A 115,343-nucleotide genomic window follows, 5' to 3' on the forward strand; every position below is an offset into this window, starting at 1 on the left:
AGCCGGTACAGCAGATGTTAGTAAAGTACAGGATGCCATGATCGGTATTTCTGTTCCTAACCTGACCGGTGGTATGGCGGTGATGAATAAAAATCACCACCTGTCCAAGCCGGTACTGATTGGCGAAATTCAGGAAGATGGCCAGTTTGATATCGTTTGGCAGACTGAAGGTGTGGTACCGGGTGATGCCTGGACTGACTACCTGCCTGAAAGCAAAAACCTGATCTCTGACTGGACTGCACCAATCAACTGCGGCAACTATAACACAGCAACCAAAACCTGTGGTGGCGCCGTAGCGGCCGAGTAAGCCCGATCCGCTGCACGTTTGCCGGCGTTAATATAACGCTGCGCAGGCGTGCAGTTCCTTTCCAACAGGATGTTCCCATGTTCACATTATTCAGACGTGTTTTTTTCGCCGTCTTATTACTTTCTGCCAGCCATAATCTACTGGCAAACAATGCTGATACTCAGCCTTCTCTGGCCGAGCTCAGTCAGCAGTTAATCAGTGCAAACTATAAAGAAAAAGCGGCGCTGGCCGAGCAGATTGCACTGGCTGAAGATGATCAGGCCATTGTTATTTTGCAGGCATTACTCGACAGCCGCCTGTATTACGTTAAAAGCAACGGGCAATTGTTACTGGTCGACAGTTCCGGTGAGCCGGACAGTGCGCAGGACGCCTTTACCCTGCAAGCCGTCACCGGGCTGGGTAAGCGCGATATTAAAAAAATTGGCGTTAATAATTCATTGCGGGTTGCATTACGCAGCCTGATTTCCCGCGCACAGATTTCATCGAAGCATAAATCACAGCGCATGGCGGCTGCACAAAATCTGCTGAAAAGCAGTGATGATATCGACCGGGCATTTATTGATCAGGCACTGCAGCGGGAAACTGACAATTCTGTGGCTGAGGTTCTGCACCTGGTACGCGCGCTGATGCAACTGAAAGCCGATCAGACTGAAGAGCGGATTGAGGGGCTTACCGCATTGGGTGGTGCACTGTATCCGGAAGTGCGTGCCGGACTGAGTGAATTTATCCGCAGTTTCAGTGATGAAGAAAAACTGTCACGTAAAAATGAATACCAGCTGGCGCAAACCACGCTGACCGATATCGAAAAACTGGTCAGCATTAATGGCTATATCGAGAATCTGTATTTTGGTCTGGCGCTGGGCGCGGTCTTGCTGCTGGCAGCTATTGGTCTGGCCATCACGTTCGGCGTGATGGGCGTTATTAATATGGCCCACGGCGAAATGATTATGCTCGGTGCCTATACCACCTATGTGGTGCAGTTGCTGATGCCGGAGCATATCGGCTTATCGCTGGTCGTGGCCGTGCCTGCGGCATTTCTGGTCAGTGGGTTAGTTGGCGTGCTGATTGAACGCAGCGTGATCCGCCATTTATATGGCCGTCCGCTGGAAACCTTATTGGCGACCTTTGGTATCAGTCTGATTCTGCAGCAGGCTGTGCGTTCGATTTTCAGTCCGTTAAACCGTGAAGTGGCCACGCCAGACTGGATGGCCGGTACTTTTATGATTAACCCGGCGCTGGAGCTGACCTGGAACCGTCTGTACATCATTATTTTCAGCCTGATGGTGCTGGCGGTATTGGCACTGGTATTAAAGCGCACCTTGTTTGGTCTGCAGATGCGTGCGGTCACCATGAACCGGCCGATGGCCAGCTCAATGGGGATTAAAACCGGCTGGGTCGATGCGCTGACCTTTGGTCTGGGTTCCGGTATTGCCGGGATTGCCGGCGTGGCCTTATCACAGCTGACCAACGTCGGCCCGAATCTGGGGCAGGCGTATATTATCGATTCCTTTATGGTTGTGGTCTTCGGTGGTGTTGGCAATTTATGGGGCACGCTGGTCGGCGCTATGACGCTGGGTGTGGCCAATAAAATCTTCGAACCATTAGCCGGTGCTGTTCTGGCAAAAATTATGGTGCTGGTATTTATCATTCTGTTTATCCAAAAACGGCCACGCGGATTATTCGCGCTCAAAGGCCGTGCTGTGGATAACGGTTAAGGGGCATGGATATGACACAGACAAAACAATTCGGCCCTTTAACCCGTTTGCTGATGAACGATGCCGCAGGGCGAAAATTACTGCTGGTACTGGTGCTGATGGCGGTGTTTATTCCGCTCAGTAATCTGTTATTACCGGAAGGTTCATTCTTCCATGTATCGACCTACACCATGACTCTGCTGGGCAAATACCTGTGTTATGCCCTGCTGGCGATTGCGGTTGATTTAATCTGGGGCTACTGCGGTATTTTAAGTCTGGGCCACGGTGCGTTTTTTGCGCTGGGTGGTTATGCCATGGGCATGTATCTGATGCGTCAGATTGGCGACCGCGGTGTGTACGGTAATCCGGAACTGCCTGACTTTATGGTGTTCCTTAACTGGACGGAGCTGCCATGGTACTGGCTTGGCTTTGACCAGTTCTGGTTTGCCATGCTGATGGTGCTGCTGGCGCCGGGCATTCTTGCTTTTGTGTTCGGCGCGCTGGCATTCCGTTCGCGGGTAACCGGGGTGTATCTGTCGATTATTACCCAGGCGCTGACCTATGCCTTGTTGCTGGCGTTTTTCCGCAATGATATGGGCTTTGGTGGCAATAATGGTTTAACCGACTTTAAAGATATTCTCGGTTACAGCCTGCAGTCGGATAATACCCGTGCAGTGCTCTTTGTGGCCTCGGTGCTGGCTTTAATACTGGGTTATTTAATCAGCCGCTTTATTGTCACCTCAAAACTCGGAAGGGTGCTGGTGGCTATCCGTGATTCGGAATCCCGTGCTCGCTTCCTCGGTTACCGGGTTGAGCATTACAAGCTGTTTGTCTTTGTGGTGTCGTCGATGCTGGCCGGTGTGGCCGGAGCCTTATACGTACCTCAGGTCGGCATTATTAATCCGGGTGAATTTGCGCCGATTAATTCCATTGAAATTATTATCTGGGTGGCGGTGGGTGGCCGCGGCACGCTGTTTGGTGCGGTGATTGGTGCCATGCTGGTGAATTATGCCAAGACCTATTTTACCGGTGCCTTTGCTGAACTCTGGCTGTTTATGCTGGGTGGCTTGTTTGTGCTGACCACACTGTATCTGCCGAAAGGTGTGGTGGGCTTATGGGCACAGCTGAAAGAAAAATATCAGGCAGAAGCTGAAGACAATCCGCCGGCGTTGAATACTGAAACGCAAAGCAAGGCTGCACCTGAGCAGCAGGATAAACTGAACTTTGTGCAGGGAGAAAAAGTATGAGCCTGCAAACGCCAAAGCATATTGATAACCCGGCGGTGCTGTATATGGATGGTGTCAGCGTCAGCTTCGATGGTTTTAAAGCGCTGAATTCGTTATCCATGGTCATCGCTCCGGGTGAAATGCGCGCCATTATCGGCCCGAACGGCGCCGGTAAAACCACCATGATGGATGTTATTACCGGTAAAACCCGCCCGGATACCGGCACCATTATCTTTACCGATAATGCCAACAGTCAGCACGACCTGACCCGCTTTGATGAAGCGGATGTCGCCAATCTCGGCGTCGGCCGTAAATTTCAGAAGCCCAGCGTGATCGAAAGCCTGACGGTATTTGAGAATCTGGAAATGTCGCTGAAAGGCGGACGCAGTATCTGGCAGGCGTTGCTGCATAAGCTGACCGCCGAAAAAGCACAGAAACTGGATGAGATTCTGGACATGATCGATCTGGCGGATAAACGCGATGAACTGGCCGGTAATTTATCCCATGGTCAGAAGCAGTGGCTGGAAATCGGCATGCTGCTCGGACAGGAGCCACAGCTGTTGCTGATTGATGAACCGGCTGCCGGTATGACCGATGAAGAAACCATGAAAACCGCCGAACTGTTTAAGCGCCTGGCGCAGAAACATTCATTAATGGTGGTAGAACACGATATGGATTTTATCGAAGCACTCGACTGCAAGGTCACTGTGCTGCACGAAGGTCATGTGCTGGCGGAAGGTTCGCTGGCAACGGTGAAAGCCAATCCACAGGTGATCGAAGTCTATCTGGGACGCTGATCCGGTACGGAGGATGATGGGATGTTAAATGTAAACCAACTGGATGTTTCTTATGGTGCGAGTCAGGCGCTGTATAACGTCTGCATGAGTGCCGCTGTCGGTAAGGTCACCTGTGTGCTGGGGCGCAACGGTGTGGGTAAAACCACGTTAATGAAAGCGCTGTCGGGCCACCTGAGTGCCGGTAAAGGGGATATTCAGTGGCAGGGAAAATCGCTGAACGGCATCGCTCCCTTTGATCGTGCACGTCAGGGCATTGCCTATGTCCCGCAGGGCCGGGATATTTTTTCTCAGCTGACGGTGGAAGAAAATCTGCAGACGGCATTTTCAGCGCTGCCGAAAAGTCAGCGCCGTATCGACCCGGAAATCTATTCGCTGTTTCCGGTGCTGCAGCAAATGCTGAAACGCCGTGGCGGTGATTTATCCGGCGGACAGCAGCAACAACTGGCGATTGCCCGGGCGTTATTGCTGAAACCCAAACTGCTGATTCTGGATGAACCGACCGAAGGGATTCAGCCCTCCATTATTAAAGACATCGGCAGTGTGATTAAGCTGCTGCGTGATCGCGGCGAAATGGCCATTGTGCTGGTTGAGCAATATCTTGATTTTGCCGCCGAACTGGCGGATGAATTTATTATTCTGGAGCGGGGGCGGGTGGTGGCATCCGGCGCTGGCAGCGAGTTAGCCAGCTCGCAGCAGGCGAAAGAACTGCTGGCGATTTAAAGCCATAAAAAAGCCGGAGCATGCTCCGGCTTTTTTATGCGCTGCTATTACTGCGTCTGATTCTGCTGCTGTTCCAGCTGGCTGAGTTTGTTTTCCAGCTCCGCCAGTTTCGCCTGGGTGCGGCGCAGCGCTTCCGCCTGTACTTCAAATTCTTCACGGCTGATCAGATTGGCGCTGCTCAGCAGGCTCTGTAACTGGCTTTGCAGCATTAAGCGTACATCGGCTGACAGACCGGCCAGTGGGCTCTGTTGCAACAGTTGTTCGACACGGTTACGGATTTGTTCGCTGTTCATCATAGGGCTTCCTTATATACCGGCGGGAGTTTACCACACCAGGCAATATGGCCCCAGTACCGGGCGTGACCTGCGATGCCGCCATGCTTTTGCTTTATGTCAATCCGGGCCTTTGCCCCGTTTTATTTCCCCTGACCTGCTCGTGCATCAATTTAGTGCCTATGCTGATTTGCAGGTGCACCAAAAGGGGCTGAAAAACAGCCCGATGCACCGCCGTTGAACTGCTATGAGGGCTTTTTAGCTGATGGTTGTTGCTAACTCCCTGAAAAACCGCATTTTTTAAAAGTTGGCACAGCCGCTGCTATAGGACATGTACAAGGTAAGTACAGAAAGAAAACGGTGCGCTCACCGGTTTACTTAATAAAAGCTTTGAATAACTGATGAAGGAAAAGAACCATGAAAAAACTGTCTCAAGCAATCGCTCTGGCTGGTGTGATGACTGCAGGTCTGGCCGCTGTTTCTACTGCGCAGGCTGAAGTTGAAGTTTCTGCATCGGCTTCTGTTGCCAACATGTACCTGTGGCGCGGTCAGGATCTGAGTGGCTCAAGCGGTGTTCCTGCTGTATCTGGTGATCTGACTGTTAGTGCATCCGGTGCTTACGCTGGTGTATGGGCTTCCAGTGGTGACGCTGTTCTGGGTCAGGAATATGACCTGTATATCGGTTACGGCGCTGAAATCGGTGACTTCAGCTACGACGTAAGCCTGTGGACTTATGTTTACCCAAGTGCTGCAGAAACGTCTTATACCGTTTCCGGCACTGACGTGACTGCAGAAACCACTGCAGATCGCGGTAACACTTTCGATGCCTCTGACTTCATTGTCAGCCTGGGCTACAAAGGCGCTTCTTTCGCTTACTACAAGCCAGTTGGTGCTGAAAGCGACGATAACTCCAGCTACATGACTCTGGGTTACGAGATGGATGCTTATTCTGTGACTCTGGGTAAAGCCGATGACGGCGATGACAGTGACTACACCCACCTGGATGTAGGTTATGCCTTTAACGACAACATCGCTTTCACTCTGTCCAAAGTAATCGATCAGAGCGCTGATCTGGACAAAGGCGAATCCGGTATCGATGAAGATCTGAAAGTGGTTGTTTCTTACAGCCTGCCTATCTCTATGTAAAAAGCATACAATGGCCCGTGCCCCCGCATGGGCCATTAATAAAACCTAAACTCGTAGCGTTTAACAAAGGGGTTTTCTATGAAACTCATTACAGCTGTGGTTAAGCCATTCAAACTCGACGATGTGCGTGAAGCACTGTCAGAGATTGGCGTTCAGGGCATCACAGTGACCGAAGTAAAAGGTTTCGGCCGTCAGAAAGGTCACACTGAACTGTATCGTGGTGCTGAATACGTGGTGGATTTTCTGCCTAAGGTAAAAATTGACGTAGCGGTAGCTGACGACCTGACTGAAAAAGTCATCGAAGCTATCACCAAAGCGGCGAACACCGGCAAGATTGGCGACGGAAAAATCTTCGTTACCAACCTGGAACAAGTCATTCGTATCCGTACCGGTGAAACCGGCGCAGACGCGATCTGATCCTTCCTCATTAAATGAATCAGAGCCTTATGCGGGGGGCTTAGAATGGAAAATAATATTTTCGAACTCCAGTACGCGTTGGATACCTTTTATTTTCTGGTATGCGGTGCGTTAGTAATGTGGATGGCGGCAGGTTTCGCCATGCTGGAAGCGGGTCTGGTCCGCTCTAAAAATACCACTGAAATTCTGACTAAAAACGTCGCTCTGTTTGCGATTGCCTGCACCATGTACCTGGTGTGTGGTTATCAGATTATGTACGGCGGCGGTTACTTCCTGTCTGGTATCACCGAAGTGGATTCTGCTGCAGTACTGGCTGATTTCGCGGCACGTGAAGATGGTTTCCAGGGTGGTTCTATCTACTCTGGCGCTTCAGACTTCTTCTTCCAGGTTGTGTTCGTAGCGACTGCAATGTCCATCGTATCCGGTGCTGTTGCTGAGCGTATGAAGCTGTGGGCTTTCCTGGCGTTTGCGGTAGTTATGACTGCGGTTATCTACCCAATGGAAGGTGCCTGGACCTGGGGCGGTGCTTCTGTGTTCGGCATGTTCAGCCTGGGCGATGACTTTGGTTTCAAAGACTTCGCAGGTTCCGGCATCGTACACATGGCAGGTGCTGCTGCAGCGCTGGCTGGCGTGATCCTGCTGGGTGCGCGTAAAGGCAAATACGGTCCTAACGGTGAAATCCGTGCGATCCCTGGCGCTAACCTGCCACTGGCTACCCTGGGTACTTTCATCCTGTGGATGGGCTGGTTCGGTTTCAACGGTGGTTCTGTACTGAAACTGGGCGACATCGGTAATGCACACGCAGTAGCAGTTGTGTTCATGAACACCAACGCCGCCGCTGCTGGTGGTCTGATCGGTGCTCTGGTTCTGGCTTACATCCTGTTCCGCAAAGCGGACCTGACTATGGCTCTGAACGGTGCTCTGGCTGGTCTGGTTGCTATCACTGCAAGCCCTGATACTCCAACCCCTTTCGCTGCGACCATTATTGGTCTGGTGGGTGGTCTGATCGTGGTACTGTCTATCCTGACGCTGGATAAAATGAAAATCGACGACCCGGTTGGTGCTATCTCTGTACACGGTGTGGTTGGTCTGTACGGTCTGCTGGTTGTACCGGTAACTGCAGACGGCACTACCTTCGGCGGTCAGCTGATGGGTGCGGCAACGATCTTTGTATGGGTATTCGCGGCTTCTTTCATCACCTGGATGCTGCTGAAAGTCATCATGGGTCTGCGTGTGACTGAAGAAGAAGAGTACGAAGGCGTTGATCTGTCTGAGTGCGGTATGGAAGCTTACCCTGAGTTCACCAATAAATAATTGGTCACTCAGCAAGAGCTGAAATAAAAAAGCCGGTCAGGAAACTGACCGGCTTTTTTTGTTGGAGCAATAAACCCGGACGAAAACAGAGTGTGAACTACATCAGACATTCTGTGACACGTACTAATGCTAAAGTGCTGTATTTGGCATTTGGTATGTCGTAATCGTGACAGTCATTTGCAAGAATGCCCGCTCTTGAGAACAGGGATGGTCTCTTTTGCTGCGCAATGGAATCTGCGCATCTGCGTACTCCAGCGTCCTTCCCTGATTTCATTCTGATTCGCCATACCCCATGGCTTACTCTCTGCTTAGGAAGGAACCGATGGAACATTCGATTTTTAAAAAAGCCAAGCTGGCTGCTGCTATTGCTCTTGTCTCCTCTACAACGCTGATGACAGGCTGTTTGTTTGAGGGTGATGAAGCCAAATCCGTAACAACTGCTGAAGTTGGTAATAACTCCGAGCACGTTCAGACTCCAGTCGGTACCGTAATGGGTACTGTAGTCGACACCAATGGTAATCCTGTTAAAGGGGCTAAGATCTATGTGGGTGGTCGTGCAGTCACAACAGGCGCTGGCGGTAACTATGAACTGCGTAACGTTCCGGTCAGCAACCTGACCGTTACCGATAAAGGTAACTTCGTTGGTGGTGATATCCGCTTAACAATCGTTCCGCCAGCTGGTTTCCTCGGTGCGATTGTGACTGTTGAGCCGACAGCTGTTATTGATAATGGCCGCAGTGATCAGGGTACCACTGACGAAACCAATACTGGTTCAACCAACTACTTTATTGATGGCTTTACTGCAGTTGCTGGTGATGCAGTATTACCAGCAATTGGTACCGGTGGTGCCACTGTAACTGGTGTGCTGCGCGATGCGGATACTGAAGCTCCTATCGCTAACCAGACTATTAATCTGGAACTGCAGGACGTTAACGGCAGTCCGCACACGAATGGTGGCGGCAATGCTATCTCTTACACCAGCGTATCCTACCCTGCAACTACTGATGCCAATGGTGCTTTCTCCATCGCTGGTGTACCAAATGACTCCGACCTGAACTTTATTGTTGGTGGTTATGCTGTTACTGGTGTTGATGCCAATAACTTTGGTGCAACCGGTGTTACTACTGATGATGAAGTAGAAACCGTACACGTAGGTAACGTTTATGCCAGCGTTATTACAAATGCGGACGATGCACGTCCATATGTAACCTCTATTGAAGAAGTTGCCACTAATGGCTCTCGTGCAAAACTGCATGACGACACCACTAATGTGCTGACTGTGCACTTCAGCGAGCAGCTGCAGGCCGCGATGATTGATGCAAACTCTGTCATCGTACGTGATCTGGATGCTGGTGCTTATCTGAATGTAACTACTGCGGTTGCAGCTGATGCGCGCTCAATGACACTGACCGCGGACAGCAATTTTGTTGCCGGTAACCGTCTCGATATTTACCTGCTGAAAGTAGACTTCCGCGACACTTCTTCTAACTTGCTGGATGAAGACAGCAACGTTGCAGCTAACGACATTTCTTACGACTTTGATAATGTTAACGGTAATAGCGACTACGTTAAGCTTCAGGTTGAAGTTTACCGTGAGCTGAATATCAATGCGGCGGTTGTTACCAACCTGACTCAGCTGACCACCGATGACAGCCCATTACGTCTGGCTAATGATCTGGATAACGCCAGCTCAGCATTCGCAGACGTTGACATGGCACTGGCTCTGAATGGCGTACAGCAGCTGAACAGTGCTGATGATGACGATTCAGCTTCCGGTATTGATACCAAAGAGCGCCTGGCGAACCTGGTCGTTGCACTGGATAAAGCGGGTATCGTTGATGCCTCATCCATCATTCAGTTAAATGAAGATGGTACTCCGGATACTTCTAACCTGGGCCTGAACAGTAACTTCTTTGTTGATGTGGCTCGTGTTAGCTTTACTCCAAGCAATGCTTCCACTTACCGCTACTGGATCCAGCGCAATGGTGCTGCTGTAACAACCAACATCGATATCGATGAGCAGAGCAGCCCGGATGCAAAAACCACCAACACTGCTTCGAACTTTACGACTATTGCCAACAACCAGGGCTACGGCACAATTGAGCCTGCGACTGGTAGTGAATATGCCGATTTCGTTGCAACAGATATTGCGTTCCTGATTTCTGCAGTTCAGCCAGGTGACATGCTGTATATCCAGTCAATGGATGACTTCGGTAATGAAGGCTCTACAACTTCCATTGCTCTGGCAGATAACGTTCCGGTAACAACTGGCCTGCAAGACTCTTATGGTGAGCAGGATCTGACTTCCACCTCGACTGTATTTGGTGAGCAGTATGGTAATGGTGGTGAGCTGGCGAACCCGGATGCGCAGTCGCTGATCGGTACCCCGCTGCTGAACATCAATGCGGGCATGCTGGCCGACCAGGATATCTATACAGATGCAACACCATCTCTGGATGACCTGTACGAGTCCAATGAGACAAACACCACAACCGGTGATTTCTACATTGATCCAGCACTGGAAATCTACGATGCGACCGCTTATGTAGCCTGGAGTGCTGATATGAGCCGTACCATTGCTGTTTCCTTTACTGAGGATCTGGCTTGGGTTGCGCCTCTGGCTGCAGATTCCAGCAAGCCTGCCGTTGGTAGCGAGCCTGTTGATACTGCCAGCGCCGCGCTGACTAACTGGACGATCATGAACGATATCACTATCGCTTCCGATACTGATGTTGTGAATGCCGACCTTGCAGCATTCAGTGTTAACAACATTTTCACTTTGGGTAATACCGATGGTCAGACCGCTAAGGTGATCGACTTTAGTGATTTGGTTGCTGATAGCGCTGGTAATGTATCAACTGCAGCTGCAAATGCTAAAGTTGTGATTAATGATGCTCTGCCACCAGTAATGACCCGTGCGGTTTATACCGGTAATGCATTGACTCTGACCTTTAACGAACCAGTTAAAGTCAGCACCGACACTGCCATTCCGGTTGTGACGCTGGGTGGTGTAAACATCTTCCTGGATGAAGACACTATCGCAGCTCATAATGCTCTGGCTGCAGCCTCTCGTACCACGCTGACCATTCCGTTCACCACGGATAATGCTGATGACATGCTGCCTCTTAACCGTGCAGCTCTCTTTGGCCTTGCTCAGTATGACGAGCCAGATGTTAGCCTTGCTGGTGCAACTGTTGGTTTCCACGGTTCTCTGAGCTTCGTCAATGTACAGGATGACTTCGGTAATACCTGGGCTAATGACGCTGCTAACCTGACGGCACCGACCTTCGCTGCTTTCGATAACCTGGGTGCCATGCAGATCACTGCACAGCCAGTAGCAACTGCGATTGCGAATGGTGTCAATACCATCACGCTGACGTATACCTTCAGTCACGCAATTGATCTGGACGCTATGCTGGGTAATGCCTTCGGTACTAACCAGACTGCTCTGAATGCTGCTGATGTGTTGACCATCATGACCTATACCGGTGCTGCAACTGTGGATAATGGTGCTGCAACTAACGGAACGCTGTCTAACAATGGCAAAACTCTGACCGTTACTGTCGCTATGTCTGCTGGTACTTTTGCTACCACCGAGACCTTAGGTTTCAGCGCTGCAGTCCCAAGCTTGTGGGATAGTGTTGATGCCGTTGCTGTTCCTGTACTGACCGTACAGTAAGCAAATTGGGAGGGACTCCGGTCCCTCCCGTCTTTAATGCAGAATTATTTTGAATACCGGTGTATTCAAAATAACTTTGCCTATCTTCGATAAAGGACTGGGTTTTCATGAAACGGATTGTGCTGGGTTTTTTCTTAAGCATGTCGCTGGCAAATGTCTCTGCTTACCAGAGTGGCATTGATGCTGGTGGTTATCGTTATATAGATTCTGCAGAGGCAGAAGTTTCCTATGATTTTGACGATATCAGCACCAACCCTGATAGTGGCGTTATCTCTTTGGGAGACGATCAGAGTAAGATAATCAGCATTGGATTTACTTATAAATTCTATGGTGTTGATTACACACAGCTTTATGTAAGCTCTAATGGATTTATCTCTTTCACAAGTTCTAATCAGGGGTGCTGCACCGGTTATGTGATTCCTAGCAGCAATGCCTTTTCACGACTTGGTGTTGGTATTGCTGCCTGGTGGGAGGATCTTAATCCAGGTAGTGGTGGCACGGTTCACTATCTGCTCAGTGGCACAGCTCCGGAGCGTGTATTAACTATTCAGTTTAAAAACGTCCCTGCCTATAGCAACAGTGGTCGCAACACTTTCCAGTACAAATTGTATGAAGGCAAAGAGGTTGCTGAAGTTCACTATCAGGAGCTTTACGGTGACAATGGCAATTATTCTGCGGGGATTTCCGGCAGCTCCACTGTAGGTACATCGCTATACTATGGTGTGGGTGGTAATAGTCAGAATGCTGTTCCTGGTATTACTCTGCCTTATGCTGTTCGTTATGAGCGGGCTGAAATTGGTTTTAGCTATAACGGTGGTAAACCGGTGGAATTGATTGCCCCCGGAAGTCAGCGGACAATGAATATTGATCTGAAGAGCTTTATGCCTACGGATCAGGATATGCAGTTCAGCTATCACAGTGGAAATACCGCAGTATCAGTTTCTGGCCCGGGTTATCTCTCAATTAATGCCGGGGCGACCATCGTATTGCCACTTGAACTGACTTCAGCTCCGAATGCAGAAGGTTTCTATGATGTGACCGTCAGTGTATCCAGCCCGGATAATACTTTCTCTGCATTCACCATTACGTTGCGCTTGTACACCTACGAGTTGGAGCAGATTACACCTTCCAGTTCTGATATTTCCCGTACGCCATCTCTCAGCTCAGATGGGCAGAGTGCTGCGCTACTTTCCAAAAGAGATCTTGCCAGTACCGGTAAATCAAACCTGGTTTATGACGCTTTCCTGTATAACCGGACCCTCGACAGTTACCAGCAACTGACTGTTAATCCGGCAGGCAGAAACTGTAATAACGTGGTTATTTCAGGAGATGCCAGTACGGTTGCAATACTGTGTAACAGCAGCCTTGATCCTACATTTCCTAATACAGGCGTAACCGACGAGCTGTACATTTATGATGTCGATTCGGGAACCCTGAGCAGAGCCCCTTACAATGCTATTGCAGACACGACAGCAGGCCGCTTAAGCATTAATTATGATGGTCAGGTCATCGCTTTTGTCAGCAGCATTAATCCGCTGGGAAGCAACACCGATGGCAGTAAAGAAGTATTCGCTTATCACCGCGGGCGGGAAAAGCTGATCCAGTTAACCGACTTCAATATCAATGGCATTGATAGTGTTGATCTTGATTATAACGGTGAGCGCTTTGTCGTTTCGGCTAACGGTAATCCGCTGGGTGCGAATGCAACGAACAGATATCAGGTATTTACAGGCACGATTAATAATGGCATTCAGCGTCAGATTACGATTGCCACTGCCCGTGATTCGAAGCAGGTAACTATCTCTGCAGATGGTGAGAAAGTAGCGTTCAGCAGTAATGCCAGCCTTCTGGGTACGAATAATCGCTACAATATTTTCGTGGCTTCATTCCGTGGCGAAGTTGAAAAGCAGATTACAGACTCCGCGTTGTTTGATTCTGTATTACCTTCGTTGTCGGGTGATGCTTCCCGGGTTGCTTTTGTTTCCTCCGCCAGCCTCGATGACCGCGGATTGAGCAATAATTCAAATAATCAGGAAGCTTATGTTTATGATCTGAAGCGTGAGCGCGGTTATCAGGTAAGTGAAGTCAATGAAAGCCGTAACGTTGAAGATCTGACTCTTGCAGATAACGGCAATGCATTACTTTTCTCCGGTACAGCTGACTGGGATACCGGCAGCAACCCGAGCCGCACCCGACAGATGTTTATCATTGAAGGCTTTGGAGATAACAGTGTTTCCGGTTATGAGGAAGAAATGACACCATGGCCTGTTGTGAAGTCGGATAACGGGGAGTTTGCAGAGAAGTTTATTTCTAACGGCGGTCATACCTCGTTGTTGTGGATTGCCGGATTGGCATTACTCGGTCTGCGACGTCGCAGGAATAAGTAAATAAAAAAGCCCGCTGAATGCGGGCTTTTTTATTGGATTTTGTTTAGTCAGATTTCTTCGGCGTAGAAATCTTCCAGATCGCGTTCCAGTCGCTTACGTTCCAGGTGGGCTTCAATAGCACGGCGTGCCATCAGTTTCTTTGACATCTGGGAGTCTTTATTAACAACGACTTTGCCTTCCTGATCAAAGGAGACAACTTCTTCGTGGGCTTCGAATTTCATTGCTGCTTCCATTATCTTTCCCTCTGGTTGATCACAGTAAATCCTGCTGTGATTTTTCTTTTTATTGGTTGCAAAAGAATGACAGTAAACGCTGTTCAGGCCAAATTCTGTTCAGTGGCACTCAGGCGGTACAAAAGTACCCCCTATGGCGCTCAGCCCGCAGAAATAGTGGCATAGCATCCGCAGCTGTTTATTGAGGGATATTCGAAAGGAAGTGTACTGAGCAAAAAGTTATCGGCATTTTGAAGTTGCGTCGTAAAATGTCTGACCGTAAAATCTGGAACCTGACTGGTTAGTCAGATTCCAGCCGTAAAGACTTGATACTGCGCTTAATTGCATTTAGGTGTGCCGCAAACTCGGGTCCACGGCGCTGGGTTACGGCAACGGCCAGCATATCGATCACCATCAGATGGGCGATGCGCGAGGTCATTGGTGTGAATTGTTCGGTGTCTTCTTCAATATTGATATTGATTGGCAGATCGGCGGCCGCACTCAGAGCGGTGTTGGCGGGCGCCAGACTGACCACCATAGCGCCGTGTTGCTGGGCCAGCTGTACCGAGTGCAGCAGATCTTTGGTGCGGCCACTCTGGGAAATCGCCACCACCACATCCTGTTCGCTCAGCGTGACTGCCGACATCGACTGCATATGCGGATCACTGTAGGCAGCCGTGGCCACCTGCAGGCGGAAGAACTTGTGCTGGGCATCAATGGCTACCGCCCCGGAAGCGCCAAAACCGTAAAACTCTACCCGTCGGGCATTACTGATGGCATTGGCCGCGGCGGCCACCTGAGTGCTTTGCAGCTGGGTCTTCACCTGATGCAGACGCTGAATAGTGGTGTCGGCAATCTTGTCGCAGATATCTTCGATACTGTCGTCTTCGATGATGGCGAACTGGCCGATATTATTGGTGATCGCCATTTCCTGCGCGATACGAACCTTAAACTCCTGAAAGCCGTTGCAGCCAATACCACGGCAGAAACGCACGATGGTCGGTTCGCTGACCTGTGCTTCCTGCGCCAGATCGACGATGCGCATATGCATCACCTGTTGCGGGGCACGCAGCACGTACTCGGCAACCTTTACCTCAGACTTGCGCAGGCTGGGGATGGCGGCGGCGATTTCGGCCAGAATCGGGCTGTTTCTCACAACAGGATTTCCTGGTGTCGGCTGGTAAGTGAGGAATTATAAAGGGCTTTTTGCAGTGAAGCCTATGGAATACTGGCCGCAGACAGAATCTGGCCGCAGTGGTGGCGTAATACCGGCGGCGAATACGGCAGGATACTGTATAAAACAGCAGCATTTTTACCCCGGCATCTGATAGACTCGCACGCCATGGATATTTCATTACTTCTCGATCAGTTAAACGATGGCCAGCGCAATGCGGTGGCTGCAAGTTCACGCCATCAGCTGGTGCTGGCCGGCGCCGGCTCGGGTAAAACCCGCGTGCTGGTGCACCGCATTGCCTGGTTGCTGCAGGTGGAAAATGTCTCGCCGTTTTCGGTGATGGCGGTGACCTTTACCAACAAGGCCGCCAAAGAGATGAAAGGCCGTCTGGAGCAGTTGCTGCAGATACCGGCGAATGGCCTGTGGGTAGGAACCTTCCACGGTCTGGCGCACCGCCTGCTGAAGTTGCACTGGCGTGAAGCGCGATTGCCGCAGCATTTCCAGATTCTCGACAGCGACGATCAGCAGCGGCTGATCAAGCGGCTGATGAAAGCCAACAATATTGATGACAGCCGCTATCCGCCGAAGCAGATTCAGTGGTTTATCAACGAACAGAAAGATGAAGGTCGCCGCGCAGCGCATGTGATGCCATCGGCCGATCCTTTCTCGCGCACCATGCAACAGGTCTATCAGCTGTATGAAGACAACTGTCAGCTGAACGGACTGGTGGACTTCGGTGAGATTCTGCTGCGTGCGCACGAACTGTGGTTACATCACCCGGATTTACTGGAGCATTATCAGCAGCGTTTCCGCAATATTCTGGTCGACGAGTTTCAGGATACCAACAACATCCAGTACGCCTGGATCCGCATGCTGGCCGGTAATCGTGTGTCGGTGATGGCGGTGGGCGATGACGATCAGTCTATTTACGGCTGGCGCGGTGCCAATATCGATAATATCCGTAACTTCCAGCACGATTTCCCCGGTGCCGAGCTCATTAAGCTGGAGCAGAATTACCGCTCGACCAAAACCATTCTGGAAGCGGCCAACGCGGTGATCGCCAACAACACCGGCCGTCTGGGCAAGAGCCTGCACACCGAAGGTGAAGAAGGCGAAACCATCCAGCTGTACAGCGCTTTTAACGAGCAGGATGAAGCGCGTTACATCGCCGATCAGGTCGATGAGTGGGCGCGCAGTGGCCGTCAGCGTGCCGAAATGGCCGTGCTGTACCGTTCCAATGCGCAGTCGCGTACGCTGGAAGAAGCCTTGTTGCGTGCCGGTATTCCTTACCGCATTTATGGCGGCCAGCGTTTCTACGAGCGGCTGGAAATTAAAAATGCCCTGGCTTATCTGCGTTTATTACTGAACCGTCAGGATGACGCATCGGTTGAGCGTGTTATTAATGTTCCGGCGCGCGCAATTGGCGAAAAAACCGTGGATATTCTGCGCAGCTATGCCCGCGATCAGGGCAGCTCGTTATGGGCGGCGGCTGAGGCGGCGGTACAGCATGGCATGCTGCCGAAACGTGCCAGTGCGGCGGTGCAGAGTTTTCTCGATCTGGTCGAGGAAATGAGCGTCGGTATCGACGAGCTGGAGCTGCATGAAATTGTCGATCAGGTCATTAATCAGAGCGGTCTGATTGAGCACCATAAAAAAGAAAAAGGTGAAAAGGGTCAGGCACGCCTCGATAACCTTGAAGAATTAATTAATGCCGCCCGTCAGTTTGAAAGCGACGATGGCTTTAATGCTGACGACAACGATGATGCCGAAACCAACGAGCTGGCATTATTCCTCGACCGTGCAGCACTGGATGCCGGTGACGGTCAGGCTGATGAGTATGAAGATGCAGTGCAGTTAATGACGCTGCATTCGGCCAAAGGTCTGGAATTTCCGCAGGTGGTTCTGGCCGGTCTGGAAGAAGGTTTATTCCCGCACAAAATGTCGATGGACGAAGCCGAAGGCCTCGAAGAAGAACGCCGTCTGGCCTATGTCGGCATTACCCGGGCAATGGAAAAACTGATTATTACCCATGCTGAAAGCCGGCGTTTACATGGCCAGGAAAATTACAGCACACCATCGCGATTTATCCGTGAAATCCCGTCCGAACTGATTGCCGAAGTGCGGCTGAAAAACAGTGTCAGCCGGCCGCTGACGGCCCGTGATCCTTCAGCAAGAATGAAGCAGCCGTCTTTTGTGCACGGTAATCTGCCTTATTCTTTGGGTCAGCGTGTTTATCATGAAATGTTTGGTGAAGGCACGGTGCTGCAATTTGAAGGGCAGGGCAGCGGTCTGCGGGTGCAGGTTAATTTTGATGACGCCGGCAGCAAATGGCTGGTGGCCAGCTTTGCCAAACTGGATGCACTTTAATTCAGAACACAATACGGTTGAAACAATAACAAGGAGCAAACGGAATATGAAACGCCTGACGACCCTGCTGCTGTCCGTAGTGGCTATCGCCGGACTCAGTGGCTGCCAGAAAGATGCAGAACAAGCCGCTGTAGCCGCACCGCAGCAAACCTTTAAATGGAAGCTGGTAACGTCCTGGCCAAAAAATTTCCCCGGCCTTGGTACGGCGCCAGAGCGTTTTGCGACGATGGTGAACGATATGTCGGCCGGCCGTCTGCAGATCAAAGTCTACGGTGCCGGTGAGCTGGTTCCGGCATTGCAGGTATTCGATGCGGTATCTCAGGGTACAGCCGAAATGGGTCACAGTGGTGCGTATTACTGGAAGGGCAAAGCCGCAGCGGCACAGTTTTTTACCTCGGTCCCTTTTGGCCTGACAGCGCAGGAAATGAACGGCTGGATTCAGTACGGTGGTGGTCAGCAATTATGGGAAGAGGTTTACGCGCCGTTTAATTTATTGCCGCTGCCGGGTGGTAATACCGGTGTGCAGATGGGCGGCTGGTTTAATAAAGAAATTAACAGCGTCTCCGATCTCGAAGGTCTGAAAATGCGTATTCCGGGTCTGGGCGGAGAAGTGCTGGCCCGTGCCGGTGGTACGCCGGTGACTTTGCCGGGCGGTGAAATTTTCACCTCGCTGCAGACCGGTGCCATCGACGCCACCGAATGGGTTGGCCCGTATAACGATCTGGCGTTTGGTTTACACAAAGTTGCTAAGCACTATTATTACCCGGGCTGGCATGAGCCGGGTTCGATGATGGAATTTGTGATTAATAAAACTGCCTTCGAAAAACTGCCAAAAGATCTGCAGGCCATTGTGCGGGTGGCAACCAAAGCGGTTAACGAAGACATGCTGGCGGAGTACACCACGCGCAATCAGGCAGCGCTGACTGAACTGAAAGAAAAACACGGCGTGGATGTGCGTGCATTTCCGGATGATGTGCTGAGCAAACTGCAGGTGTTGTCGGAGCAGGTAGTGGCTGAAGTGTCGGCGGCTGATCCGCTGGCACAGAAGGTTTATAACTCGTACAAAAATTACCGTGATCAGGTGAAGGCTTACCATGCGGTGAGTGAGCAGGCCTATATCAACGCGCGGGATTAAATAACAGGGATTGGTTGCGGTACAGGCCGGGTGTCAGATGCCCGGTCTAATATTTATAATTACGGTAGCCAATTCCCAGCTCTTCAAAATTAGCCTCCATCTGCTCGATATCGTATTCACCCAGACCCAGATAGGTTAATACCTCACTGCCGATATTCTGCCATTCCAGATCCTCTGACTGACGGCCAAGAATGCGGTAATTTCCGCAGATATGCTCCGCCAGTTTGAGAATGGCGAGCAGCGTTTTTCCTTCCGAATCTTTGTAATTATTGGTGGCAAAAAAGCGCGAGGCGCTGTGGTGTTCGGCAATGACATCGCACAGCAGCTTGGGCAGATTCCACGATTTTGCGGTGTAATAACCGATCACTGCGTGGTTAGTGTTCAGATGCTGGTTTTCCACATCCACCACCCGCAGTTCCGGGTGGGCGTAAGACTCTTCCATCACCTGCAGATAATTATCGAAGCGTGCCATCAGCAGCGGAATACCACAGTTATGAAACAGACCCAGCAGATAGGCCATATCCGGATTGGGATAACCAACCTGTTTGGCAATGGCGGTAGCTACCTGGGATATGTCATTCGCGGTGTCCCAGAAACGGTTCATATTCACGATGGTTTCGTCGCTCATCTGACTTTTAATGGATAAGCCATTGATGATGTTAACCACACTGTTCAGACCAATCAGGCTGACCGCCTGAGCGACGGATGTAATACGGTTTTTAAGGCCATAAAACGGAGAGTTCACCACCTTAAGCACCGTACCGGCCAGCCCAACATCCTGACTGATCAGTTTGGAAATGCGGCCCAGATCCGGATCAGGCATAAACTGTTCCATTTGCAGATCGACCAGAATCTGCGGCTGTGGCGGGATTTTAATCCCCTGCATGATGTGCAGTATCTGCTCTTCCGACAGTTGCTGAGGCATGACAAGTCCGGAGAAGGGAAACGAATGTCATCAAGAATAGCACCGCTTTCTGGGGAAGTTTGTCAGAGCATGCGTATAATGCGCTCCTTTTTGTAACCGGCCCCAGAGGTGAACCATGCTCCCGACACTGCGACTCAAAGCCAAGGCTGAACGCCGTCTGAAAGGCGGTCACCTGTGGGTATACAGCAATGAAGTGGATATCGCTGTTACGCCACTGAAAAACATGACCGCCGGTACTGAGGTTGTGGTCGAAGCCGCCAACGGCAAAGCGCTGGGAGTTGCTGTGGTCAGTCCGGAACAGCTGATCTGTGCGCGCCTGTTCAGTCGTGACAGTAAACAGACGCTGGATACCTCTCTGATTGTGCATCGTTTGCAGGTAGCACAGAGTGGCCGTGAGTTGTGGTATCCGCAGTCCTGTTACCGCTGGGTGTTTGGTGACAGCGATGGTCTGCCGGGGCTGGTGATTGACCGTTTTGGCGATGTGGTGGTGATCCAGATTTCCAGTGTGGCAATGGAGCTGCGTCGTCAGGCCATTATTGATGCCGTCAATAAAGTCGCCAAACCACAGTGCATCGTGCTGAAAAACGATGGCAAGCTGCGCGCGGTCGAAGGTTTGCCAGAGTACGTGGAAGTGATTCAGGGCGCGCTGGAAGACGATTGTGCCCCGTTGGTAGAAAACGATACCCGTTTTATGGCGCCGGTGATTCACGGTCAGAAAACCGGCTGGTTCTACGATCACCGTGAAAACCGTGCACAGCTGAACCGTCTGGTTAAAGGCAAGCGCGTGCTGGATGTATTCAGCTACGTTGGCGGCTGGGGTGTGCAGGCGGCCAATCATGGTGCGGCGGAAGTTCACTGCGTTGACGCCTCTGCTCAGGCGCTCGACTGGGTAGAGCAGAACGCAGCGCTGAATGGCGTGGCAGAAAAAGTACATTGCTGGGAAGGCGATGCCTTTGCAGCGCTGCGCCAGCTGAAGGATAACGGTGAGCGCTTTGATGTGGTGGTGATGGACCCGCCGGCGCTGATTCCGCGTCGTAAAGATATCAAAGCCGGTGAGCAGGCTTATCACCGCCTGAACCAGCTGGCGATGCGTCTGCTGAGTAAAGACGGTTTGCTGGTGGCGGCATCCTGTTCCATGCATCTGGCGGAAGATCGTCTGCCGGATATGCTGCGCGTTATGGGGCGTGAGCTGGATCGTGAAGTAATGATTCAGCATGTCGGCAGTCAGGGCGCTGACCATCCGGTATTACCGGCCATCGCCGAAACCCGTTATCTGAAAGCGGTGTTTGCCCGCGTGTTACCGACCCGCTGAACGGCAGCCGACCGGCGGTGGTATAAAAACTGGTGGTATAAAAAAAGGGAGCTCAGGCTCCCTTTTTATTATGTGATCGTTCGCTTCAGTTGGCGCTGGCGAGTGGCACTTTAAGGGCGCTGGCGGTACGTTGCAGCAGTGACATCAGCTCAATAATACGCTGGCGGCATTGCTGACGCGCTTCTGCATCGGCCACACCCTGTTGCTTCCAGTTTGCCACGCTGTCATCGAGCAGCTGTAACTGCTGCTGCCATTCCAGACTCAGATCCTCGTGGCGCTGGCCAAGCAGAGCCGGTAATCCGGTGCCGGCTTCGGTTTCACTCAGCGGAAAGTACAGGTTGCGAATACCCGCTACGATAGCACCGGTATCAGCCCAGGTGGTCTGGCTGAACTCACTGCTGGTGCCACTCAGGCGTTTGGCCAGCAATTCATCTGACAGCAATTTCTGCGTAGCGCTGAAAGCCGCTTTTAATACCTGATCCGGCTCTGAGCGCTGCAGCAGGTTGGCATAGTAACCGTTGCTTGGCTCCCAGCGGCGTTGCAAGCGGTGCAAATGTTTCTGCAGCTGTTCGCTCAGCAGCTGCACGTACTGGCGACGGCGGTTATGGTTCTGAACATCAATATCGGCCGGTTCTTCATCGGCGCTGCTGGCGGCATCTTCGTGATGAACCACGTCACCGGTTTCCGCTTCGCTGTTGCTGCCCCCTTCGCTGGCTACCACAACGGGAGCAGTGTTTTCCTGTGGAAAGAAGTCGCGCGGCGAACGCTGGCCCTCGGCGCCCCACAGCATAAATTCGAACGCGTGATAGCCCAGACTGGCGTAACTCGGGTCAGAGAAACCGTGCTGTGCCAGCAGGCTGTCTTCATTCAGTTCCAGCGTCAGATCGTTAACGATGCCGCTGAACGGATAGCCGGGCACATGGTCGATATAACCGCCCTCAATCGGCCAGCTGTCGAGCAGGCTCAGGGTATGCTGATAGTCGATGCCTTTCTTGTGCCAGTCCGGTGGATCATTGATCGGCAGCTTGGCGTAAATCAGTGTCTGCAGATACGCGCTGTAAGCATTACGCCAGGCCTGACGCACCTCGCCGAGGCTCATGGGGTTGGGATGATATAAAAAGGAGGCCAGGCGGCTGTCGAGTTCCTGCGCGGTCTGCGCAGCCATTGACACCTCGGTGTAGGCGCTCAGACCCAGGTGAGCGGCGAATGCACTGCTGTCCGGAATACTGTCCTGTTCGTTTCCAGTATCTGCGGCCTGTTCTGCAGGGCTGTCCTGTTGCAGGGCTGGCTGATCACAGCCGGCCAGTAATCCGCTTAACAACAGGGCGCTGACCAGCACCGGCTTTGCGTACTTCACAGGCTTACTCCTGATCCCTGAGGCTGATAATTGGCCAGCCTTTCTGTGCGGCGATGGCGGCCAGACGGTCATCCGGATCAACCGCTACCGGGTTATCCACAATTTCCAGCAGCGGCAGGTCATTATGGGAATCACTGTAAAAGTAGCTGCCGGCCAGTTCAAATCCCTGTTGCTGCAACCAATCCTGCAGGCGGACCACTTTACCTTGCTGGAAGCTTGGTATACCGACAATATTGCCGGTATAGCGCTCATCCTGCATCTCCGGATGCGGGGCGATAATATGCTCAATGCCCAGCAGCTCGGCTATCGGGTAGGTCACAAAACCATTGGTTGCGGTGATAATCAGCAGGGTATCACCCAGACGCTTATGGTGGGCAATAAGGTCACGGCTTTTTTGTGAGATCAGCGGCATGATGCGCGCTTTGAGAAACGCGGCGCGGGTATCCAGCATATGTTGCAACGGATACTGGGTCAGAGGCTTAAGCGCAAATGCCAGATACTCGTTAATATCCAGAGTGCCGGCCTTATATTGCTCGTAAAAATAATCGTTACGAAGCTTGTGTTGTTCAGGGTCTGCAAGCCCCTGATCGACCAGATATTGTCCCCAGGCATGGTCGCTGTCGCCATCCAGCAGGGTGTGGTCGAGATCGAAAATAGCCAGTGCCACGAGAGTCAGCCTTTTTCCGGTGCCGGTTAGAAAATTAGTCGCTATTCTAAGGGCAACAGCGCATACTTTCCTTATAATTCTGAGTTTCAAACGAAGAAATAATCGAACATATTGGTTCTAAACAATGCCGGCTGCCAGGGGGCGGATTGTGGCAATTTCCGGACAATTCAGCCTGTCTCCCAGAGTCTGAATTAAGGTGAGTCCGCCACCGGATTCCTGTATGCCTTGCCCCCGTTATTGCCTGCCTTATCTTCAACTGCTTGACCTTTGTGGTGAAATCGGCAAGTTTTGAACCATCAGACTGTACTGGACGGCATTGTGATTGACGAACATGGTTACCGCCCTAATGTCGGTATTATCCTTTGCAACGACAAAGGACAGGTCCTCTGGGCCAGACGCATAGGCCAGGATGCCTGGCAGTTTCCCCAAGGGGGGATCAAAGACGGTGAATCGCCGGAGAAGGCGCTCTATCGCGAGTTGATGGAGGAAGTTGGCCTGAGTGCGCAGGATGTGCAGATACTGGGCTGCACCCGTGGCTGGTTACGGTACCGCTTACCACGGCGTATGGTGCGCCATGACAGCCGGCCTGTTTGTGTCGGGCAAAAACAGAAATGGTTTCTGCTTAAGCTGGTGGGTGACGATTCGCGGATCAACGTCAGCGCTACCGATAAGCCGGAATTTGATGGCTGGAGCTGGGTCAGTTACTGGTTCCCGCTGGGAGGGGTGGTTGCATTCAAACGCGATGTGTATCGTCGTGCCATGACGGAACTGGCACCGCGCATTGCCAAGCTGCAACGGAAAACCAGCTGAGGGTTTATGCTTGATATTCTGAGACGCATTGTACAGGAAGTCAGTTCTGCAACCGACCTGAGCGATGCTCTGAAAGTGGTTGTGGCACGTATCCGTGCGGCCATGAATACCGAAGTGTGCTCAGTCTATCTGTTTGATCCGGAAAGTAAGCGTTATGTGCTGATGGCTACTGAAGGCCTGAAGCAGGAAGCGGTTGGCCGGGTCAGCCTCAGCTCTTCGCAGGGTCTTGTCGGCCTGGTTGGTTCGCGCGAAGAGCCGATCAACGTCGATAACGCGCCAACTCACCCACGCTTTCACTTTTTATCCGAGACCGGTGAAGACCCCTTTCTGTCTTTTCTCGGGGTGCCGATTATCCACCATAAGCGCCTGATGGGCGTGATGGTGGTGCAACAGCGCGACAGCCGTCAGTTTGACGAAAGCGAAGAAGCCTTTCTGGTGACCATGTCGGCGCAGCTGGCTGGTGTTATTGCCCATGCCGAGGCCACCGGCAATATTCTCGATATCCCTTCCGCAACCAGCGAACGCAAGAAAAGCACCCGTTTTAACGGCGCGCCCGGAGCTCCCGGGGTTGGGCTCGGCCAGGCTTTTGTATTATCTCCCGCGGCCGATCTCAGTGGTGTGGTGGATAAAGAGGCGGAGTCGATTGATGACGAGATTGTGCGCTTTGATCTCGCCCTGGAAGCAGCCCGTGAAGAAATCCGTATATTAGGCGAGAAACTCAGCAGCGAACTGCGCCCGGAAGAGATGGCGTTGTTTGATGTATATCTGAATATGCTGGATGACCATGCGCTTGGCGCAGAGGTTAAAGCACGTATCCGTGACGGCAACTGGGCGCAGGGCGCATTACGCCAGGTGGTCATGCAATACGTTGGTCACTTCCAGCTGATGGAAGATGTGTATCTGCGCGAGCGCGCCACCGATATCATTGATCTGGGAACCCGTATTCTCGCTCATCTGCAGGGCAGTGATGCACACGCGCAGGAGTACGATTTTCCTGCCAATACGATTCTGGTCAGTGAAGAGCTGACACCGGCGATGCTGGGTGAGGTTCCGCCGGGCAAGCTGCGTGGTCTGGTCTCGGTTAAAGGCTCATCCAACTCGCATGTGGCGATTCTGGCCCGGGCGATGGGGATTCCTACGGTTATGGGGGTTGTGGATGTTCCCTACGCCCAGCTGCATGGTCTGGAGCTGATCGTTGACGGTTACCGCGGACAGATATTTTCCAGTCCTAACGATGAACTGCGTGAACAGTATCAGGCGATCTTTGATGAAGAGCAGGCGCTGCAGAAAGATCTGCAGGTACTGCGTGATGAACCGGCCGAAACCCTCGATGGTCACCGTATTCCGCTGTGGGTAAATACCGGCCTGATTACCGATGCAGTACGCAGTTTGGAACGTGGTGCGGAAGGTGTTGGCCTGTACCGCACCGAAGTGCCGTTTATGATGAAGGATCGCTTTCCCAGCGAGAGCGAGCAGCAGAAAATTTACCGTCAGCAGCTGGAAACCTTTGCCCCGAATCCGGTAACGATGCGAACCCTGGATATTGGTGGTGACAAGGCTCTGACCTACTTCCCGATCAGTGAGGCTAATCCGTTTCTGGGCTGGCGTGGCATTCGCGTAACGCTCGACCACCCGGAAATCTTTCTGGTACAGATCCGCGCCATGCTGAAGGCCAGCGAAGGGCTGAACAATCTGCGTATTATGCTGCCGATGATTACCAGCGTCAGCGAAGTCGATGAAGCATTACACCTGATCTACCGCGCCCATGCGGAAGTTCTGGAAGAAGGCTTTGACGTCGAAATGCCCCAGGTCGGAGTGATGATTGAAGTCCCGGCAGCGGTTTATCAGATCCGTGAACTGGGCCAGCGGGTGGATTTTCTCTCTGTCGGCAGTAACGATCTGACCCAGTATCTGCTGGCCGTGGACCGTAATAATCCACGGGTAGCTGATCTTTATCAGGCCTTTCACCCGGCGGTGCTGAATGCACTGAAGATGATTGCCGATATGGCGCATGAAATTGGCAAGCCGGTGAGTGTCTGTGGTGAGCTGGCCGGTAATCCACTGGGCGCTGTATTGCTGATGGCAATGGGCTATGACATGTTGTCGATGAACGCCACTAACCTGCCCAAGGTTAAATCGGTAATTCGCGGCATCAGCCGTGAATGGGCTGATCAGTTGCTGGCAGAGGTGCTGCAGATAGAAAGTGCGCCGGTTATTACCGCCACCCTGCAGTTATCGCTGGAGAAGGCTGGTTTCGGCCGAATTATCGGACCAGGGCGTAACTGATACGCCCTTCCTTTTAAAGCCTGATCAGGCTGTCCAGTGCCGGGTGCGTCCGGTATCAATATGAACGAAACCACTCTTCGGGTAATACCCAACACCACCGTTGCCCATGGCCAGTGCGGCGCGGTGCAGATGGCGGTGTGAAACACCGGGAATACGGATATCAATGGCACGTCCCTGCATATGCAGACTGTGCTCGGCGACGCCTGAGCTTGTATAGCGCAGGCTGGCGTTGGATTCGGGGGCACGATAACCGGAAATCACATACAGCGGTTCATGGCTGGCGAACAACTGCTGCAGTTGGTACATGTTCTGATACAGCTCTCGCTGCATGGCCATCACCTGATCGCGACGGTGGTCGCGTACCAGAATATCCAACGATTCCACACCCTCGTCGATATAACGGCCATTCGCCCAGAAAGTACTGGTGGTGAATTCACCGGTATGAATGTTGTACAGGCGCAGAGTACGTTCTTCCTGTTGCCCGGCGAATGCGCGGGTACTGCTCAGGCCGGTAATACCTGCCGTACCAAGGCAGGCTGCCTGCTTCAGAAAGTGACGTCGTTGCAACATGGTGAATAGTCTCCGCTACATCTGGTTATTCAGTGTTGTATGGCTATGGGCGGAGTATGCCAAACACCTGCCAAAAGAAACTGGCATCCTTAGACAAAAATACATAACGCTACATTTGTCATACTGAATAATGTAACTGCTGACGTTTGTACGCCACTTGCGAGAGAAAGTTACAGGCTGACGGCAGGATTGGTAGGCGGCAGGCCGGCGATCAGATCGCGATTGTAGACATCGTCGCGCACCTGCAGATTACCGTCCTGATCAACCCAGGTAGTCCAGTACATCAGATAGACCGGTACATCATCCTGCAGGCGGATGCGGGTAGTGCGGTTCTGGTCGATGGCAGCATCGATATTGTGGCGGTTCCAGCCCTGCTGTCCACGCAGTAGTTTTTCGGCCAGTAATCTTGGTTTTTCTACCCGCACACAACCTGAGCTTAAGGCGCGGTTGTCGAGGTTAAACAGCTGCGGCTGTGAGGTATCGTGCAGGTAGATGTCTTTATCGTTGGGGAACAGGAATTTGATAGAACCCAGCGCATTGTCATCACCGGCTTTCTGCACCAGACGGTAAGGAAAGTTACTGGCGCTGACTTTATTCCAGTTAATGGCATACGGCGAAATAAACTGGTCAACACCATCGACCCGGCCGATCACCTGATAGCCTTTCTCTTCCAGATAACCCGGATTGCGGCGAATTTTCGGCAGCAGGCTGTTTACCGCAATACGTTTGGGTACCGACCAGGTCGGAGCCAGTTCCAGTGTACTGATTTTCTGTGCCATAACCGGAGTCCGGCGCTGCAGGTTACCGATAATGACTTTCATATCCAGCTCAACTGAGCCACCGTTTATCAGCTGCAGGCTGTAGTCAGCCATATTCACCATGACATGGCGCTGGCCAAGATCCCGTGGCAGGTGGCGCCAGCGTTTCATATTCAGGGCGACTTTCTGTGCCATCTGGTAAGGCGGAATATTCAGCCATTTCAGCGTATTGGCATCCAGCTCACCGCTTTCGGGTAAATGATGACGTTTCTGGAAGTGGCGCAAGGCGTCAGCCAGAGCACTGTCAAACAGGAATTCCGGACGGCTCAGATCATGTGGCTCATCTTCAGCGGGTGCGCGGGTGCGTTCTTCGGCATCTTTAAACAGCCAGGACAGGGCACCTTTCTGCAGGTCGCCATACTGCCCCAGCATCCAGCGCAGATGTGGCACCAGACGGTGACGTTCATTATTTTTCAGCTGCAGGTTATCCGGCAGCGGATACCAGCCACCGGAGTTGGCAATGGCTAAGTAACGGTTCAGTTCTTTGCGCAGACGCAGGTAGCCGGGATGAGATGGGGTAAGAGTTTCAACCAGAGCGTCCAGCTCGTTGCGGCGGATGGAGTCATTCAGCAGGTCGATGATCTGTTCTTCACTGAATTGTCCGGGCTTGCTGGCAGCCGACACTTTGCGGATCGATGGATGGTCGCCCTCACCGGTATCCGGCAGCAGCTCAGCGTTCAGAGCCTGCTGGGCGTAAGTAATGAAAGCGTCGGTCAGCAGCACTTCAACCGCAGTGGCCTGTTTGGGAATATTCGACAGACGGCTGGTTTCGCGTTCGAGGGTGGCCAGTTCATAGCCGTAGTTGCGCCAGTCGTCGGCGGCGGTTTCACGCAGTACCTGCAGCAGTTCGCGACCAGCTTCGGTCAGTTCAAAACTGTTCATCCATACCGGCTGATAATCGCGGCGCAGGTAAAAAGGCTCAATGCTCTGCACATGTTTCAGCCGCACTTCTCCCGCCACATTGCGCGCGGATTCGATTAACCAGTGCTCCATATACTTCTGCGCCACCTTCGGCGGCATATAGGGCTTGGTATTAATGCTGGCTGCCAGAGCCGCAAACAACAGACCGATACACAGCAGGGCGATAAGGCCTGTCAGTGCGACGACGCGTTGCGGTTTCCGGGGTGTATTCATGCTGTTCATGCACGAAGTATGGACGCCAGATAAGCAAAATGTGACGGGAATCGCGCTACCGTTCGCAGAATTTTGTAAGCGACTGCAAACGGTCGTTCGATTGGTTTGCTGGGTGTCAAAAGAAACAACAACTTAGGTTTTTCTTTTGTAACAGGAGGATTGTTTAACGGATTTCTGGCGGCTAATTCTTTGTTCTTAAAGTGAGCAATTGTCTGCTCATTCAAGATCGACCGGCCAGGTAACCCGGCCGGCAATTCTGCCGTTACTGTCCCAGCTGAGCTCGGTTATTTCAACCCGTTCCTGCTGCGCGAGAATGCCACTGGAGCAGCGGGTGCCGTAACCCGGAGCATGGATAAACTGAGCTGAGAGTAAGCGCTCCCACTCCAGTGGAACCCCGGTTTGTGGCAACTGATCGTCGGGGAAGGGGGAGTAATGATCAAGCAGTGCCGCCAGACTGGCGCTGCCTCCGGGCTGTTGCAGCCAGCGCTGTAGTTGCGTCCGTGCCAGTTCGGTTTTCGGCCAGGGAGTATTCAGCCAGGCATTGCTCAGCGTGTGAATACCGGGCTCCAGCCGTTCCAGCCGCGGTTCGGGATAGTTGCTGGCATACCAGAGCTGGCTGCGGTTGCCGCACAGCAGATTAAACGGCGCGTAGGCATCGCCTTTCTCCAGTACGGCGCGCAGATATTTTTCCGGGTGGCGTGGCTCGCGCAGGTAGTTCAGCACCAGATGACCGCGTGACAGCGGCTCGGCTGGTCCGGCGCCGGGAGCGCGGATATTGGTCAGTGCGGCAAAGCGACCTTCTTTGGTGATACCAAGCCAGGTGCCGCCCTGCTGCAGATCGCGTCCGGCATACAGGCCCGGATGCTCTTCCCACTCTTCCAGTGCACTGGCCGGGCGGGGGTAGAATTCATCACGGTTGGCACTCAGGGTCAGCCACTGACTGTCCTGTGGTTGCCAGTTCAGTACGATCAGACACATAGGTATTTCCTGATAATGGTTACCGCAGGCATGCTCTGTTGCGCAGGCGCTGCCGACTTTGCCCGCACTTTAGGTCATAATGCCGCCCCCTTAAACCGGAATTTTCATAGCTATGATGACTTTTCTGCTGTTCCTGGCGGTTGGCTCCGTTGCCGGCCTGTTGGCGGGTTTGTTTGGCATTGGCGGCGGCATGGTGATTGTGCCGGTGCTGGTCATTACTTTTGCCGCACAGGGGGTGAGTGAAACGGTGCTCACTCATATGGCTGTGGCTACGTCACTGGCGACCATCGTCTTTACCTCGCTCAGTTCTGTGCGTGAGCATCATCGTCAGGGAGCTGTGGACTGGACGCTGGTGGGTGTGATGAGCATCGGCATTGTGCTGGGCACTATGCTGGGCGTGTCTTTAATTACCGCTGTGCCGGGCCCGCTGCTGCAGAAAATTATCGGTGTCTTTGCCCTGTTACTGGCGGCGAAAATGTTTTTCGGGCTGGAACCAAAAGGCGCTGGTAAACGTCCAGGTAACCGGGGGCTGATTATGGCCGGTTCGGTGGTAGGTTTTGGTTCGTCCTGGTTTGGCATTGGCGGCGGTACTTTCACGGTGCCTTATCTGAGCTGGATGAAAATTCCCATGCGCCAGGCGGTGGCTACTTCGGCGGCCTGCGGGCTGCCAATTGCGCTGACCGGGGCCATCAGTAATGTTGCGGCGGGCTGGAATCATGCGGATTTGCCGGTATGGAGTACCGGGTTCCTGTACTGGCCGGCCATTATCGGCATCGTGCTGACCAGCGTGCCCTTTGCCAAAGTAGGGGCGCAACTGGCCCACCGTCTGGATCAGGCATTGCTGAAGAAGGGCTTTGCCCTGTTGTTGTGTGTGGTTGGTATTAAATTTCTGTTGTTTTAAGCGCATTTCATAAGGAGTTAAAAATAGGATGTTTTGCTTGAGCCTGACTGTTGTTGCAAGGAAGTCCGTATGCTGACGTACCCTGATATTGATCCTGTTGCGGTTGCGATTGGCCCGCTGAAAATTCACTGGTATGGCCTGATGTATCTGCTGGCGTTTGCTTCGGCCTGGGGCCTGGCTAATTACCGTGCCCGCCGTCCCGGATCAGGCTGGACGCCGGAGCAGGTGTCGGATCTGATTTTTTATGGCGCCATGGGGGTTATCCTCGGTGGCCGCTGCGGTTATGTGCTGCTGTATAATTTTCCGCAATTTCTGCAGGACCCTTTGTGGCTGTTGCGGGTATGGGAAGGCGGAATGTCGTTCCACGGTGGTCTGCTGGGTGTAATGGCCGCACTGGCGTGGTTTGGGCATAAGTATCAGAAGAACTTCTTCGACGTTGCCGATTTTGTTGCGCCACTGGTTCCGGTTGGTCTGATGTTTGGCCGTTTCGGTAATTTTATTGGCGGTGAACTCTGGGGCCGGGTGGCTGATCCGGCGCATGTGCCCTGGGCGATGGTGTTTCCACGTGCCGGCGAGCTGCCACGCCACCCATCACAGTTGTATCAGGCAGCATTGGAGGGTTTCCTGCTGTTTGTTATCCTCTGGTTTTATTCGTCCCGGCCACGGCCACAGAAAGCCGTCAGTGCCATGTTCCTGATTGGTTATGGCCTGTTCCGCACGATTGCCGAATTCTTCCGCGAGCCGGATGCACATATCGGTTTTGATTTATTTGGCTGGATGAGCCGCGGCCAGCTGCTCAGTCTGCCGATGATTGTTATAGGGATCATCCTGCTGGTTATCGCTTACCGCAGCCCGAAATCCGGAGAACAGAAAGTATGAAGCAATACCTCGATCTGATGCGCCATGTACGCCAAAACGGCACCTTTAAAGAAGACCGTACCGGCACTGGCACGTACAGCTGTTTTGGCTATCAGATGCGCTTCGATCTGAGTGAAGGCTTCCCGCTGGTAACCACTAAAAAGCTGCACCTGCGCTCTATTATTCATGAGCTGCTGTGGTTTTTGAGTGGTGATACCAATATCCGCTATCTGAAAGAAAACGGCGTCTCTATCTGGGATGAGTGGGCCGATGAAGACGGCAATCTGGGGCCGGTGTACGGCTCGCAGTGGCGCAGCTGGCCAACCGCCGATGGCCGTCATATTGATCAGATCACCCAGGTGGTGAACCAGATCAAAAACAATCCTGACTCGCGCCGCCTGATCGTCAGCGCCTGGAATGTCGGCGAAATTGAGAATATGGCGTTACCGCCATGCCATGCGTTTTTCCAGTTCTATGTGGCTGACGGCAAATTATCCTGCCAGCTGTATCAGCGCAGCGCCGATATTTTCCTCGGCGTACCGTTCAACATCGCCAGCTATGCATTGCTGGTGTATATGGTGGCGCAGCAGTGTGATCTGCAGGTGGGGGATTTTGTCTGGACCGGTGGTGACGTGCACCTGTACGCCAACCACCTGGAGCAGACTGACCTGCAGCTGTCGCGCGAACCTATGGCGCTGCCAAAGCTGGTGATTCAGCGTAAACCTGACAGCCTGTTTGAGTATAAATTTGAAGACTTCGTGATCGAAGGCTACGAATCGCATCCTCATATCAAAGCGCCGGTCGCCATCTGATCGGCCGTTGATCGGCTATCGCTCCGTTCCTGCCCTGGGCAGAGGCGGAGCAGACAGCCACCTCCGCTGTAACAATTCTTTTTTGTAATTCTCGTTGTCCGGCCGGACGCCGCAGCATGCTTGTCTATACTGAAGGCATCTTTGACTGCCGGTGCTGCTGGTGAACCCATTACTTGATAGCGAATTGCCGACACTGCTGCTGTTCAGTGCGGATGAGACACTGTCGTTACCGCCGTTGCCAGATGTCAGCCTGCAACAGATGTTATCCCTTGATGACATCTGTGCAGCCTGGCTGGAAGCGCAGCAGGGAGTGGTTTGTCTGTCCAGTAAGCGTTTTGACCGGCATCTGGAAGCTGCGATAGCGCGTGTGCGGCTGATGCTGCCAGAAGCGCCGCTGGTGGTTCTGCTTGAGCACCTGAGTGATGAAACCAGACTGATTACCGCCGGTGTGCAGGAAGTACTGAGTTCGCATCAGGCACAGTCCGGCCTGCTGTTGCATGTGATGCAGATGGCGATGGCTCGCCGTCAGTACGACATTGATCAGAAACATGCCGCCCATCATGACCCCCTCACCGGGCTGGCGAACCGGGGATTGTTTCAGGACCGGCTGGATCATTGTCTGGTTCAGAGCCAGCGCCGTGGTCAGGATGTCAGTCTGCTGTTTGTGGATATCGACCGCTTCCGGGTAGTGAATGAACTGCATGGTCATCAGTTTGGTGATCTGCTGCTGATTGCCTGTGCGCAGCGCCTGCAGCAGACACTGCGCCGTTCCGATACCGTTGCACGTCTGGGTGGCAACAGTTTCGCCGTGATTCTTGAAGCCAGCGGGGATCTGGAAAACGAGTCTATGAGTGCTGCCGTTGCCCATAAAATCAGCGCTGCTTTTCAGAAGCCTTTCAGCATTGGTGATGAAGAAATTTTCTCCACCGTCAGTATTGGTATCGAGCTGGCCAGCCGGGTCAGTTACGACGCCGGGCAGCTGGTGCGTCATGCTGAACTGGCCTTGCATCAGGCCAAGCGCGAAGGACGTAACGTCAGCTATGTGTTCTGCCACCGCAGTTCACCGGCAGACAAGATCCGCGTGGGTCTGGAGAGTGCGTTGCATCATGCGCTGGAGCGTGAAGAACTGCGCCTGGCGTATCAGCCTCAGGTCAGTGTCAGTGAACAGCGCTTTACCGGTGTTGAAGTGCTGCTGCGCTGGGAGCATCCGGTACTGGGTGATGTGTCGCCATCTATTTTTATTCCGGTGCTGGAAGAGACCGGACTGATCGAGCGTTTCGGTGAATGGGTATTACGCAATGCCTGCCGCCAGTATGCTGATTGGCTGAGTCAGGGACTGGTGCCGGCAGACACCAAACTGTCGGTCAACCTGTCGCCACGCCAGTTCCGCCAGCGGGATCTGGCAGACAGCATTCAGCAGCTGCTGGCCGACGCCGGCCTGCCACCACAGAATCTGACGCTGGAGATTACCGAGAGCACGCTGATGTACAACCTGGACCATGGCGTACAGGTACTTAACCGCCTGCGCACATTGGGCGTATCGGTGGCGATTGACGATTTTGGTACCGGCTATTCATCTCTGGCCTATCTTAAAGATCTGCCCATCGACTACCTGAAAATCGACCGGATGTTTGTTAAAGACATCGTCACCGATAGCCACGATGCCGCCATTGCCAGCTCAATTATCAATCTGGCCCACAATCTGGGCCTGAAAGTGATTGCTGAAGGTGTTGAAGACAGTGAAATGCTCGATGTTCTGGCGGTTTTTGGCTGCGACCAATATCAGGGCTTTTTCTTTGCCCGGCCTTTGCCGGCTGATGATATCCCGCCGATGGTCGCGCGCTGCGCCTGACCGTAGCTGAAGCCAGCCGTGTCTGGAGGCCGACGTCGCCTGAGACCAGACGGAGCATAAGCGCAGTGGTATGATGGCGCTTTTGCACAACGGAAGCTGGCTGTGAAATTTTCCCTGATCGTCGCCCTCGCCGAAAACCGTGCCATCGGTATCGATAATAAGCTGCCCTGGTATCTGCCTAACGACCTGAAATACTTCAAACAGGTCACCATGGGTAAAACCATTGTGATGGGCCGCAAAACCTATGAAAGCATCGGCAAGCCACTGCCGGGCCGCACCAACATCATCATTACCCGTCAGGCCGGTTATCAGGCGCCCAATGCGAACGACAGCGTAAAAGTGGTCGACTCGCTGCAGGCTGCCCGCGAACTGGCAGAGAGCATTGCGCTGATTAATGGTCAGGATGAAGCCATGATTATTGGCGGCGCCGAAATCTACAGCCAGGCGCTGACGCTGGTCGACCGTATGTATCTGACCGAAGTTCACGCCGAAGTCGAAGGCGATGCTTTCTTCCCCGAGTTTGAACGCGGTGCCTGGCAGGAAGTCGCGCGCGAAGACTTCGCCGCCGAAGGCCCGAATCCTTATAACTACAGCTTTGTGGTGTACGAACGCGCCTGACCGGGTTTGCAACGGGCTTGAGCGGCTTCTGAACAATTGCGCTGATTTGCTGCGCTGAACCTGATATCAATAGTTGCGTCTAATCCCCCGCCGCCGGAGCCTGTTCCGGCGAAGGACGGGACGCCACTCATTTGTTTTATCTGCTGCACAATCCCCTGATTCTGGCTTTAGGTGTATCGCTACTGCTGCATCTGTTGCTATTGGCTGTGCCGATGCAACAGGCAGCAAAGCCATCAGAGCTTATGCCAGTGCTTAGTCTGCAACTACAGTCTGCTTTGCCTGTGCCGACAGTCCCCGACAATGAGCCTCTTCAACGCGTGCCTGAACAACCCGCTACTCCTGCAGCAGAAAGCCCGGCAACAGAAAACCCCGCAGCTCCGGCACCTGCCGTACTGAATAACGCGCAGGAAACCTCAGAAAGCGCTGAACCTTTATTTATCTCGCCGCCGTTACTGCGGCTGCCGGCTGTCAATATGGATGCGGACTGGGGTGCGGAATGGGATGCCCCCAGTGAACCGCCCGGCGCGCAGTCATTAAAGGCTGTGCCTTTCGATCCGCGTCTGCGCCGTCAGCTGGATGCGGTGCGCAGTGAGCGGCCAGAGCCGCAACGTGATTTTATTGAAACCGGTGAGGCTGGCAGTCTTGCGCCACAGCCGTTGCGGGTAGGCGACCATTGCTTTCTCTACAGCGAAAAAGATGCGCTGGATGAAGACAGCTTTGATGTCTGGTCGCCGGTAACATGTGCGCAGTAATGTGATATTTCCGCAATAAAAAACGGGCCTCAGATGAGGCCCGTTTTTATACGCTTGCGGTTAAATCCCGGGTATCAGGACTCTTTAGCCTGAGCGCGCAGAATAAACTTCTGGATCTTACCGGTAGAGGTTTTCGGCAGCTCGCCAAACACCACGTGACGCGGAATTTTAAAGTGCGCCATATTGGCACGGCAGAAATCCATAATCGCAGCAGCGTCTTCTTCAGCACCCGGCTTCAGCTTGACGAAAGCACAAGGCGTTTCGCCCCATTTTTCATCAGGCTTGGCAACCACGGCGGCCTCTTCCACATCCGGGTGACGGTAAAGAATATCTTCCACTTCGATGGAGGAAATATTCTCACCACCGGAGATTATGATGTCTTTCGAGCGGTCTTTGATCTCGATATAACCATCTTCGTGCCATACCGCCAGATCGCCGGTGTGGAACCAGTCACCGGCAAAGGCCTCTTCGCTGGCGCGCGGGTTTTTCAGGTAGCCTTTCATCACGATATTACCGCGGATGAAAATCTCACCAATGGTTTCGCCATCACGGGCAACCGGCTGCAGATTATCCGGATCGGCAACCATCAGATCCTGCTGCATCGGGCTCTTCACACCCTGGCGGGCTTTCAGCGCGGCGCGTTCACCCGGCGTGCGCTCATTCCAGGCGTCGTCCCACTCACACACCACACACGGGCCGTAGGTTTCGGTCAGGCCGTACACGTGGGTTACTTTAAAGCCCATGGCTTCCATACCTTCGATCACGGCAGCCGGAGGCGCTGCACCGGCCACCATGGCGTTAACCTGATGTTCGATGCCTTCTTTCATCTCGGCTGGCGCATTGTTCAGCATGTTCAGCACAATAGGCGCGCCGCAGAAGTGCGAGACTTTGTGATCTTTAATGGCGCCATAAATGGCGTCGGCGCGTACATGGCGCAGGGAGACGCTGACACCGGCTGCAGCGGCGATGGTCCACGGGAAACACCAGCCATTGCAGTGGAACAGCGGCAGAATCCACAGGTATACCGGGTGCTTGCCCATGTCCCAGGAAATAATATTGTTAGCGGCGTTCAGGTACGCGCCGCGGTGGTGATAAACCACGCCTTTCGGATTACCGGTGGTGCCTGAGGTGTAGTTCAGGGTAACGGCCTGCCATTCGTCCTGTGGCAGATCCCAGGCGAAATCCGCATCGGCTTTTTCCAGCAGCTGCTCGTAGGTCTGTTCGCCCAGCAGTTCACCGCCGTCGAAGTAAGGGTCATCAACGGCGATCACCATTGGCTTAACCGCCAGCAGTTTCAGGGCTTTGCTGGCCACGTCGCTGAATTCGCGGTCGACAAACAGAATGCGGGTCTCGGCGTGCTGCAGAATAAAGGCTACGGCTTCTGCATCCAGACGGGTGTTGATGGCATTCAGTACCGCGCCACACATCGGCACACCAAAGTGCGCTTCAAACATCGGGGGAATATTGGCACACAGGAAAGAAACGGTTTCGCCGTGCTGGATACCCAGCGACTTCAGGCCAGAGGCCAGACGCACACAGCGCTCGTAGGTTTCGCCCCAGGTGTAAGTGGTGTCCTGATGAATCTGGGCGATGCGGTGCGGGTAAACAAAGGCCGCGCGCTGCAGATAGCTGATCGGCGATAAGGCGGTGTAGTTGGCCTGATTGGCATCCAGACCCATTTCATAAATGTTGTAGTGCTGCATACAGCCCCCGGATAAGCAATGAATACCGGCGCCTGACACACCCTTGTGCGTTGCGCACGCGATGAATGCGGCGCCGGAGAAAGGCAGGCATTAAAAGCCCGCACCTTCTGGGTGTGAATGCGACATAGGTATAAATGGCTAGGTAGTTCTACGGATCGGGGGCTGGTGGCGGGAGGTGCCAGTGCGCCCCGGATTCAGGGCGCGACAGGAGAGGCAGTGGCTTACTTCTGCGGCATTTTCTGCTTGATGCGGCCGGTGAGGAAGTCTTTGATCATCACCCAGTCACCCATAAAGCTCCACAGCGGATACTTGAAGGTCGCCGGCTTGTTGTGCTCAAAAAAGAAGTGACCAATCCAGGCCTGACCGTAGGCGGCAACAAAGGCCAGTGGGATCAGTGAGTACTGACTGCTCCAGATGGCATAGCTGATGATACTGATGGCACTCAGGGTGCCGGTGTAGTGCAGCACCCGGCAGGTGCGGTTGGAATGCTCACCGAGATAAAACGGATAAAACTCCGCGAAGCTGTTGAACTCTTTGGCTGCCGGAGTGTATGCGGACTGCTTGCTCATGGTTACCTGCCTTGCCTGATGGCTTGTTATTAGTCGTTGTTGTTATGAGTTGTCTGATCTGTATTCAACATACGACAGCGTGATGAATGCAGATTGGCTTTTCGGGTCAAGTTGTTATCATAATGAGTCATTTATACCCGGAAGATTGTTATGTCACCGCCGCTACAGATCGGTCAGCCACCTCTGGCGACGACCTCCAGCGCCTGGGTGCGTTTGCTGTTGCAGGGCGCGGAAGGCTTTGGCCTTAACAGTGCGCTGCTGTGTGAACAGTCCGGAATCGACGCTGCACTGTTGCAGGAGCCGCAGGGTCGGATTCCCCAGACCCGGGTGACGGCGTTGTGGAATGCCATCACCGCGGCCTGCCCGGATGATGATCTGGCTCTGGCCATTGGCCGTGATATCCGCCTCGAGCATGCGCCGGTAATCAGCTTCGCCATGCAGTCCAGCCGTAACCTGCGTGAAGCACTGGAGCGGTTGCTGCGTTTTCACCGCCTGATCGGTGAAGCCATCGATTTACCACTGCAGGAAACCGCACAGGGTGTGCGTATCAGCTTTCATGCCCGCCAGCCCGTGCCGCTGTTGTCGTTACATACCGCCATGGTGGCGCTGGTGGCCATGGCACGCTGGCTGACCCATCAGCCGGTCAGGCCTCTGAACGTCACCCTGCGCAGCCAGCCGCCCAAACACCCGGAACGCTGGCAGCATTATTTTGGCTGCCCGGTGCAGTTCGCCGCGCCACAGAACAGTATCGAATTCAGCCATGAGCTGCTGACGACAGCCGTTGCCGGTGCCAACCCACAACAGGCTGCGGCGCAGGATCTGGCCGCGCGTCATGCGCTGCAACAGCTGAACGAGCAACAGGCGCTGGCCCATGTGCGCTACTGGATCGAGCAGTCGCTGGTACTGGGGGAGCCTGACCGCGCCTGGGTGGCTGGTTGTCTGGGATTAAGCATCAGCACCCTGCAGCGGCGCTTGCGTGCCCGTGGTGTGACCTTCAAGCAATTGCTGGAAGAGGTCCGGCGTGAGCAGGCAAAGCGCTTATTGCAGCAGGGCGTGGCGCTGCCGGAAATCGCCCTGCGGCTGGGGTATCAGGAGCAAAGCAACTTTCAGCGGGCATTCAAGCGCTGGTTTGGAAAAACGCCGGGGCAGGCGAGAGGAGGAGGTCTGGGTGGCTTATAATAATAAAATTCTTATTTGCGAATAATTATCGTTAGATGTATTGTTCGCCGCCTTTGATATTGGTTCTCATTAACGGGTGGCTGCAATGCAACGTTTATTCCTGCCGGTTTTACCGGTTCTGTTTCTGTTGGGCTGTGGTGCGGACAGTGATAACAGCAATGCTCCGGACATCACAGCACCACAACTCAGTGGTCAATTCCCTGTCGATTCGGCGATCTCGCAAAGCCGTTTGCTGACATTGACGGGCATTGTCAGCGACGACAACAAGCTGAGTAGCGTAGAAATTGTCAGCGATGGGCAAAGCTTTCCCGCTGACTTGCAGCTGGATGCCGATGGCCGCAGTGGGCAATTCAGTGCTGCACTCCGCTTGAGCGGTGGTCTCAATACGTATCAGATTGTGGTGAGCGATGCGGCTGGTAACCAGACCCGTGCAAGCCATCAGGCTTATTTCGGTAAGCGGGTTACGGCTGGTGGTGCGCACTCCGGTGCAATTGTTGAAGGCAAAACTTATGTCTGGGGCCGCAATAACAAAGGCCAGCTGGGATTGGGCATGACCAGCAAGCAGGCCAGTGATGAATCCCATCCGCTGACGCCGGTGTTACTGCCAACCAGCAAGACGTTTGTGTCGCTGGCGTTTAATCAGAATGCCTCATTGGCGCTGGCCGCTGATGGTACGGTCTGGAGCTGGGGAGACGGCGCCAATGGTCAGCTCGGGCTGGGCAGTGCAGCGGCAGAAGCGGCAGATACAAGCACCCGGCTGACGCCGGTACAGGTGCCTGGCATCACCGATGCGGTGTCTGTTGTACGTGGTTACGGTCATTCGCTGGTACTGCATAACGACGGCACAGTCTCTGCGTTTGGCAGCAATAATCTTGGCCAGTTAGGCGATGGCTCTGCCCTTAACCGTGATTATCCGGTGCGCTTAACTCTGACGGATATTGTGCAGGTAGCCGCATCGTCCGGCAGTTCTTATGCGCTGGATGAGCAGGGCGTTCTCTGGGGCTGGGGCGCCAATGACTACGCCAACCTGGGGTTAGCCAGCGAAGATACTGAGGTTCACAGCACGCCTGTGCAGATTCCGCTGCCGCAAGCGATTACTGCTGTAGCTGCCGGTCGTGATCATGTACTGGCGCTGGGTAAAAGCGGTCAGGTGTATGCGTGGGGTCTGAACTTCAGCAGTCAGGTGGGGTTATTTGTCAGCGAGCAATGGCCGGAAGTGGTCACAAGCCCGCAGCTGCTGCCGTGGTTCAGCGATGTGCAGGCGGTCTGGGCTAATGCTAATCAGAGTTTTGTGAAGCGCGCCGATGGCAAGGTCTATCCCTGGGGACAGAATATGCTTGGTACGCTGGGTATTGAGCAGGACGATGATGTCGAAGCACCACTGAGCCCGATTCTGCAATTTGATAATGCTCTGGATTTAGGTAACGGGGCGCTGCATACCCTTGGCCTGCGCGGCGATGGTCAGTTGTTCTCCTGGGGCTGGAGCTTTGAGGGATCGCTGGGTGGCAGTGATCTTATTAATCTGTGGGGCTACCGCGTACCGGTATTAGTATCCATACCCGAAGCTGCAGCGGAAGCGGCAACATCTGCGGCGATGGTGACGTCAGCGCCATGATCCGCACTGGTTATTTACTGTTAATCGCGCTGCTGCTGACCGGCTGTGGTGCCTCCGATAACTCCGGCTCCGGCGCTGGCCAACAAACGCAGGTTTGGCTGCCGGTGGGTGGCGCGGCCACGGTTGAATGGCAGGCCTCATTAGGTTTTCTTCAGTTTATTCCGGGCCTGCCACTGGAGGAGCTGGCGCAGGTCTCGCGCGGTCGTGAGCTGTTTGTTGCTGACTGGGAAATGGCTCCCGGTGCGCGTCCGCAACTCGATGGACTGGGACCGCTGTTTGTCGCCGGGGCCTGCGATCTGTGTCACACCGCCAACGGCCGTGCCGCCAGCTTACTGGCTGACGGCCAGATAGGCAGCGGTTTGCTGTTCCGTCTGGGCGACGCAAATGGCCGGCCTGATCCGCATCTGGGTGGTCAGCTGCAGCCGTTTGCCACCGTCGGGCGTGGCGAAGGCGATGTCAGCTGGCAGGATGATGGCTCTGGTAAGCCACAGTTTGTGCTGAGCAATCCGAGCCATGCACTGGCTGCTGGCATTCACCTTGGGCCACGCTTATCGCCGCAGCTTACCGGGGTCGGTTTGCTGAATCTGGTGCCGGAGGAGCAGATTCTGGCTTATGAAGATGAATCGGACAGTAACGCTGATGGTATTTCCGGCCGCGCCCATCGCCTGCAGCGCGAAGGTCAGGACTGCATTGGCCGCTTTGGCTGGAAGGCGATGCAGTGTTCGCTGCGCGGACAAAGTGCCGGTGCCTTGCAACAGGATATGGGATTAACCAGTGTGGTGAATCCACAGGAGCCCTGCACGGAACATCAGGATATCTGTACCAGCCAACCGTCCGGCGGTAATCCTGAGGTCAGCGAGGAAGCGCTGGGCCAGATCAATGAGTTCCTTACTGTGTTAGCGGTGTACGGACGACGAGTCAGCGATAACGCGGCCTTTGAACGTGGGGCGCAACTGTTTGCCCAAACCGGCTGCGCGGCCTGTCACCGGCCGACATTAACAACCGCTACCGACCCCGTGCTGGCGCCGCTGCGCGGGCAGACGATCTATGCCTATACCGATTTGCTGCTGCACGACATGGGCGATGATCTCAGCGACGGTGTCGGCGAGGGAAATGCGCAGCCACAGGAATGGCGTACACCGCCACTGTGGGGGTTGGGTTTGCTGGAAGGTGATGGTGTCAGCCGCTTCCTGCACGATGGCCGGGCGCAAACCTTACCGCAGGCGATTCTCTGGCATGGTGGCGAAGGTCTGGCAGCAAAGCAGGCATTTGAGCAGCTGAGTCAGCAACAACGGGACGATTTACTCAGCTTCTTACGCGCTATTTGAGGTTTTATCTGCGAGACATGGAGCGGACATTATGGATGATGTCCGCTTTGCCCTCCGGCCCTGGCTGTCTGTCGGGCTTTGCTCCTTTCTGTTGATCCGGTGACGGCTTTTTTCGCTGAATTTCTCATGCTAATGGGTGATTTTTGCTGCCATTCATTCGTTGCCATACAGTTTTAACGGGCCTCATATATAGCTGTCAGCGCGGCTTTTACTAGGGTCTGTGGCGTAAAAACCAGTACAGGTTGCACAAATGACCTGTGAATTTGTCTGTGCTCTTGTTTACAGAGGACAGAAATAGCTCTGATGCGTCTTCCCAAGCGGACAAAAGCTGATCTGCATTGCAGCAAAACCGCTAAGGTTTTCTGATAGGCTAGGGTTATAACAACCAGAATGTTCTCACTGTCACCCGCCGGTGGCAGTCACGGAGGAACGATCATGCTCTACAAAATGAATGCCCAGATTATGGATGCCATGCGCCCGGTGCATGTGCTCGCACGCCATACGCGCAATATGTTTTATCAGCCGTGGAATCCACTGAATTACGGCATCTTTTTTCGTACCGTACGTGCCACGATGGAGCTGACCGAACGACTGACCGATTATTACGAGCAGCCGGACTGGGATCTGGATACCACGGAAATCGATGGCCGTACGATCGGTATTGAATATAAAACCGTGATTGAAAAACCCTACTGCAATCTGCTGCATTTCCGCCGTCGTACCCGCGGTCTGGATCAGCCTAAGGTGCTGCTGCTGGCGCCGTTATCCGGTCACTTTGCTACTTTGCTGCGTGGCACTGTGCGTGAATTTTTACCGGACCATGAGGTGTATATCACCGATTGGCGCAATGCCCGTGATGTGCCCATGAGTGATGGCGGTTTCCGTTTCGATGATTACGTTGAGTACTTAATCGAATTTATGGAAAAACTGGGCCCGGATACCCACGTACTGGCGGTGTGTCAGCCCTGCGTTCCGGCGCTGGTGGCGGCCGGCTATATGGCAATGCATAACAACCCGAATCTGCCGAAAAGCATGAGCCTGATGGGTGGCCCGGTGGATGTGCGTATTAATCCGACCGATGTGAATGACTATGCTTCCGGTCGTGATCTGGAATGGTTTGAGGATAATGTTATCTGCCGCGTGCCGCCGGGTTTTAAAGGCCGTGGTCAGCTGGTTTATCCGGGGTTTATTCAGCTGACTGGTTTTATGTCGATGAATATGGACTCGCACATCAGTAAGCACTTCAAGTTTTTCAGTGATCTGGTGAAAGGCGACGGTGAAAGCGCTGAAGCCCACCGGCAGTTTTATAACGAGTATCTGGCGGTTATGGATATGCCGGCGCAATATTATCTCGACACTATCCGCCGGGTATTTCTGGAGCACCAGTTGCCTAAGGGGGAGCTGGAATTCCGTGGTGAAAAAGTTGATCTTAAGGCGATAAAAACGATGGCCCTGATGACCATCGAAGGTGAGCTTGACGATATTACCGGACGAGGCCAAACCGCCTGTGCCCTGGATTTATGCGCCGGTATTGCCAAGAGTAAAAAACAACATCTGGAAGAAGAGGGGGTTGGCCATTACGGTATCTTTAATGGCCGTAAATTCCGCGAAAGCATTGCCCCTAAAGTAAAAGCCTTTATGCAGAAACACGCCTGAGGCTTTATCAGGGCCGGGCCAATAAAAAAGCTGCCACTGTTATTAACAGAGGCAGCTTTTTTTATGCGCGTCATTTCAGGGCGCTTTTTGCGCCGCCGGTGCTTCCCGGCCGGTGTGCAAGCGGGCGATACAGCGCAGCAGTTTTTCTCCGCTCAGTGGTTTTAATACCACATCATCCATGCCAGCGTTCAGACAGGTCTGGCGATCCTGCTCCATGGCGTTGGCGGTAAGGCCAACAATAGGAATACGGCGATGATAGTCATCCATTTCACGCAGCAATTGCGTGGCACGCAGCCCATCCATTACCGGCATATGCCAATCCATTAAAATCAGATCAAAACGTTGCTGCTGACAGAAGTCGAGGGCCTCCTGACCGTGTTCGGCAACGGTTACCTTAATACCGGCATGGGACAGAATTTTTTTGGTCACTAATTGATTGGTGCGGTTATCCTCAACCAGCAGGATTTTCAGATTGGGTATCCTGGGTAACGGATCAAGCTGGTGCGGCGCCGGAATATCCTGCATTAATGCCGGATAACTGAGATTAAATTCAAACACAGAGCCTTTGCCGGGCACGCTGCTGACTTCGATATTCCCGCCTTTGGCATTCACCAGATCTTTGCAGATGGTCAGCCCCAGGCCACTGCCTTCATAACGGCGGGTGGTTGACTGATCAACCTGGCTGAAAGGACGGAATAATTTATTCATATCGTCGGCATGAATACCGATACCGGTATCGACAATCCGGAAGCGCAGCTGGTGTTCCTGGCCAAGGCGCTTACTCAGATCAATGGTCAGAGAGACGCTGCCTTCGTGGGTAAACTTAACCGCATTACTGACCAGATTCAGCAGAATTTGTTTTAGCCTGCCGCCATCACCATGCAGCTGATCGGGAATGCGGCTGTCGATATTTACGCTGAAGCGGATGTTCTTTTCCTGTATCGCATGCTGTACCAGACTCTGCACATCTTTCACTGCTTCGCGCAGAGAGAATGGCGCATTTTCCAGCCGGATATTGCCGCTGTCGATACGGGCATATTCAAGAATATCGGAGGTTTGGCGGGTCAGAGCTTCGGTGGCGTTGAGAATCAGCCGGCACAGCTCTTCTTTTTCCTGCGGATCATCACACTTGAGTAATAACTCGGCAGCGCCACGGATTCCATTTAACGGGGTACGCATTTCGTGGCTCATATTAGCCAGAAATGAGGTCTTTACTTCGTTGGCAGCTTCGGCCGCTTTCTGCGCCTGTTTCAGGCGGGTGATATTGCGCGAAATGCCAAAGATATACTGCACCTCACCGGCGGAGCCAAAAATAGGAGAAAGTGTTGTGCTCCAATATTGTGGGCTGCCATCGTGACTGGTCAGCTCCTCAACTTCTTCGTACTGAATGGGTTCTTTACGTTCCATACAGCGTTTGTAGTTGGCGCTGACCTGTTCGTACAAATCAGGGGGCATCAGTTCTCTGATGCCCATATCTTTGGGGGCGGCGGACACCAGTTCGAGGCTCAGCTGCTGCGACAGATTGGTTTTTACAAAATAAAAATCATCTTCGCCAACCCGCAGGATAAACATGTTATCGGGAGAGTTACGCCAGATCTCGTAAAACAGGTGGGTCTCAAGATCAAGGCCGCTGTCAGGACGTTTCTCTGCGCTCATTTTTCCGCCTGTTCTGTGGTGCAGAGCGTGAGATTCAGGTCTTCAATCGGAATATAGGCGGACACCGCTACGTGGTCTTCCGGGAAGGCACTGAGAATATCGTTCAGATCATCCATAAACTGGCTGATCACCGGCGTGATGCGGATGGCTTCCGGACAGGCGGTTCCCCACAGAGTACAACTCTGACCTTCGCGGATATCGGCGGTCGATAGTGGCGTACCGGCCGGTGTTGTACCATCGGCTGCCGCCAGCATGATATTGATGCAATCCGGTGCGATGGCATGTGGCCGCCCTTGTTTTACATCCCAGGCCAGCAGGCTTTCGTTTTTGTAATACACCCAGTAATCACCTGCAGGTGCACTGAAAATAATTTTGCCGACATCAAAACCACCGTGGGTACGGTTAATGATTTTGCTGATTTTACCTTCGGTAAATATGTAGTTATGGATATGCAGCAGATCGAGCAGCATTGATAACGCCGGGACGGATGAGGAACTGAGAATCTGCCGGCCGATAATCAGTGCCCGGCCGACGGAGTTATAGACCAGCGAGTTTTTCGCGGCCGGGCTCTGCAAAAAGTTGGTGTCCAGCGGATAGCAGGCCATACCACCGACCTGATGATACTCCGGCTGACTGACGGTTTCGCGGGCCTTTTCTTCCAGTTCGGCGGCGCTCAGATCGAGGAACAGGGTTGAGGCAAAAGGTTCGGCCGTCCAGTCGCAGCGCAGGCCGGCGCCGGTCTGTGTGTCGGAGGCAATCATCGCCGGACAGCTCGGTGCATCAGTTGCGGCCAGCAGGGTTTCGGTCAGGCGCGGGTCGGCACGGCCGGAGGGGTCGGCGTCGATCACGGCAATTTTGCCATCCATCATGGAGGCGATATAAAACGGGATCAGGGTATTCACCGCACCAATTTCACCGGGCAGCAGGTAAGCAATGGTTTTCTGTTCTTTTTCTTTCAGGTAAGCGCTGAGGCTTTTGAAAGCATTGACCGGAGCAGTGAAGCCGTGCCCCTCGGCGGCGGCATCGGGAGAGCCCAGATCAACCACCATCAGCGCTGTTTTATCCCGTTCCAGTTGCGTGACCGGCAGCAGGCTGACGGTACCACTCATGCGTTGCAGAAAATCGAGCGCCATACTGATCGGGCCACCGCCGCCTGAGGCAAGAAAACAGGCGCCATAAACCATGGCTTTCAGATCATCGGTATTGAGCGTGGCAGGTGTGGCAATGGGCTGCATAGCGGACTTCCTTTTCCTGAGATCTTTCAACTTTAGACCAAAGGTGAAACCACTGTATAGCGCGAAATGCCCCGTTCGCTCTGAGAATAACGACACAGAAAGCGTCAACAAAGCGAAAACGCAGCAGGAAAAGACAGTCATAATCTTGTCAGCAATGCCGCTTTTTCTTAACCTGCCACTTCTGAATTCTTCTGCGGAGTCCGCACCGACATGATTTAAACGCCCTGCTTCCGTCATTAACCCTTTTCTTTTGGTTTTAATCGGCGGGCAGGACTGCGTATGTCGGGTCTGGCAGTACCTCTCTCTTCTTACACTACCTCTGTGTACCCGCTACGCGCCTGCTGCCGCAGGAGTCGCTTATGTCCCAATCCGTTCTTCTTGAGTGCGCACATCTGTGTGCACAAAGTGCTGCAGGTGAGCATATCCTGCAGGATATTCAGCTGTCGCTGACGGCCGGCCGTTACGGTTTGTGCGGCCGTAATGGCAGTGGCAAATCATGGTTGCTGGAACTGCTGGCCGGGCAGCGCCAGGCGCAGCAGGGCCATATCCGCTGCCGTGGGCGTTGCGCCTGGTTACCGCAACAGCAGGCTGATGGCCCCCGTAACGCTCAGAGCCTGGCGGACTACTTAAATCTCAGTCTGCGTTTACAGGCTTTGCAGCGGGTGGAAGAAGGCATAGCCAGCGCCGCCGATTTTGAGCTGATCGGTGATGACTGGAGTCTGCCGCAGCGTTTGCAGCAAATTCTGCAGCCTTATGGTCTGGCGTATGAGTCAGATACTTCGGCAGCGCAGTTAGTGCAGCGTTTACAACGCCCGGCACAGGCGCTGAGTGGTGGGCAGCGTATGCGCCTGCAACTGGCGCTGCTGTTTGCATCAGAGCCCGCTGTCCTGTTACTCGACGAACCGGGCAATCATCTGGATGACAGTGGCCGGCAGTGGCTGATTGAGCAGATGGCGGCTTTTCGCGGCGTGCTGATTCTGGTCAGCCATGATGTGCAGCTGCTGCAGGCAATGGAGCATATTCTGGAGCTGCGCAGCGGCCATCTGTATCAGTACGGTGGCAACTATGATCAGTTTTTGCTGCAGCGTCAGCAGGAGCAGCAGGCATTGCTGCAGCAACTGGAAGGCAGCCGCCAGCGTCTGCAACAGGTGGAGCGCGCCACCCAGCGCAGCCAGGAAAAAGCAGCCCGCCGGGCGCAAAGCGGTAAGCGTGAGCGCCGCGATGGCAGCCAGAGCAAACTGCTGCTGGATAACAAACAACAGAGCGCGGAGCAGCAGCAGGGGCGGCAGAGCCGGGCACGCAGCCGTCAGCATGAGCAGGCTGCCCGTCAGCTGAAAGAGCGTCAGCAGCAATGGTTGCAGGAAGACAGTCCGCTCGCCCAGTGGTATCTGCCCACGACCGGAAAACTGCGCAGTGGGCTGATTCTGCAGATAACGGATCAGCCATTGCCGTACCGCCCTGAGCAGCGCCTGACCTTTGCCTTACAGCAGGGTGAGCATCTGTGGTTACGCGGTGCTAACGGCTCCGGCAAAAGCAGCCTGCTGCAGTTGCTTGCGACAGCGGGTCAGCAGCCAACGATTCTGCGCCGCAGCGAAATACGTCTGCTCGATCAGCACTGCAGTCTGCTGCATAACCATCTCAGTGCGCTGGATAACCTGCTGCAGGCAACATCACTGGATATGACCAGTGCGCGCACCTTGCTTGCCGGGGTTGGGTTAAATGCAGATGCCTGTCTGCGCCCGGCCGGCATCCTGAGCGGCGGTGAGCGTATGAAGCTGGCGTTGTTACTGGTCACCCAGCAAACTCCCGGAGCGTTGCTGTTGCTCGACGAGCCGGACAATCATCTGGACAGGCACAGCCGTGAACAACTGGCGCAGGCCTTACGGGCTTATCCGGGGGCGCTGATTCTGGTCAGCCATGACGGGCACTTTGCTGCGGGCTGCGGGATCAGCCAGACGCTGGTGCTGTAACAGCAACGGCGTGTTCAGGCTTGCTGCCGCTGCTGTCTTCTGGCGGCAAGCCTGATAAACTCCGCGCCTTAATTGTCAGCTTTCACCAACGCGGGAAACGAACGCTCATGCCGGATGTTATTCCCGACGACTCCGTCGGTCTGGTCACTCCCCAGTTACAGCATTTTGATCAGCCACTGACTCTGCGCAGTGGCCGGGTTCTGCCGCAGTACGATCTGATGTACGAAACCTATGGCAGCCTGAACGCCGATAAATCCAACGCGGTGCTGATCTGTCACGCCCTGAGCGGCGATCATCACGCCGCCGGTTACCACAGCATGGACGATAAAAAGCCCGGCTGGTGGGATACCGCCATCGGTCCCGGCAAAGCCATCGATACCAACCACTTTTTTGTGGTGGCGCTGAATAATTTAGGCGGCTGCTCAGGTTCGACCGGCCCGACCAGCATTAATCCGGAAAGCGGTGAAGTATACGGTCCGGATTTTCCGATTATGGCGGTGCGGGATTGGGTCAACAGTCAGGCGCGGCTGGCCGATGTGCTGGGCATTCAGCAATGGGCCGCCGTGGTCGGTGGTTCATTGGGTGGCATGCAGGTATTGCGCTGGTCGATTCAGTTTCCTGAGCGCGTACGCCATGCGGTGGTGATTGCTTCGGCACCGAAATTATCGGCGCAGAATATTGCCTTTAACGAAGTTGCGCGTCAGGCGATTGCCAAAGATCCGGATTTCCATGACGGCTGGTATCACAAATTCGGCACCATTCCGAAATCCGGTCTGATGCAGGCGCGCATGCTGGGGCATTTAACCTATCTGTCAGATGATGCGATGCGGCAGAAATTCGGCCGTGAGCTGAAAGAAGGCAAACTGAATTACAGCTTTGCGCCTGAATTTGAGGTGGAAAGCTACCTGCATTATCAGGGCGAAAAATTCAGTACGCGCTTTGATGCCAACACCTACATGCTGATGACCAAAGCTCTGGATTATTTTGATCCGGCGGCTGACTTTGATAACGATCTGGTGAAATGTCTGAGCCGCTCGCAGTGCGACTATCTGGTGGTTTCTTTTACCACCGACTGGCGTTTCTCTCCGGCGCGTTCGGAAGAAATTGTGAATGCCCTGATGCACGCCGATAAAAACGTCAGCTATGCCTGTATTGAATCCGACAACGGCCACGATGCTTTCCTGCTGCCGATTCCGCGTTATATGGATATTTTCAAAGCCTATATGCAGCGTGTGGCTGACGGTCTTGGCGTGGAGGGGAAAGTATGACGGTATTACGTGATGATCTGGCCATTATCCAGCAGTGGGTTAAGCCCGACAGTCAGGTACTCGATCTTGGCTGCGGTGAAGGCTCGTTGCTGAGCTACCTGAAGCGTCATAAAAATGTGCGCGGATATGGTCTGGAAATTAATCCGGAAAAAATCACGGCCTGTATTGCCAATGGCGTCAATGTTATCGAACAGGATCTGGATAAAGGTCTGAGTAATTTTGAAGATAACAGCATTGATACCGTCATCATGACCCAGGCGCTGCAGGCGGTGCAGCGCCCGGATTTATTGCTCGATGAAATGCTGCGCATCGGTGACGAAGCCATTGTCACTTTCCCGAACTTTGGTTACTGGCGTACGCGTTTTTATCTGTTGCTGAAAGGCCGTATGCCAATGTCGGAAACGCTGCCGTATAACTGGTACGACACGCCCAACATTCATATGTGTACCTTCCGCGATTTTGAGATGCTGTGCCGTGAAAAAGGCATCCGCATCCTCAATAAAACCGTGGTCGATGACCAGCATAAAGAACACTGGACGATTCGCCTGTGGCCGTCCATGCTGGGTGAAATAGCCGTTTATCACATCACAAGGAAATGATCATGAAAGCACTGACTCAGGTTTTTACCGCATGTTTATTCACCCTGTGTGCCGCCTTCAGCCCGCTGCTGCTGGCCGCTGATCGTGGCGAACAGAAGCAGGTATTTGGTGACTACGAAGTTCACTATATCGGCCTTAACTCCAGCTTCCTGCCACCGGAAGCGGCTGAAGCCTATGGCATCACCCGTTCACGGGCGCTGGGCTATATCAGCGTGTCGATTCTGCATAACGAAGAGGGCAGCGATGTGCCGGCTGCGGTCAGCGGTAAAGTGACCGGCACTATCCGCAACCTGCTCGGTCAGAGCCGCGAACTGGAATTTCAGGAAATCAAAGAAACCAATGCGGTGTATTACATCACCACTTTCCGTTTCGATGATGAAGACATGTATAACGTTAACCTGAAAGCAACTCCGGAAGGCCAGAGCCGCACCTTTGATGTGAAATTCAGCCAGCGATTTTACGAAGAATGAACAAAATAGTACTCGCCAGCGGTAACGCCGGAAAACTGCGGGAATTTTCCGCACTGTTCGACACCCATTTTGCTGGGCTGAATATTGAGCTGATTCCACAGACCCAGCTTAATGTGACAGAAGCCGAAGAAACCGGTCTCAGCTTTGTTGAAAATGCCATTCTTAAGGCACGCAATGCCTGCGCCGCTACCGGCCTGCCGGCACTGGCCGATGACTCCGGTCTTGAAGTCGATGCCCTGCAGGGCGCGCCGGGTATTTACAGTGCCCGTTATGCCGCAGCCGACGATGGTTTCGGCCAGGGCGACAGTGCCAACAATGCCAAGCTGCTGGCGGCACTTAAAGACGTTCCTGAAGCGCAGCGTACTGCCCGTTTCCAGTGCGTACTGGTGTATATGCGTCATGCCGCCGACCCGACGCCACAGGTGTTTCAGGGCTGCTGGGAAGGGCGTATTTTAACCGCGCCGGAAGGCAGCGATGGCTTTGGCTATGATCCGCTGTTCTTTGTGCCGGGCGAAGGTTGTGCAGCAGCCAGTCTGGATAAAGAGCGTAAGAATCAGCTCTCTCACCGTGGTCAGGCAATTCAGCAACTTCTGGCGCGCTGGCACGTCTGATATTTCCCCGCTCAGGGATCGCAAGTCTGGCCCGCGCTTATGGTGCGGGCTTTTTTATTATTTTTTAAAAAGAGAGATGTGTGGATATTTTTGATCAGTTAGAACAGAAAGTGTTACGTACCATCAGCAGCATCGAAACCCTGCAGCTGGATAATATGCAGCTGCAGGAAGATGTGCAGAAACTGAACAACGAACAGCAACAGACCCGCCAGCAACTGGCTGAAGCTGCTGCGCAACTGGTTGAACGCGATGCTGCAGCTCTGGCTCAGCAACAGCAGATTGAGCAACTGAATGCGCAAATACTACAAATGCAGCAAGACAACGAGCGTCTGAAAAAAGACAATACCCGACTGTCACACGAAAATAATGAATGGGCCGCGAAGGCGGAAGCTTTGTTGCAGGCCCTGGATCTGGCTGAAGTCTGAGCCGGAATTTGAGGAAGTAGTCATGCTGCATCTGCCGCCGCTGAGCCTGTATATCCACGTTCCCTGGTGTATCCGTAAGTGTCCGTATTGCGATTTTAACTCGCATCAGGCTGAAGGTGATCTGCCGGAACGGGAATATATCCGCGCATTGCTGGCCGATCTGGACGAAGACCTACGCTGGGTGCAGGGGCGTGAGATTCACAGCATCTTCTTTGGCGGCGGCACGCCGAGCCTGTTGTCGGCCAGGGCTTACGAAGCGCTGTTTAAAGGACTGAAGCAGCGCCTGACCTTTGCCAGAGATATCGAAATTACCCTCGAAGCCAACCCGGGTACGTTCGAAGCTGAAAAATTTGCAGCGTACCGCAAACTGGGAATTAACCGTTTATCCATCGGCATACAGAGCTTTCAGCCAGAACATCTGCAGAAGCTTGGCCGGGTACATGATCGCGAGCAGGCACTGCGGGCCATTAAACTGGCGAAAAAAGCCGGTTTCGATAATTTTAATCTCGATTTAATGCATGGTCTGCCGGGGCAAACTGTCGAACAGGCGCTGGACGATCTGCAGCAGGCACTGGCGTTTAAGCCCACGCATTTATCCTGGTATCAGCTGACCATAGAACCCAATACCGAATTTTATAAACGTCCGCCGCAGTTACCGGAAGACGACGCATTATGGGATATTCAGGAGGCCGGGCTGGCATTACTGGCGGAGCACGGTTTTGACCACTACGAAATATCGGCGCATTGCCAGCCGGGTAAAGCCTCGAAACATAATCTGAATTACTGGCAGTTTGGTGATTACCTTGGCATTGGCGCCGGAGCGCACGGCAAAATCACCCTGGCCGATGCCAACGTAATTTACCGCACGCAGAAAACCCGCCTGCCACGGGATTATCTCAATCCGGATAAAACCTTCCTGACCGGTAAGCAAACCATTGAGCCAGAAGATATTGGCCTCGAGTGTTTAATGAATGGCCTGCGCCTGCGTGAAGGTATGCTGGTCGAGGATTTTGAATACCGCACCGGCCTGACACTGGATTCCGTGGCAGAACCTGTGGCAAAAGCCCAGCAGCTGGGTTTATTAAATGTGGATAAACGTATTTATCCAACGGAAAAAGGCCAGCAATATCTGAATGAACTGCTGGCGCTTTTTTTAACGGAATAAACGTGAATACAAGTGAGGAAGAGTAAAGTGACACCGTCGATGGTAGATTTTCCTGTTGTTATCTAACAGCTGATGTGGCTTTTCAAATTGCGGTTGGGTTTTAGTGCTTGTAACGATAATCATAGTGTACTAGTAAATTTTATTTGAAATAAGTAGAAAAATAATGAAAGAACTATTAAAAGGCGAAGAGGACCTGGTAACAGCATTTTGGTTCGTGGGGCTGGGATATTTCTTGTTTGCAATAGGTTCTGTTGCCTTTTTTAAAATATTTGAAAATATTTTTTTGATTATTTTCTTATGGGCAATGACGATTGTTTTTTATGCTTTTTATGAAATATCTGTTTGGAGGTGTGCCGATAACTGTTCCTGGGTTGGCTGGAGTATTTTAGCCCGAATTATTGTTATCATTAGGGCTGTTTTTTACTTGACCTCATTGTATCTGAATATATTTATATCCTCTGAATATTCTGGTGCTCTCGGTTTATACTCTATAGCTGTTGACCTAATGCTAGGTGTTGTAGCTTTATGTGTATTTATATATCTAAAACTGTCTGGTCAGGAATTAATAGCGCCTGGAACATATCCGAAAGCAAAGCTGTCAAATACAAACTATATAAAAGATGCAAGGGCTAAGTTCCTGGCTGGTGACTATAAAGGTGCTTTAGCATTATTTAATATGGCTGCTTCAATTGAAGAATTAGATGATAATTCAAAAAGTTTTCAAAATTTGTGCCTTCGCCGGCTGAACCGGGATAAACACAAGGTCTGAATTTTTAACCACAACTAAAAAGCAGTGCTGGTAAGCATCACTCATCCAGCACTTTCTCTGTTCTTATTTCTGCTTCCCCAATATCCTCTCAGCTGTTTTCTTCACCGTCTTCATCCGGTGGCAATACCACCATTTCCAGAAAACGCTCATTCTGCAGCAGGCTTTCAAAGCTGATATCGCGGCCAGCCTGTAAGCGCAGGGAGTCGGCTTTATCGATGGCGTTCTGCAGATCGCGCAGGGCTTCTTCGGTTGCACCGCTTTCGGCATGGGCACAGGCACGCTGATAGAGCGCGTGGCTGTTTTCCGGGTCGACTTCCAGGGCGCGGTTGGCAAGGCTGGTTGCCCATTGTGCCTGACCCAGTAATAACGCTGCATCGGCTTTGTAAGTCAGGGCTTCAACGTCGTCCGGGCGCAGTTGCAGAATCTGATCGTAAATGGCGATTTTGCTCTGTGGCGTATTTTCCTGTGAGGCTTTCAGCCACAGCGAGTGAATTTCGTTGGTGAGTTCAATTTCTTCCTGCGCCTGGGCAATATGCCGTGATTTACGGTGCAGTTCGTCTTCGAGTTTATCCAGACGTTTTTCATAGCTGGCGGTGATACGGCGGATTTCGTCGTTGGCAAAAGCGCCAACCCGTTCTTTGATATCACGTAATGAATTCCAGCCAATTAATACCAGCAGCGTGGAAGCGCCGGCAATCAGATAGAAAAAATAGGTGACGGTATCGGTGGCATAGGTCAGCGCCTTACTGGATACATCAATTTCTTTATCGACAATTTTTTCGGTCAGTTCAACCCGCGCATCAGCAATCTGCTGACGCAGATTTTTAACCTCATCGAGCAGATAGCGTTCGGTAAAAGCGCTGTACAGCGGCGCCTGTAATTCTTCGATCGTCTGCTCTGCCTGCTGGTCGCTCTGCTGCTGTTTTTTATCGTCGCTGTCAACGGACTGTGCAGCCGCTGGCATGGCCAGGGCTGCACAGAAGGCGCTGATGCTCAGCAATAAAGTCAGGGTCAGGCGGTTTTTTGGTCTGGCCATGTATCGGATTGCTCAATCAGTTTTGAATGAAGTGCTTTTACGGCACTGGCGTAGTCGCTGTCGCTGACCAGGAACATGATGTCCACCTGACGCATGGCCTGGTGTACCGAGTGAATATTCACCCCGGCATCGGACAGTGCTCCGGCGGCCTTTTGCAACAGACCGGTAATTTTCATGTCGCTGCCGATGGCGCTGACCATGGCCAGTTTTTCGACGCGGATATCGGCCTGCTGATAGGCTTGCTGTACGCGTTCCATCAGCCAGTTAATCCGGCGTTTATTACCTTTTAAATAAAAGGTAACGGTGTTGGCGTTAAAATCTTTGGTCAGTACCCGTACCCCGGATTCCAGTACCAGATCATTCATGCGCTGGCTGTAGGACGGATCGCCGACCATATCCTGATCGAAAATCTCCAGAGCCCAGACATTGCGTGTTCCGGCAATAATTTCCACTTTAGGGGTACTACTACAGTAGTCGCTGTGAATCACAGTGCCACTGTGTTCCGGCTCAAAGGTGTTTTTAATGCGCAGCAGAATATTCTGTTTGCGCAGCCCGGCGGCGGCACGCGGGTGAATGGCTTCCATCCCGAGGTTGGCCAGCTGGTCGGCCACGTCGTAGTTGGTCTGGCCGATCGGGTGCACTTTGCCATCACCGACCAACACAGGGTCGGCGGTGCTTAAGTGGTATTCCTTGTGAATAACGGCTTCGCGCGCGCCGGTAATGGTGGCGATTTTGCTGAAGGTCATTTCGCTGTAGCCACGGTCAAAGGTGCGCATCAGCCCTTCGCGGCACTGGGTGTAGCCGGTGACGATGGGCATTTCTGTGCTCATATCGACATCACTGAAGGCCTGGGCAATATGGTCATCCAGACTCAGCTGTTCGTCGGAGCGCCAGTTGGTGAGGTCGATAAAGCGCGCGTTCACATCGTGGCTGCGCAGCAGTTGCACGGAATTAAAGGCACTGTGTGCTTCACCCAGTGCACTGAGCATTTCGCGTACACGATGTAGGTGATCATCCAGCTGGAAGTGGCCGAAGCTGCACACCACTTCCAGATGCTCGAGGCATTCCTGCACATCACGCATACGCTCCTGAATAAACTGGTCCGCGCGTTTATGCATCATGCTGTCCGGGGCAAACATTTCAGCATTGACCGCCAGCATGTTATTCAGCACTTCATGCAGTTTGTCCTGCCATGGGCGCTTCTCATCCATTTCGGCAAACAGGGCATACACTCCCGGTTCACCGCTTTTTTTATGTTCGAGCAGACCATTGGTCATACCGGCGTAAGCAGAAACGACAAATACACGCTGGTACAGGGTTTCGCCCTGCGTCTGGTGCTGGTACGGACGCAGCCAGATATTGTGCAGAACATCCTGGTACTGACTCATCGACGTGCCGCCGATTTTTTCTACCGTATGCAGAGTCATGGGGTCTCCTTTCAGGCTTTCAGAGGGTCGGCATCCAATGCATAAACGCCGTCTTTGTCGTGTACTTCGTGGCCGATTAATGGCGGATTAAAGACACAGGCCATCTGCATATCGCTGAAACCGCGCAGCAGGTGCTGATCGTGTTTGTCGAGCACATACAGTGTGCCGGGCTTGATCGGATAAACCTTGCCGTCGGCGGTGGTTTCGATTTCGCCTTCGCCGCTGATGCAGTACACCGATTCAAGGTGGTTCTGATACCAGATAGGGGTTTCGGTTCCGGCAAAAATGGTGGTGATGTGGAAGGAGAAGCCCATGTTGTCTTCTTTCAGCAGCATACGCACACTTTTCCAGTTGCCGCCGTTGATATTACGTGGGGAGTTTTCGCATTCTTCTAGAGTTCTTACGATCATAGTGATTACTCGTTATCGGTTGGATAAACCGCCAGCCGGGTTTCCCGGCGGCAGGCGGTTTTCTGATGGGCAGTATCAGTTAGGAGGGATGCTCAGGAGGCTTTGGAAATCTGCTCTGCCATCACATCGCCGATGCACTCGGCAAGAATGCCAAGGCCGGCTTTCAGGGTGTCTTCTTCGATGGTCAGTGGCGTCAGGATTTTTACCACCTGGCCGTCGGAACCGCTGGTTTCAATAATCAGGCCGCGCTTGAATGCCAGTTCGGTAATACGGCTGGCAACCTGACCATTCACACATTCCAGGCCCTGCATAATGCCGCGCCCTTTGTGCTTCATCTGGCCACCGTGCTCGGCCTGAATTTCTTTCAGGCGGCTGCGGATCAGCTGCGCTTTTTTCTTCACGCTCTGGCTGAAGCTGTCATCGGCCCAGTAGGTTTCCAGCGCCATGCGCGCGGTAATAAAGGCATGGTTATTACCGCGGAAGGTACCGTTGTGCTCGCCTGGCTTCCAGGTATCGAGTTTTTCTTTCAAAAGCACAATGGCCATTGGCAGACCGTAGCCGCTGAGGGATTTGGACAGGGTAATAACGTCCGGCTCGATACCGAATTCTTCAAAGCTGAAGAAGGTACCGCTGCGGCCACAACCCGCCTGAATATCGTCGACAATCAGCAGCATGTTGTAACGCTTACAGAGTGCCTGCAGGCCCAGCATCCAGGCGGCAGAAGCGCTGTTCAGGCCACCTTCGCCCTGAATACATTCAACGATCACGGCGGCCGGGTGTCCCAGGCCTGAAGAGCCGTCCTGCAGCGCTTTTTCAAAATAATGCAGCGTATTGAAATCGCCGAGATAGCCGTCGTACGGCATAAACTGCACACCCGGCAGCGGCATGCCGATGGCGTTTTTGTAGTAGTTGTTGGCAGTCACTGCGGCGGCGCCCTGAGTCACGCCGTGGAAACCATTGGTGAACGACACAATGGTCTGACGGCCGGTATTTTTGCGCGCAATCTTCAGTGCCGCTTCCACCGCATTGGTACCGGTCGGGCCGGTAAACTGCACTTTGTACTTCATTTTACGCGGCTTAAGGATGCGCTCGTTGAAGCTTTTCAGGAACGCCGTTTTAGCCTCGGTATGCATGTCCAGGCCATGGGTGATGCTGTCCGACTCGATGTATTCCAGCAGGGCTTTCTTAAACACCGGGTTGTTGTGCCCGTAGTTCAGCGTGCCGGCGCCACCGAGGAAGTCGATGTATTCATTGCCTTCGTTGTCAGTGAGGATGGCGTTCTGTGCCTTGGTGAAAGTCACCGGAAAAGAGCGGCAGTAGCCACGCACGTTGGATTCGAGTTCGTGATAGATATCCATGGTGTTTTTTACTCCTGTGCAAAAAGCATGAAGGGACCAATATGAACCAGCGTTTCGCTGTCGTGAGCACCGCCAAAGTGTTGTTCGCGGTCAAACAGTTCGCTGGTCTGGAGAGGGGCGCCAAGGCTGTGAGCCAGGCGACGGAAGGTATTCCACGAGGCATCGTTGCCCGGTGTGATACTGGTGTGCAGGTGATGCACAACGTGTTGATGGCGCTTAAGCAGCGCGTGCAGCATGCGACTGGCAAGACCCTGACCGCGGGCTTTGCTGTCGACCGCAACCTGCCAGACGAATAGCGTGTCGGGCTGGTGCGGCAGGCGATAGCCGGAGATAAAGCCGACCATGTCGCCGTTCTGTTCTGCCACGATGGCAGTGTCGGCAAAGTGCGAACACTGCAGCAAGTTGCAGTACATTGAATTGACATCTAAAGGCTTGCAGCGCTCAACCAGAGAGAAAACGGCATGGCCGTCAGTTGCTGCAGGCTTCCGGAAGGTAATATTGTTTTGATCTGTAATGTTTTTTTCTGACGTTTCTGTCGAAAAAGTATCCATTTCTCGCTTTCAGTTGCCACGTACCGATTAATCAGCCTGAATTTTATTCAGTTTGGCTAAGAGTTAATCATTACGGCAACTGCCATTTACTTAGAACCCTAAACAATTTAGCATCGTGGTAATTTATTTACAACTCTAAATAAAACGAGGTGAGCTGATGAACGCTCAGAAATGGCTCACATTCCGCCTGGATGAAACCTGTTACTGCCTGCCGGTGCGTCAGGTGCGTGAAGTTGCGCACTTTCAGCCGCCGGAGCCTGTTCCCGGTGCGCCGGCCGTGGTGTCAGGCATCATTAATCAGCGCGGCGATGTGGTCACAGTACTGGATGGCAGGGCGCTGCTGGGGCAGGCTGCTCAGGAGGCCACGGATGACAGCCGTATCATGACGCTGGAACTGGAGCATGAAGTGGTCGGCATGGTGATTGATCAGGTGCAGGAAATCATAGAGCTCAATGAATCGGATATTGAGCCGCCAGCGCAGACGCAGGCACTGATTCTGGGGACTTATCAGCAGGGTGATGAGTTGCTGGTTGCTCTTAATGCCGATCAGCTGGGAAAACTGCCGGAGGCTGATGGATAATGAATGTTTTGAACCCTAACGATGTTAGAATCGGCTCTTATCAGAATGATCCGGACAACGACATGAACCGCTATGATGAGGTGCTGGTAGCCCTGCGCCGTATTATCCGCGCCACCGATCTGCACTCGCGCCAGCTGAGTAAGATTGCTGGTCTGACCGCGCCGCAGTTATTGATTCTGCAATTGCTGCGTCAGCACACCGAATTAACGGTGGGTGAGGTTGCCCAGCGCGTGAGCCTGTCGCAGGCGACGGTGACCACCATTATCGACCGTTTGGAAAAGCGCGGTTTTGTTAAGCGTGAGCGCGGCAGTGCCGATAAGCGCAAAGTCTACGTGTATCTGACGCCGGAGGCGGATGCCGTGTTGCTGAATGCGCCTAAGCCGCTGCAGGAAAGCTTTGTGCAGCAGTATCAGGATCTGCACGACTGGGAGCAGACGATGATTCTCAGCTCGCTCGAGCGGGTCGCCTATATGATGGATGCCCAGCATATCGACGCTTCGCCGGTACTGGATGTGGGCGCTCTCGACCGCGTAGACCGCGACGCCTGAGTCGCGACGCCTTATCCGAATCCCCGATCTTTACCCCTGCCAAACCTGCCACTTATGGCCTGATAAGCACAAAGCCTGTTCCTGACCTGCACCAATGGCGGACGGCATCAGGCCGTCTTTCGGGTATAATGGCGCGCCTGCACCTGCCCGGCGTCCGGTTTTCACTGCGCCCGACAAAGAGGACAAGCGCCAGCCGTTGGACTGAATTAGCGGCTGAGGTTCATGAATTCGTCATCCTCGCTGTGCTACTCAATGCAGGCCCTCATATTCTGGAGAATTTCTATGACTGACGTAGTAATCGTTGCCGCTACCCGTACCGCTATTGGCTCATTTGCCGGCTCACTGGCCAGTGTTCAGGCGGTGGATCTGGGTGCGACGGTAATCCGTTCATTGCTGGAAAAAACCGGCATCAATCCGGCCGAAGTCGATGAAGTGCTGATGGGCCAGGTATTAACCGCCGCAGCGGGCCAGAACCCGGCACGTCAGGCCGCCATCAAAGGCGGTCTGGCAAATACCACGCCGGCGATGACCATTAACAAAGTGTGTGGCTCCGGTCTGAAAGCACTGCATCTGGCGGCTCAGGCAATTAAGGCCGGTGACGCAGACCTGATTATTGCCGGTGGTCAGGAATCTATGTCCAATGCGCCCCACGCTCTGCCAAATTCACGCAATGGTCAGCGTATGGGACCGTGGAACATGGTCGACACCATGATTGTGGATGGCCTGTGGGATGCGTTTAACGATTACCACATGGGTATCACCGCCGAAAATATTGCTGATGAGTATCAGATTTCCCGTGAAGAGCAGGACGCATTTGCCGCCGCTTCACAGGAAAAAGCGCTGGCTGCGATTGCTGCCGGTAAATTCAAAGATGAAATCACTCCGGTGGTAATCCCACAGCGTAAGGGCGACCCTAAGGTATTCGATACCGACGAAAACCCACGCGCTGGCACTACGGCTGCCAAGCTGGCTGAAATGCGTCCGGCCTTTAAGAAAGACGGCAGCGTTACCGCGGGTAATGCCTCTTCACTGAATGACGGTGCCGCTGCAGTGATGCTGGCCAGCCGTGAAAAGGCCGAAGCGCTGGGCCTGCCGATTCTGGCGACGATTAAGGCTTATGCCAATGCCGGTGTTGATCCGAAAATCATGGGCACTGGCCCGATTCCGGCGACTAAAAAGTGTCTGGAAAAAGCCGGCTGGACTCTGGCCGATCTGGATCTGGTAGAAGCTAATGAAGCTTTTGCCGTGCAGGCGCTGTCGGTTAATAAGGGTCTGGGCTGGGATGCAGACAAGATCAACGTTAATGGTGGTGCTATCGCTCTGGGTCACCCGATTGGTGCATCAGGCTGCCGTATTTTTGTATCGCTGCTGCATGAAATGATGCGCCGTGATGCGAAAAAAGGTCTGGCAACCCTGTGTATCGGTGGTGGTATGGGTGTTGCTCTGGCGGTAGAGCGTGCTTAAGCACGGCTTTTGCTGTTAATTCGGAGATTGAAATCCGGGGACTGAAATCCGGGTTCTGAAACCCGGAAAATAAAAAGGGCAGCTAAGGCTGCCCTTTTTTATTCAGCGCATTATTGCGCGGCTTTTTCGGCGAGTTGTTTTACAACCTTGCCGTTCATATACAACGCATAGCGGTCACGGGCTTCGGACTGAGTTTCGTCATCCCAGTCGGTGACCACAAAGCTGTCGTAATCGACATCGTGCAGTATCTGCGTCGGCTCGTAGCTCTCGCGGTGATAAATATGTCTGGCGTCTTTCAGATAGCCGCGATTCAGAACTTCCATGGTTTGCGGATCGGCTCCGGCAATCGGTGCTGAACGCTCACCGATCAGGTCGTAGACGGCGGCACGGTCACGGGCGTAGCCATCGGTATCGGGTAACAGCACAAAGCTTGGCGCATCGGCCATCGGCAAAATAATTTTTTCCAGGTAATAAATGTGCTGGCGGTCTTTGGCCAGAAACGGCGTAATAATACTGATTTCATCCGGGTTCACTTCGCCAATGCGCTCAGCATCGTAATACAGCGTGGTGCCGGAAAGGGCATAGGCGGACGGGCTGCCCCAGGCATCCGGCACCCGTTTGAACTGTGCCGGATCAGCACCGGGAATGGCCTTGCCGCCGAGGTAAATCTTTTGGTTATCGACCCAGTATTCCTCGTCACTGTCCAGCGGCCGGAAGGAGGCAGCGTCGGCATCTGCCAGCAGTTCTCCGCGGAAATACACCTGCTTATTATCGCGGGCATAACCTTGGGAATAATAATTGTTGCCCAGCACTTCAAAGGTTTCGCTGTTGGCTGCGGCGACAGGACGGGCGTTGTAATACACCTGATTATTGACGTTGGAATAACCACTGCTGGCGATGCCGTTTAAGGCATTTTTCAGCAGCGAGCCATAGCCGAACACACTCAGTGCCAGCACGATAATGACGGTGGCGCCCAGGGTCAGGGTACGGCCGGAAATTCCGAACAGCTCGGCACCGAATATCCAGTACAGCGCGCACAACGGAATGGGGTAACAAAGGAAGATCATCATGCCGATGATATGTTCGCGGTTATTTTCTGAACCCGGTGCATCAAATGCCATCGGCGACATCATCATGACCATTGGCCAGAACAGCAGCATCATGGTGGTTATGATCTGAAAGATTAAAAGCATCGGAATATCCTTTCCGTAAGAGTGGCAAGGTTGTCAGCCGGCCGCATGCCGGAGCAAAAAAGCATCATACAAAAAATGATCAGCCGCGGCTGCCCGTTTTTCTGTAAAAAATGGATACCGTCGCGGAGAGATATCTGCGTTAAATGTTATCAGCAGCATAAAGGTCTTGCGGAAAGTTGCAGAATGATTCATTGCAGGTTTTGGCGAAGTAAAAAATAACGCCGGAGTACCGGCGTTATTTACGGTTAATGCGGTGGGCTATTAAAGAAGGCTGCCTTTAACCAGTTCCGGAGTATTCACCGGTGGGCGGCGCGGATTAACGTTTTGCTGATAGCTGTATGCCAGTTTGATCAGCGTTGTTTCATCAAACTCACGGGCCAGCATCTCCATGCCAATTGGCATCGCAGGTTCACCATCGGTCATACCGGCAGGCATGCTTAATGCCGGGAACAGAGAGAATGGGCTCAGACGATTATTAGTCCCTGCGCTGGGCGAACTGCCGAGCTCTCCTGCCAGGCCTGTCAGCGAAGGGTACAGCAGAACATCAAAAGGCTCACCGAGGCTTTTACCGTCAGCATCTTCATTATTCAGTGCCCGCAATAAACGCTCACGCACATACACCGGACGCTCAATGGTATTTTTATCGTAGATTTCCTGCTGCTCTTCAGTAAGGTTATCCAGATTGTATTCGCCACGGGCAATCAGTGAGTTGCGGTAGAAAGACTGGTAACCGTTGCTGTCAATCAATTCCTGATAAGACTGAATATGTCCGTCCATACCATTAGTCCAGCTGTTCAGATAGCTGACCAGATCGCGCTTGAATTCATAACTCGACATTGAACGATAGCTGGTCAGAATCGAATTAAGATCAGCAATGCTGACTTCTTCGACAGTGGCACCGGCAGCTTCCATTGCGGCGATTGCCTGATCCATCATGGCAACAACGGTTTCATTGCTGCCGAATAATGTCCGGTCAATTGCGATACGTGCACCCTTTAAGCCATCCGCCTGCAGATAACTTTTATAACTGGCCGGGATTTTTGTGATTTCTTTATACTCTTCTGCTGTGGCAATAGCCGGAGCATCGATTTTGAAATCATTACGCTGATTAGCGTGGGATGATGGATCAAAGCCAACCATTGCGTCGAGCATAACGGCACAGTCTTCTACCGTTCGGCACATCGGACCGCCGGTATCCTGCCAGGATGCCAGAGGCATAATTCCATCCTGACTGACCAGGCGCATAGATGGACGAATACCAACCAGACCGCCAAGACTCGATGGAACCCGGATTGAGCCGCCGGTATCGCTGCCAGTACCGATCAATGCCAGGCTGGCTGCAATCGCAGTACCTGTTCCACTGGAGGAACCGCCTGCGCCTTTACTCTGGTCATAGGCATTTTTTACCAGTCCGCGCATTGAGCTGCTGCCAGTGTAGCCAAATGCAAATTCATCCATATTGGCTTTGCCCAGAATAATGGCTCCTTCTTCACGCATTTTGCGAATAACGTAAGCATCATTTAAAGGGCGGTTGTACTGGAATGCTGTTGCGCCGCCAGTGGTCGGCATATCTTTGGTGTTGAAGTTATCTTTTGGTAATACCGGTACGCAATACAGGGAGCCATCAATGCCGGTCTCGGCGAAATGCGCATCTTTTTCCTGTGCTTCTTCCAGAGCATATGGGTTGATAGCAACAACGCTGTTTAATTCCAAATCACTGCCAGTATCATCATAAGCTTTTATGCGGTCGATATACCCCTGAATAATTTCTTCACAAGTTGCACCACCCGTTTTCAGCGAGATGTGCAAACTATCGATGGTTGCTTCTGAAAATGAAAATGGAACAGGTTTAACAGAACTGCTGTTGTTATCCGAACCACCACAGCCTGCCAATAGCAGTGATACTGACAAGGTTGCCCCTGCAAGAGCTTTTAGCTGGAACATGAATATGTCTCCGTAAATTAAATGGAAGTATCCCTTCAATCAGTGCGGGCTGATTTTTATTCCGCGATCCATTAATTGTTCGGTTAATCAATTAGCGTGCCAGCGTAAAATCCGGGTTTTTTTACCCGAGTTAATAAGAAAGGTAATAAGTTGGTATAAATAAGATGGATTTTGATTTCTTTTAGTGCACTGGTGTTGATGTTTATGTTTTTTATGACCGATAAAGGAGCGTAATTATGTTTTTTGTTATTTAAGTTCATGGGTTCTGATTTTTGGATCAGACTGTTTCTCTCATGGTTCTTATTGATCGGTTTAATTCTTAATCAGATTTTGTGCGGCTTTCAGAGGGGAGGACGAAGGGATTTTATGAGCAGTTTTTTGTCGTTTTACAGAGTTAACAAAGTTTTGATGTAAGCATTTCTGTGGATATCTTTCAGGCAGTACCAATCTGTGCGTTATTTCCGAACGGCCAATGGCCCCGGATGCTCATAATAGTGCGTGCAAAAAAATCATCATGGTATTTCAGCGCAATCTGATGCTCTGTGCTTTTCAGATGGTCAGAACCGGAGCCAATCACTGACACTCCGGGGGTGTTTATAATCGATATAAAAAAGGGCAGCGGATGCTGCCCTTTTTTATTCCCTGCTTTGTTCTATGGCTGTCAGAGATCGACAGACAACTCTGCCGGAATGTCATTCACAACCGGGTAATACAGATCGTATCGCAGCTCTGTACTGGTCTGATCGTCAATGGATACCTGAAAGGCGAGCAGCACAAAACCGCTATCTGGTGCAGTAATACTTGCTGCCAGTTCGATAGTGTCATTCTGTTCTACCTGCTGAGTAGCAAGAACAGTCTGACTGCCATCACTGTTTACCTGGATCAGTTTCAGGGTGGCCGCCGTGCCGTAGGTGTATTCTCCACCAATATTGATTTCCTGAATCTCTCCGGCGATAACCGGTGTCTGACTTATTGGTGAAAATGTCGGCTGCAGATACGTTTCGCGTTCAAGATAGCGCGGGAAGGTACCTGCTTCGCGTTTGATGCTGATGTCATCAACCAGCCAGCCGCGGAAGCCGTTATACAGTTCGTCCTGGGTATTAAAGCGGAAGCGCAGTTTGATTTGCTCGCCGGCCAGATCTGAGATATCAATCGGCTCCTGCCATAACCACGCTGGCGCCTTGTTATAGCCGCGGTTGGAGTAGGGCAGCGGTGCACGGTCCTGATCATCCAGACCCACCGGATCTGACAACGGATTCAGACGGGCAATGGGGGTCCATTGAATATCATCGGTGCTGTATTCAATGGTCATCAGATCAAAGCCATTTTCATTCGGGTTAACCGCTTCAATTTCCCACCAGGTACGGAAGGTAAGAGACAGTGGGCCGGTTTCAGCGCTCAGATCAATATCGGGTGAAACAATTGCACCACCGTTCGGCGTTAACGATGTCCCTCCGTCGAGTTCCTCTTGTGGTTCTTCCGGCTCACCGAGGAAATTCCCCTGAGTGACACCTCCGGATACGGCCTGGCCATACCAGCAGGCGCGGTTGCTCAGTGGGTCTGGGACTTTACCGGCAGAAGTATCATCCGGAGCAAGGAGTACCAGATCGTTGGTCAGCGCCTGATTTATGATGTTAAGACCGGCATTGTGGCTGTGCCAGAGATTCTGCAGTTCTTCATCTGCTTCTTCTACCGGGGTTTCTTCTGCATTCAGTGTAGCCAGTGGCCCCGGCCCTTCTCCAGCACCGGTATAAGATTGCGAAACGCTGACGGTCATCCAGCTACCACAGGCCGCTTCGCTGACGGGCTGCTCAAAATTTTCACTGTAAAGAGCATCACTGTTGCCAGTGGCTGCCTGCAATGAAAAATTCAGACCGCTGAGGGCAGATATCTGAGTCAGATCCAGAGGAATTACCCGTGTGCCATAGCCATCGCGGCTGATACGGATGGTGGCCGTTTTTATAGCTAACAATTTGCTCAGCGATACGTTAACGATCAGTACGAAGTGGCCGTCGTTATCGGTGGTCGCTGTGGCAATGGCACCGTTGGTCGCCGCGCCGCCGGAAATCTCAATCTGAGCATTATTCAGCGGACCATCGGCATCAAAAATAATACCGCTAAGAGAAGCGAAGAATCCCTGGCCTTCGAGGCTTTCGGCGCCGTTGTCAGTGATGACCAGAGGGGCCGCTACAGTGCTGCTGCCGGAGGCATTTTCTGCACGGATTTCCAGTGTCGTGGTTACTGTGACACCGGAGATGGTAATGGTCAGGGTATAACTTCCCGGAGCGAGATCAGGGAAGGTGATATGACCGTTGCTGTCTGCCGTCAGTTGTACACTGTTGCTGGCGAGAACTGCGGCTACCGCGATGCCGGCAGTGTTTTTCGGGCTGATGGTTACCTGGGCCTCTGAAAGAGGCTTGCCGCTGGCATCCAGCAGAGACAATTGGCTCAGATTCTGGGTGACAGGAGTGTAATTGCCGGGTGGAGTACCGTTGTCACCACCTCCTGAATTGCCTGAACTACCCGAACCGCCGCCGCAAGCTGCCAGAAGGCCAGCCAGTATAAGAATGGAATAAGCTTTCATAGGGTAACCCTCCTTTGGTTAACGCGCTGAATCCTATCAGGCAGGAGGGAAAAATTCACAGACCCGAAGGTTTGTCTTACCAGACGTTTACTGTTTTTTTATCGCAGGTTTATGTCGTCGGCCACGGATAAAAACAAATGGCTCAATTTGCCCGGAGCGGTGAAAAGTGCCTAGGGCCTGTTAACACTAATTAAACAGGCCTGTTATCGGCTAAAAATTCCTCAGGCAAGGCGCTGGGAGTGTGGGATGTTCAGCACATCCCTGTGCTTCACCCCTTCGGGGTTGGCACGCCAATCTGTTCCAGACAGATTGGTAACGGGTTCAGCGAGCGAACAGCAACGCAGGATGAGGGATTTTTAGCCATAACCCTTCGGGCTGAGGCCAGTTTTCCCCATTAACGTCGTCGTTCGTTATTCATTTAACCCGTTAATATCCCTCCTCACTCCTTGTTCTGAGAAAAACTGGCTCTCAGCAGGCTCGATTCAATTAGTGTTAACAGACCCTAGCATCTCATTCTATGGGAGGAGACACGCTAACAAAGCGGCCTTTGCCTCTGGCTAACAGGCGCTAAGGCTTTTAAGCTGGAGCAAACAACTCGCCATGGAACGCATTATGACACTCACTGCTTCTTCTGCTTTGGCCCATGCCGGCCAGATGATGACTCAGCCACTGATTATTTCAGACCTGCTGGAATACGCTGCTGCGCATCATGGTACGCGTGAAATTATCAGCCGCCGGCTGGAAGGTGATATCCACCGCTATACCTACCGCGATGCGTTAAAACGCAGCAAGCAGCTGGCCAATGCATTGCTGGCTTTGGGAGTTCAGCCCGGTGACCGGGTGGCGACACTGGCCTGGAACGGCTACCGCCATTTTGAATGTTATTACGCGATCTCCGGTATCGGTGCCATCTGCCATACCGTCAATCCACGGCTTTATACCGAGCAGGTGGAATACATTATTAATCATGCCGAAGACTGCTATGTCTTTCTGGATGCCTGCTTCGCAAAATTACTGGAACCGGTGGCGGATAAATTAACCTCGGTCAAAGGCTTTATCTTTATGATCGACGCCGACCAGATGCCGCAAACCAACCTGCCAAATGCCATTAATTATGAAGATTTAATGACAACATACAGCAGCGAACTGGTATGGCCGCGGTTTCCGCAGGATACCGCCTCCGGCCTGTGTTACACCTCGGGCACTACCGGCAACCCTAAAGGCGTGTTGTATTCCCATGCCTCCACTGTGCTGCATGCCTATGCCAGCCGTAATCCGGATGCACTGAATGTTTCTGCCGATTCGGTGGTGATGCCGGTTGTTCCTATGTACCACGTCTGCGCCTGGGGTATGCCTTATATTGCTCCGATGAGTGGTGCGACGCTGGTGCTGCCCGGTGATGGTATGGATGGCCAGAGTCTGCATGAATTAATCGAGCTGGCCGAAGTGGATTTAATGCTGGGCGTACCAACGGTTTGGCTGGGTCTGATCGATTATTTAAAACGAAATAATAAACGCATGGACTCGGTTAAAACCGTCGGCGTTGGCGGTTCGGCCTCACCAAAATCGTTGGTGGAAACGCTGGATAAAGAATACGGCGTGTATTTATTACCAATCTGGGGCATGACTGAAACCTCACCACTGGCGACACTCGGCGCACCAACCAAAGCGATGCAGAAAATGAGCGACGATGAACGCTATCGCCTGCAGACCACTGCCGGCCGGCCAATGTTTGGTATCGAGCTGGAAATCTTTGGAGAGGATGATCAGCCGCTGCCACACGACGGAACGTCACGCGGCTATCTGCGTGTGCGTGGCCCCTGGGTATTAACGGCGTATTATAAAAATGAAAAACCGGATTCGTTCTTTATCGATGTGGATGGTAAGCAGTGGTTCGATACCGGTGATATTGCCGTGATTGATGAAAACAGTTATCTGCAGATTGTTGACCGCGCCAAAGATGTGGTGAAGTCCGGCGGTGAGTGGATTTCCAGTATCGATCTGGAAAACGCGGCAGTAGGGCACCCGGACGTAAAAGAAGCCTGTGTGATTGGCGTGCGTCATCAGAAGTGGGATGAGCGGCCGTTGCTGTTTATTGTAAAAAGTGAAGAAAGCGATATCGATAAACAGGATATCTATAACTATCTGGAAAGCCGTGTTGCCAAGTGGTGGCTACCGGATGACATTCTGTTTGTTGAGGAGCTGCCGCACACGGCCACGGGCAAGCTGCAGAAACGTACGCTGCGTGATGAGTATATTGATTATCTGGTGGAGAAGGCCTGAGGATATCCCTCATTTTGAATAAATAAAAAGCCCGGCAGTTGCCGGGCTTTTTTATACTGCAGGACGTTTTACTTTCTGACGCCAATACATAAAGAATACGATGTTGATCAACAGCAGAAATGCAAAAACTCCGCCGAGAATATATATCAGATTATTATCTCTGCCAGAAGCAGAATAGTCGGGTATGGCCAGCGCGGGTATGGATACTTTGCCTGAAGTTGTTGCAGCGCTCCGAGCTGGTTCAACGAGTACAGGTTGCGGTAATTCTGCGCTGATCAGACGGCCTTCTTTGGTCCCAAACTCCAGTTGCTTAACCTGAACAATACCTGGCTTGGTATTCTTAAACGCAATTGTGGCAAGGATGCCAGAGCCGCTGACTGCAGGTGCCGGATTAAGCAGGCTGAGAGCAAGGCGAATGCTGTGCTTTCGAGTATCAACGCTGTTGCTGACCTCAAAGGCGGACGTACCGAACAGACTCCCGCTTTGGATCTGTATCCCTGATTTTCCGGAATCCAGATCAACGACCTCAAGCGCGGCTGTATCGTAGTCGAGAATCAGGTCGACACCATAGATATTATCCAGTGCAGTTGCTTCCAGAATCAGCCAGCGAATGCCTTCCTTGTCCTGAGTTGAAAAACTCAGGACCGGAGTTCCGGCAGAGGATGTGCTGGCTATCAATGTGAAAATTAAAAGAAGAATTCGCATGAAATATTCCAGATAATTATGAAGCAGGCGGGGTTTCCCCCGCCTGAATTTTATTGCGGGTTACACTGAACAGAGCCGAAGTGGCTGGCAAGAATAGCCAGATCCTGAACATTGATTACACTGTCTTTATTCAGATCTGCTTTCTGATCGTACAACTCATCACCATTGGCAGAGCCATACTTTCCGGCAAGGTAGGTGAAATCTGCGATATTGATTTCACCATCATCGTTGATATCACCGGCAAAGAGAGTTATCTGGCCAACATCAATATTCGCACCTTCGGAAATACTGTGATTCATGCAGCTTTGAACATAGTTGTCAGCATTGAAAGCGATGGTAAAGTCGCCGTCGCGCAGTTCGTCAAAACTGAAGTTTCCTGCACTATCAACGCCGGTGGTAACCGTCCGGCCATTGATGGTTACCGATACGGTAATGTCTTCAGGATTGACCCCAACCGGAATTTCAATGCTGCCACTGAATCCGCCATTACCACCGTGAATGCCATCATCGATAGTGATCGTCGCATTCTGGACTGTCACCGGAATCAGATTACCTGAAGCGTCTGATAAGGCTGCTGAACAAACAACATTCGCGGTTGTTGTTGTCATGTCCGCAAACAGATCCGCGCTAAGCAGCGTTCCGTTTTCTTCCAGCTCTGCATTCCCGGTATGTGTAATAGCCCCGGACATGTTCTGGCTTCCCCAATTGAGAGGCAGAGTCAGACGATTTTCACCGCCCCAGTCACCATAGTTGCTACCAGTAATATTCAGAGCGGTGGTATCTACAGAGCAGGATACTTCGGTGGCGTAGGCCTGGCCCTGAATGCCGATGGTTAGTGAGGAATAGGCATTCAGATAAGGATCTATTGTTGAGTTTTCAGGGGTTACCGTAATTATGACTCCTTCAGCCTGAGTAAGACCTGTGGTGTATATGCCATTGAAAGAGGAAAACCCGCCAGTCGAGTCCGCGGTGAAACCAAGCAGTGGTTGCAGGAATATCCCTTGCTTCACCGGACCAAAGGGCAGGGTGTTGAGTATGATATTTGATGTCAGGCTCTGAAATTCAACCAGAGAAGTATTTTCAGGCAGACCTGCGCCAGCCAGATCCTGAGGCATATCAGGATAATTCAGAAATAATTCCGGATACAATGATTTGGCTCTTTCTGTCGATTCCAGAATGTAAGTTCTGTAAGGCGAATCCAACAGTACATCAAGGATTAAACGGCTGACAGATTCAGCTATTTCACTATTATTCGATGTGCGGGTGATGACAATATATGATGCGCCAAATTTTTCATATTCAAAAAGACGGGTAGCGTATTCATATGTTCCATGTGTTGACTTTGCTGGAAAGAAACTCTGCGTGCTGGTTATAAATGACTCTGTTCCTGATGCACAGGAAAGATAATGCGTGTTATCGCTGATAAAGTGTTCGTACTCAGGTGTTAACTGCGTAAGAATGAGATTCTGAAATTCAGCATCAGTAATGCCAGACGGAAACAGCTCCTGAATATCCATTTCAATGATCAGCTCTTCATATCTTGCAGGCTTATCCGGATAGCTTGACAGGAATTCACTAACAGAATCTGACTCCGTGGAATATTTTTGAAGAAACTCTTCAAATGTCATATCTGAGTTTCTGAAATCCTGCCGTGTACACCGGTAGAATCCATCAGATCTTTTCATGTAGAGAACGTTATCTATAGATTCTATGATGTCACCGTCAATTGGTGTGCCATTCTCAGGAATATAAGAGGCGTCTAAGGCGATTTCTGATACAGCGCCGTTCTCATAAAAGAAATACCGTCTTCTATCATTTTTGTCATCAACAGCAATGATTGGACTTTCACCATCAGTAATCAACAGATTGCTGTAAGATGTATCAACCTCGTCTTTCAGCAGAGAGACGCTAGGCTTTCCAGGTGCGCTAATCATAAGTTCCATATGAGAACCATCGGTATCAGAATATCTTTTTCTGAGCAGTGCATATCCCGAACGGTTCATTGGAAATTTGTATGTGGGAGTTAGAACTCCACTTTCAATATCTTCTATATACTCTGAATTGCCAAGATCGGAGCAGAGTTGAAGATTTGCTTGGAAGGATAATTGGATGTTCCATTTTGAAAAATCGCAATGATATATATTCCCTGTACCGAAACGGTCATGATCAGCAATCAAGGCGTAGTTACCAGCAGCCCCTACAGCAGTATAGCCAGTGATATTCTCGTATAGGTATTGCCCCCCTCTGGACTTCATCCGCAGCATTTCTATCAGAGAGTCTGCGATCCCGATAAACTCGCTTGCCGTTGTTTGAGTAGTTATTCCCAGGTGTTCAAAACGATCGGGGTTTTCTGGCATATTTGGATAATTTTCCAGAAGCCCTTCTTGATATCCATTGGGCCATGGCAGTATCTCTGCGAGAATACTGTCACTTGTAGCTATCAGAGAGCTGGTGTCTGGATCGGTAACAGTATCGATAAGACTTAGGTAGATTGGATTAGAACTGCCGAGCTGATTGGATACTATTGCAATGCCAGAGTCAGTTCGACCTACATATTGTGATGGGTGGCTTTCATAAGCAATCATGTCGAAGTTCGCAGCTTGAGTTATTGAACTCGCAGCAATGATTGATGTGATGAGAAGTATTTTTTTCATTGTTATTATCCATATAAACAGGACTGGTGATGCTAATTATGTACTCCTGTACCAGTCAAACGCTTCATCTTCACTTAGTGCATAAGTATGAGATCTGTTTATTTCACATAATAGAAAGCCCGGCAGTTGCCGGGCTTTTTATGCTCGATAAAGTCAGGAAAATCAGCTCTCCTGAATCTCTTCTTCGCTATCTTCCTGCGGCTTTTTAATCAGCCTTGAGGCCAGTACACCGGCTTCAAACAGCAGCCACATCGGTACGGCCAGAATGGTCTGGGAGATAACATCCGGTGGCGTAACCAGCATGCCGACAACAAAGCAGCCAACAAAAATATAAGGGCGCTTTTCTGTCAGGGCGGCAACGGTGGTTATACCGCTGAGTACCATCAGAAAGGTCGCAATCGGAATTTCAAAGGCAATGCCAAAAGCAAAAAAGATTTTAAGAATAAAATCGAGAATATTGCTGATGTCCGGCATAAAGGAAATACCTTCTGGTCCGGCGGCGGTAAAGAAGCCGAATGCCAGCGGCAGCACCACAAAGTAGGCAAAGGCGATGCCGGTATAAAACAGGACAACGCTGGAGACCAGCAACGGAATACCGAATTTCTTTTCGTGCTGATACAGACCCGGAGATATAAAACTCCATACCTGATGCAGCAGAAAAGGCACTGCCAGCAGTACCGCCAGAACCAATGTCAGTTTAAACGGTACCAGAAAAGGCGAGGCTACACCGGTGGCGATCATATTGCCGCTGTCGGGCAGCAATACTGACAGTGGTTTTACCAGAATCAGGTACAGGTCGTTGGCAAAGTAGAACATGCCAAGGAACAGCACCAATACCACCAGTACCGATTTCAGCAAACGGTTTCGCAGTTCGATCAGGTGGGCAATCAGGGGTTGTTCATGATCGGTCATGATGACGCATCGGTATTATCAGTTTTTGAATTGGCAGCAGGCTGCTGCGGACCTTGCTGCTGCGGAGCCCGTGCCAAAGAGGCTTTGTTTTCCGCGGCTTTATTTTCTGCTGTTTGCTCTGCGTCCGGCTTGGGCTGAATGCTGTTAGCCGATGGCGAATCGTCATCGAGAAACGTGGCATAAGGGTCTTTCAGCTTTTCGCGTAATTCTTCGGTGCGGACCTGGCGCTCAAGATCATCCTGGATATTGCTCATGGTGCGGCGCATACGGCCAAGAAACAGACCCACTGTGCGGGCTGCTTTTGGCAGACGTTCCGGGCCGAGCACCAGCAGGCCCAGAATGGCTACCACCATTAATTCCAGAAAACCGATATCGAACATCAGATTTTATCTTGGTCTTTGTTGGTGCTTTTGAATTCGGCGTCTTTGGCTGCGCCTTCTTTATGCTCCAGTGTTTTTGCCGGCTCTTTACTGTCGTCTTCATCGGCTTTTGCACTGCTGTCGTCATTCACAGCTTTTTTAAAGCTCTTGATTGCTCCGCCCAGGTCGCCACCCAGGTTGCGCAGTTTTTTGGTACCGAAAATCATAATGACGATGGCCAGAACGATTAATAATTGCCAGATACTGATTCCGCCGAGCATAGGAAAATCCTCTTATTCTTAATTTAAAAATTACATCAGAAACCGGGCAGCTGATCGCCGCCCAGTATATGAAAGTGCATATGGAAAACTTCCTGCCCACCTTCTTTACCGGTATTGGTAATGGTGCGGAAGCCAGTCAGGTTTTGTGTACGGGCAATAGCCGGCAGGCTGAGCATTAAATGGCTCATCAGGCTGGCATCAGCCTCGCTCAGATCATTCAGGTTAACGATATGGCGCTTGGGAATGACCAGCAGGTGGGTGTCTGCTTTAGGCGCAATATCGTGAAACGCCAGCAGGTGCTCATCTTCATAAACGACATTGGCCGGAATCTTTCCGGCGACAATCTGGCAAAACAGACAGTCCGGCATACTCAATCTCTCAGTTCTCTGGTCTGTACCGGTTTACTTGGGCGTACGTGACGCCTTTTCTTCCAGGCCGGACATATTAAAGCGTCGTGCCAGTTCGTTAACCACGGCTTCCGGGCGCTCACCCAGCTTGGCCAGTGCCACCAGGGTGTGGAACCACAGGTCGGCGGTTTCGTAGATAACATCGCTGTTATCGCCACTGGTCTCGGCGTCTTTGGCGGCCAGAATGGTTTCGGTGGCTTCTTCGCCAACCTTCTCCAGAATCTTGTTCAGGCCCTTGTGATACAGGCTGGCCACATAGGATGAATCGGCGGCCGCGCTCTTACGTTCTTCAAGGATATCGCCGAGGGCGGAAAGTATATCGCTCATAGCTGTTTCAGTTTCGTTAAGTAGCAATCAATAAATGTCTTTCGGATCTTTCAGCACCGGATCAACGCTGACCCATTCGCCATCCTGATAGACCCGGTAGAAGCAGCTTTCGCGGCCGGTGTGACAGGCGATACCGCCAATCTGTTCCACCTGCAGGGTGATGACATCGGCGTCACAGTCGAGGCGCACTTCGTGCAGCTGCTGCACATGGCCGGAAGACTCGCCTTTACGCCACAGTTGCTGGCGCGAGCGGGAATAGTAGATGGCGCGGTTTTCCTGCACCGTCAGCGCCAGTGCTTCCCGGTTCATCCAGGCCATCATCAGGATACGGCCGGTCTTATAATCCTGCGCAATGGCCGGCACCAGACCATCGGCGTCCCACTTTACGGCATCAAGCCAGTTACTCATAACATCCCCCGCGTTCAGAGGTCGCAGGATACCCCATGCCCGGGGTTTCGGGTAGGGCTTCGCCGCCTGTGGATACAGGTGAAGAAGGCAGCAAACAAGACGCACCAGAACAACGCCGGCGTTATTGTCCGGCGCGCCTTTATAGTGCTGACGGTTTTATCGTTAATAGCGGGCACTAACAGTACGTAACAATTCTGATCAAATTGTCAGTATTGGCCTCTTTAGGTACCCCATCAGAGGTAGGTTTGGCCTGTTAACTCAGGCATTGGCATGGGCGCTGCTCTTCACTCCTGCAGACTCACAACAAGAGCTGCAAACCATGACGTTAACCAAGCAAAAAAGTAAAACCAGAAACCTGTCCCGCCGCGTATTCACTCCGGCACCGCTGGCGGCCTGTATCGCAACCCTGCTGTTGTCGGCGGTGATGCCGGCGGCGCAGGCAGAGCCCTTTAAGCCGGAAGTTTTTACGGTCGAGAAAACCATTCAGCCCGGGCCGAATGTGTTTATGAACGAAGCCGCCTGGGGGGGCGCCAGCCAGATTCACGTCTTCGCTCAGGATGACCTGCACTATAAAGGTTCGATGCCGGCGGGGATTACCTCGCAGATGAAAGTCTCGAAAGACGGCAAAACCGTTTACGTACTGTCCGACTTTGCCAAACGCATTACCTATGGTCCGGTGGAAAGTGTGGTGCAGGTGTATGACGTAGACACCCTGAGCCGTAAGAAAGAAATCATCGTGCCTAACAAAGCCGTAAAAGCCATCGGCATGACCCAGCTGCTGGAATTAAGTGCCGATGAAAAACTGCTGTATGTGCAGAATGCCACACCGGCGACCTCGGTTTCGGTCATTGATATTGCCGCCGGCGAAGTGATTACTGAAGTGCCGACCCCGGGATGTTACGGCGTTTATCCGGCACTGAAAGGCTCCAGCTTCAGTACGCCTTGTGGTACCGGACAGCTGAAAACCTTCACCCTGAAGGGTAAAGAATACAGTGTTGAAGCATCGGGCAAATTATTCGATGTGGATGCCGACCCGATATATATCCACAGCGAACGCCGTAAAAACGGTGAGCTGATCCTGACCACCTTCGGCGGTGCCCTGTACCTCGCCGATGACAGTGGCAAAACCGTAAAAATCAAAGAAAAACTGCAGGTTAATGCCGGCATCGAAGGCGACTGGGCTCCGGGTGGTTATGCCATCACGGCTTACAGCAGCACGCTGGATATGGTGTTTATGCTGATGCATTCAGGCGCTTATGACGGCAGTCATAAAAACGGCTCTGAAGAAATCTGGGCTTACAGTCTGAAGAAGAAAAAACTCATCAGCCGTTCTCCGGCACCGCATATGGTGGCACTGAGTGTGACTGAGGGCAAAACCCCGGTGCTGTTCGGTTCCAATGAAGAAGATGAAACCATCGACAAGTACGTACTGAGCGGCGATGGCGACTTTATGTTTGAGAAGGCGGCGGCCGACGAAAAAGCCGGTTGGACCACCTCGCTGGCGGTGTCTCATGACTGAATTACTGCCACTGGCGAGCCTCACGCTACTGGTCTTTACCCTGCTGGTATTCCTGCGCGCAGCACTGCACAAAGCACTGGATTTCCTCGAATTCCAGGGCTTTGTCGCCGACTACGAACTGCTGCCGGAAGCTTTGGTTAAGCCCGCTGCTGTTGCCTTGCTGGCCCTCGAAGGCGCGCTGGTGCTGATGCTGTTATTCAGCGCCAGCCGTGCTGCCGGACTGGTGCTGGCGGCGCTGTTGCTCGGGGGATATGCCATCGCTATGGGCATCAATATCCGTCGCGGTCATACCCGCATCGAATGTGGCTGTGGCGGTACTCCGCAACTGCTGAGCAAAACCCTGTTGCTGCGTAATGCGCTGCTGATGGTCTTCGCTCTGCTGCCATTGCTCGGTCTGCCGGAGGCACTGCAGAGCGCCGAAATCGTGGTGGCCATCGCTGCTGCTGTCTTTATGTGGCTCGCCTTCCTGTTATTTGAGCAGGTGAACGCCAACCTGCTGGCCATCCGTGAAATGGCCAACTCACTGAAACGAATTTAAGAGGTCGTTATGACTGCTTTGTATTTTGCTGTCGCATTTTTATTTGTTGCCGTAATGGCGCTGGCCCTCGCATTTTTTGTGCTGGCCCGCCAGATCGGCGTGTTGTTTGAACGTATCGCGCCGATGGGGGCGCTGATGAATGACTCCGGGCCGAAAGTCGGTGATTTAACCCCTGCCTTTACCCTTAACAGCCTGACCGGTGGTGCCGTGCATATTGGCCGCGATAAAGAAAAAGCCATGCTGGTGTTTTTCCTGTCGCCGACCTGTCCGGTATGTAAAAAACTGCTGCCGATTCTGCGCTCGGTAAAAGCCAGTGAAAAAGACTGGCTGGATGTGGTGCTGGCTTCCGATGGCGAAGAAGAAAAACACCAGCGCTTTATTCAGCATGTGGGTCTGCAGGAATTTCCGTACGTACTGTCGACCGAACTGGGGCTGGGCTACCGCGTATCGCGCCTGCCGTTTGCGGTGCTGATGGATAAGCAGGGCGTGATCCGCTCGAAAGGTCTGATCAACAGCCGCGAGCAGCTTGAGAGTCTGTTTAATGCCATGGAAATGGGTGTTGGCTCGGTACAGAGTTTTCTTGAGCAGCATTCCTGAACAAGCCACTCCTGAGCACACAACTCCTGAGCATCACTCAGTAGGCAACGATTTTTAGGCAACAAGAGATATCACTATGAAACGATTTTTCGACAGCGTATTAACCGGCCTGGATAAAGGCACCGAACATTTAACCCGCAAAGTCGCACAGCGTAGCAGCCGCCGCAGTTTTTTAAGCCGCGCCGGGATGCTGATGCTGGGCAGCGCCATGCTGCCGGTTCTGCCCTTTGACCGTAATGCCGGCAAAGCCTGGGCCGGAGAAGCGGAAGACGAAGCCCCGGCCGATCCGAATGATCCGACCGCCTGTGAATACTGGCGCTACTGCGCGCTGGACGGCAATCTGTGCAACGACTGTGGCGGCACATTAACCAGCTGTCCGCCGGGCTCGGAAGCGTCCAAGGTGTCCTGGGTCGGCACCTGCCGTAATCCGAACGACGATAAAGACTATCTGGTGTCGTACAACGACTGCTGCGGCAAAGTGGAGTGCAACGGCACCTTCTGCTTTACCAGCGAGCGGGAGCGTCCGGGTTACCGTATGGGTCTGCATAACGACATTAACTGGTGTATGGCCAACGCGTCGCAGGGTTATCACTGCACCGTTGCTGTGCTGGTTGGTATGGCAGACGCCTGAAGCGGGAGCTGAGATGATGGTTCTGAAAAAATTCACCTTATCTCTGCTCTCGCTGGCAGCACTGGGAGCCGCGCTGGCGGCTCCGGTGTCTGCTGCCGGAGTAACTGAGAATAATGGCGAAGCGCTGTTTAACCAGCGTTGTGCGGCTTGTCACCAGCCGGGTGGTATTGGTACGCCGGGGCTGGCACCGCCACTGGTGAACAGCATGCTGTGGCCGGCACTGGCCGAACAGGCTCCGGCGTATTTCTGGGGCGTATTAAATAACGGTTTGTCCGGCACTATCGAAGTGGATGGCATCGGTTATTACGGCCTGGTGATGCCGGCGCAGGCGGATTTAACGGCGGCACAAATGAAAGCGCTGGCGGCCTATGTGCTGGGCGATCTTAACGGTCTGAATGCAGTGCTGGCTGATGAGGTGCTGGAGCACGCCCGCAACACGCCTCAGTCTCACAGCCAGCTGCGCGGAGTACGGAAAAATGCACAATAAACAAGACGGGAAAATGCACACAAAAATGGCTGCGGGCTGGTTGTTGCGCGGCAGTCTGCTGCTGGCATTGTCAGCAGCGTCGTGCGCTTATAGCCAGGCGGCTGATGATGTTGCGCAGATAAAGTCAGCTCCGGCCCCACAGGGTGAACTCAGCCCGCAGGCTAACTATGTGCTGCGTTGTCTGGGCTGTCATCGTCCGGATGGCGCAGGTTCTCCGGCGGGAGGTATTCCCGATTTTAATAATTACGTTGCCTCATTTGCCGAAACCGAACGCGGCCGTGAATATCTGATGCACGTACCCGGCGTGGTGGGGGCCAGTCTGAGTGATAATGAAATTGCCGAGGTGATGAATTACATCATGCAACGCTGGGGCGGGACTTCCCTGCGGGCAAATTTCCAGCCGTTCAGCGCGGAGGAAGTGGCCAGACTGAGACAAACGAACGTCGGCGATGTGGTGAAATATCGCCGTGTTGTGGTGGCGGAACTGCAGGCAATGGGATTGCCGGTCGCGGATTATCCCTGGCCTTAATTCCTGATCTTAATTCCTGATCTTAATTTTGGGCTTAATTTCAGAGCAGCAGCACCATTGGCATTGTAAGACCTGCGGAAGATTGCACCATCGTCTTACAATGCACTTTTGGCCGGAGTCTGCTGGTGTCTTTATCTCCTTTATTCAAAGCTTATCCTGCGCTGCAGAAGCTCATTCCGCTGGCGGATATTCCCGGCCAGCAGATTCCGACACCTGTTACCCATAGCTTCGATACGCCGCAACTCTGGCTTAAGCACGATGATTTAACCAATGCGGTTTATGGCGGTAATAAAAGCCGCAAGCTGGCGTTTATTTTCGGCAAAATGCAGGCAGAAGGAAAAACCCGCCTGCTGACCTTTGGCGGCACCGGCACCAATCACGGTGTGGCCTGCGCCGTGCACAGTAAAGCGCTGGGTTTTGATTGTGAGATTCTTCTGTTCGATCAGCCGCAGAGTCCGTCCGTCAGAAAAAACCTGCAGGTGATGCAGCGCTATGGTGCGACGCTGCGTTATTGCGGCAGCCTGCTGAATACCGTACTGCGTTTTTATACTCTGCAGATCCGTGACCGGTTATTACGCCGCAAACAGACCGAATATTTATTTGCCGGAGGCTCGTCGCTGCAGGGCGTGATTGCTTTTATTGATGCTGCGTTTGAATTACGTGAGCAGATTGAACGGGGCGAATGCCCAGTGCCGGAAACCATTATTTGCCCCGTGGGCTCCAGTGCGACCTTAGCCGGTCTGACGTTGGGCGTGGCACTTGCCGGTCTGCCGTCGCGGGTTGTTGGTGTGCGCGTGGCACCTGCGTATCTTGGTCCTTTTCCTGCCTGTACCGTGGCGACGGTGAAACAATTAATGCAGCAGACACACAATTATTTGCTGCGCTTACAGGGCGGAATTCCGCTATTAAAGATTCCGCAACCGGTACTGCTCGACCAGTATTATGGTGAAGGTTACGGCGTTGCCTCAGCGGCCGGTAATCAGGCTGAGCAATGGTTCCGTAATCAGCGCTGGGCCGATGGTTTAACCGTGCAGTCTGAATGCACCTACACCGCTAAAGCGCTGGCGGCCTTACGCGATGAGCTGGCAACGGCCAATGGCCCGGTGCTGTACTTGCATACGCTTAATTCGGTGCAGGGGATTTATCGTGGACCGGATGCCGTCTAATGCATGCGAACCCGCATAGCGATCATTCACCACACATAAAAAAGCCGCAGAATCTGCGGCTTTTTTATGGCTCAGTGCTTGGTATTTAGCTTTCAGCCAAACACTTTACGACCATCAATAAACACGGCGTTAACCGCGCCTTTTAAGGTCTTGCCGGCCACCGGGCTGTTGCGTCCCTTGGACAGCAGTGTCGAGCGGCGGAAGCTTTGCTCAGCATCCGGATTAATCAGCACCGCATTAAACCAGTTACCTTCGCTCAGTGACTGATTCTGGCCCAGAACCTGTGCCGGTAAGGCGCTGGTGGCGCGGATAAAGGCCGATAATTCCAGCTCACCGCGTTCCACCAGTTGCAGTGCCAGCGGCAGGAAACCATCAAAAATACTCATGCCCGGTTCGGCATCGGCAAAAGGTGCTTTCTTGGCGGCCACTTCGTGCGGACGGTGGTTGGAGCTGATGGCCAGTTCGCCGGCGTTAACGGCGGCGAGCAGGGCCTGACGGTCGCTTTCACTGCGCAGCGGTGGCTGCACATTGAACTGGCTGTTGTAGCCGGTGACGGCTTCGTCGGTATAAATCAGGTTGGCCAGCGGGGTGTCGGCACTGACGCGGATGCCCTGCTCACGTGCCTGTGCCAGCATACGCACACTGCGCGCACAGCTGATCTGGCTGATATGCGCGCGTACACCTGTCTGCTCAACCAGTAACAGCATCTGCGCCAGGGCGATGGTTTCGGCGGTTTGCGGAATACCGGTCAGGCCCAGACGGGTAGCGGTCGGACCTTCGTGCATACAGCCGCCGTCCGACAGCGCGGCGTCATCGGGATTAAGGAATACCGGAATATCGTAAGTGGCGGCGTATTCCATTACCCGGCGCAGTACATAACTGTCTTTGAACGGCGCGCGGGCGTTGCTCAGTGCCACACAACCGGCTTCGCGCAGGCTGAACATTGAGGCCAGCTGCTCACCGGCCAGCCCCTGAGTCAGTGCGCCCAGCGGCAGTACTTTGGCAAAGCCGGCTTTAGCGGCTTTTTCCTGAATTAACTGAATCACTGCCGGGCTGTCGGCCACCGGTTTGGTGTCCGGTAAGGCGCAGATATGGGTAAAGCCACTGGCGCAGGCGGCGCGGGTTTCGCTGGCGATGGAGCCTTTATGGGTAAAGCCCGGTTCGGCCAGGTGAGCGCCAAGATCGATCAGGCCAGGCACCAGCAGCAGGCCGCTGGCGTCGATGCTGTGCTCAATACCGCCGCTCGCAGGCTTGTGGCCAATGGCGTGGATACGTCCTTCGGCGACGTAAACATCGGTAACCTGATCGAGATTCTGTGACGGATCGATCAGGCGGGCGTTTTCAATATGCAGGTATCTCATGCTTATGCCTCCTCCTGACCGGGTTCGTTGTTATGCACATCGCTCTGTTCGCTGTTTTGTTCGGCGAGTTCGTTACGCTCCTGCTGCTGACCACTCATGGCCATCGCCATGACGGCCATACGCACGGCGATACCGTAGCTGACTTGATTGAGGATCACCGATTGCGGGCCGTCGGCAACGTTGGATTCAATCTCGACGCCGCGGTTAATCGGCCCCGGATGCATCACGATGGCATCGGGTTTGGCGTAGGTCAGCTTCTCTTCGGTCAGGCCGTAAAGCTTGAAGAATTCGCCTTCGCTCGGCAGCAGGGCGTTTTGCATACGTTCTTTCTGCAGGCGCAGCATGATGATCACATCGCAGTCTTTCAGGCCGTCTTCCATGCGGTAGTAAGCCTTACAGCCCAGCGCTTCGATATCGCGCGGCAGCAGGGTGCCGGGGCCGATCACGCGGATTTCGGCGGCACCTAAGGTACGCAGCGCATGAATCTGTGAACGGGCAACACGGGAATGCAGGATATCGCCGACGATGGCGACGATTTTCCCTTCGATAGAACCCTGATGGCGGCGGATGGTGAGCATATCCAGCATCGCCTGGGTCGGATGCGCGTGGCGGCCGTCGCCGGCGTTGATGATGGCAACGTTGGGCGTGACGTGTTCGGCAATAAAGTGGGCGGCACCGGAATCGGCATGGCGCACGACGAACATATCGGAATACATGGCCTCGAGGTTCCACAGCGTATCCATCAGGGTTTCGCCCTTGGCGGTCGCGGATTTGGCGATATCGAGGTTAAGAATATCGGCCGACAGGCGCTTGGCCGCCAGCTCGAAGGTGGAACGGGTACGGGTACTGTTCTCGAAGAACAGGTTGACCACGGTCTTGCCGCGCAGCAGCGGGACTTTTTTCACGTCCCGCTCCTGAGTGCTGATAAAAGAATCGGCGGTGTCGAGAATCTCGGTCAGGAGTTCACGGCTCAGGCCCTCGGTGGTGAGGAAGTGCTTCAGACGCCCGTCGGCGGTCAGCTGCACCTGGCTTGGGTCAGTGGTCATTGTTGCTACTCACAATATGTTGGTCAGTCAGGTGGTGATCAGGACAGGGTCAGCTGCAGTGGCTGCGGGCCACTTAACTTAACCAGCTGGCCTTCTTCCAGTTCCAGCCGGACACCGCACAGGTCTGGCTGGATAGGGAGTTCGCGGCGGCCGATATCCAGCAAACAGACCAGGCTGATGCTGGCCGGACGGCCATAATCGAACAGCTCGTTCATGGCGGCGCGGATGGTGCGGCCGCTCATCACGACGTCGTCGATCAGAATAATGTGGCGGTCTTCGATGCTGTCCGGCAGCTCGGAGCCCATGACCTGCGGGTGCAGGCCGTGACGGGTGAAATCGTCACGGTAGAAGCTGATGTCGAGGGTACTGACGCCGTCTTCGGTCTGCAGTTGTTGTTGCAGGCGTTCGGCAATCCATACGCCACCGGTACGGATACCGACCAGCAGCGGTTGTTCAATATTGTTCTGTTGCAGATAAGCCGCCAGACGCTGGCCCAGCTCGGTGCAGGTTTGTTCGATATCAGGCAGATGCATAGGTGTCCTTTATTCAGGCGGCGTGTCGGTTAATGGCCAGGCCGCCATCCAGCTTTCGAGAATTAATTGTGCGGCAATACCGTCGACAGAGTTGGCGCCAAAATCGCGGCTGCCACCCTGGGCGATTACCATGCCTTTGGCTTCGTAACTGCTCAGGCGCTCGTCGTGGGTAAACGACGGGCGGTGAAAACGGCCTTCGAGACGACCGGCAAACTTCTTCGCGCGGCGGCTCATATCGCTGGCTGTGCCATCCATATTCAGCGGCAGACCAACGACAAAGGCATCGGGCTGCCACTCATCAATAATGCGCTGCAGTACATCCCAGTCGGGTACGCCGTCGCGCGCTTTAACCGGATTCAGTGGGCGGGCGGTGGCGGTAATGCGCTGGCCGGTGGCGATGCCGATACGCTGGGTGCCGAAATCAAAAGCCAGCAGGGTTTTAACCCGCGCCGACGGTGCCGGGCTGCTCATCAGGCATGCCCCGCATCGGAACTCAGAAATTCGGCACTGACGCCAAGCTGGCTGAGCGCGGCCTGATACAGCTCGTCGTGGGGCACTTCAAACAACAGATGTTCGGTGGCTTCAATGGTGAGCCAGGAGTTGGCCAGTATTTCTTCGTCGAGCTGCTGCGCATCCCAACCGGCGTAACCCAGAGTCAGGCGGTAATCCTGTGGGCCGGAACCGGCGGCGATGGCCTTGAGAATATCTTTTGACGAGGTCAGGTGTGCCTGTTCGGTGACGTTCAGCGTCGCCCCCCAGTTGCCCTGCTGACGGTGCAATATAAAGCCATGTTCCTGGCTGACCGGGCCGCCGGCGTAAATCTCCGGATCGATACCGGCCAGGCGGGTGATTTCCAGCTGTTCGCAGATCTCGTGAAAGGTAACCGGCAGCGGTTTGTTCAGCACTATGCCCATAGCGCCGTCGGCGTTGTGTTCACACAGATAGGTGACAGTGCCGGCAAACCAGGAGTCTTCCAGTTGCGGCATGGCAATCAACAGATGGTTTTTCAGGCTGTTAAGCTGTTGCATTAATTGGCGTCCGATACGTAGCGGTTACCTTTAAATCGCAAGGTACGGATAATTTCCAGAATATCGGTCTGCTTGCGCATTTCTTCGGTAAAAGGAGCGAAAGGGGCAGACAGGCGCACGATGCGCAGCGCGGCATCATCGAGCACTTTTTTACCGGACGATTCAAGAATGCGCAGCTCGTTGATGGTGCCGTTGGCGTTGATGGCAACCAGAAAGCGCAGGCGGCAGTTGTCAAAACAGTTTTCCAGCTCCCGCGGGTAATTCAGAGCGCCCATCTGTTCAATTTTTCGCCGCAGATTATCCACGTAATAGGCTTCACTGGTCTTCATGGTAGATGCGGCGGTCAGGCGCTGAATACGTGGTTTTTTAGCATAAGCCTGCCGTTCAGAGTCGAGCTTGGCTTCAAGGCTGGCCATTTCCAGGCTGCGTTCCAGTAAGGTTTTTTCCGGACCGTCGGGCTTATCAGTCTGCACGCTGAAGCGCTCCTGCCTGCTGGGCGCTCTATTGCGGCTGCTGCCGCTGGTGGTCACCAGCTGGCGATCACCCTGTACCTGACGCGGCGCGCTGGCCTGTTGTTCCTGCGGTGAGGTTTCGTTGATTTCGTTGGCGTGGAAGGTGGCTTCGACATCGGTGGTCAGCATGCGCGCTTCATCTAAGGTGCCGCTGCCTTCCTGATTTTCCTGAGCGAGAAAATCGGCCTGTTCCGGCGCTTTGTCGCTTTTGTAGGTCGCCAGGGTGACTTCCAGCGTCTTGGACAGGTTATCGCGGTCGCTGGCGGTGAAGCTGATGCCGAGAATAAGAACGGCATGGATCAGCAGAGCCAGAAACAGGGCGAAGGACAAGCGATCGGAGCTGGTCACGGCGGTGGCTGACATGCGTGCGGAAGTACCTGTTTAAAGTCCGGAAAACGGGTGCAAGTCTGCGCTTTCAGGGCGGATTTGTCCATATTCGGACTGAGTGGCCGCCGCCCCGTGGTTTCCGGTGCGGCGGCTGTTGCCAGTGCTGCTGGCGGGCGTGTTGCCCTGTTGGTCTTTCAGCTTTATTGCGTAAGCTTAGCCAGCAGGCAGTCAATCAGCAGACCGGCTACGTCGATACCGGAATCACGGCTGATTTCACGCACGCAGGTCGGGCTGGTGACGTTAATTTCCGTCAGGTTGTTGCCGATGATGTCGAGGCCAACAAAATACAGCCCTTTTTCTTTCAGGACAGGTCCGACTTTTTCGGCAATGGCGCGGTTTTCATCACTCAGAGGCTGGGTAACGCCCTGGCCACCGGCGGCTAGGTTGCCGCGGGTTTCGCCCTGCGCCGGAATGCGCGCCAGGCAAAAAGGCACAGGCTCGCCATCAATCATCAGGATACGTTTGTCGCCGGCGGTGATTTCCGGGATAAAACGCTGCGCCATGATTTGCTGGCTGCCATGGTTGGTCAGGGTCTCAATGATGACGCTGACGTTCGGGTCGTCGGCGCGCAGCCGGAATATAGAGGAGCCGCCCATACCATCGAGAGGTTTGAAGATGACGTCGCCATGCTCTTTGTGGAAAGCCTTCAGCAGATCGGCGCGGCGGGTAACGATGGTTGGGCTCATCAGTTCCGGGAATGCCGTGGCGAATACCTTCTCATTACAGTCGCGCAGGCTCTGTGGCTTATTGGCAACCAGAACGCCTTCCTGTTCGGCACGCTCAAGGATGTAGGTGCTGTAGATAAACTCGCTGTCGAACGGTGGATCTTTGCGCATCAGAATGATGTTCAGCTCAGCCAGCGGCTGCTCGCTGTAGTCACCCAGATCGAACCAGTGATCCGGATTCATGGCGACTTTTAACGGCGCCATGCGCCCCATGGCTTTGCCGTTCTGGATCGACAGGTCGCTCTGCTCCATATAAAAGAGTTCACAGCCACGTTCCTGAGCGGCGTGCAGCAGGGCCAGCGAGGTGTCCTTTTTAAAGGCGATGTCGGCGATGGGGTCCATCACCACACCCAGTTTAATGCTCATATAAAGGCTCCGTAAGATCAGGTGCTCAACGATGGCGCCAGTGTAACCTATGCATTGTCCCGGCGGCGTAACTTAATTGTGTGACGCAGCGCAGCGCGCCGGCCTAGCCTTTGTTGCATAATCTGTGATACAAACGTGCGCAATGGCGTCTCCTGCGATTGTTGAACACAACCGCTCACTAAAACATAAGAAATGGATGGTTAAAGGCCTCCCTATGGACGATAACTTTCAGAATATTAAAGTCATGGTCATCGACGACAGTAAAACCATTCGTCGTACGGCTGAGACTTTGCTTAAAAAGGTCGGCTGCGAAGTCATTACCGCCACAGACGGTTTTGATGCGCTGGCCAAGATTGCCGATACTCACCCGGATATCATCTTTGTCGATATCATGATGCCGCGTCTGGATGGTTATCAGACCTGCGCCCTGATCAAAAATAACTCCAAATTCAAATCGACACCGGTAATCATGTTGTCCAGTAAAGACGGTTTGTTCGATAAAGCTAAAGGGCGCATTGTTGGATCTGATGAATATTTGACCAAGCCTTTCAGTAAGGAAGAGCTGTTGGGTTCAATTCGTCAGTACGTAAAATCCTGAGCCAGCGACAGCTGAAAGAGTTTTAAGAGGTAACAGGCATGGCCCGTATTTTGGTAGTAGATGATTCTCCGACAGAAACTGAAGCGTTCCGCTCCATGCTGGAGAAAAATGGTCACGAAGTTCTGACCGCAGAAAACGGTGCTGATGGTGTGGCACTGGCGCGCAAGGAAAAGCCGGATGTAGTGCTGATGGATATCGTGATGCCGGGCCTTAATGGTTTTCAGGCAACGCGTCAGCTGACCAAAGATCCGGAAACTCAGCATATTCCGGTGATTATTGTCACCACCAAGGATCAGGAAACTGACCGTGTATGGGGTAAGCGTCAGGGCGCCAGTGGTTATCTGGTTAAGCCGGTTGCAGAAGCAACCCTGCTGTCCGAGATTGCTTCCGTAATGGCTGGCTGATATGCATCCGTACGCGCAGCTGCTGGACATCGCCGAACGTAGCCGACGCAACGCGTCGGCTTTGCCGCAACAGGTGGAAGCGGTTTCTTACTGGCGTGGCGTAGGCTTTATGCTTGCCGGTCAGACCTTTGCTGCAGACATGATTGATGTCGCGGAAATTCTGCAGCCGCCACGTCTGACCAAAGTGCCGGGTGTGCGCAGCTGGGTTCTGGGTGTGGCCAATGTGCGTGGGCGCATGGTGCCGGTTATGGATCTGGCGGGCCTTCTGGGTCTGCCATCCAAAGCCAACTGGCGTAGTCGCCGGGTTCTGGTCGTCGAACAGGACGACCACCTGACAGGCCTGTTGGTGGATGCTGTGTTGGGGATGCAGCAATTTGCAGTCGATCGCCGGGTGGATGTTTCCGAACTTGATCCGGCTTTCAGAAAATTTGTAGAACATGGTTTCGAGCGGGATGGGCGCGAGTGGCCGGTATTTCAGTTGCGTGAGCTGATCCGGGCGCCGGAGTTCCTGCAGATTGCGGTATAACAATGCCCGCGCAGCGGGTATGGTTAGGTAATCTGATCGAATCTGCCATCAGGCAGATAATAATTAAAATACATGCAGTGAGTGTGGAGAGAACGGCATGAGCGGAAATACAGGAAGCGTCTTGTCGACGGTCTTCAGAAACCGAATTAACGGTGTTCTGGCGGGTCTGTTGTTCGTGTTTCTGGCGGTGTTTATCGGTATTACGGTGTACGTAAACCTTTTGGCAAACCAGGATGAGCAATACATTGATCACGCCGGTGAGCTGCGCGTACTGTCGCAGGAACTGGCAAAGAACGCGGTAGAAGCCGCGGGTGGTAAACGGGAAGCATTCGGTCAGTTGAAAATTGCCCGTGATAACTTCGCGACCCGCTGGGGTTACCTGACCAAGGGTGATTCTGCTAACGGCCTGCCGCCAGCAGAAGTTGCTACCATGACCAACGTAGAAGGCGTTTGGAATAAGGTTCAGGGTAACGCTGACCAGATTATCCGTGCTCAGGATATTATTCTCTCCCTCCACGAAGTTGCCGCGACGCTGGCAGAAACCATTCCGCAGCTGCAGGTGGAATACGACGAGATTGTAGAAATCCTGCTGGATAACGGTGCGCCGGCCGATCAGGTTGCGGTAGCACAGCGTCAGTCCTGGCTGGCAGAGCGTATCGTACGCTCCGTTAACAAAGTACTGGCCGGTGGTGAAGATGCGGTAATGGCGGCGGACGCCTTTGGCCGTGACGCCTCGCTGTTTGGCCGCGTACTGAACGGTATGATTCAGGGCAACGTGGCCATGAACATCTCTCAGGTAAAAGATGAAGAAGCAATTTACGCATTGGCGGAAGTTGCTGAACTGTTTGAATTCGTATCCGGCTCCGTTGACGAGATTCTGGAAACCTCTCCTGAACTGTTCCAGGTGCGTGAAGCATCGGACTCTATCTTTAACGACTCCCGTACGCTGCTGGAGCAGACATCCAAGCTGACCGAAACCATTCAGGCGGGTGCCGGTGAGCGGGGAAATTTCCAGATCGTTGGTTATGTTTCTGCGATGCTGGCGCTGGTTATGATGGTGGCGTTTGGCGTGGTGTCTTACCGCGAAACCCGTCGTGACCTGGATGCAACGGCGAATAAGAACGAACAGAACCAGATGGCGATTCTGCGTCTGCTGGACGAAATTGCTGACCTTGCAGACGGTGACTTAACCGCTTCTGCGACGGTAACCGAAGACTTTACCGGTGCGATTGCTGACTCCATCAACTACGCGATCGACCAGATGCGCTCTCTGGTATCGGCGATTAACGAAACAGCGGTACAGGTATCTTCCGCGGCCCAGGAAACTCAGGCCACGGCGATGCACCTGGCGGAAGCTTCTGAACACCAGGCGCAGGAAATTGCCGGTGCTTCTGCGGCGATCAACGAGATGGCGGTGTCCATTGACCAGGTATCTGCCAACGCCTCGGAATCATCTGCTGTTGCGGAGCGGTCGGTAGCGATCGCCAACAAAGGTGCGGAAGTGGTACAGGCAACCATTAACGGCATGGATAACATCCGTGAACAGATTCAGGAAACCTCCAAGCGTATTAAACGTCTGGGTGAATCCTCACAGGAGATTGGTGACATCATCTCCCTGATTACCGATATTGCTGACCAGACCAACATTCTGTCCCTGAACGCTGCGATTCAGGCATCCATGGCCGGTGACGCCGGCCGGGGCTTCGCGGTGGTTGCGGACGAGGTACAGCGTCTGGCAGAACGTTCAGCCGCTGCGACCAAGCAGATTGAAGCACTGGTTAAAACGATTCAGAACGATACCAACGAGGCGGTAATCTCGATGGAAACCACCACCTCCGAGGTGGTGCGCGGTGCACGCCTGGCGCAGGACGCGGGTGTGGCACTGGAAGAAATTGAAAACGTATCTAAAAACCTTGCGGAACTGATTCAGAACATTTCCAACGCAGCCCGTCAGCAGGCATCGTCTGCGGGTCATATTTCCAACACGATGAACGTTATTCAGGAAATTACTTCGCAGACTTCTGCGGGTACTACTGCAACCGCGAAGTCGATTGGTAATCTGGCGGAAATGGCCAACAAGCTGCGTGAATCCGTAGCCGGCTTCAAGCTGCCGGAAGCAGAGCTGGACCTTCATCAACGACAGGTGCTGTAACCTGACAGATGGTTGGATGACTTTTAATGAACCATCAGTTACGTACAGGTTTGAGCACCGTTCCGGAAATGGACGACGCTCAGTTCGTTCGCTGGCAGAGTCTGCTGGAAGAGCGCACCGGGATGTGCCTGGCGCCACAACGCCGCTCGTTTCTGCAGACCAGTCTTGGTCTGCGGATGCGCGAAGTCGGCTGTGACAACTATCAGGAATACTACGAGCGCATCGTTAATGGTGCCTCGGGTGCGATTGAATGGAGCACGCTGGTCGACCGTCTGACCGTTCAGGAAACCCGCTTCTTCCGTGATCCCGATGCTTTTGCTTTTGTTGAGCAATTTGTGCAGCAAAAAGCAGCAGAAGCTGGCAGCGATGACACGCTGGAATTCTGGAGTGTCGGTTGCTCTTCCGGCGAAGAAGCCTACAGCCTGGCCATGGTGGCAGAGCGTTATCTGACTCCACAGGGTAAACGTTATGCCGTCACCGGCACTGATATATCCACCATCGTATTACGTAAAGCCCGTGCCGGCCGTTATCAGCCACGTGCCCTCGATTGGGTCGCGGATGAATACCGCCAGCTGGGGTTCAGGGATCTGCAGCCGGGCAGCCCGGTGCAGGTATCCGACACGCTGCGTCAGCGCTGTTGTTTCAGTCAGGTTAATATCCTGAATCTGGCCAACTGCCCGCTGCAGTCTCAGCATGTTATTTATTGCCAGAATGTACTGATTTATTTCCGTCGCTGGCGTCGCCGTGAAATTCTTAATGTCCTCGCCGAGCGTCTCGCTCCCGGTGGCATATTAGTGATTGGTCTTGGGGAAATGGTGGACTGGCAGCATCCGTTACTGGAACAGGTTCATAGCAGCCGGGTATCCGCGTTTGTGCGTAAGCAATCGAATTCGACAGGGGAGACCACAAGGCGATGAGCCAGGACTACATCGCCCTGGAATGGGTAAAAGGGGAAATCGAAGAGACTCTGCAACAGGCCCAGCAGGCGCTGGAAGCTTATGTGGAGAATCCCCAGGACAAAAGCCGGCTGAAATTCTGCCTGAGTTACCTGCATCAGATTCACGGTACTCTGCAGATGGTCGAATTCTATGGTGCCGCTCTGCTGGCTGAAGAGATGGAGGCTATCGCGTCAGCGCTGGCCGACTCTGCGCTGGGCAATGAGCGCGACGGTCTCGAAGTGCTGATGCAGGCCATTATTCAGCTGCCGCATTACCTTGAGCACGTCAAAGTCGGTCGCCGCGATCTGCCGGTGGTACTGCTGCCAATTCTTAACGAACTGCGTTCAGCGCGGGGCGAAAGCTTCCTGTCTGAAACGGCTCTGTTCGCCCCGAACATTCAGCAGAATGCTGCACTGACCGACGCTCAGGCGGCGACTTATGCCAGTGATGATTTCCGTAACTGGGCACGCAAAATCCGTCAGATGCTGCAGACTGCCACCCTGCAGTTGCTGCAGAACAAACAGCCGGATGTCGCCAAACAATACCTGAACAAAGCCTTCGCCCGACTGCACAAAGCGCTGGGTAAAACGCCACAGGGTCTGGTGTGGTTGCCGGCGCTGGCATTCAGCGAATGGCTGCTCAAGCAGCAGCATTTGCCAAACAGTGCCAAACAACTGCTGCGTCAGCTGGATCATTTGCTGAAAACCGCCATTGAAGAAGGCGCGGCGGCCATTAATCAGCCGCCATCGGATGAGCTGCTGAAGAACCTGCTGTTTTATGTCGCCCGTACAGATGTCAGTGGTGAAGCTATCCGTCAGGCACAGGAACAGTTTGGTCTGCGTCAGGCGCTGCCGACAGAAGCAGAAATCCAGCAGGAACGTGATGCGTTATCCGGCCCCGACCGCGATACCGTCGGTCATGTGCTGGGCGCACTGGTGGAAGAAATTGCGGCTATTAAAGATCGTCTTGATCTGCTGGTACGCAGTGACGATGACCGTAAAGATTCTCTGGCAGCGATTGCGCCAAACCTGAAACAGGTTGCCGATACCATGGGGATGCTCGGTCTGGGCATGCCGCGTAAGGTGATGCAGGAACAGCAGAGTCTGGTTGCCCGTCTGCTGGACAGTGGTGATATTGATGACAGTCATCTGCTCGATATGGCCGGAGCCTTGCTGTATATCGAAGCCACCCTCAGTGGTATGCAGCGTGAGGGCGACCTGAATGCCCATGCCGGTGAAAGCACCCTGTCTGATGCTCAGAAGGCTGTGCTGCGCGAAGCGCGTAATGTGCTGGAGCAGGTAAAAGACGCCATCGTTGAATACATCGCCAAACAATGGTCGGTTGACGAGCTGCAGGATGTTCCGGGCCTGCTGCACACCATTGAAGGTTCGCTGAACATGATCCCGCTGCCACGGGTGGCAGGTATCCTGTCGCGTGCTGCCGCTTTTGTGCAAACGCAGCTCATTGATGAACGTCTGAAGCCACAATGGTCGGTGCTGGATATTCTGGCCGACGTCCTGAGTGGTGTTGAATACTTTATTGAACGTTACTCTGAGAACCCGCGCAGTGCCGGTGCTGAGTTGCTGGATAAAGCTGAAGTCTCACTGCAGGATTTACCGGCGACAGAATCATTGAACGACTCGCTCGATGATATTTCCTTTGAAGGGGATGAAAACCTGCCGGAAGTAGATGTCACTTCTTTTGGCGAAGCGCTTGCTATTGATGACGACGAAGATGCAGAGATTGTTCATGCAGAACCCGAACTGCATCAGGCTGTACAGCTGGAAGAAGCCGATCTTGATCTGAGCGCCGACGATGTTGGCCCTGATGCCGTCGATATTGAATTACCAGAGCCTGAGGCTGACCGCGACGATAATGTGGTCAGCCTGAATAGTGTGGCTGGTGAGGATATCAGTTTCGATTTTGACGAGCTGCAGGCAGAAGATGATACGGCTGATTTGCATGAGCTGGTCGATCACCTGCGTGAAGAGCAGGCTGCAGAAGAACAGAGTGCTGCAGAGGCCGATGTTACAGCTGCAGAGTTCGACAGTGGTACAGAGGTTGTCTCTGAAGCAGAAGTTGTTACTGCAAGCGCTACTGCAGCGGCGGATGACGATGACGACGACCTGATCGACGATGAGATTATCGAAATCTTCCTCGAAGAAGCTGAGGAGGTGACCGAAACCCTGAATGAATTCTGGCCACAACTGGTATCAGATCCCGCCGATAAGGAAGCGCTGACCACTGTGCGTCGTGCGTTCCATACTCTGAAAGGCAGTGGCCGTATGGTCAGAGCCGAATTTATCGGTGAGCTGGCCTGGTCCATTGAGAACATGTTTAACCGTGTACTCGACAACACCATTGAGATTGATGCCAACCTGATTGCACTGGTTGACCATGTAATCACCCAGCTGCCATTGCTGATTGATGATTTCCGCCAGAAGCGTCCTGCATCCATCCCGACACAACCCCTGATGGATTACGCCACCGCTCTGGCCGCTGGTGAGAGTGTTGCTGCCTTTTCGCAGACACTGCAGCCGCAAGGCGGAGAAGAGCCGCTGCTGGCCGTTGCCGATACTCAGACCGTCGCCGAGACGGAAGACAGCAGTGATGAAGATGAAGACGACGCTCTGCTGGAAGTGTTTGAAGGCGAAGCACGCTCGCATCTGGTGACGCTGGATGAGTTTGTTCAGGAGTCACGTACAGAAGACTTTATCAACGCCCTCAGCGATCAGCTGCAGCGTGCGCTGCATACGTTAAAAGGCAGTGCGCATATGGCCGGTATTACCGCCATCGCCAATGTGGCTTCGCCACTGGAACGCCTTGTTAAAGAACTGCGTGCCTACCAGATTAACAACAGTGCAGAAGTCGTCGGGCTGATTGCCACAGGTTCGGCGCTGATCGCCTCAGCACTGGAAACCCGCGAGCTGCTGCTGGCCGAACATATTGAGGGTGCCGACGCTTATGTTGAGCGTCTGCAGCAACTGGAAAAACAGCTGCTGGAACCACTGCGTGTTGAGCATTCTTCCCGTCGGGGGCCGAATCCACAGGCGATTGCCCAGTTCCTGGCGCAGGGCATGGATTCACTGCTGGATGCCGACCGCCTGCTGAACCGCTGGCATAAAGATCATGATGACAGCGTACTGACTGCGCTGGGGCAGGATCTGCAGGAAGTTGCTGGCGGTGCTGCCGAAGCGGAAGTTCCACATATTCAGGCGCTTGCTGATGCACTGAATAATCTCTACCTGCGCATTCAGAATGAGCAGGCTGAGCCAACCGAAGATTTACTGGCACTGGCAGCTGAAGCTCATGAAGCCGTGCTGGCTATGATGGATTGCCTGGCGGCTGGTCAGGAAACCCAGAGTCCGGATGAGTTGCTGATGCGCATCCGCAACTGGCAATTTCCGCTGCCGGAAGTCGCCGACGATGATCTGCCGGTACTGCAGCTGGATGACATCGTTGCCGATGAAACAGCTACCGATATCACCGACGCTGATGACACCGACAGTACAGACCTGACGATTGATATCGACGAAGACGACATTACTCTGGCCGATATTGCTGGTGATGTTTTGGATGCCGGTGATGTTTTGGATGCCGGTGATGTTTTGGATGCCGGCGACGATACGGATGCCGGAGTTGAAGACGTTGCCGGTTCTGCCTTCGACCTGAGTGATGAAATCGACGAAGAGCTGCTGTCTGCTTTGCCAGAAGAACAGGACCTGCAGGATGAAGATTTGCCACGTGCGGAATCTGAATTGCAGCCTGCTGTCCCTCCTGTTGTTCAGCCAACAGCACAGACCGAAACTCGCAACGAAATGGAAATGCTGCCGCTGCCGGCGGTAGAAGATGGTGACGAAGATGAAATTCTGGAGATTTTCCTCGAAGAAGCGCAGGAAATCACCGAATCCGTCGAAACCGCTATCCAGCGCTGGCGCCAGCATCCGGATAACTTACTGCATGTTGCCCAGCTGCAGCGTGAACTGCACACCCTGAAAGGTGGCGCACGTATGGCTGAGTTGTCGGAAGTTGCTGACCTTTGCCATGAGCTGGAAACGCTGTACGAAAATATTAATGACGGCCGTCTGGCGGTTCAGGTGCAGATTTTCGATCTGCTGGACCGTGCCCATGATGAGCTGGGAAGCCAGCTGGATGCTGTGCGCGAAGGCGTACGCCCGCAGGCTGCAGATGAAATGATTGTGGCTATTCGCCAGTATCTGAAAGGTGAAGCCTATGGCGAGTTGCCGGAAGAGCTGGATGAGTTGACAGCTGAAGAAAATGACGCTGATGAATTAAGCGTACAGCCTCCTGTGCCGGTGGTGCAGTCGGAAACGTTGGATGAGTCAGACCGTGAAATTCTGGAGATCTTCCTCGAAGAAGCTCACGAGCTGCAGGAGTCTCTGGATCGTGCGCTGCACAGCTGGGAACAGGAACCGGCCAACACCGAAGGTGCCGAAGAAGCCCAGCGGGTGTTGCACACCCTGAAAGGCGGTGCGCGTTTGGCCGGTCTGACTGAGATCGGCGATCTGGCGCACAACTTTGAAGCCAATATTCTGAAAGCTCAGCAGGGGCAGATTGATCGCTCGCCAGCGTTCTTCCAGGCAGCTTATCAGCGTCAGGATGAGCTGATTAATAAGATTGATGCGGTCGAAGCCATGCTGGCCTCGGATGGTCTGGTGGTGTTGGGTGAAAAATCCCTGGTTATTGAACCGCTGACGATTGATGCCGAGCCTGACAGCAGCGCTGACGCTGAGATTCAGCCGCAGGAAAGTGCAGCTGAAGAGACTCTTACTGAAGTAGCCCCGATTGAAAACACGGCTCCGGCAGCCGTCGATCCGGCTTCGAATGTTGTGCCATTGCGCCGTGCAGCGCCGGAAGCACCAAAACAGGATAAAGCCGCCGCTCAGCAGGCTGCGCGTAAGGCACCGCAGGAGCTGGTGAAAGTATCTGCCGATCTGCTCGATAACCTGGTTAACCTTGCCGGTGAAACCTCCATCGGCCGTGGTCGTCTGGAACAGCAGGTTACCGACTTCTCCCATACCCTCGAAGAGATGGATATGACGCTGGATCGTCTGCGCGATCAGCTGCGTCGTCTGGATATGGAAACCGAGGCGCAGGTGATTTTCCGTCAGGAACGTCAGGGCCCGGATTACGAAGATTTCGATCCGCTGGAGATGGACCGTTATTCAGCTATGCAGCAGCTGTCGCGTGCGCTGGTGGAATCGGCTTCGGATTTGCTCGACCTGAAAGAGACGCTGAGTCACAAAACCCGCGATGCAGAAACCCTGTTGCTGCAGCAGAGCCGGGTTAACACGGAACTGCAGGAAGGTCTGATGAAGACCCGCATGGTACCGTTCCAGCGTCTGGTTCCGCGTCTGCGCCGTATTGTGCGTCAGGTCAGTCTGGAGCTGGACAAACAGGTCGAACTGCGCGTTCACAACGCTGACGGTGAGATGGACCGTACCATCCTCGAACGTATGATTTCGCCGCTGGAGCACATGGTGCGTAACGCGGTTGACCATGGTATCGAGAACCCGGCGCAGCGTGCTGCTGCCGGTAAACCGGATGTCGGTAATATCGAACTGGACATCAGCCGCGATGGCGGCGACGTGGTTCTGACCATGAGCGATGATGGCCGTGGGGTGAATCTCGAGGCGGTTAAACGCAAAGCGATCGAACGCGGACTGATGGATCCGGATGCTCACCTTTCCGATCAGGAAATTATGCAGTTTATTCTGCAAGCTGGTTTCTCTACCGCCGAAGCGGTGACCCAGATTTCCGGTCGTGGTGTGGGGATGGACGTTGTATCCAGCGAAATCAAACAGATGGGCGGCAGCGTTGAGATTCAGTCGGAAGCCGGAGCCGGTACCCGCTTTATTATCCGTCTGCCGTTCACTGTGTCGGTTAACCGTGCGCTGATGGTACGGGTTGGTGACGACCTGTACGCGGTACCGCTGAATAACATTCAGGGTATCGTACGGGCGCCGGTGGCGCAGTTGCAGTCACTGTACGAGCAGCCGCAGGCCGAACGCAAATATCACTATGCCGGTACCGACTATCGTATCGAATACCTGGGCGTGATGCTGGAAAACGAAGCGCAGCCAAAATTCAGTGCTCAGCATATGCCGTTGCCGGTACTGCTGATCCGCGGCGCGATACCTTTTGCTCTGCAGGTGGATTCGCTGCTCGGCTCACGTGAGATCGTGGTAAAAACCCTCGGTCCGCAGTTTGCCAGCGTAATGGGCGTATCCGGCGGTACCATTCTGGGTGATGGTAGCGTGGTTATCATTCTTGATCTGCCGGCGATGATCCGTACTCAGGCGAGCCTGGAATATCAGCAGGCGAAACTGCTCGACAGCCAGGCGGCCGAGCGTCGTCACGAACTGGAAAACCGCTTGCCGCGTATTCTGGTAGTGGATGACTCGGTGACGGTACGTAAGGTAACGACCCGTCTGCTGGAGCGTAATGGTATGGAAGTATTCACAGCAAAAGACGGTGTGGATGCGATGGCGACGCTGCAGGATCACAAACCGGATCTGATGCTGCTCGATATTGAAATGCCACGTATGGATGGTTTCGAGGTTGCCTCGCTGGTGCGCCACGATTCCCGTCTGAAAGATATTCCGATCATTATGATCACCTCGCGTACCGGTGATAAACACCGTGAGCGGGCGATGTCGATTGGTGTGAACGAATATCTGGGTAAACCTTTCCAGGAAGACTTGCTGCTCGGCACTATGAACCGTCTGCTGGGGCGCGAGGAACACTGACATGGCCTTGCCCAGGGTAGGCATCCTGGCCGACGACCGGCTGCAGCAACACCTGCTCAAATCCGCTTTGATTCATTTCGGGTTTGATGTGGTGATTAACACTGATCCGCAGCGTTTTGTGCTGCTGGATCACAGTGAGCTGCAACTGGACGCCTGGCTGGTGGATCTCCGTCAGGAAGACGACGAAGAAAATATGCAGTGGCTCGAACAGCTGCTGGATGGCGATGTGCCGGTCTTGCTGGGCCTGGAAAAAGCGCCGCAAAAAACCTGCACCACGTATCCGAAATGGGAAAAACGCCTGTACGGCAAGATGCGTGAAATCATCAAAGTGACGCCGGTGGTGGCTGAAGATGTTTCCGTGCTGGATCGTCTGAACACACCAACAACGTCCCCCCGTATTCCGCTCCCCGGTGTGTTTGCCAATCAGGATTTTACCGGCAAAGCCGCGGCTCAGGTCTGGGTGCTGGGTGCGTCATTAGGCGGGCCGGGAGCGGTCAAAGATTTTCTTGACGCCTTACCCGGTGGTTTACCAGTGGCGTTTATTTACGCTCAGCATATCGATCCGCGCTTTGAAGAATCACTGTGCAAGACCATTGGTCGTCATGCGCAGTATCAGTTGAAAAACTTTGTTGCCGGTGAAGTGCTGAACTGCGGTGAAGTGCTGGTGGCGCCCATCAGCGATGAATTCCGTTTTGACAGTAACGGGCTGCCACACAGTCTGGAACGCGCCTGGCCTGGCCCTTATGGACCATCCATTGATCAGGTGATTCTGAATGTGAACGAATACTTTGGCCAGCGGGCCGGGTATATTTTGTTCAGCGGCATGGGCAATGATGGCTCTGAAGCGGTAATGAGCCTGAATGACAGTAAAGTGCCGGTATGGGCGCAGGCACCGCAGAGCTGCGCTAATGCCTCTATGCCGGAAAGTGCGATTGAAACCAATCGCGTTAACTATATCGGCGACCCTTATCAGCTGGCACTGCAGCTGGTGAATTGCGTTAAACACAGCTGGATAAATATTCATGAGCCAATCCATCACTAAAACCAATACACCGGATCAGGTCGATTGCCTGTTGATTCCGCTGAAGGATAAAAACCTGCTGCTGCCTAACGTTTCGGTGGCGGAAATTATTCCTTTTTCCCATCTGTTAACTACAGCTTCCAGTGTTGACTGGATTCTTGGCCGTATCGACTGGCGTGGTACTCCGGTGCCGGTGTTATGTTATGAAATGCTTAACCGCCAGGCTGCTCCGGCTCCCAACCCCAATGCCCGCTTTGCCATCGTGAATGGTGTGGGTGCCCACCCGCAGATGCCTTTTTATGCGGTGCTGGTTCAGGGGATTCCAAGTCTGGTGCATATCCGCGAAAGCGAAATTCAGGAAGTAGAAGCCATGCATATGGGGGACTATGACCAGAGTGCAGTCAGCATTGGCCAGGATGCTGCCATGATTCCTAATCTGGAGCTGGTTGAACAGGCACTGTTACGGCATATCTGACACAGACAGTCATCATGCCTTTATTTTCGTAGCAGTTGCTTACGAATGCGCGGATCTATGAAACGAATTCTTATTATTAAGATGTCTGCTTTGGGGGATATCTTACATACGCTGCCGGCTGTAACCGACGCCTTAAAAGCCAATCCTGATATCTGTTTTGACTGGCTGTGTGAACAGCCCTTTATGGATGTTGCCCGTTTGCATCCGGCTGTCAGGCAGGTTATCGGACATCCGCGCTTACGCTGGAAAAAAAATCGCTGGTCGATGCAAACGCTGCGCGAGCAGTTGTCGTTTTATAAAGCGCTGCGGCACGAAAAATACGATCTGGTGATTGATGCCCAGGGCCGTATTAAATCGGCACGGGTCGGCTGGCTCAGCGGCAGTCCGGTGGTCGGACTCGACAAAGATTCAGCTACGGACTCTGAAACACGCTTATTTTACCGCCAAGGGTACAACGTACCACGCGATATGAATGCTGTGGAGCGGGTGCGTAAATTGTTCGCACAGGCGTTGGGCTACCAGTACCAGGGGGAACCTGATTTCGGTATTCAGGGTCACAGGCTGGATAATGCTTTTCCTGAATATACCGGTGCCTGGATTTGTTTTCATGGAACGACCTGGGCGTCCAAGCACTGGCCTGAAGCTAACTGGATTGACCTTCTGGCTCAGGCAAAACAGGAACAGCAAATGGTGTTGCTCCCCTGGGGGAGTGAACAGGAAAGACAAAGGGCGGAACGGCTGACCACGGAGGCGCAGTGGGGTGTGGTGCTGCCGAAACTGTCGCTGTGGCAGTTATCCGGAATTATCAGTCGCTGCGCTGCTGCTGTTGGTGTTGATACCGGCCTGATGCATATTGCGGCTGCCTGTGGTGTGCCTACCGTTTCAGTATTCGGCAGCACCAGTATTGCCTTAACGGCTGCCCATGGTGAGCGGGTGATTAATCTGGCGTCTTCGTATTCATGCTCTCCCTGTCTGAAAAAAGTATGTCCCCTGAATGAAGAATCACCGCCCTGTTATGCAGAATTAAATGCGACCAGAGTCAGGGACACAGTAAGAGAACTGTCAGGTAAATATTGTGAATAAACTGCTCGTGTGTGGTTTCTATACCGAGAGCTATCGTGACGACATTGAGCGTCTGGAAATATCTCTGAAACGTTTTTCGATGGACTATCAGTTCACTCCGGTTGAGCCACAAAGCTGCTGGGAAGCAACCACAGGTCTAAAGCCCAAGGTGCTGCGCCAGTGTTTACTGGATAACCCTGAACGCGATGTTCTGTACATCGATGCCGATGCATTTGTGCGGCGCGAAATTACCGGCTTTGATGACTTTGACGGTGATATTGGTATTCACTTTAATGAGCAGGGTGGTAAGCGTGCGTCACACAGTATCCGCACCGGGACGATTTTTCTGCGTAATACTCCGGCTACGCTGGAGTTTCTTGATCAGTGGATTGCCAAACAGGCACTGAATGAACACTACTGTGATCAGGACAGTTTTCAGCTGGCCTACGACGAGCCCCACACCGCGACCTTCTTTAACCTGCCGGTTGAGTACGTAAAAATTTTCGACAAGGATAATGTGAAATCCTATATCGAACATTTTCAGGCCAGTCGCCGCAATGAAGACAATAAAGCGATCAGCCGTAAACGGCAGAAAAAAGTCCGCAATCTGATTCTGCTGCTGGTGAATTTTGCGCTTTATGCTCTGTTTTATTGTCTGGGGGGACTGTAGTGATGGCGGCAAACAGAAAACTGGCCATCCTGATGTACCACCAGGTGGGTGATTTCAGAAACATAAAAACGCTGAAGGCAAACTATTGCCACTATAAGCGTTTTGCCCGACAGATGCTGATGCTGAAACTGACCGGGCAGCATGTTATTCCAATGAGTGAAGCGCCCCGTTTTCTGAGTGGTGAGGGGGAATACCCTGAGCGCTGTGTCGCCATTACCTTTGATGATGGCTACGAGAATTTTTATCAGTATGCCTACCCGGTTCTGAAAAAATACCAGCTTCCTGCCATGGTTTATATCGTATCCGGTGAGCTGTCCGGGCGATCGGAATGGCTGAAAGAGGATGGCCATCAGCCGCAGCCGTTAATGAGTCGTGAACAGATACGTGAGGTGCATGCCAATGGGATTGAAATCGGCAGCCACAGTGTCACCCACCCAAGACTGGCTCAACTGGATGCAGATGTTTGCCTGCAGGAATTACAGCAGAGCAAACAGGATCTTGAAGAGCTTCTTGGTGACACGGTTGATCATATCTGTTACCCCTATGGCAGTTTCAGCGAAGAGGTCGGACAGCAGGCAGCCAAAGCCGGATATTGTGTTGGCACTACCACGGTGAAAGGTCTGGCACTGCCTGATCAGAATCTCCTCAGCTTACCGCGCAAAGCGGTGTCGTTTAATGATGGTCTACTGAAAACCTGGAAAAATATTCACAGATTATGAACTCTGATTCACGGATGAATGCCGAACATGGTCAGAATATGACAGGGCATCTTTTTATCGTCGAGACTGAACTGCAGTTACTGGCAGCGATGGCGATAGAGCATCAGTATTTATTAGCGGGCAATGATGTCGCTTATTACTTCGTGACATCGGATAAGTTGCTGAGTGCTGCAACTGAACGGGGAAAAGAAAATCTGATCTTGCTGAACCGGAATCACCACGGTGGCTTTATTGGTAAGGTCCGTTTTATCAAGGAAAACACCCGCACAGTCATCAATGTTGCAGAAAATATTACGGCCCGTGGTGGCGCTTGTGTTTTGTATGTCCCCCGTATAGACGATATTTATAACAATGTTCTGACTGCTCAGTTCAGGAGAAAGAAGCTCGGCAAGGTCGCACTGTTGCCGGATGGTGCATTAAATATCTTCAGCAGTAATATCACTGCCGCCTGCCATAAGGCTTTAAAAAAGTGGAGTCTGAAGCTGAGACTTCTGGCGCCGGGCTACAGCGTTCTGCAATATGACGGCGACGAACTTGGGGCAGATTCTGAATGGATTGATGTTATATATTCGTTCTATGGTCTGAATACGGGTTATTGTGCGGATAAAGAGCGTTATATAGAGTTTCCTGTACAATTTTCAAAGACAGGTGAATCTGATAGCGCAATTATTATCGGACAAAATTTTCTTGCCTATCATCAGGCCAATCATGACTTTGTCGCCACAGTCACTGCTGAGATACATAGCTTGCTTGGTGTATTGAAGCCGCAACGTATTTTTTATGCTCCTCACCCTCGCGCTGTAACAGCAGAGTTCAGAACAGATGGGATGGAACCGGTTTCCGGTCCTTACCTCTGTATTGAGGAAATAATTGCTGTGCTTGGCTGCCGTTATGTTATTTCCTGCAACAGTACAGCTCTTTTTACTGCCCGTCTGATTGATCCATCCATCCGGTGTTATGCTGTTGGTGCAGAGAGCTCTCCCATTCAGAATCAATATCAGCGGGAGAGTCTCCTGAGTGCTATGCAGGATGCCGGGATTAACGTTGTAACGCTGCCTTCTGCTGTCCATGCAACATAATACCGAGCATTACTCCCAGTAACGTCAGATGTTTTTCAGCAATAAATCGTATAAAGAACCCATCGACGGTTAAGGAATAACCGGCGATTGTCAGCGTGATAATCACCACCGCATATTTGTGTGGATAGTCAGGCCGGACATTCAGGCTTTCCCTGCACAGGAAAAAACCAAACAACAGCAGGCAACCAAGGCCTGTCAGTCCCATAGTCGCCAGGGTATTAAAGTACAGGCTGTGGGCCTGAACAAAATAGCGTCCTCCCTCTGTGTTGTAATCGCAACCTAAGCCCTGGTCCTGGCTTGCAGAACGGAACTGATGCGTACCAACACCGAACACCGGTTTCTCTTTGGCCATACAGATTGCGGTTTCCCAGAGTATTAATCTGGCACCGGTAGAGTTTTGGTTATTGCCTTCACCTTTAACGTAGCTGGTTAAGTTTTTTACTGCCCGATCAATGCCGGATTGTAGTGGTGAATAATAAACAGCAGTGGTTAGGAGAGTGAAGATTGTTAGGCTGGCCAGAGTTACTTTCAGGTTCCTGAAATGAAAAATAAAAAAAATAAAAATCACTGGAGCAGCCAGAAAGCTGCCGCGGGTTCCGGAGGCTATTGCAGCATATAGATACAAAATGGCTGCAATCGCAGCTGTCATTGCAAAAATTTTGCTGTTTTTCCAGAATGACAGGCAGAAATAGGCAGAAACTGTAGTCAGGAGGAAGGCCCCATTGCCAAATCCGACGGAATTCTCATCCCCAAAGACTCTGCGTACAATTTTAAAGCCACCTAACTGGTCATGGGTGACCCAAGCATAACTGATACCACCGAGTAATAATGCAAAGATCAGCTGAGGAGCACGCAGGCCTGAGAAATAAATACCGGCGATTATCAGCGGCAGTAACAGTAGACGAAATTCAGGTTCCAGAGTTTGCAGGCCTGCCGGGTAGTCTGACAGCAGTAATGAAATCAATGCAGTGAAGAAAAATGCTAGGCCGGCAAGAATGGTTTTGCGGTAGGGCACCAGAGCACGGATTTTTACTTTGCCGGATATCAGAACAATTAAGCCAAGAATCCAGAGTACAATGCTAACGTCGGTTGCTACTGATTTTTTGATGGGTTGTGCGATCAAAAAAATTGCGACAAACAATGTAATAATATAAGACAGAGGATTAGCAGAGATATCACGCCAGAGATTTTTAAATGGGCTGGTCGTATGGTTGGTAATGTATGTCATTCGGTTCCTGCAAATATGTAAGTTTTACTATAGCGGCGATGTTATATGAGAAGAGACGTCATGATAAAAAGAGCGCTAACACACCGTGTGTATCAGCGCTGATCAGGATGAGAGATGGCTTCCATTGTAGTAATGCCAATATTTTCAAACAGCCTGTAGAAATCAGGCTTCTCAGAAGTAAATGCTGTCACTTTTAAGGTCGGTCGGAGCCAGCGTGCCATGACCATTGTTGACGATAAATCGCCCCACACTTCACATTGATCTGACAAATAGGGGAGCAAAGCCTCAAAACTGACCTGAGAAGGTAACAGGCAAACACCTTCAGCTGCGAGTGACAATGGATCCGGCTGTTTATTACGGGGATGATATTTGACGGCAACCCGCTTACCTTGTCTGCTCTGTTGCCGGATGATAGCGAGGATGCGTTTCTTATAGTCCGGGTCTCGCTCAAATAATGACTCATGAGGCAGTGTGACAAAAGTATCTATCTCTGCCAAAGCGGCTGGCTCAACTCCGTTATTCAGCATCATCGTTTCTGACAGCTCCAGCATGGCCGGGCTGTTGAAACGGGAAGCATCAAGCGGTGTTATATGCTTGCCGCGTAATAACGGATGTACCAGGTCGGGAAAGGCCGGATGTATATAACTTATCCAGTCGGAACCGCCGATGGTTGGAGGATTTTTCCACCACATACCATAGCTGATTTTTTTAATAAAATTATCAATGATCATGTCCTTGAATGAACGGGAGGCTTTTCTGCCCACATAGGTGAATACTCCCTCGTCCATATAATGACCAACAGGATTGCAACCAAGAGTTGTGGCCGCGTGCATAGCAAACTGGAATTCAATACGGCGGTCATTGCCGACAAATATATGTTCCGGTAACAATTCGGCCAGTTTGCTTTTCAGGGTGCTAAACAGCTGTCTGCGTCTTTTCAGTTTATTCAGCAGGCCGGGAAAACGGCCATAGTACAAATTGACAGAAGAAAAAGGGGAACCGGGCCAATTGCGGACAATATCGTACAGCGCATACGGTTTTCCCTCGGGCTGATCGATGAATATCAGATGAGCATCCTCACCGGGACGTCCGGCAGCGATAGCTGCGGCGGTATAGAGGTGGAGAGTTGTTGATGCGAAGTAAACTGAGTTAGCCATACGGGGTCCATGTACAGTTAGCGCTGCAGTCTACCTGTCCGGGCTGGCGAGCGGCAAATGTTTCTCTGCAGATATTCAGAGTCTTACCTGACCTATACGTACGGAATCAGAATTAATTCGCTTTTGTACGAATACGGAATGCTTCCGGGTCTGTTGATTTCCTGAACAACGAGTGTAGGCAATGAAATTACCCGAGCATGGCTGTTTATGCTGCTGGTTTTATATCTGCCGAGGAAACAGCGGCGGTTAAGCCAGCGCGTCTTTCAGGCTGTGCTGCCGCTGAAAACCAGCTTTAAATATTGATTGGCAACGGACTCTACCGCATAGCGGCTGACATCCAGGCTGGACAGTTCGGGATACTGGTTCAATGCCCGGGACATCGCCTGACTCAGTCCGGCGACATCACCCACCGGCACCAGATAGGGTTGCAGATCGCCGGTCAGAACCTCTTTAGGTCCGGAAGGGCAGTCGGTTGAAACAACCGGCGTGCCTATAATCAAGGATTCAACCAGAACCCGTGGCAGGCCTTCGGCTTCAGATGCCAGCAGTGACAGGCGGGCGTTGGCGATTAAACGATAGGGGTTCGCATCCCAGCCCCAGAACTGGACCTTATCCTGCAAGCCATTCTGTTCACAGAAAGACCGCAGCCGCTGCTCATCATTACCTTTGCCGACCAGTACCAGCTTCAGGTTTTGTGCACTCATCATCTGAAATGCGCGGATAAGATCCTGCTGGCGCTTTCGTTTGTTCAGTGATGCTACATAGACAATATAATCGCCATCCGGTAGAGGACCATCCTGACTTGCGAGTGAGCGGATTTCTTCGATCTGGTAAGGGTTGGGAATAACGGTAATGTTATCCGCCTGACAACCCAGATTATTCACCAGATCGTCTTTGATGCCCTGCGACAGTGCAATCAGTTGCTTGTTACGGAAGCGCCGGCGCAGGCGCAGGATTTTTGATGCGCGTTTCAGAAACTTCCATTTCGGATCTGTGATCCAGGCGGTCGGGGTTATATGCACCGAACAGACTTTCTTCTTTGCCTGAATGGCATCGTAAAATTCTGGTTTGGAAGTAACAAAAAAATCATAGTTACCTTCCTGAGTAATGCGTTCCAACTCAGGCTGGGCCTTCTTTTTATTTGAAGTGCTGAGGACGATCTGGTTCAGATTGTCGGGCAGCGGGTAGTCTGCATGCGCTGTCAGGGTAACAAGATCAACTTTATGCCCCAGTTCTGCAAAGCGGGTACAGAGAGTCAGAATGGTTTTCTCAGCTCCGGCACCATTCAGTGAGCCAAGCAGGGCACCAATCCGGTAAGTTTTGTTCTCTGTACTCATAGTGCCCCGCAGTCAGTGATTTGGTCAGATTATCGGCTATTTCTGAGCTGCGTATCATAACCGGTTTTATAAACCATGCGTACAGCGGGCGGCTGATACTGGTCCGAAATCAGCCCGGCTTCCGGATTTACATTGGCGGAATCTATAGCCATCACCTGAGATGCATAATGATAAAAGCTGTCCAGCATAAAAGGGCTGCTCTTATGCGTTCTGTAGCTGGTTATCCGCTGTTGATCGGATGACCAGAACACAAAAGGAATTTCAAACATGTTAGGTGTCAGGTTATCCGGGCTGTGTCCTTTCAGGTTTGCCTGCTGATAAACCTCTTCGCCATGGTCAGAGAAGTAGGTGATGGTTGCCAGTGCGTCATTCTGTTTTTCTTTAACCAGCGAGAATAATTGCTGCAGGAAAAAATCGGCAAACAGAATTGAGTTGTCATACTCATTAATAACGTCGATAACCCCCTGGTCCGGTTGTTCTGTATAGGCGCTGACCTGTGAATCTTTAAAGACCATAAAGTCATCCGGATAGCGGTTTTTATACTGAGCGTGACTGCCCATCATGTGAATAAAAATCGCTTTGTGTGGTGCCGGATCTGCCAGAGCTTCACCAATCCGATTCAGCATGAAAGTGTCATAACGGTTTACTTCCACGCCATTAAAATCGTTGCTGATGTAATAAGGGTGGTCGGCCTGATGAGCGATAGAAGCAATGGTTGCTCGCAGCGGCTGCTGGTTGGAAATCCACCAGGTTTCATAGCCAGCCAGATTGGCAATATCGATGACACTCAGAGCGTCACGGTACTGGTCGCCCTGATCAGCACTTGCTGCCGTCAGGGCAGCACGCAGTGATGCCTGGGTCTGGGCATGGCTGCTGATGACGTTATCGAATACGACCAGTTCATCTTTAATGCTGCTTAAGAATGGCGTTGTATTACGGTGGTAACCATAAATACCCATGTGGTTGCGGCTTGCGGATTCACCAACAATAAAGATATGAGTCTGTGGCTGAGTTTCTTTCAGCACAGCTTTGATGTCGGTTTCTCGCAGCATTGTCTGGCGCCGCTCGAATTCTTCCTGCAGGGATACACTGCCTCTCAGGTAAGAAGGTACGGTGCCGAGGACGCCGGGAATTGTATCGTGAAAACGTCCCATTACGGTCGTGCGGTAGGCAACGACGGCGATCAGAATAAAGCCAAGTACCATAGTGACACGGCGGGTTCTGCTGCCGGTTCCTTCTGCCGGGCGCATAAAGTGCAGGCCCAGAAAATAAATACTCCAGTGCAGCAGCAGCCAGGAGGTCAGGGTCATGGAGGAATAGGCAGCAACAAATTCAGAAACTTCGCTGCTGTCGGTGTAAGCAACAGCCTCCAGAGTAGCAGTGGTAAATACCCCGCCGAACGATACTGCGTAACCAATATCCAGACTGCCGCTGATAGCAAAGGGCAGCAGCATCAAAGCAATGAAACGGCGCTTTTGCAGCAGGTAAGCCAGCGTCGCCAGAATAAACGACCAGCCAATGCGTGAGTTATATTCACCTTCGCGGACAAAGTCTGAATAAGTCAGTTCAAGGGCAAGAGGCAGCAGCAGCAGCAGGGCAATCCAGAATAATGGTGCCCGGGGTAGTTTCAGGTTAAGCATGGTTTCTCTGATGTTAGTCACTGACACTCCCTGCGTCATAAGCGTTACCCATCCATGGACGAATCCGGATAAAGCGCTATTTTAGCGCGGTTCGTCGCAGCTGTGCGCGGTTACATCAGTATTTTATATAGGACAAAGCGTCCCATGCTCAGGCAGGACGGTTCAGGCTGCGTTCAAATGCGTTAACAATGGCGGGACATTTTTCTGTCAGACCGATGCGGTTGGTGGTTTCAATGTCACTGGCCGACAGAATAAACTTACCGAACTCCTGCTCCAGTAAACCCTGCTCATACAGTTTTACCCAGCGCCGGTAATGGTCGCCCATGCGGGCATTGGTGTCACGCAGCAGTCGCTGGCGGTTGATGATGTTGGCTTCAAACTGGGCGTAATTGCGGATCGGATAGTGGTAAACCACAATGCCGCTTTCTTCGCGGGCGTTGATCCAGCGCCAGCCATGCTTGGCGCGGTGGTTGCCGCCTTTAAGCTTAATCAGGCCGTGTGGATTAACGATGGTTTTCGGACTGATTTTTACCAGTAACATCGATACGGCAGTGTCATTAATCTGGGTGTCTGAACTGTACAGGATCGGGTTCTTTACCGCGTACTGCGCCTGGCTGTAATGGTAACCGGGCTGCAGGCACTCTTCGGTCAGCACCATATTGCGGCGCTTGAGCGTGACTACGGAATCATCGGCATGCAGATGATCTTTTAAGCTGGTGCCTTCGGCTGCGAGCCAGAATTCATCGGCATCGTTGGAAATGACCAGATCGGCTTTTAACGCTGTGCGTGCGTAGTCTGCCAGCTGTGTCATCCACAGTGCCTGCTGGTAGTTCTGTGCCGGCTGATCGATAACGTGCAGGTCAAACTCGTTTTTCAGTGTTTCCAGCAGCTCACGGGTACCATCGGTCGAACCGTTATCCATTACCGCAAAACAATCGACACCCTGTGCAGCATGGAACCGGATATTGTCTTCAATAATATCGATTTCGTTACGCACCAGCAGCGTCATCGCCAAACGGATCGGGCCTTTGCGGGTCAGGCGGTGTGTCCAGTACTGCAGTGTTTTATGCAACATAATGGTCTTCGTATTAGCCGTTAATGGCGCTGCGTTGGCAGCGCGGTCACTCAGGTTGGGGAGGTTGTCAGCCGGATACCCAGCGTGGTCAGCAGTTGCTGCCAGCTGGCATCGGTATCTGCCCGCACCGCTGCGCTGACATCCAGCTCAGGTCTGAGCCATTTGGCGGTCAGCAGAGCGGTGGATACGTCGCCGCTGATTTTACAGTGTTGTGGCAGCAGAGGTAACAGCATTTCCATCGGAATAGCGGCAGGTACCGCCCATGCCCGAGCGGGCAATTGCCAGTGGCTGGTGGCCATTTCAGTACTCTGCAGTTCGCTGCTGGTGCGCGGATGGTGTTTGTAAGCGATGTCGGAACCACAATTATCGAGCCACTGTCCCAGCGCCTGTTGCTGGTCGGACATCACCGAACTGTGCGGCAGTAACAGTAAACCATCGAGGGTGTTCAGTGACAGGGGCTGGTCGCCGAGGCAGATCTGCGCCAGTTGCGCGAACTCCACACGCTGCAGATTATTTGGCAGAGGTTTGCAGGCTTTGTTCTGCAGAATCGGCAGGGCGGAATCCGGGAATGCCAGTATCGAGTGATCAATCCAGGCTGAGGCGCCGATGGCCGGTGGCTGTTTCCACCACCAGCCGTAAGCCAGTTTCTTGGCCATATTGTCCAGCACCTGATCTTTCAGCCAGTGCGTTTTGCGTCCCAGATAACTGTAAGTGCCGTCATCCAGATACACGCCACGGGCGGTGCTGTGTGCCATTGCAAACTGAAATTCAATGCGGCGGTCGTTGCCGGTATAGATCCAGTCCGGTTGCAGTTCGCTTAATCGCTGCTGAATCTGCTGGAAGGCGGCCAAGCGCTGCTGGCGCTTGCCTTTGCCGGATGCTTTTTCCGACAGCACGCTTATGCGTGTGAAAGGGCTGTTTTGCCATTGCAATAAAGCATCGCGGAAGGCAGCGGTAGTCGTGGTCTGATCAATCAGGCCCAGCTCGGCCACATCGCCTTGTGGCAGCTCGAAGGCAACCATGGCTGCGGTCAGCACATTAAACGGAGTGGAGGCCAGAAACAGGTGTTTAGCCAAGGGCTTTTACCTCGCGCAACAGGTGCGCACAGGCGGCCTGAAGATGCGCGTCGTCGGCTTCCTGCCAGCGTCCGGGAATCTGATAACTGTGCTGCAGGTAATGCAGAAATCCCTGACGCACTGTTGGGTTCGGGCTGAATTGCGCCAACTTGGGCAGTTGCTGTTCGAGTTCGTTCTGGCTTTGTGCGCTCAGTGTCAGACCGGGCAGATTATAAAATGCCTGACCCAGCACCAGAGTATTGATATTGGCGATGATCGCCTCGATACCCACAGTAGAGTTGATGGTTGCTACGGCATCGGCATGGGCAATCATGGCCTGAGTGTCACCAGTTAAGCGCAACTGAATTTTCTGCGATTGCGTACTCAGTTGCCGGGCGAGTTCAGTGTAATCCTGATCGCACGACGGGTGAGTTTTCAGCACCACATCCGGCATGTTTTCGCCCAGCACTTTTTCGGCAGCAAGCAGGGCCTCGGTCAGGGCAAACATATCCTGCAGCCAGGGGGAAAACAGCACCACCTGACTATCGGTATTCACCTGAAACGGAATGAAAATATAGTGTTCGGGCAGATCTTCCGGACGCTCAAACACGGGGCTGGGCTGCAGATTGCTGTTACCGGAGCGGGCAATAAAAAAGGCCGGATCGCGAGGCACCGAATTAAGGAAATTGACCCCCAGAGCGTCAAGTGTGGTCATTCCCGGCAGCAGGCCATTTTCCATGACCAGAACCTTAATGCCGAGTGACTGAGCGGCGGCAATCACAATACGCTGGCGGAACTTCAGGCCGTTCCACAGCACCATATGAGTTGCCTGGCTGGTTGCCAGTGCCTGGCGATAAACAGCAAACAGCAGATATGCTTCGGCCAGTTTCACACGGCGGAAATAACGCCAGTAATCAGCACTGCGGCTGCGGCCTTTACGGCTGTTCTTTTTTTCGCGCAGGTGGTCATCAACAATGGTTGCCAGTTCAGCACGTTGTCCCGGAATCTGGCCGAGCCAGCGCAGGTCGCACCACAGCAGTTTGTGCCAGATAACGCAGGCGTCGATGTTCTGCTCCTGCAGGCAGCTGCTCAGGCGATTAAAATATTGCTGATGGACACGCCGGGCGGCGAAGAAGGCGATTTTCATGCTGACTCCTCGGATCAGCCGCAGAGTGTATCCTAACCGCACAGAAAAAGGGAAAGCTCAGCCGCATGCGGCTGAGCGGAAAGCATCAGACCAGATTTTTCCACACTGCCAGGCTGGGTTTAGCCTGATTCAGGGTGTAAAAATGCAGACCCGGTGCGCCACCATCAAGCAGACGACGGCACATGTCGGTAACCACTTCTTCACCGAATTTCACAATGCTGTCGCTGTCGTCGCCGTAGGCTTCCAGCTGCTTGCGGATCCAGCGTGGAATCTCAGCACCACAGCTGTCAGAAAAACGTGCCAGTTTGCTGTAATTGGTGATCGGCATAATGCCCGGAATAATCGGGATATCGACGCCCATCGCACGTACACGATCAACAAAATGGAAGTAGCTGTCGGCGTTGAAAAAGTACTGGGTAATGGCACTGTCGGCACCGGCTTTCACTTTGCGTACAAAGTTTTGCAGGTCTTTTTCAAAGCTGCTGGCCTGTGGGTGCATTTCCGGATACGCCGCTACTTCAAGGGTGAAATGGTCGCCGGTTTCCTTACGGATAAATTCCACAAGTTCGTTGGCGTAACGCAGCTCGCTGCTGGCCAGACCGGAGCCGGATGGCAGATCACCACGCAGGGTCACTATGCGTTTAATGCCCAGTGCCTGGTAGCGTTGCAGCAGATCGCGCAGATCGGCGGTGCTGTCACCGACGCAGGACAGGTGCGGTGCAGCGGCGATACCACGTTGCTGGATGGCCTCAACCATGGCAAAGGTACGGTCACGGGTGGAGCCACCGGCGCCGTAAGTTACCGAGAAAAATTCCGGATCAAACGCTGCCAGCTCATCGCGCACTGCGAGCAGTTTGCTGGTGCCTTCGTCGGTCTGGGTCGGGAAAAATTCAAAACTTAAAGTGGTCATGCTGACCTCGTATTCTGCGGCTGTTGGCCGTCTGTTGAGCGGTTATTCAGGCCGGGGGCAAAGCCCCCGTTCTGTTATCAATACTTGTACGCTTCCGGCTTGAACGGGCCATCAACATGTACGTTGATGTATTTCGCCTGATCCGGAGTCAGCTGGGTGATAACACCACCGAAGCCTTCTACCATGTCACGGGCAACTTCTTCGTCCAGCTTCTTCGGCAGTACTTTCACATACACGCTTTCCGCTTTTTCCGCTTCCATCATGCTGGCGAACTTACGCTCGTACAGATAAATCTGTGCCAGAACCTGGTTGGCGAACGAGCCATCCATAATGCGTGACGGGTGGCCGGTTGCGTTGCCCAGATTAACCAGACGGCCTTCAGACAACAGCAGCAGGTGATCGTCAGAGGCTTTATCGCGGTAAACCTTATGCACCTGGGGTTTGATCTCTTCCCACTCCCAGTTTTTACGCATAAATGCGGTGTCGATTTCGTTATCGAAGTGACCGATATTACACACCACAGCACCGGACTTCAGTGCCGCCAGCATGTACTGATCACAGACGTTGACGTTACCGGTGGTGGTCACCAGCAGGTCGGTGTTGGCCAGCAGGGTTTTGTTGATGCCTTCTGCGCTGCCGGTGTTGATACCGCCGACATAGGGGGATACAACTTCATAACCGTCCATGCACGCCTGCATGGCACAGATCGGATCGATCTCGGTAACTTTAACGATCATGCCTTCCTGACGCAGGGACGCAGCAGAACCTTTACCCACATCGCCGTAACCGATAACCAGTGCTTTTTTACCGGACAGCAGGTGATCGGTACCACGTTTGATGGCGTCGTTCAGGGAATGACGGCAGCCGTATTTGTTGTCGTTCTTGGATTTGGTTACGGCATCGTTAACGTTGATGGCCGGTACTTTCAGCTCGCCTTTGGCCAGCATTTCCAGCAAACGGTGCACGCCGGTGGTGGTTTCTTCAGAAATACCGTGGATGCTGTTCAGCATGGCCGGATACTTGGAGTGAACCATCTCAGTCAGGTCGCCACCGTCATCCAGAATCATGTTGGCATCCCATGGGGTGCTGCCGTCTTTTTCCGACAGAATGGTCTGCTCAATACACCACAGGAATTCTTCTTCGGTTTCACCTTTCCAGGCGAATACCGGAATACCGGCTGCTGCAATCGCCGCAGCTGCGTGATCCTGAGTAGAGAAAATATTGCATGAAGACCAGCGTACTTCGGCACCCAGATCGACCAGAGTCTCAATCAGTACTGCGGTCTGAATGGTCATGTGAATACAGCCCATGATCTTCGCGCCCGCTAATGGCTGAGACTCTTTGTATTTACGGCGCAGCGCCATCAGCGCCGGCATTTCGCTTTCAGCGATTTTGATTTCTTTGCGGCCCCAGTCGGCCAGCGCCATATCGGCAACTTTATAATCGGTGAAGGTTGTCATAATAACGTCCTCAAAATGGTCGCCGGGGGATGCCGGCGGCCTGAAAAATTAGTGTCTTATAAACCGGCGGCTGCTTTCAGGGCGTCGACTTTGTCAGTACGTTCCCAGGTGAAAGCGGTAAAGGTTTTGGTTTTTTCTTCGCCATTTTCTTTGTAGCTGTAGCTGGTTTCGAACGGCTCACGACCGAAGTGGCCGTAAGCAGCGGTCAGCTGATACATCGGGTTCAGCAGTTCCAGCTGGTTCTGAATGGCGTATGGACGCAGGTCGAAGACTGAGCGGATGATTTTCGCCAGCTCAATGTCAGAGACTTTGCCGGTACCGAAAGTGTTTACCGAAATAGAGGTTGGCTCAGCCACGCCGATGGCATAAGACACCTGGATCTCGCAACGGTCAGCCAGACCTGCAGCAACCACGTTCTTGGCAACATAACGGCCCATATAGGCGGCTGAACGGTCAACCTTGGATGGGTCTTTACCAGAGAATGCACCACCACCGTGACGGGCCATACCGCCGTAGGTATCAACGATGATCTTGCGGCCGGTCAGACCACAATCGCCAACCGGACCACCGATCACGAAGTTGCCGGTCGGGTTGATGTGATACAGGGTGCCTTCGTGCAGCCACTCTTCCGGCAGTACATGCTTGATGATGTTTTCCAGAACCGCTGCGCGCAGGTCTTCAAGGCTGATGCTCGGATCGTGCTGGGTAGACAGAACGACGGCATCCACTTTTGGTGAACCGCTTTCCCAGTTAATGGTGACCTGAGATTTGGCATCCGGACGCAGCCACGGCAGAGTGCCGTTACGGCGTAATTCGGACTGACGCTGTACCAGCAGGTGAGCGTAATACACCGGTGCAGGCATCAGGCTTGGCGTTTCGTTGGTGGCGTAGCCGAACATCAGGCCCTGGTCACCGGCGCCCTGATCTTCAGGTTTGGCACGGTCAACACCCTGGTTGATATCCACAGACTGCTTACCAATACCATTCAGAACGGCACAGGTCTGGCCATCAAAACCAACGTCAGAGCTGTTGTAGCCAATACCGGTGATGACTTCACGGACGATATCTTCGAGGTCAACGTAGCAGGAGGTGGTCACTTCACCGGCGACCACCGCCATACCGGTTTTTACCAGAGTCTCAACCGCAACGCGGGCGTATGGGTCGCGGGCAATAATCGCATCCAGTACGGCATCAGAAATCTGATCGGCAACTTTATCCGGGTGGCCTTCAGACACCGACTCGGAGGTGAAAATGGAATATTCGCTCATGGTAAGCCCTCTTGATAATGGTTAGCGCGCAGGCGTCTGGCTGTTATTTCTGGCCGTTCGCGGCTGCGCGGTAAAACAAAC

General features: G+C 52.9%; 103 protein-coding genes (2 of these 103 only partly in view). 56 read left to right on the forward strand and 47 right to left on the reverse strand.

What is annotated here, in order from left to right:
* From urtA to urtE, 5 genes are all read left to right on the forward strand, one after another.
* Positions 1 to 307, forward strand: the final stretch of a protein-coding gene (gene urtA, locus MT343_RS00720; protein WP_230331379.1) for an urea ABC transporter substrate-binding protein. 950 nt of this gene lie to the left of the window's left edge; the window shows 307 of its 1,257 coding nt (coding positions 951-1,257); the start codon falls outside the window, past its left edge; its stop codon occupies positions 305 to 307.
* Positions 308 to 384: 77 nt separating this feature from the next.
* On the forward strand, positions 385 to 2,022 hold the full coding sequence (urtB, locus tag MT343_RS00725) for an urea ABC transporter permease subunit UrtB (protein WP_145467063.1): 1,638 nt from the start codon (positions 385 to 387) through the stop codon (positions 2,020 to 2,022).
* Positions 2,023 to 2,033: 11 nt separating this feature from the next.
* Positions 2,034 to 3,248: an urea ABC transporter permease subunit UrtC gene (gene urtC / locus MT343_RS00730; RefSeq protein WP_243989443.1), complete on the forward strand. Its 1,215-nt coding sequence runs from the start codon at positions 2,034 to 2,036 to the stop codon at positions 3,246 to 3,248.
* A complete protein-coding gene (gene urtD, locus MT343_RS00735; protein ID WP_145467061.1) occupies positions 3,245 to 4,024 on the forward strand; it encodes an urea ABC transporter ATP-binding protein UrtD in 780 nt (259 codons plus the stop codon). The genes urtC and urtD overlap by 4 nt, the downstream gene beginning before the upstream one ends.
* Before the next feature lie 21 nt (positions 4,025 to 4,045).
* Positions 4,046 to 4,744 (forward strand): urea ABC transporter ATP-binding subunit UrtE, encoded by a 699-nt coding sequence (gene urtE, locus MT343_RS00740; RefSeq protein ID WP_145467058.1) that lies wholly within the window; start codon positions 4,046 to 4,048, stop codon positions 4,742 to 4,744.
* A gap of 47 nt (positions 4,745 to 4,791) precedes the next feature.
* Here the strand turns inward: urtE and MT343_RS00745 are convergent, their stop codons facing one another.
* The gene (locus MT343_RS00745; protein ID WP_186435800.1) at positions 4,792 to 5,040 is read right to left on the reverse strand and encodes an accessory factor UbiK family protein; all 249 of its coding nucleotides are present in this window, start codon (positions 5,038 to 5,040) and stop codon (positions 4,792 to 4,794) included.
* 393 nt (positions 5,041 to 5,433) lie between these two features.
* Between MT343_RS00745 and MT343_RS00750 the strand changes: the two genes are divergently transcribed.
* From MT343_RS00750 to MT343_RS00770, 5 genes are all read left to right on the forward strand, one after another.
* Positions 5,434 to 6,162 carry a TorF family putative porin gene (locus MT343_RS00750; protein ID WP_145467057.1) on the forward strand — a complete coding sequence of 243 codons (729 nt, stop codon included), beginning with the start codon at positions 5,434 to 5,436 and terminating at the stop codon, positions 6,160 to 6,162.
* Between the two features lie 78 nt (positions 6,163 to 6,240).
* Positions 6,241 to 6,579, forward strand: coding sequence for a P-II family nitrogen regulator (gene glnK / locus MT343_RS00755; protein ID WP_145467055.1), 339 nt, complete (start codon positions 6,241 to 6,243; stop codon positions 6,577 to 6,579).
* A 45-nt stretch (positions 6,580 to 6,624) separates the two neighbouring features.
* Positions 6,625 to 7,893 (forward strand): ammonium transporter, encoded by a 1,269-nt coding sequence (locus tag MT343_RS00760; RefSeq protein ID WP_145467053.1) that lies wholly within the window; start codon positions 6,625 to 6,627, stop codon positions 7,891 to 7,893.
* 322 nt (positions 7,894 to 8,215) lie between these two features.
* A complete protein-coding gene (locus tag MT343_RS00765; protein ID WP_145467051.1) occupies positions 8,216 to 11,572 on the forward strand; it encodes a carboxypeptidase-like regulatory domain-containing protein in 3,357 nt (1,118 codons plus the stop codon).
* A gap of 107 nt (positions 11,573 to 11,679) precedes the next feature.
* A complete protein-coding gene (locus MT343_RS00770; RefSeq protein ID WP_145467049.1) occupies positions 11,680 to 13,959 on the forward strand; it encodes a hypothetical protein in 2,280 nt (759 codons plus the stop codon).
* A 47-nt stretch (positions 13,960 to 14,006) separates the two neighbouring features.
* Here the strand turns inward: MT343_RS00770 and MT343_RS00775 are convergent, their stop codons facing one another.
* Both MT343_RS00775 and MT343_RS00780 read right to left on the reverse strand, forming a co-directional pair.
* The gene (locus MT343_RS00775; RefSeq protein WP_145467047.1) at positions 14,007 to 14,192 is read right to left on the reverse strand and encodes a PA3496 family putative envelope integrity protein; all 186 of its coding nucleotides are present in this window, start codon (positions 14,190 to 14,192) and stop codon (positions 14,007 to 14,009) included.
* 280 nt (positions 14,193 to 14,472) lie between these two features.
* On the reverse strand, positions 14,473 to 15,327 hold the full coding sequence (locus MT343_RS00780; RefSeq protein WP_145467045.1) for an SIS domain-containing protein: 855 nt from the start codon (positions 15,325 to 15,327) through the stop codon (positions 14,473 to 14,475).
* Positions 15,328 to 15,513: 186 nt separating this feature from the next.
* Here MT343_RS00780 and uvrD point away from each other — a divergent pair, with 186 nt between their 5' ends.
* Positions 15,514 to 17,712 carry a DNA helicase II gene (uvrD, locus tag MT343_RS00785; RefSeq protein ID WP_145467043.1) on the forward strand — a complete coding sequence of 733 codons (2,199 nt, stop codon included), beginning with the start codon at positions 15,514 to 15,516 and terminating at the stop codon, positions 17,710 to 17,712.
* A 46-nt stretch (positions 17,713 to 17,758) separates the two neighbouring features.
* Positions 17,759 to 18,847, forward strand: coding sequence for a TRAP transporter substrate-binding protein (locus MT343_RS00790; RefSeq protein WP_145467041.1), 1,089 nt, complete (start codon positions 17,759 to 17,761; stop codon positions 18,845 to 18,847).
* Between the two features lie 46 nt (positions 18,848 to 18,893).
* On the opposite strand, the gene MT343_RS00795 is transcribed toward MT343_RS00790, so the two are convergent.
* Positions 18,894 to 19,772, reverse strand: coding sequence for an HDOD domain-containing protein (locus MT343_RS00795; RefSeq protein WP_145467039.1), 879 nt, complete (start codon positions 19,770 to 19,772; stop codon positions 18,894 to 18,896).
* 115 nt (positions 19,773 to 19,887) lie between these two features.
* On the opposite strand from MT343_RS00795, the gene MT343_RS00800 reads away from it, so the two are divergent.
* A complete protein-coding gene (locus tag MT343_RS00800) occupies positions 19,888 to 21,084 on the forward strand; it encodes a class I SAM-dependent rRNA methyltransferase (protein WP_145467037.1) in 1,197 nt (398 codons plus the stop codon).
* 85 nt (positions 21,085 to 21,169) lie between these two features.
* Here the strand turns inward: MT343_RS00800 and MT343_RS00805 are convergent, their stop codons facing one another.
* Complete coding sequence (locus tag MT343_RS00805) at positions 21,170 to 22,441, reverse strand: imelysin family protein (RefSeq protein ID WP_186435799.1); 1,272 nt, start codon at positions 22,439 to 22,441, stop codon at positions 21,170 to 21,172.
* 4 nt (positions 22,442 to 22,445) lie between these two features.
* The gene (locus MT343_RS00810) at positions 22,446 to 23,108 is read right to left on the reverse strand and encodes an HAD family hydrolase (protein WP_145467033.1); all 663 of its coding nucleotides are present in this window, start codon (positions 23,106 to 23,108) and stop codon (positions 22,446 to 22,448) included.
* A gap of 318 nt (positions 23,109 to 23,426) precedes the next feature.
* Here MT343_RS00810 and rppH point away from each other — a divergent pair, with 318 nt between their 5' ends.
* Both rppH and ptsP read left to right on the forward strand, forming a co-directional pair.
* Positions 23,427 to 23,918, forward strand: coding sequence for an RNA pyrophosphohydrolase (gene rppH / locus MT343_RS00815; protein WP_145468077.1), 492 nt, complete (start codon positions 23,427 to 23,429; stop codon positions 23,916 to 23,918).
* Positions 23,919 to 23,924: 6 nt separating this feature from the next.
* Positions 23,925 to 26,204 carry a phosphoenolpyruvate--protein phosphotransferase gene (gene ptsP / locus MT343_RS00820; RefSeq protein WP_145467031.1) on the forward strand — a complete coding sequence of 760 codons (2,280 nt, stop codon included), beginning with the start codon at positions 23,925 to 23,927 and terminating at the stop codon, positions 26,202 to 26,204.
* A gap of 24 nt (positions 26,205 to 26,228) precedes the next feature.
* On the opposite strand, the gene MT343_RS00825 is transcribed toward ptsP, so the two are convergent.
* The 3 genes from MT343_RS00825 to MT343_RS00835 all read right to left on the reverse strand — a co-directional run bounded on the left by MT343_RS00825 (position 26,229) and on the right by MT343_RS00835 (position 29,704).
* Complete coding sequence (locus MT343_RS00825; protein WP_145467029.1) at positions 26,229 to 26,774, reverse strand: DUF882 domain-containing protein; 546 nt, start codon at positions 26,772 to 26,774, stop codon at positions 26,229 to 26,231.
* A 170-nt stretch (positions 26,775 to 26,944) separates the two neighbouring features.
* Positions 26,945 to 28,726, reverse strand: coding sequence for a L,D-transpeptidase family protein (locus tag MT343_RS00830; protein ID WP_186435798.1), 1,782 nt, complete (start codon positions 28,724 to 28,726; stop codon positions 26,945 to 26,947).
* Positions 28,727 to 28,942: 216 nt separating this feature from the next.
* Positions 28,943 to 29,704, reverse strand: a complete 762-nt coding sequence (locus MT343_RS00835) for an NRDE family protein (protein WP_145467025.1) — start codon at positions 29,702 to 29,704, stop codon at positions 28,943 to 28,945.
* Between the two features lie 112 nt (positions 29,705 to 29,816).
* On the opposite strand from MT343_RS00835, the gene MT343_RS00840 reads away from it, so the two are divergent.
* The 6 genes from MT343_RS00840 (at position 29,817) to MT343_RS00865 (ending at position 35,497) form a co-directional block, all read left to right on the forward strand.
* Positions 29,817 to 30,605 carry a sulfite exporter TauE/SafE family protein gene (locus tag MT343_RS00840; RefSeq protein WP_328296341.1) on the forward strand — a complete coding sequence of 263 codons (789 nt, stop codon included), beginning with the start codon at positions 29,817 to 29,819 and terminating at the stop codon, positions 30,603 to 30,605.
* A 69-nt stretch (positions 30,606 to 30,674) separates the two neighbouring features.
* Positions 30,675 to 31,484 carry a prolipoprotein diacylglyceryl transferase gene (gene lgt / locus MT343_RS00845; protein WP_145467022.1) on the forward strand — a complete coding sequence of 270 codons (810 nt, stop codon included), beginning with the start codon at positions 30,675 to 30,677 and terminating at the stop codon, positions 31,482 to 31,484.
* Positions 31,481 to 32,275 carry a thymidylate synthase gene (gene thyA / locus MT343_RS00850; RefSeq protein WP_145467020.1) on the forward strand — a complete coding sequence of 265 codons (795 nt, stop codon included), beginning with the start codon at positions 31,481 to 31,483 and terminating at the stop codon, positions 32,273 to 32,275. The genes lgt and thyA overlap by 4 nt, the downstream gene beginning before the upstream one ends.
* 160 nt (positions 32,276 to 32,435) lie before the next feature.
* Entirely contained in the window at positions 32,436 to 34,127 is a 1,692-nt protein-coding gene (locus tag MT343_RS00855; RefSeq protein WP_145467017.1) for a putative bifunctional diguanylate cyclase/phosphodiesterase, read from the forward strand.
* Between the two features lie 96 nt (positions 34,128 to 34,223).
* The gene (locus MT343_RS00860; protein WP_371736691.1) at positions 34,224 to 34,745 is read left to right on the forward strand and encodes a dihydrofolate reductase; all 522 of its coding nucleotides are present in this window, start codon (positions 34,224 to 34,226) and stop codon (positions 34,743 to 34,745) included.
* A 317-nt stretch (positions 34,746 to 35,062) separates the two neighbouring features.
* Entirely contained in the window at positions 35,063 to 35,497 is a 435-nt protein-coding gene (locus MT343_RS00865; protein ID WP_145467013.1) for a hypothetical protein, read from the forward strand.
* Positions 35,498 to 35,571: 74 nt separating this feature from the next.
* Here the strand turns inward: MT343_RS00865 and MT343_RS00870 are convergent, their stop codons facing one another.
* Together MT343_RS00870 and MT343_RS00875 are read right to left on the reverse strand one after the other, a co-directional pair.
* Positions 35,572 to 37,200, reverse strand: a complete 1,629-nt coding sequence (locus MT343_RS00870) for an acyl-CoA synthetase (RefSeq protein ID WP_145467011.1) — start codon at positions 37,198 to 37,200, stop codon at positions 35,572 to 35,574.
* Positions 37,201 to 37,421: 221 nt separating this feature from the next.
* Positions 37,422 to 37,769, reverse strand: coding sequence for a DUF962 domain-containing protein (locus MT343_RS00875; RefSeq protein ID WP_145467009.1), 348 nt, complete (start codon positions 37,767 to 37,769; stop codon positions 37,422 to 37,424).
* Positions 37,770 to 37,919: 150 nt separating this feature from the next.
* Between MT343_RS00875 and MT343_RS00880 the strand changes: the two genes are divergently transcribed.
* The 4 genes from MT343_RS00880 to MT343_RS00895 all read left to right on the forward strand — a co-directional run bounded on the left by MT343_RS00880 (position 37,920) and on the right by MT343_RS00895 (position 43,547).
* The gene (locus MT343_RS00880) at positions 37,920 to 38,948 is read left to right on the forward strand and encodes an AraC family transcriptional regulator (protein ID WP_145467007.1); all 1,029 of its coding nucleotides are present in this window, start codon (positions 37,920 to 37,922) and stop codon (positions 38,946 to 38,948) included.
* An 85-nt stretch (positions 38,949 to 39,033) separates the two neighbouring features.
* Complete coding sequence (locus MT343_RS00885; RefSeq protein WP_145467005.1) at positions 39,034 to 40,563, forward strand: RCC1 domain-containing protein; 1,530 nt, start codon at positions 39,034 to 39,036, stop codon at positions 40,561 to 40,563.
* On the forward strand, positions 40,560 to 41,891 hold the full coding sequence (locus MT343_RS00890) for a di-heme oxidoredictase family protein (RefSeq protein ID WP_145467003.1): 1,332 nt from the start codon (positions 40,560 to 40,562) through the stop codon (positions 41,889 to 41,891). The genes MT343_RS00885 and MT343_RS00890 overlap by 4 nt, the downstream gene beginning before the upstream one ends.
* Before the next feature lie 435 nt (positions 41,892 to 42,326).
* Complete coding sequence (locus tag MT343_RS00895; RefSeq protein WP_145467001.1) at positions 42,327 to 43,547, forward strand: polyhydroxyalkanoate depolymerase; 1,221 nt, start codon at positions 42,327 to 42,329, stop codon at positions 43,545 to 43,547.
* A 75-nt stretch (positions 43,548 to 43,622) separates the two neighbouring features.
* On the opposite strand, the gene MT343_RS00900 is transcribed toward MT343_RS00895, so the two are convergent.
* Positions 43,623 to 45,203 (reverse strand): PAS domain-containing sensor histidine kinase, encoded by a 1,581-nt coding sequence (locus MT343_RS00900; RefSeq protein WP_145466999.1) that lies wholly within the window; start codon positions 45,201 to 45,203, stop codon positions 43,623 to 43,625.
* Positions 45,200 to 46,438, reverse strand: a complete 1,239-nt coding sequence (locus MT343_RS00905) for a DUF917 domain-containing protein (RefSeq protein WP_186435797.1) — start codon at positions 46,436 to 46,438, stop codon at positions 45,200 to 45,202. The genes MT343_RS00900 and MT343_RS00905 overlap by 4 nt, the downstream gene beginning before the upstream one ends.
* 359 nt (positions 46,439 to 46,797) lie before the next feature.
* Between MT343_RS00905 and MT343_RS00910 the strand changes: the two genes are divergently transcribed.
* From MT343_RS00910 to MT343_RS00945, 8 genes are all read left to right on the forward strand, one after another.
* A complete protein-coding gene (locus MT343_RS00910; RefSeq protein ID WP_145466995.1) occupies positions 46,798 to 48,408 on the forward strand; it encodes an ATP-binding cassette domain-containing protein in 1,611 nt (536 codons plus the stop codon).
* Positions 48,409 to 48,515: 107 nt separating this feature from the next.
* Positions 48,516 to 49,676 carry a homoserine O-succinyltransferase MetX gene (metX, locus tag MT343_RS00915; protein ID WP_145466993.1) on the forward strand — a complete coding sequence of 387 codons (1,161 nt, stop codon included), beginning with the start codon at positions 48,516 to 48,518 and terminating at the stop codon, positions 49,674 to 49,676.
* Positions 49,673 to 50,275 carry a methionine biosynthesis protein MetW gene (gene metW / locus MT343_RS00920; RefSeq protein WP_145466992.1) on the forward strand — a complete coding sequence of 201 codons (603 nt, stop codon included), beginning with the start codon at positions 49,673 to 49,675 and terminating at the stop codon, positions 50,273 to 50,275. Before metX ends, metW begins: the two co-directional genes overlap by 4 nt.
* Before the next feature lie 2 nt (positions 50,276 to 50,277).
* Positions 50,278 to 50,745: a DUF4426 domain-containing protein gene (locus tag MT343_RS00925; RefSeq protein WP_145466990.1), complete on the forward strand. Its 468-nt coding sequence runs from the start codon at positions 50,278 to 50,280 to the stop codon at positions 50,743 to 50,745.
* Positions 50,742 to 51,356 (forward strand): RdgB/HAM1 family non-canonical purine NTP pyrophosphatase, encoded by a 615-nt coding sequence (gene rdgB, locus MT343_RS00930; protein WP_145466988.1) that lies wholly within the window; start codon positions 50,742 to 50,744, stop codon positions 51,354 to 51,356. The genes MT343_RS00925 and rdgB overlap by 4 nt, the downstream gene beginning before the upstream one ends.
* An 80-nt stretch (positions 51,357 to 51,436) precedes the next feature.
* Positions 51,437 to 51,781 carry a hypothetical protein gene (locus MT343_RS00935; RefSeq protein ID WP_145466986.1) on the forward strand — a complete coding sequence of 115 codons (345 nt, stop codon included), beginning with the start codon at positions 51,437 to 51,439 and terminating at the stop codon, positions 51,779 to 51,781.
* A gap of 22 nt (positions 51,782 to 51,803) precedes the next feature.
* Positions 51,804 to 52,946, forward strand: coding sequence for a radical SAM family heme chaperone HemW (gene hemW / locus MT343_RS00940; RefSeq protein ID WP_145466984.1), 1,143 nt, complete (start codon positions 51,804 to 51,806; stop codon positions 52,944 to 52,946).
* Positions 52,947 to 53,109: 163 nt separating this feature from the next.
* On the forward strand, positions 53,110 to 53,715 hold the full coding sequence (locus tag MT343_RS00945) for a hypothetical protein (protein ID WP_145466982.1): 606 nt from the start codon (positions 53,110 to 53,112) through the stop codon (positions 53,713 to 53,715).
* 88 nt (positions 53,716 to 53,803) lie between these two features.
* Here MT343_RS00945 and MT343_RS00950 read toward each other — a convergent pair whose 3' ends face one another.
* The 5 genes from MT343_RS00950 to ectA all read right to left on the reverse strand — a co-directional run bounded on the left by MT343_RS00950 (position 53,804) and on the right by ectA (position 58,497).
* Positions 53,804 to 54,751, reverse strand: a complete 948-nt coding sequence (locus MT343_RS00950) for a TPR end-of-group domain-containing protein (protein ID WP_186435796.1) — start codon at positions 54,749 to 54,751, stop codon at positions 53,804 to 53,806.
* Positions 54,727 to 56,178, reverse strand: coding sequence for an aspartate kinase (locus MT343_RS00955; RefSeq protein WP_145466980.1), 1,452 nt, complete (start codon positions 56,176 to 56,178; stop codon positions 54,727 to 54,729). Before MT343_RS00955 ends, MT343_RS00950 begins: the two co-directional genes overlap by 25 nt.
* A gap of 11 nt (positions 56,179 to 56,189) precedes the next feature.
* On the reverse strand, positions 56,190 to 56,588 hold the full coding sequence (locus tag MT343_RS00960; RefSeq protein ID WP_145466978.1) for an ectoine synthase: 399 nt from the start codon (positions 56,586 to 56,588) through the stop codon (positions 56,190 to 56,192).
* Between the two features lie 92 nt (positions 56,589 to 56,680).
* The gene (gene ectB / locus MT343_RS00965) at positions 56,681 to 57,946 is read right to left on the reverse strand and encodes a diaminobutyrate--2-oxoglutarate transaminase (protein ID WP_145466976.1); all 1,266 of its coding nucleotides are present in this window, start codon (positions 57,944 to 57,946) and stop codon (positions 56,681 to 56,683) included.
* Between the two features lie 8 nt (positions 57,947 to 57,954).
* Positions 57,955 to 58,497: a diaminobutyrate acetyltransferase gene (gene ectA / locus MT343_RS00970; RefSeq protein WP_145466974.1), complete on the reverse strand. Its 543-nt coding sequence runs from the start codon at positions 58,495 to 58,497 to the stop codon at positions 57,955 to 57,957.
* 157 nt (positions 58,498 to 58,654) lie between these two features.
* Here ectA and MT343_RS00975 point away from each other — a divergent pair, with 157 nt between their 5' ends.
* From MT343_RS00975 to MT343_RS00985, 3 genes are all read left to right on the forward strand, one after another.
* Positions 58,655 to 59,077: a chemotaxis protein CheW gene (locus tag MT343_RS00975; protein WP_145466972.1), complete on the forward strand. Its 423-nt coding sequence runs from the start codon at positions 58,655 to 58,657 to the stop codon at positions 59,075 to 59,077.
* Entirely contained in the window at positions 59,077 to 59,625 is a 549-nt protein-coding gene (locus tag MT343_RS00980) for a MarR family winged helix-turn-helix transcriptional regulator (RefSeq protein WP_328296342.1), read from the forward strand. Before MT343_RS00975 ends, MT343_RS00980 begins: the two co-directional genes overlap by 1 nt.
* 282 nt (positions 59,626 to 59,907) lie before the next feature.
* Positions 59,908 to 61,089 (forward strand): acetyl-CoA C-acetyltransferase, encoded by a 1,182-nt coding sequence (locus tag MT343_RS00985; RefSeq protein WP_145466970.1) that lies wholly within the window; start codon positions 59,908 to 59,910, stop codon positions 61,087 to 61,089.
* Positions 61,090 to 61,199: 110 nt separating this feature from the next.
* On the opposite strand, the gene MT343_RS00990 is transcribed toward MT343_RS00985, so the two are convergent.
* From MT343_RS00990 to MT343_RS01000, 3 genes are all read right to left on the reverse strand, one after another.
* Positions 61,200 to 62,282 carry a DKNYY domain-containing protein gene (locus tag MT343_RS00990; RefSeq protein ID WP_145466968.1) on the reverse strand — a complete coding sequence of 361 codons (1,083 nt, stop codon included), beginning with the start codon at positions 62,280 to 62,282 and terminating at the stop codon, positions 61,200 to 61,202.
* Positions 62,283 to 62,543: 261 nt separating this feature from the next.
* Positions 62,544 to 64,226 (reverse strand): amidase, encoded by a 1,683-nt coding sequence (locus MT343_RS00995; RefSeq protein WP_145466966.1) that lies wholly within the window; start codon positions 64,224 to 64,226, stop codon positions 62,544 to 62,546.
* A gap of 661 nt (positions 64,227 to 64,887) precedes the next feature.
* Positions 64,888 to 66,810 carry a carboxypeptidase-like regulatory domain-containing protein gene (locus MT343_RS01000; protein ID WP_145466964.1) on the reverse strand — a complete coding sequence of 641 codons (1,923 nt, stop codon included), beginning with the start codon at positions 66,808 to 66,810 and terminating at the stop codon, positions 64,888 to 64,890.
* 612 nt (positions 66,811 to 67,422) lie between these two features.
* On the opposite strand from MT343_RS01000, the gene MT343_RS01005 reads away from it, so the two are divergent.
* Complete coding sequence (locus MT343_RS01005) at positions 67,423 to 69,093, forward strand: long-chain-fatty-acid--CoA ligase (protein WP_145466962.1); 1,671 nt, start codon at positions 67,423 to 67,425, stop codon at positions 69,091 to 69,093.
* A 51-nt stretch (positions 69,094 to 69,144) separates the two neighbouring features.
* Here the strand turns inward: MT343_RS01005 and MT343_RS01010 are convergent, their stop codons facing one another.
* The 8 genes from MT343_RS01010 to hisI form a co-directional block, all read right to left on the reverse strand.
* Positions 69,145 to 69,798, reverse strand: coding sequence for a cohesin domain-containing protein (locus MT343_RS01010; RefSeq protein WP_145466960.1), 654 nt, complete (start codon positions 69,796 to 69,798; stop codon positions 69,145 to 69,147).
* 50 nt (positions 69,799 to 69,848) lie between these two features.
* Positions 69,849 to 72,452 (reverse strand): dockerin type I domain-containing protein, encoded by a 2,604-nt coding sequence (locus MT343_RS01015; protein WP_145466958.1) that lies wholly within the window; start codon positions 72,450 to 72,452, stop codon positions 69,849 to 69,851.
* A 162-nt stretch (positions 72,453 to 72,614) separates the two neighbouring features.
* The gene (gene tatC / locus MT343_RS01020) at positions 72,615 to 73,364 is read right to left on the reverse strand and encodes a twin-arginine translocase subunit TatC (protein WP_145466956.1); all 750 of its coding nucleotides are present in this window, start codon (positions 73,362 to 73,364) and stop codon (positions 72,615 to 72,617) included.
* On the reverse strand, positions 73,361 to 73,744 hold the full coding sequence (gene tatB, locus MT343_RS01025; RefSeq protein ID WP_145466954.1) for a Sec-independent protein translocase protein TatB: 384 nt from the start codon (positions 73,742 to 73,744) through the stop codon (positions 73,361 to 73,363). Before tatB ends, tatC begins: the two co-directional genes overlap by 4 nt.
* Positions 73,744 to 74,004, reverse strand: coding sequence for a Sec-independent protein translocase subunit TatA (tatA, locus tag MT343_RS01030; protein WP_145466952.1), 261 nt, complete (start codon positions 74,002 to 74,004; stop codon positions 73,744 to 73,746). Before tatA ends, tatB begins: the two co-directional genes overlap by 1 nt.
* Positions 74,005 to 74,039: 35 nt before the next feature.
* Positions 74,040 to 74,372, reverse strand: a complete 333-nt coding sequence (locus MT343_RS01035; protein ID WP_145466950.1) for a histidine triad nucleotide-binding protein — start codon at positions 74,370 to 74,372, stop codon at positions 74,040 to 74,042.
* A gap of 33 nt (positions 74,373 to 74,405) precedes the next feature.
* A complete protein-coding gene (locus MT343_RS01040) occupies positions 74,406 to 74,738 on the reverse strand; it encodes a phosphoribosyl-ATP diphosphatase (RefSeq protein WP_145466948.1) in 333 nt (110 codons plus the stop codon).
* A gap of 27 nt (positions 74,739 to 74,765) precedes the next feature.
* Positions 74,766 to 75,146 (reverse strand): phosphoribosyl-AMP cyclohydrolase, encoded by a 381-nt coding sequence (gene hisI / locus MT343_RS01045; protein ID WP_145466946.1) that lies wholly within the window; start codon positions 75,144 to 75,146, stop codon positions 74,766 to 74,768.
* A gap of 319 nt (positions 75,147 to 75,465) precedes the next feature.
* Between hisI and MT343_RS01050 the strand changes: the two genes are divergently transcribed.
* From MT343_RS01050 to MT343_RS01080, 7 genes are all read left to right on the forward strand, one after another.
* Complete coding sequence (locus MT343_RS01050) at positions 75,466 to 76,665, forward strand: amine dehydrogenase large subunit (RefSeq protein ID WP_145466944.1); 1,200 nt, start codon at positions 75,466 to 75,468, stop codon at positions 76,663 to 76,665.
* Positions 76,658 to 77,203, forward strand: coding sequence for a MauE/DoxX family redox-associated membrane protein (locus MT343_RS01055; RefSeq protein ID WP_186435795.1), 546 nt, complete (start codon positions 76,658 to 76,660; stop codon positions 77,201 to 77,203). Before MT343_RS01050 ends, MT343_RS01055 begins: the two co-directional genes overlap by 8 nt.
* A gap of 9 nt (positions 77,204 to 77,212) precedes the next feature.
* Positions 77,213 to 77,800, forward strand: coding sequence for a methylamine dehydrogenase accessory protein MauD (mauD, locus tag MT343_RS01060; RefSeq protein WP_145466940.1), 588 nt, complete (start codon positions 77,213 to 77,215; stop codon positions 77,798 to 77,800).
* Between the two features lie 76 nt (positions 77,801 to 77,876).
* The gene (locus tag MT343_RS01065) at positions 77,877 to 78,431 is read left to right on the forward strand and encodes a methylamine dehydrogenase light chain (protein WP_145466938.1); all 555 of its coding nucleotides are present in this window, start codon (positions 77,877 to 77,879) and stop codon (positions 78,429 to 78,431) included.
* Between the two features lie 13 nt (positions 78,432 to 78,444).
* Positions 78,445 to 78,918, forward strand: a complete 474-nt coding sequence (locus MT343_RS01070) for a c-type cytochrome (protein WP_145466936.1) — start codon at positions 78,445 to 78,447, stop codon at positions 78,916 to 78,918.
* On the forward strand, positions 78,908 to 79,447 hold the full coding sequence (locus MT343_RS01075; protein ID WP_243989444.1) for a c-type cytochrome: 540 nt from the start codon (positions 78,908 to 78,910) through the stop codon (positions 79,445 to 79,447). The genes MT343_RS01070 and MT343_RS01075 overlap by 11 nt, the downstream gene beginning before the upstream one ends.
* A 125-nt stretch (positions 79,448 to 79,572) precedes the next feature.
* Entirely contained in the window at positions 79,573 to 80,613 is a 1,041-nt protein-coding gene (locus tag MT343_RS01080; protein ID WP_186435794.1) for a 1-aminocyclopropane-1-carboxylate deaminase/D-cysteine desulfhydrase, read from the forward strand.
* Positions 80,614 to 80,705: 92 nt separating this feature from the next.
* Here the strand turns inward: MT343_RS01080 and MT343_RS01085 are convergent, their stop codons facing one another.
* From MT343_RS01085 to gshB, 7 genes are all read right to left on the reverse strand, one after another.
* Positions 80,706 to 81,974, reverse strand: a complete 1,269-nt coding sequence (locus MT343_RS01085) for a dihydroorotase (protein WP_145466929.1) — start codon at positions 81,972 to 81,974, stop codon at positions 80,706 to 80,708.
* 2 nt (positions 81,975 to 81,976) lie between these two features.
* Positions 81,977 to 83,020, reverse strand: coding sequence for an aspartate carbamoyltransferase catalytic subunit (locus tag MT343_RS01090; RefSeq protein ID WP_145466927.1), 1,044 nt, complete (start codon positions 83,018 to 83,020; stop codon positions 81,977 to 81,979).
* 38 nt (positions 83,021 to 83,058) lie between these two features.
* Positions 83,059 to 83,553 carry a bifunctional pyr operon transcriptional regulator/uracil phosphoribosyltransferase PyrR gene (gene pyrR, locus MT343_RS01095; RefSeq protein WP_145466925.1) on the reverse strand — a complete coding sequence of 165 codons (495 nt, stop codon included), beginning with the start codon at positions 83,551 to 83,553 and terminating at the stop codon, positions 83,059 to 83,061.
* A gap of 9 nt (positions 83,554 to 83,562) precedes the next feature.
* The gene (ruvX, locus tag MT343_RS01100) at positions 83,563 to 84,024 is read right to left on the reverse strand and encodes a Holliday junction resolvase RuvX (RefSeq protein WP_145466923.1); all 462 of its coding nucleotides are present in this window, start codon (positions 84,022 to 84,024) and stop codon (positions 83,563 to 83,565) included.
* Positions 84,024 to 84,581 carry a YqgE/AlgH family protein gene (locus tag MT343_RS01105; RefSeq protein ID WP_145466921.1) on the reverse strand — a complete coding sequence of 186 codons (558 nt, stop codon included), beginning with the start codon at positions 84,579 to 84,581 and terminating at the stop codon, positions 84,024 to 84,026. Before MT343_RS01105 ends, ruvX begins: the two co-directional genes overlap by 1 nt.
* Positions 84,581 to 85,456, reverse strand: coding sequence for a TonB family protein (locus tag MT343_RS01110; RefSeq protein WP_145466919.1), 876 nt, complete (start codon positions 85,454 to 85,456; stop codon positions 84,581 to 84,583). The genes MT343_RS01105 and MT343_RS01110 overlap by 1 nt, the downstream gene beginning before the upstream one ends.
* Positions 85,457 to 85,620: 164 nt before the next feature.
* On the reverse strand, positions 85,621 to 86,571 hold the full coding sequence (gene gshB / locus MT343_RS01115) for a glutathione synthase (RefSeq protein WP_145466917.1): 951 nt from the start codon (positions 86,569 to 86,571) through the stop codon (positions 85,621 to 85,623).
* A 214-nt stretch (positions 86,572 to 86,785) separates the two neighbouring features.
* On the opposite strand from gshB, the gene pilG reads away from it, so the two are divergent.
* From pilG to MT343_RS01175, 12 genes are all read left to right on the forward strand, one after another.
* Complete coding sequence (pilG, locus tag MT343_RS01120; RefSeq protein WP_145466915.1) at positions 86,786 to 87,169, forward strand: twitching motility response regulator PilG; 384 nt, start codon at positions 86,786 to 86,788, stop codon at positions 87,167 to 87,169.
* 38 nt (positions 87,170 to 87,207) lie between these two features.
* Positions 87,208 to 87,573: a twitching motility response regulator PilH gene (gene pilH / locus MT343_RS01125; RefSeq protein WP_145466913.1), complete on the forward strand. Its 366-nt coding sequence runs from the start codon at positions 87,208 to 87,210 to the stop codon at positions 87,571 to 87,573.
* Between the two features lies 1 nt (position 87,574).
* The gene (locus tag MT343_RS01130) at positions 87,575 to 88,099 is read left to right on the forward strand and encodes a chemotaxis protein CheW (RefSeq protein ID WP_145466911.1); all 525 of its coding nucleotides are present in this window, start codon (positions 87,575 to 87,577) and stop codon (positions 88,097 to 88,099) included.
* 97 nt (positions 88,100 to 88,196) lie between these two features.
* Positions 88,197 to 90,251 (forward strand): methyl-accepting chemotaxis protein, encoded by a 2,055-nt coding sequence (locus tag MT343_RS01135; protein WP_145466909.1) that lies wholly within the window; start codon positions 88,197 to 88,199, stop codon positions 90,249 to 90,251.
* 26 nt (positions 90,252 to 90,277) lie between these two features.
* Positions 90,278 to 91,168, forward strand: coding sequence for a CheR family methyltransferase (locus MT343_RS01140; RefSeq protein WP_145466907.1), 891 nt, complete (start codon positions 90,278 to 90,280; stop codon positions 91,166 to 91,168).
* Complete coding sequence (locus tag MT343_RS01145; RefSeq protein ID WP_243989445.1) at positions 91,165 to 97,959, forward strand: Hpt domain-containing protein; 6,795 nt, start codon at positions 91,165 to 91,167, stop codon at positions 97,957 to 97,959. Before MT343_RS01140 ends, MT343_RS01145 begins: the two co-directional genes overlap by 4 nt.
* A 1-nt stretch (position 97,960) precedes the next feature.
* Positions 97,961 to 99,001, forward strand: a complete 1,041-nt coding sequence (locus MT343_RS01150; protein ID WP_145466903.1) for a chemotaxis protein CheB — start codon at positions 97,961 to 97,963, stop codon at positions 98,999 to 99,001.
* The gene (locus MT343_RS01155) at positions 98,982 to 99,455 is read left to right on the forward strand and encodes a chemotaxis protein CheW (RefSeq protein WP_145466901.1); all 474 of its coding nucleotides are present in this window, start codon (positions 98,982 to 98,984) and stop codon (positions 99,453 to 99,455) included. The genes MT343_RS01150 and MT343_RS01155 overlap by 20 nt, the downstream gene beginning before the upstream one ends.
* 57 nt (positions 99,456 to 99,512) lie before the next feature.
* The gene (gene waaC, locus MT343_RS01160; RefSeq protein ID WP_145466899.1) at positions 99,513 to 100,538 is read left to right on the forward strand and encodes a lipopolysaccharide heptosyltransferase I; all 1,026 of its coding nucleotides are present in this window, start codon (positions 99,513 to 99,515) and stop codon (positions 100,536 to 100,538) included.
* Positions 100,531 to 101,187: a putative nucleotide-diphospho-sugar transferase gene (locus tag MT343_RS01165; protein WP_145466897.1), complete on the forward strand. Its 657-nt coding sequence runs from the start codon at positions 100,531 to 100,533 to the stop codon at positions 101,185 to 101,187. The genes waaC and MT343_RS01165 overlap by 8 nt, the downstream gene beginning before the upstream one ends.
* 2 nt (positions 101,188 to 101,189) lie before the next feature.
* Entirely contained in the window at positions 101,190 to 101,906 is a 717-nt protein-coding gene (locus MT343_RS01170) for a polysaccharide deacetylase family protein (RefSeq protein ID WP_145466895.1), read from the forward strand.
* 14 nt (positions 101,907 to 101,920) lie between these two features.
* Positions 101,921 to 102,985, forward strand: coding sequence for a polysialyltransferase family glycosyltransferase (locus tag MT343_RS01175; protein ID WP_145466893.1), 1,065 nt, complete (start codon positions 101,921 to 101,923; stop codon positions 102,983 to 102,985).
* Here the strand turns inward: MT343_RS01175 and MT343_RS01180 are convergent.
* From MT343_RS01180 to MT343_RS01230, 11 genes are all read right to left on the reverse strand, one after another.
* Positions 102,945 to 104,213, reverse strand: coding sequence for an O-antigen ligase family protein (locus MT343_RS01180; RefSeq protein WP_145466891.1), 1,269 nt, complete (start codon positions 104,211 to 104,213; stop codon positions 102,945 to 102,947). The genes MT343_RS01175 and MT343_RS01180 overlap by 41 nt on opposite strands.
* A gap of 92 nt (positions 104,214 to 104,305) precedes the next feature.
* A complete protein-coding gene (locus tag MT343_RS01185; protein WP_145466889.1) occupies positions 104,306 to 105,370 on the reverse strand; it encodes a polysialyltransferase family glycosyltransferase in 1,065 nt (354 codons plus the stop codon).
* Between the two features lie 263 nt (positions 105,371 to 105,633).
* On the reverse strand, positions 105,634 to 106,707 hold the full coding sequence (locus MT343_RS01190) for a glycosyltransferase (RefSeq protein WP_145466887.1): 1,074 nt from the start codon (positions 106,705 to 106,707) through the stop codon (positions 105,634 to 105,636).
* 29 nt (positions 106,708 to 106,736) lie between these two features.
* Positions 106,737 to 108,368 (reverse strand): phosphoethanolamine transferase, encoded by a 1,632-nt coding sequence (locus tag MT343_RS01195; RefSeq protein WP_186435793.1) that lies wholly within the window; start codon positions 108,366 to 108,368, stop codon positions 106,737 to 106,739.
* Between the two features lie 127 nt (positions 108,369 to 108,495).
* The gene (locus tag MT343_RS01200) at positions 108,496 to 109,422 is read right to left on the reverse strand and encodes a glycosyltransferase family 2 protein (RefSeq protein ID WP_145466884.1); all 927 of its coding nucleotides are present in this window, start codon (positions 109,420 to 109,422) and stop codon (positions 108,496 to 108,498) included.
* 50 nt (positions 109,423 to 109,472) lie between these two features.
* Positions 109,473 to 110,498, reverse strand: coding sequence for a hypothetical protein (locus MT343_RS01205; RefSeq protein ID WP_145466882.1), 1,026 nt, complete (start codon positions 110,496 to 110,498; stop codon positions 109,473 to 109,475).
* On the reverse strand, positions 110,491 to 111,624 hold the full coding sequence (locus MT343_RS01210; protein ID WP_145466880.1) for a capsular polysaccharide export protein, LipB/KpsS family: 1,134 nt from the start codon (positions 111,622 to 111,624) through the stop codon (positions 110,491 to 110,493). Before MT343_RS01210 ends, MT343_RS01205 begins: the two co-directional genes overlap by 8 nt.
* 85 nt (positions 111,625 to 111,709) lie before the next feature.
* Positions 111,710 to 112,534, reverse strand: coding sequence for a methylenetetrahydrofolate reductase [NAD(P)H] (gene metF, locus MT343_RS01215; protein WP_145466878.1), 825 nt, complete (start codon positions 112,532 to 112,534; stop codon positions 111,710 to 111,712).
* A gap of 77 nt (positions 112,535 to 112,611) precedes the next feature.
* A complete protein-coding gene (ahcY, locus tag MT343_RS01220; protein WP_145466876.1) occupies positions 112,612 to 113,994 on the reverse strand; it encodes an adenosylhomocysteinase in 1,383 nt (460 codons plus the stop codon).
* A gap of 56 nt (positions 113,995 to 114,050) precedes the next feature.
* Complete coding sequence (metK, locus tag MT343_RS01225) at positions 114,051 to 115,262, reverse strand: methionine adenosyltransferase (RefSeq protein WP_145466874.1); 1,212 nt, start codon at positions 115,260 to 115,262, stop codon at positions 114,051 to 114,053.
* Positions 115,263 to 115,305: 43 nt separating this feature from the next.
* Positions 115,306 to 115,343, reverse strand: partial view of a metalloregulator ArsR/SmtB family transcription factor gene (locus MT343_RS01230; protein WP_243989446.1) — the 3' end only. The gene runs 946 nt beyond the window's last position; the window shows 38 of its 984 coding nt (coding positions 947-984); its start codon lies off the right edge, out of view; its stop codon occupies positions 115,306 to 115,308.

Origin of the sequence: Venatorbacter sp. C2-1 (assembly GCF_022832715.1) — a bacterium.
Taxonomy (GTDB): domain Bacteria; phylum Pseudomonadota; class Gammaproteobacteria; order Pseudomonadales; family Oceanobacteraceae; genus Venatoribacter; species Venatoribacter alkanivorans.

Coding starts and splice junctions, on each gene's coding strand:
- urtB (WP_145467063.1), top strand. CDS start 385: ATGTTCACATTATTCAGACGTGTTTTTTTCGCCGTCTTATTACTTTCT.
- urtC (WP_243989443.1), top strand. CDS start 2,034: ATGACACAGACAAAACAATTCGGCCCTTTAACCCGTTTGCTGATGAAC.
- urtD (WP_145467061.1), top strand. CDS start 3,245: ATGAGCCTGCAAACGCCAAAGCATATTGATAACCCGGCGGTGCTGTAT.
- urtE (WP_145467058.1), top strand. CDS start 4,046: ATGTTAAATGTAAACCAACTGGATGTTTCTTATGGTGCGAGTCAGGCG.
- MT343_RS00745 (WP_186435800.1), bottom strand. CDS start 5,040: ATGATGAACAGCGAACAAATCCGTAACCGTGTCGAACAACTGTTGCAA.
- MT343_RS00750 (WP_145467057.1), top strand. CDS start 5,434: ATGAAAAAACTGTCTCAAGCAATCGCTCTGGCTGGTGTGATGACTGCA.
- glnK (WP_145467055.1), top strand. CDS start 6,241: ATGAAACTCATTACAGCTGTGGTTAAGCCATTCAAACTCGACGATGTG.
- MT343_RS00760 (WP_145467053.1), top strand. CDS start 6,625: ATGGAAAATAATATTTTCGAACTCCAGTACGCGTTGGATACCTTTTAT.
- MT343_RS00765 (WP_145467051.1), top strand. CDS start 8,216: ATGGAACATTCGATTTTTAAAAAAGCCAAGCTGGCTGCTGCTATTGCT.
- MT343_RS00770 (WP_145467049.1), top strand. CDS start 11,680: ATGAAACGGATTGTGCTGGGTTTTTTCTTAAGCATGTCGCTGGCAAAT.
- MT343_RS00775 (WP_145467047.1), bottom strand. CDS start 14,192: ATGGAAGCAGCAATGAAATTCGAAGCCCACGAAGAAGTTGTCTCCTTT.
- uvrD (WP_145467043.1), top strand. CDS start 15,514: ATGGATATTTCATTACTTCTCGATCAGTTAAACGATGGCCAGCGCAAT.
- MT343_RS00790 (WP_145467041.1), top strand. CDS start 17,759: ATGAAACGCCTGACGACCCTGCTGCTGTCCGTAGTGGCTATCGCCGGA.
- MT343_RS00795 (WP_145467039.1), bottom strand. CDS start 19,772: ATGCCTCAGCAACTGTCGGAAGAGCAGATACTGCACATCATGCAGGGG.
- MT343_RS00800 (WP_145467037.1), top strand. CDS start 19,888: ATGCTCCCGACACTGCGACTCAAAGCCAAGGCTGAACGCCGTCTGAAA.
- ptsP (WP_145467031.1), top strand. CDS start 23,925: ATGCTTGATATTCTGAGACGCATTGTACAGGAAGTCAGTTCTGCAACC.
- MT343_RS00825 (WP_145467029.1), bottom strand. CDS start 26,774: ATGTTGCAACGACGTCACTTTCTGAAGCAGGCAGCCTGCCTTGGTACG.
- MT343_RS00830 (WP_186435798.1), bottom strand. CDS start 28,726: ATGAATACACCCCGGAAACCGCAACGCGTCGTCGCACTGACAGGCCTT.
- MT343_RS00835 (WP_145467025.1), bottom strand. CDS start 29,704: ATGTGTCTGATCGTACTGAACTGGCAACCACAGGACAGTCAGTGGCTG.
- MT343_RS00840 (WP_328296341.1), top strand. CDS start 29,817: ATGATGACTTTTCTGCTGTTCCTGGCGGTTGGCTCCGTTGCCGGCCTG.
- lgt (WP_145467022.1), top strand. CDS start 30,675: ATGCTGACGTACCCTGATATTGATCCTGTTGCGGTTGCGATTGGCCCG.
- thyA (WP_145467020.1), top strand. CDS start 31,481: ATGAAGCAATACCTCGATCTGATGCGCCATGTACGCCAAAACGGCACC.
- MT343_RS00870 (WP_145467011.1), bottom strand. CDS start 37,200: ATGCAGCACTACAACATTTATGAAATGGGTCTGGATGCCAATCAGGCC.
- MT343_RS00875 (WP_145467009.1), bottom strand. CDS start 37,769: ATGAGCAAGCAGTCCGCATACACTCCGGCAGCCAAAGAGTTCAACAGC.
- MT343_RS00880 (WP_145467007.1), top strand. CDS start 37,920: ATGTCACCGCCGCTACAGATCGGTCAGCCACCTCTGGCGACGACCTCC.
- MT343_RS00885 (WP_145467005.1), top strand. CDS start 39,034: ATGCAACGTTTATTCCTGCCGGTTTTACCGGTTCTGTTTCTGTTGGGC.
- MT343_RS00890 (WP_145467003.1), top strand. CDS start 40,560: ATGATCCGCACTGGTTATTTACTGTTAATCGCGCTGCTGCTGACCGGC.
- MT343_RS00895 (WP_145467001.1), top strand. CDS start 42,327: ATGCTCTACAAAATGAATGCCCAGATTATGGATGCCATGCGCCCGGTG.
- MT343_RS00900 (WP_145466999.1), bottom strand. CDS start 45,203: ATGAGCGCAGAGAAACGTCCTGACAGCGGCCTTGATCTTGAGACCCAC.
- MT343_RS00905 (WP_186435797.1), bottom strand. CDS start 46,438: ATGCAGCCCATTGCCACACCTGCCACGCTCAATACCGATGATCTGAAA.
- MT343_RS00910 (WP_145466995.1), top strand. CDS start 46,798: ATGTCCCAATCCGTTCTTCTTGAGTGCGCACATCTGTGTGCACAAAGT.
- metX (WP_145466993.1), top strand. CDS start 48,516: ATGCCGGATGTTATTCCCGACGACTCCGTCGGTCTGGTCACTCCCCAG.
- metW (WP_145466992.1), top strand. CDS start 49,673: ATGACGGTATTACGTGATGATCTGGCCATTATCCAGCAGTGGGTTAAG.
- MT343_RS00925 (WP_145466990.1), top strand. CDS start 50,278: ATGAAAGCACTGACTCAGGTTTTTACCGCATGTTTATTCACCCTGTGT.
- rdgB (WP_145466988.1), top strand. CDS start 50,742: ATGAACAAAATAGTACTCGCCAGCGGTAACGCCGGAAAACTGCGGGAA.
- hemW (WP_145466984.1), top strand. CDS start 51,804: ATGCTGCATCTGCCGCCGCTGAGCCTGTATATCCACGTTCCCTGGTGT.
- MT343_RS00945 (WP_145466982.1), top strand. CDS start 53,110: ATGAAAGAACTATTAAAAGGCGAAGAGGACCTGGTAACAGCATTTTGG.
- MT343_RS00950 (WP_186435796.1), bottom strand. CDS start 54,751: ATGGCCAGACCAAAAAACCGCCTGACCCTGACTTTATTGCTGAGCATC.
- MT343_RS00955 (WP_145466980.1), bottom strand. CDS start 56,178: ATGACTCTGCATACGGTAGAAAAAATCGGCGGCACGTCGATGAGTCAG.
- MT343_RS00960 (WP_145466978.1), bottom strand. CDS start 56,588: ATGATCGTAAGAACTCTAGAAGAATGCGAAAACTCCCCACGTAATATC.
- ectB (WP_145466976.1), bottom strand. CDS start 57,946: ATGGATATCTATCACGAACTCGAATCCAACGTGCGTGGCTACTGCCGC.
- ectA (WP_145466974.1), bottom strand. CDS start 58,497: ATGGATACTTTTTCGACAGAAACGTCAGAAAAAAACATTACAGATCAA.
- MT343_RS00975 (WP_145466972.1), top strand. CDS start 58,655: ATGAACGCTCAGAAATGGCTCACATTCCGCCTGGATGAAACCTGTTAC.
- MT343_RS00980 (WP_328296342.1), top strand. CDS start 59,077: ATGAATGTTTTGAACCCTAACGATGTTAGAATCGGCTCTTATCAGAAT.
- MT343_RS00985 (WP_145466970.1), top strand. CDS start 59,908: ATGACTGACGTAGTAATCGTTGCCGCTACCCGTACCGCTATTGGCTCA.
- MT343_RS00990 (WP_145466968.1), bottom strand. CDS start 62,282: ATGCTTTTAATCTTTCAGATCATAACCACCATGATGCTGCTGTTCTGG.
- MT343_RS00995 (WP_145466966.1), bottom strand. CDS start 64,226: ATGTTCCAGCTAAAAGCTCTTGCAGGGGCAACCTTGTCAGTATCACTG.
- MT343_RS01000 (WP_145466964.1), bottom strand. CDS start 66,810: ATGAAAGCTTATTCCATTCTTATACTGGCTGGCCTTCTGGCAGCTTGC.
- MT343_RS01005 (WP_145466962.1), top strand. CDS start 67,423: ATGACACTCACTGCTTCTTCTGCTTTGGCCCATGCCGGCCAGATGATG.
- MT343_RS01010 (WP_145466960.1), bottom strand. CDS start 69,798: ATGCGAATTCTTCTTTTAATTTTCACATTGATAGCCAGCACATCCTCT.
- MT343_RS01015 (WP_145466958.1), bottom strand. CDS start 72,452: ATGAAAAAAATACTTCTCATCACATCAATCATTGCTGCGAGTTCAATA.
- tatC (WP_145466956.1), bottom strand. CDS start 73,364: ATGACCGATCATGAACAACCCCTGATTGCCCACCTGATCGAACTGCGA.
- tatB (WP_145466954.1), bottom strand. CDS start 73,744: ATGTTCGATATCGGTTTTCTGGAATTAATGGTGGTAGCCATTCTGGGC.
- tatA (WP_145466952.1), bottom strand. CDS start 74,004: ATGCTCGGCGGAATCAGTATCTGGCAATTATTAATCGTTCTGGCCATC.
- MT343_RS01035 (WP_145466950.1), bottom strand. CDS start 74,372: ATGCCGGACTGTCTGTTTTGCCAGATTGTCGCCGGAAAGATTCCGGCC.
- MT343_RS01040 (WP_145466948.1), bottom strand. CDS start 74,738: ATGAGCGATATACTTTCCGCCCTCGGCGATATCCTTGAAGAACGTAAG.
- hisI (WP_145466946.1), bottom strand. CDS start 75,146: ATGAGTAACTGGCTTGATGCCGTAAAGTGGGACGCCGATGGTCTGGTG.
- MT343_RS01050 (WP_145466944.1), top strand. CDS start 75,466: ATGACGTTAACCAAGCAAAAAAGTAAAACCAGAAACCTGTCCCGCCGC.
- MT343_RS01055 (WP_186435795.1), top strand. CDS start 76,658: ATGACTGAATTACTGCCACTGGCGAGCCTCACGCTACTGGTCTTTACC.
- mauD (WP_145466940.1), top strand. CDS start 77,213: ATGACTGCTTTGTATTTTGCTGTCGCATTTTTATTTGTTGCCGTAATG.
- MT343_RS01065 (WP_145466938.1), top strand. CDS start 77,877: ATGAAACGATTTTTCGACAGCGTATTAACCGGCCTGGATAAAGGCACC.
- MT343_RS01070 (WP_145466936.1), top strand. CDS start 78,445: ATGATGGTTCTGAAAAAATTCACCTTATCTCTGCTCTCGCTGGCAGCA.
- MT343_RS01075 (WP_243989444.1), top strand. CDS start 78,908: ATGCACAATAAACAAGACGGGAAAATGCACACAAAAATGGCTGCGGGC.
- MT343_RS01085 (WP_145466929.1), bottom strand. CDS start 81,974: ATGAGATACCTGCATATTGAAAACGCCCGCCTGATCGATCCGTCACAG.
- MT343_RS01090 (WP_145466927.1), bottom strand. CDS start 83,020: ATGACCACTGACCCAAGCCAGGTGCAGCTGACCGCCGACGGGCGTCTG.
- pyrR (WP_145466925.1), bottom strand. CDS start 83,553: ATGCATCTGCCTGATATCGAACAAACCTGCACCGAGCTGGGCCAGCGT.
- ruvX (WP_145466923.1), bottom strand. CDS start 84,024: ATGAGCAGCCCGGCACCGTCGGCGCGGGTTAAAACCCTGCTGGCTTTT.
- MT343_RS01105 (WP_145466921.1), bottom strand. CDS start 84,581: ATGCAACAGCTTAACAGCCTGAAAAACCATCTGTTGATTGCCATGCCG.
- MT343_RS01110 (WP_145466919.1), bottom strand. CDS start 85,456: ATGTCAGCCACCGCCGTGACCAGCTCCGATCGCTTGTCCTTCGCCCTG.
- gshB (WP_145466917.1), bottom strand. CDS start 86,571: ATGAGCATTAAACTGGGTGTGGTGATGGACCCCATCGCCGACATCGCC.
- pilG (WP_145466915.1), top strand. CDS start 86,786: ATGGACGATAACTTTCAGAATATTAAAGTCATGGTCATCGACGACAGT.
- pilH (WP_145466913.1), top strand. CDS start 87,208: ATGGCCCGTATTTTGGTAGTAGATGATTCTCCGACAGAAACTGAAGCG.
- MT343_RS01130 (WP_145466911.1), top strand. CDS start 87,575: ATGCATCCGTACGCGCAGCTGCTGGACATCGCCGAACGTAGCCGACGC.
- MT343_RS01135 (WP_145466909.1), top strand. CDS start 88,197: ATGAGCGGAAATACAGGAAGCGTCTTGTCGACGGTCTTCAGAAACCGA.
- MT343_RS01140 (WP_145466907.1), top strand. CDS start 90,278: ATGAACCATCAGTTACGTACAGGTTTGAGCACCGTTCCGGAAATGGAC.
- MT343_RS01145 (WP_243989445.1), top strand. CDS start 91,165: ATGAGCCAGGACTACATCGCCCTGGAATGGGTAAAAGGGGAAATCGAA.
- MT343_RS01150 (WP_145466903.1), top strand. CDS start 97,961: ATGGCCTTGCCCAGGGTAGGCATCCTGGCCGACGACCGGCTGCAGCAA.
- MT343_RS01155 (WP_145466901.1), top strand. CDS start 98,982: ATGAGCCAATCCATCACTAAAACCAATACACCGGATCAGGTCGATTGC.
- waaC (WP_145466899.1), top strand. CDS start 99,513: ATGAAACGAATTCTTATTATTAAGATGTCTGCTTTGGGGGATATCTTA.
- MT343_RS01170 (WP_145466895.1), top strand. CDS start 101,190: ATGGCGGCAAACAGAAAACTGGCCATCCTGATGTACCACCAGGTGGGT.
- MT343_RS01175 (WP_145466893.1), top strand. CDS start 101,921: ATGAATGCCGAACATGGTCAGAATATGACAGGGCATCTTTTTATCGTC.
- MT343_RS01180 (WP_145466891.1), bottom strand. CDS start 104,213: ATGACATACATTACCAACCATACGACCAGCCCATTTAAAAATCTCTGG.
- MT343_RS01185 (WP_145466889.1), bottom strand. CDS start 105,370: ATGGCTAACTCAGTTTACTTCGCATCAACAACTCTCCACCTCTATACC.
- MT343_RS01190 (WP_145466887.1), bottom strand. CDS start 106,707: ATGAGTACAGAGAACAAAACTTACCGGATTGGTGCCCTGCTTGGCTCA.
- MT343_RS01200 (WP_145466884.1), bottom strand. CDS start 109,422: ATGTTGCATAAAACACTGCAGTACTGGACACACCGCCTGACCCGCAAA.
- MT343_RS01210 (WP_145466880.1), bottom strand. CDS start 111,624: ATGAAAATCGCCTTCTTCGCCGCCCGGCGTGTCCATCAGCAATATTTT.
- metF (WP_145466878.1), bottom strand. CDS start 112,534: ATGACCACTTTAAGTTTTGAATTTTTCCCGACCCAGACCGACGAAGGC.
- ahcY (WP_145466876.1), bottom strand. CDS start 113,994: ATGACAACCTTCACCGATTATAAAGTTGCCGATATGGCGCTGGCCGAC.
- metK (WP_145466874.1), bottom strand. CDS start 115,262: ATGAGCGAATATTCCATTTTCACCTCCGAGTCGGTGTCTGAAGGCCAC.